This window comes from Pseudomonas shirazensis (assembly GCF_050496565.1).
GTDB lineage: Bacteria > Pseudomonadota > Gammaproteobacteria > Pseudomonadales > Pseudomonadaceae > Aquipseudomonas > Aquipseudomonas shirazensis_A.
This window is the reverse complement of sequence record NZ_JBNWAE010000015.1, coordinates 1-111,314: the sequence shown is the minus strand read 5'-3', so window position 1 is coordinate 111,314 and position 111,314 is coordinate 1. Positions and strand designations below refer to the sequence as shown.

Here is a 111,314-nt window from a genome sequence, read left to right as displayed (position 1 = left end):
TCTGCACTACCAGAATCAGCCAGGCGATCAGCAGCAGGTTGCGGCCTTCGAAACCAGGGATGTCGAGGGTCATCAGCGCCGGCACCGCCGACACGCAGTAGACAGCAATCATCAGCCCCCACTGCACCTTCGAAGCGCGTTCGAGAAAGCGCGTGGTGTCGCCGCCAAAGCTGGCCAGAATCGGCAGAAGCAGGAACAGGTACACCGGGATGAAGATGCTGAACAGGCCGTACCAGTCCATCGCGATCAGCAGATACTGCAGAGGCAGCGCGACATAGAACGCTGCCACCAGCGCGGGGTAGTCGCTGCGCCGGGTCGGAGTCAGCGTCATGAACTCGCGCAGGGCGTAAAACGACACGCAGTAGAACAGCACGATCACGCCGTACTTGCCGAACAGGAAGGCGATGCCGATCACCAGCACCATCACCCACCAGGCGTTGATCCGTGCATTGAGGTTGTCGATCACCGCATGTGGGCCGCCGCCGGCGCGCCACTTGAGCAGGCGGCCGATGACGCTGGCGAGCAGCAGCAGGGCGCCGATCCCGGCGAACAGCAAAACAGTGTTGTGGTCCATCTCAGACTTCCTTGGGGGCCAGGTTCAGCAGGGCCTGGCGGGCCCGCTCGAGAAACGCGTGCTTGTCTTCATCGGCCTGCACCTGCAGCGGTTCGCCGAAGCTCAAGGTGCACAGCAGCGGCAGCGGCAGGGCGCGGCCCTTGGGCATGACCCGGTTGAGGTTGGCGATCCACACTGGCACCACTTCCATGTCGGGATTGGCGGCGGCCAAGTGGAACAATCCGCTCTTGAACGGCAACAGCGGCTCATCGCCAAGGTTGCGCGTGCCTTCGGGGAAGAAAATCATCGAGTCGCCACCGGCCAGCGCATCGAGCACCGGCTGTAGCGGGTTGGCCTGGACTTCGCTGCGCTGCCGATCGATCAGCACGCCGTTGAATACCTTGCGGATGATGAAGTTGCGCAGGCCCGGTTTGGCCCAGTAGTCGGCGCCTGCAACCGGTCGCGTGCGCTGGCGCAGTGGCCCCGGCAGCGACGCCCAGAGCAGGACGAAGTCGCCGTGGCTGCTGTGGTTGGCAAAGTACAGGCGCTGCACCGGCTGCGGCGTGCAGCCGAGCCAGAGGGCGCGGGCGCCGGTGATCAGGCGCGCGGCGGAGGTGATGGCAAAGGCAGTCAGGGCGGTGAGCATGGCACGGGTCTTATCCGATCAAAGGGAGTGTCAGCAGCGTAGTCAGGCACAGCGCGATTTGCAGGGCCAGGCACAGGCCCTGGCGGCGCAGCAGGCCGAGCGCAGCCTGGCTGCGCGTGGGCCAATCGCGCGGGTCGCTGGCGTTGGGTTTGAGGTTGAGGTCGAACAAGGCGCGGTCGAGCTGGCCCGTCGCGGCGGGCAGGTCGCTACGCGAAGCGAGATCGGCGAACAACTCGGCATCCAGCGCGACTCGCACCGCCAGGTATTTATGCACAAGGCCGAGTATCAGCAGCAGCGCGCATAGTCCACTGGCCAGCAATGGCATTGGAGCGCCGAGCAGCGGCGCCAGGCCATAGCCCAGTGCGACCAGGCTGATACCGTCGGACAGCCGCTCCAGCTGCTGCCCGCGGCCGAGCAGGCTGGCGGTTACGCGCAGGTGCATGCTTGCCCCTCCAGTTGCCTGAGCATGCGCTGGTGTCCGCTGCGCAGGACGATGCCTGGGCGTGCTTCACGCAAGCGCTGTTCAGCTTCAGCCAAGGTAGTGCAGCGGCCGCTGAGCAACAGCCATGCGGCGACCGCGGTGGCGCTGCGCGAGTAACCCAGCGCGCAGCAGACCAGCAACGGCCCTTGCTGGCGCAGCGTCTCGATAGCGTCGGCGGCGGCGCGGCACAGCTGTATATCGGCGACCACCAGATCCAGGGTTGGCAGGCTGCGGTAATGGTTTGCCAGCGGTTTGGCCGCCAGGCATGGCAGTTCGGCACACATGTCGACAATCGCTGAGAACTGCGCCGCTTCACCGGCCGCCGGAATACGGCCGAGGAAGACCCCGTCACAGATTTCATCCGCCTGCGGATGGCGTCGCGTCCATATCCGCGAGTTGATCCAGGCGCCGAGTAGGTAGGGCGCAAACAGCCAGTTGGCGGCCATCGACAGGCGCCCATCTGCGCCTTTCTGAAATGCACTGGCACCGAGTACCGCGTAGTTCAAGGCCACCAGCAGCAGCGCCAGTGCCGGCCACAACAGCCACAGCCAGGCGCCGCCGGCCCAGCTCGCCAAACCGGTGCACAGCGCAGCGCCCAGGGTGTAGTAAAGCGCCAGCCGCCAGCGCTTGGGATCCTGCGCCAGACGCGCAGTTTGCAACGGCGGTCGACCGTCACGGGGCCACAGCCAGACGCACAGCAGCCCGACCAACGCACCGCTCGGCAAATCGATGAAGTGGTGCTGCCAGGTGGTCAGTACCGACACTCCGATCAGCGCCATCCAGCCGTGCATCAGCCAACGCCCGAACGGGTTGCGCAGGTGGCGGGCAAACATCGTCCAGATAATCACCAGCAGGGCGATGTGCAGCGACGGCGCCTGGTTGAACGGTTTGTCGAAGCCCATCAACACATCGAACAGCCAGCCGAACAGGCCGCTCAGCTCCGGTCGCTCGAAGGTAAAGCGCAGCGGCCAGAGCAGAAAACCAGCCACGCAGATCAGCTGCGCGCTCAACAACGCCAGTGCGTGGCGATCCATCTCGCGGCGGGTGCGTGGCAGCAGAAACGACAGACCGTAGAGCAGGTCGATGGACCAGTACGGGATGATCGTCCACGGCCACAATGGCATGTGGCGTTCCCAGGCAAACACCAGGCTGCCGACATCCGCCCGGCCCGCCGTGTAGGTATTGGCCAAACCGTAGCTGAGAAAGAAAAACGGCCCGAGCAGCAGTAGCCACAAGACCCCGCGGCGGATCAGCCCGGCTTCACGCGCCATCACTCGACCCGCTGCGCCAGGCTGACACTGAAGATGCCCCATTCGTCGATGCGCTGGGTGATCTTGCGAAAACCTGCAGCAGCGACCAACTGGTCCATTTCGGCCTGGCTGCGGCGGCGCATGACCCAGGCCTGGCCGCCGCGGTGGCTGGTGAGGGCGCGGGCGATCATCTCCAGCTGCGGGTGCCACGGCTGGCCGGTGTAGACCAGATAGCCACCGGGTTCTACGGCGTCGGCCAGGCCGGCCAGCGAGATGCTGACCATCTGGTTGCTGGCAAACAACTCGTACAGCCCGGAAACCACCACCAGGCTCGGGCGCGGCTCAAGTGTGGCCAGGCTGCCCCGGTCAAAGGCGTCGCCCTGAACAAAGCGCGCGATATCGCCCAGGCCTTTTTCGGCAATCAATGCCGTGCCCTGTTGTACGTTCAGTTCGCTGTAGTCGCGCAGCAGGATCGAGTCCGGCAGTTGCTCGAGTTCCTGCAAGGCTTCAAGAATATAGCGGCCATGGCCGGCTGCGATGTCGACGATATCGACGCTGCGGCCCTGCTGGCGCAGGCGCCGGATCGCTTCGCGCAGCAGCTCTTCGACATGCAGCTTGCGCTGGCGAATGCCGCGCCAGCCGATGGCGTCGAGGTAGTTGCGGTCAATCATCTGGCCCAGCTTGCCCTTGCCGGTGGCCTGGTTGCGATAGACATAGTCCAGGGTGCTGCCGGAGTCGAAGCCGGTATCAAAACCCAGCTTGACCCCGTCTGCCATGCCTTTGCCCAGGCGCAGGCCGGCGCGGGTGGCGCGCCAGTACAGATCCCGTGGCGAGTTGCGCGGCAGCGGCGCGGCGAGGCTTTCGGCTTCGGCGCAGCTGGCGCCGGACTGGTCGGCATCGAGCAGCGACGGCGCCGCCAGCGGGGCATCGAAGCAGTGCTCGACGAAGCGCTTGATGCGCGGCAGGACATGGCCGCGGTCACGCTCGCCGAGGGTGTCATGGAAGAACCCCGGCAGCAGGTGCAGCTCTTTGCGGGCACTGCCCAGGCGCTCGAAGAATTGCTCCTGCGGCGCCCGCTCGACCACCAGGTCAGCGCCCGAAACCAGCAGCTGGGTCGGCAGCTGGATCGCCTGAGCGTCCGCCACCACCCGGTCTGCGGCTTCATACAGGCCGAGCAGCATGGTTACCGAGATCGGCCGGCTGATCAGCGGGTCGGCCACATACGACGCCACCCGCTCCGGGTCGTGGGTGAGCAGCCGCGGCTTGACGTAGCTGTTGACGAAGAAGTTGCCGCGCGCCGCCTTCATCAGCTTCAGGCCAGGGCGTGCGAACGGCACGTAGAGTTTGACCTTGAACGCCGGCGAGGCCAGCACCAGGCAGCGTACCTTGGGCGCGTAGTCGTGCGCCCAAGTCGCGATCAGCACGGCACCGACGCTTTGCGCCAGCACCACGGTGTTGTCTTCGGCGATGCCGTGGCGGGTTTGAATATGCTCGATGAAGGTCTGCACATCGCGCACGCTGGTGGCAAAGCTCGGGCTGTCGCCGCGTGCCCCTGGCGACTGGCCGTGGCCACGGGCGTCCCAGGCAAAGAAGTCATAGCCGGGCATGTCCAGCTCGTCTGCCAGGTGCGCCAGGCGCCCACCGTGCTCATGGCCGCGGTGGAACATCACCACCGCCCGACGCGGCTGATGCTCGCTGCGGATGGCCGGCCAGTAGCGATAGTGCAGCTCGACGCCGTCATGGGTAGAGAAGTGCAGCGATTGCGCCTGGCGCATGGCAAAGGTCCTTTTTGGCTGGCGGCGGTGCGGTCAGTGGCGATCGATCAGTTGGCGTGGGCCAGGCCCTGACGTACCCGGTTGTAGAGGGTATAGAGCGAGAGCAGCAGAATCACCAGCAACAGGCCGTTGATCCAGGGTGGATTGAGCAGGCCGAAGGCGACGCCGGTACCGAGCAGGCCAAAGGCAAACGCGCGATCGCTCTTGCCCATCGGCCCGTCGTAGCGCCGCGCGGCACCGGCCAGCGGGCCCATCACCCCGGCGTATTCGCTGATCAGTGCGCTCAACACCACCAGCACCACCAGCACGGGCGATACCCCGACCAGCAGGGCAAACGGCAGGTACAGCGCAGCGTCGGCGATCACGTCGCTCAGTTCATTGAGGTAGGCACCAAGCCGGGACTGCTGGCCAAACTCGCGGGCGAGCATGCCGTCCACCGCATTGAGCGCCATGCGCAGCAGCATCCAGATCGGCAGCAGGATGAACAGCCCGTGGATGTGGGCAAACCCGGCCAGCAGCAGGCCCAGCAGCAGTGAGACTAGCCCAGCGGCAACCGTGACCTGGTTGGCCGTCACCCCGCGGTCGTACAGACGCTGCACAGTGGGTCGCAGCAGGGCCTGGAAGCGGGGTTTGAGCTGATAAATGGACGGCACGGGGAGATCCTTATCGAGTGCGCAATAAAAGCCAATCGGTGGATTGTGAGAAACCCGCCGGCTGCCGGCAAGCGACATTTGTCAGCTATTTGAACGGTTCAACGTTTGCCCGAGGCGGCGCTGAGCATGTCGATGCGTTGCACCTCGAAATCGCGCTCCAGATAGTCCATGCGCTGCGCAGAAAACGCCTGCATATGCGCCAGCGCGCAGTGCGCATCGAACGCCGCCTGATCGGCCCACACCTCGTAGAAGATGAACAGGCTTGGGTCCTGCTGATCGCGCAGCATGTGGTACTCGACACACCCCGGTTCCTGACGGCTTGGCTCGACATAGGCGCGGAACAGTTGCTCGAATGCTGCGGCCTTTTCCGGGCGGGTCTTGGCTTTGAGAATGAAGGCGTATTGATGGTTCATGAAGAGACCTGCGAATAAGTGGAGAAACGATTTTAAAGCAACAGTCTGGTGCCCATTCGTGATTACAACGCAAAACTGATTTGCCCGATGCCGGCTGTTTCCGCCACCGTTGAGCCTCTAACCTGCAGCCATCCAAGTGCATCGGTCTGTGGATCGACACAGAACCTTAGAGGCTCGATATGAAAAAGATTCTTCTGCTCAATGGCGGCAAACAGTTCGCCCACTCCGATGGCCGCTTGAACGAAACCCTGCACGATGCCGCGCTGGCCTATCTGGACCGGGCCGGTTTCGACGTCAAACAAACCTTCATCGATGGCGGCTACGACATCAAGGAAGAAGTGCAGAAATACCTCTGGGCCGACGTGATCATCTATCAGATGCCCGGCTGGTGGATGGGCGCCCCGTACACGGTCAAACAGTACCTGGATGAAGTGTTCACCGAAGGCCACGGCAGCCTCTACGCCAGCGACGGCCGGACCCGCTCGGACGCTTCGCAGAAGTACGGCAGTGGCGGCCTGATCCAGGGCAAGCAGTACATGATTTCGGCCACCTGGAACGCGCCGCAACAGGCCTTCGACGACCCCAGCGATTTCTTCGAAGGCAAGGGCGTGGATGCTGTGTACTTCCCGTTCCACAAGGCCAACCAGTTCCTCGGCATGAGCGGCCTGCCGACCTTCCTCGCCGTCGATGTGATGAAGCGCCCGGATGTGGCGGCTACCGTGGCAGCCTACGAGGCGCATCTGGCCAAGGTGTTCGGCCAGGCCCGGTAAGCCATGCTCGGCGAGACCGACGCGGCAGTTGCCTGCCCGGCAATAAACGGCCGACAATCCAGGCCCCATCCTGGCCCAGGCACTGCCGTGAAAACCCGCTCAGAAGAACTCCAGGTATTCGTCAGTGTGATCGACTGCGGCTCGATTTCCGCCGCTGCCGAGCAACTCGGCCAGACCCCGTCTGCGGTCAGCCGCACCCTGGCGCGGCTGGAAGGCAAGCTCGGCACCACGCTGATCAACCGCACCACCCGGCGCATGGACCTGACCGAAGAAGGGCGGTTCTTCGTGCAGCACGCGCGGGCCATCCTCGAACAGATGAGCGAGCTCGAAGAGCGCCTGTCGCTGCACCGGCAGACCCCATCGGGGCGCCTGCGCATCAACGCCGCAGCGCCGTTCATGCTGCACGCGATCGTGCCCTGGATCGGTGAGTTTCGCGCGCTGTACCCGGCCATCGAGCTGGAGCTGAACACCGATGACCTGATCATCGACCTGCTCCAGCAAAGCACCGACGTCGCCATCCGCATCGGCGAGCTGGCCGACTCCAGCCTGCATGCGCGCTCATTGGGCTGCAGCCCGATCCAGATTCTGGCCAGCCCCGAATACCTGCAACGCCACGGCGTGCCGCACCAGGTCAGTGACTTGAGCGAGCACTGCCTGCTCGGCTTCAGCTCCGTCGACAGCCTCAACCAATGGCCGCTGCGCCATGCCGACGGCGACAGCTGGCGAATCCGCCCGCAGCTGACCGCATCCAGTGGCGAGACCCTGCGCCAGCTGGCGCTGGCCGGGCAGGGCATCGTCTGCCTGTCGCACTTCATGACCCACGAAGACATCCGCGCAGGCCGTCTGCAGGTGCTGCTGAGTGAGGCTAATAACGGCTATCGCCAGCCGATTCATGCTGTTTACTACCGCAATACCCAGTTGGCGCTGCGGATTCAGTGCTTCCTTGATTTCATTCAGGGCAAGTTGGCGGCGTATGCCTGCTGAATATTTGGCACGGGTCCAGGATTGCTGGGGCTGCTCTGCAGCCCTTTCCGACCGGTCCGGCGCCCCGGCAAGGCCGCTCCTACGCCGGCCGCGCAAGCAGGTAGTACGCGGCCCCTGTAGGAGCGGCCTTGTGTCGCGAAAGGGGCGCGCAGCGGCCCCAACAATCTCGACCCTAGCAACCGTTCTAAAAACGACACAAATGACGCAATCCCGTCGCCCCATGCCTGCGCATTTGCTTAGTCAAAAAGCTTCGGTGTTAATAAGTGATCAACAAAAACAACACCAAGGAAGTGCTCATGCGTCTCGTCATGTTCCAGTCCATGGCCCTCGGGGCCGCGATCCTGAGCTGTTCTTCAGCCTTTGCGGTAACCCTTGAAGGCGGCGCAGTAGCCGCGCCCGATCAATATGGCGCACAGGTAGCCGCCGATATCCTGAAAAAAGGCGGCAACGCCGTCGATGCTGCCGTGGCGACTGCCTTCACCCTGGCAGTCACCTATCCAGAAGCCGGCAACATCGGCGGCGGCGGCTTCATGACCCTGTACGTGGACGGCAAGGCGTACTTCCTCGACTACCGCGAAGTAGCGCCCAAGGCGGCCACCCGCAATATGTACCTGGATGAAAAAGGCGAGGTCATCGAGAACCTCAGCCTGGTCGGCGTACGCGCCGCCGGCGTGCCGGGCACGGTGATGGGCTTGTGGGAGGCGCACCAAAAGTTTGGCAAGTTGCCCTGGAGCGAGCTGCTGACCCCGGCCATCGGTTACGCCAACAACGGCTTCAAGATTGCCCAGAAGCAGTACCAGTATCGCGACGATGCCCAAGGCCTGTTCAAGACCGCGACCAACTTCAACGACTATTTCGGCAGCATGAAAGTCGGCGAGCTATTCAAGCAGCCGGAGCTGGCGCAGACCCTCGAACGCATCGCCGACAAAGGCGTCAGCGAGTTCTATCAAGGCAAGACCGCCGACCTGCTGGTTGCGCAGATGAAGGCTGACAACGGCCTGATCAGCAAAGACGACCTGAAGGACTACAAAGCCCTCTGGCGCGAGCCGATGGCCATCGACTGGCGCGGCAACGTGGTCTACACCGCGCCACCGCCAAGCTCCGGCGGCGTAGCGCTGGCGCAGTTGCTCGGGATCAAGGAAAACCGCGCGGCTGACTTCAAGGGCGTCGAGCAGAACTCGGCCCGTTACATCCACCTGCTGGCCGAGATTGAAAAGCGCGTGTTCGCCGACCGCGCCGACTACCTTGGCGACCCGGCCTTCACCGAGGTACCGGTAGACAAGCTGGTGGCCAAGGAATACCTAAAAAAACGCGCCGAGCAGGTCAACCCGGCCGCCATCTCCGCCACCGACAAGGTCCGCCCTGGGCTGGAGCCGCACCAGACCACGCACTTCTCTATCGTCGACAAGCAGGGCAACGCGGTCAGCAACACCTACACCCTCAACCTCGACTACGGCAGTGGTGTGGTGGTCAAGGGCGCAGGCTTCCTGCTCAACGACGAGATGGATGACTTCAGCAGCAAGCCCGGTACCGCCAATGCCTTTGGCGTGGTCGGCGGAGATGCCAACGCGATTGCCCCGGGCAAACGCATGCTGTCGTCGATGAGCCCAAGCCTGGTGACCCGCGACGGCAAGGTCAGCCTGGTCATCGGGACGCCGGGCGGCTCGCGGATCTTCACCTCGATCTTCCAGGTGATGAACAACCTGTATGACTACAACATGCCGCTGGCCAAGGCCGTTGCGGCGCAGCGCGTGCACCACCAGTTGCTGCCCAAGGACACCATCTACTTCGACAGCTATGCGCCTTTGACCGGCAAGGTCGCCGACGAGCTGAAGCAGATGGGCTATGTGCTTGAGGATCAGGGCTGGGAGATGGGCGATATCCAGGCCATTCGGGTCACCGACGGCAAGCTTGAGACCGCCTCCGACCCGCGCGGTCGTGGTGTTGGCATGATCGTCAAGTAACGCCGGCGCTGTTCAGCCCGGCCAGCATTGCGCTGGCCGGGCTGAACTGTTCACAAAGCAGCGGTCAAACGCGGAACTTGCTTACCAGCGTCTGCAGATGACTGCCCAGGCGTGCCAGCTCGACGCTCGACGCGGCGGTTTCATCACTGGCCGCAGCGGTCTGCTCGGACACATCACGCACATTCAGAATGCTCCGGCTGATCTCCTCGGCAACCGCGCTCTGCTGCTCGGCGGCTGCGGCGATCTGCTGGTTCATCGACTGAATATTCGACACAGTGCGGGTGATGTTCTCCAGCGAGCCACCGGCCTTGCGCGCCAGCTCGACGCTGCTTTCGGTCAGGTTGCGGCTGCCGAGCATGGCGTTGGCCACTTGCTGGGTGCCGTTCTGCAGGCTGGCGATCAGCTCCTCGATCTCTTCGGTGGACTTCTGCGTGCGTTGCGCCAGGCCGCGCACTTCGTCGGCGACCACGGCAAAACCACGCCCGGCTTCACCAGCGCGGGCGGCTTCGATGGCCGCGTTCAATGCCAGCAGGTTGGTTTGTTCGGCAACCGACTTGATCACGTCCATGACGCTGCCGATCTTCTGGCTTTCCTGTTGCAGCAGGTTCATCGCGTCAGTCGAGCGCTGGACTTCGTCGGCCAGGCGTTCGATCTGGTTGATCGCCTCGCCCACCACGCGGTCACCGGCACGTGCTTCATCATCGGCACCGGTTGCCGCGCGCGAAGCCTGTTCAGCGTTGCGGGCGACTTCCTGCACGGTCGCAGCCATCTCGTGCATGGCAGTGGCAACCTGATCAGTCTCGACTTTCTGGCTGTTGGCGCCGGCGCTGGTCTGCTCGGTCACGGCCGACAGCTCTTCGGCGGCACTGGCAATCTGGGTTACGCCATCACGAATACCACCGATCAACTCGCGCAGGGTATTGCCCATGCGGCTGATGCTTTGTTGCAGCACACCCAGCTCATCACGGCGGGTGACGCGCAGCTCACTGGACAGGTCGCCACCGGCAATGCGCTCGACGGCGTCCATGGTTTCGCGCAGCGGGCGGGTGATCTGGCGGGTGATGATGATCGCGGCGCATACACCGACCAGCAATGCCAGCAGGGTCGAGATGATCTGCAGATGGCGCGCCTGGTCGTTTTCGATGTCACGGCGCTCGAGCTGGATCTTGTACAGGGCGTCGCTGCGCTTGACGATGTCGGCACCTTGCACGGTCATCTCGGCGCGGGCCACGGCGATGGCGGCGAGGCCGTCACGGAAGTCGCGCACGGCCGAGCGATAGGCCTGCACGCTCTGCTCGAACTGTTGCAGGCGGGCGCTTTCGCGCGGCAACTGGCGTTTGAGGTCGTCGATCTGGGCCAAGGCTATATCGAGCTGGCGCATGGCTGCCTGTTCGTTGCTCGCGCTGTTGTCGGCAATGTACCCACGGACATCGACGCGCACTTGCAGCGACTGCTGGCGCGCCTTGCTGATGGCCTGATATTGGGCCAGGCGCACGCTGTCGATTTCCGGCTGGGCCAGCACGTCGCGGCTGATCCCGTCGAGAATCTCGCCGGCCGTGCCAGCGATCTGAGTCATGTGCTCGCGGTTCGCCGAGGTGGTCTTGTAGCCTGCACGCATCTTGCTCAGCGACACTTTGTAGTCACTGATGATGGTGCCCAGCTCGTTGAGCAGCTTGACGTTTTCTGGGCTCTTGAACGTGCTGGCCAGACGCTGCTGCTGCGCGCTGAAAGTGTCCAGTTTGGCCTGGGTATTGGCCGCTGCGGCGTCATCGCCGTTGGCGATCATGTACTGCAGACGCGCTACACGCAGGTCGGTGAGGTCTTTGTTGAGCTGGCTGATGTCGCTCATCCAGTTACTGCGGTCGATCAAGCTGCCCAGGCTGTTCCAGCCGGTCAGGGCCAGCAGGCCGGTCAAAAGCAGGACCAGGCCAAAGCCCAAGCCCAGTTTGAGGTTGACGCTGATGTTGGCAAACCAGCTGTTCATGCACGCACTCCATAAAGATTATTCGCTCAGTTGTTGTCAATCGCTGGCGTTATTCTTCCTGGGGCCCGCTGATTCGTGCATGAGTTATCGGCCACGAATGGGGTAGCTGAAACGCTTTTTCAGCAGATTTGTAACTGTTTGAAAAACCGAGGGTTTTACTGCGGCATTGGCGCTGAAAAGCGGCGCAGCGAACAACGCCCCTTGAGCGTACAAGGTACTCAAGGGACGTGTTTGCTGCGGATCGGCGGGGGTTACAGCGTGCGTGCGTTGAAGGTATCGCAGCGGTTGACATCACCGTCGGTGAAGCCGGTTTTGAACCAGCGTACGCGCTGCGCCGAGGTGCCGTGGGTGAACGAATCCGGCACCACGCGGCCTTGGCCCTGCTGTTGCAGACGGTCATCGCCGATGGCATTGGCGGCGTTCAGTGCTTCTTCAATGTCGCCCGGTTCAAGCCAGTTCAGGCGTTTCTGCGCCTGATAGGCCCAGACCCCGGCAAAACAGTCGGCCTGCAATTCCTGACGCACCAACAGGCCGTTGTCACCTTCCATCTTCTGCCCGCGCTGGCGAGCGGCCTGGACCTGGTTGGAGACGCCGAGCAGCGTCTGCACATGGTGGCCGATCTCGTGAGCGATGACGTAGGCCTGGGCGAAGTCGCCGGCAGCTGAGAAGCGGGTTTCCATCTCGCGGAAGAAAGTCATGTCCAAGTACACCCGCTGGTCAGCCGGGCAGTAGAAAGGCCCGACCGCCGAGGAGGCGAAGCCGCAGGCCGAATTGACCTGGCCGCTGAACAGCACCAGCTTGGGGTCGCTGTATTGCTTGCCGGCCTGGGCGAACAGCGCCTTCCAGGTGTCCTCGGTGTCACCCAGGATCGAGGCGACGAACGCTGCCTGATCATCATTGGCCGGCGGCGCCTTGCCTTCGACGTTGGCCGGCGCGCTTTGCTGCATCTGCCCGGTCAGTTGGCCGAGAATCTGCAACGGATCCTGGCCGGTCATCCAGCCGATGCCGACGATCAGCAAAATGGCGCCCAGGCCCAGCCCCTTGCCGCCGCCAAAACGCATGCCGCCGCCACCGCCGCCACCTGCACCGCGAGCATCGACCACATTGTCGCTGCGCCGACCTTTTCGCCATTCCATCGAGCTTCTCCAAACCGCGAGGTTGAGGGTATAGATTAGTTCAGTGCTGCAGCCTTGTGCAGGCACGCTGCAAGGCATAACCAAACAGTTATGGCTAGGACCGCTGATTTCAGTATTCATCCCATTCAGGCTATCGGAAACTGCAAGTCCGCCCGCCACGCACGGGCGCTCGCACAACTCCAATAAGAGGAACACCGGTATGCCTGCCGAGGACACCAGCCGCTTCGTGATCCGTGATCGCAACTGGCACCCGAAAGCGCTGACCCCAGATTACAAGACCTCGATCGCCCGCTCACCGCGCCAGGCGCTGGTCAGCATCCCGCAGTCGATCAGCGAAACCACCGGCCCGGACTTCACTCACCTGGGCTTTGGCCAGCACGACAACGACCTGCTGCTCAACTTCGACAATGGCGGCCTGCCGATCGGCGAGCGCATCATCGTCGCCGGCCGAGTCATCGACCAGTACGGCAAACCGGTGCCAAACACCTTGGTGGAAATGTGGCAGGCCAACGCCGGCGGCCGCTACCGCCACAAGAACGACCGTTACCTGGCGCCGCTGGACCCCAACTTCGGCGGTGTCGGCCGAGCCCTGACCGACCGTGATGGCTATTACAGCTTCCGCACCATCAAGCCCGGCCCGTATCCATGGCGCAACGGCCCGAATGACTGGCGCCCGGCGCACATTCACTTCTCGATCAGCGGCCCGTCGATCTCGACCAAGTTGATTACCCAGCTGTATTTCGAAGGTGACCCGCTGATCCCGCTGTGCCCGATCGTCAAGTCGATCGCCAACCCGCAAGCGGTGCAGCAACTGATTGCCAAGCTCGACATGAGCAACGCCAATCCGATGGATTGCCTGGCGTACCGTTTTGACATCGTTCTGCGCGGTCAGCGCCAGACCCACTTCGAAAACCGCTGAGGAGCCGCGACATGCCAATTGAATTGCTGCCGGAAACCCCGTCGCAAACTGCCGGCCCTTACGTGCACATTGGCCTGGCCCTGCAAGCTGCAGGCAACCCAGTGCGGCCTACCGAGATCTGGAACACCCTGGCGCGCCCTGAAGCCGCCGGCGAACACATCCTGCTGATCGGTCAGGTCTACGATGGCAACGGCCATCTGGTGCGTGATTCGTTCCTGGAAGTGTGGCAGGCCGATGGCAACGGCCAGTACCAGGATCAGTACAACCTGGAAAACCCGTTCAACAGCTTCGGCCGGACCGCTACCACCTTCGATTCGGGTGATTGGACCCTGCACACGGTCAAACCGGGTGTGGTCAAGAATGCGGCTGGCGTGCCAATGGCGCCGCACATCAACATCAGCCTGTTTGCCCGCGGCATCAATATCCAGCTGCACACGCGGCTGTACTTCGATGACGAGGCCGAGGCCAACGCCAAGTGCCCGGTGCTCAACCTGATCGAGCAACCTCAGCGCCGCGAGACGCTCATTGCCAAGCGCTGTGAAGTGGATGGCAAGACTGCCTATCGCTTCGACATGCGGATTCAGGGTGAAGGCGAAACGGTGTTCTTCGACTTCTGACGCAAGCCTGAAGCTAGCCTACGCCAGCGAGGTCCCCCCAAGGCCTCGCTGGCGCGGGTATCAGCCCTCGACCGGGTTCAAGTCAAAGGCATCGGCCTGGTACTGGAACAGCAGGCAATCTGCTGCTGCGGTACAGCCGCTCTCATGGACCAGATTGGCCGGCAACTTGTAGTACGCGCCTGCCGGGTACTCGGTCCGCTTGCCATCGATCACGGCATAGAACGTACCCTTGAGCACCACAGTAGGCAGAGTCTGGCTGTGTGTGTGCAGGCCGTTGTCGACACCTTTGTTGAATTTCACAAAGGCCGAATAGGCGCCTTTACCGAAGATATCGCCCTCGACGTTGGCGTAGCTGACGGCGCCATTGGTGCCTGCGACGTCCTTCCAGCTCAGTGCAGCGCTGTCCGGTACCGAAATGAGTTTTTCTTCGCCTGCCTGGGCGGTGGCGACAAGGCTGGTGAGGGTCAGGCCAGCGATAATTGCGTGCAGTGTTTTCATGGAGTGGCTCCTACGCCAACTGAATGTGAGGCGAAGGTTAACCATTCATATTTGGCACAGATACGGCATTCAGCCGCCATGATCTGTGCATAAGTTGCACTAATACCTAGCGCCAGCGCGGGGTCGAGTAGTACTCCTGCACATAGTCGAGCAGGGCGCGTACCTTGGGCGCCAGATACCGGCTTTGCGGGTAAACCGCGTACAGCGTGCGTGCAGGCAGTTGCCAGCCTTCGAATACCGGCACCAGGCGCCCATCCTTCAGGGCGTCAACCACGATAAAACGGTCGAAACTGGCGATGCCCAGCCCGCCGATGGCCGCAGCGCGCAGGGCCATTGGCGAATTGGCACTCAAGCGTCTGGGCATCAGCACATCGCACTGCTCGCCTGCTGGGCCGCTCAGCTGCAAGCGCTGTGGGTGGGTCAGGCGGCTGTAGCCGAGCAGGGCATGGCTGGCCAGTTCCTCGATGCTGGTGGGTTGGCCGTGGCGGGCCAGATAGCCAGGTGCGGCCACCAACAGCACCTCGCTGCTGGCCAGGCGGCGCGCCACCAGGCTTGAGTCGGGCAGGTGGTCGGTTACCCGCAGGCACACGTCGATCTCTTCTTCGAGCAGGTCGACGAAGCGGTCGGTGCAGTTGAGTTCAACGTGCAGACGTGGATAGCGCTCGACAAAGTCCGGCAGCCAGCGGCCCAGTTCCAGGTCACCAAAGGCGCTGGCCACGCTCAGGCGCAAGGTGCCAACAGGCTGCTGCTGATGCTCGGACAATTCCAGGCTCATGGCCTGCATCTGCTCGAGGATCTGCACGCAGTGGCGATAGAACAACGCCCCCGCTTCAGTGACCTGCAGGCGGCGTGTGGTGCGATTGAGTAATTGGCTGCCCAGTTCGCGCTCGAGGTTTTTCACCTGCCGCGACAACACGGTGTGCGACACCCCGGCCTGGGCCGCAGCGGCGCTGAAACTGCCCAGATCGACCACTCGGCGAAAGGTCTGCATGGCGCTTAGTTGATCCATCGGTCAGGCGCTCCTTGCAGCGCGTCCGCCGAGGCCATTGCAGCCCCGGCAGAGGTCGGTTCAGCGTCGGACCAGCAGCACACCGCTTTCCATATGGTGGGTATAGGGGAACTGGTCGAACAGGGCGCAGCGCTCGATCCGGTGCGTATCGTGCAACTGGGCGATGTTGGCCGCCAGGGTTTCCGGGTTGCAGGATATGTACAGGATACGTTCGAAGCGTCGAGTCAGTTCGCAGGTATCCGGGTCCATCCCCGCACGCGGCGGGTCGACGAACACCGTGCCGAACTGATAGCTCTTCAGGTCGATGCCCTGCAGGCGGCGGAACGGGCGCACCTCGTTCAGTGCCTCGGTCAGCTCTTCAGCCGACAGGCGCACCAGGCGCACGTTATTCACGCCGTTTTCGTCGAGGTTATGCAACGCGGCGTTGACCGAGGTCTTGCTGATCTCGGTGGCCAGCACCTGGCGTACGCGGGTTGCCAGCGGCAAGGTGAAGTTGCCATTGCCGCAGTACAGTTCGAGCAGGTCGTCGTCGCGCTCGCCAATGGCCTCAAAGGCCCAGTTGAGCATCTTCTGGTTGACCGCGCCGTTGGGCTGGGTGAAAGCCCCCTCCGGCTGGCGGTAGCTGAAGGTGCGCCCGGCGACGTCGAGTTTTTCCACCGCATAGTCACGACCAATTACCAAGCGCTTGCCTTTGGAGCGGCCGACCAGGCTCACGTCGAGCTCGGCGGCCAGCTCGCGGGCGGCAGCTTCCCACTCGTCGTCGAGCGGGCGGTGATAGCACAGGGTGATCATCGCATCGCCGGCCAGGGTGGTCAGAAACTCGACCTGGAACAGCCGATTGCTCAGCGTCTCGCTCGCTTGCCAGGCCGCTTTCAGGCGCGGCATCAGCGTATTGATGCGTTGGCTGGCAATCGGGAAATCCTCGATCAGGATCGCCTTGTGCTTCTCGCCCGGGGCAAACATCGCGTAGTGACGCTGGCCGTCTTCACGCCACAGGCGAAACTCGGCGCGCAGGCGGTAGTGCTCGCGCGGCGACTCGAACACCACAGGCTCGGGCGCGCTGAATGGCGCCAGCAGCTCGCGCAGGCGCTCGACCTTTGGCGCCAGCAGGCTTTGGTAGGCAGATGGATCAAAAACAGAACTCATGCGTTGAACCAGCCCAGCTTGATAACGAACAGAATCGACAGGATGATCAGCGCCGGGTTCAAGTCCTGGCGGCGGCCCGACAGCAGCTTGATCGCGGTCCAGGCAATGAAGCCGAAAGCGATGCCGTTGGCGATCGAGTAGGTCAGCGGCATGGCCAGGGCGGTCACCACCACAGGGGCGGCTTCGGTTACGTCGTCCCAGTTGATTTCAGCCAGGCCCGAAGCCATCAGCACGGCGACGAACAACAGTGCCGGTGCGGTGGCGAAGGCCGGTACGCTGCCGGCCAGCGGCGCAAAGAACAGTGCCAGCAGGAACAGCACCGCAACCACGATAGCGGTCAGGCCAGTACGGCCACCGGCGCTCACGCCGGCTGCCGACTCGATGTAGCTGGTGGTGGTCGAGGTGCCCAGCAGCGAGCCAGCCATGGCCGCGGTGCTGTCGGCGATCAGCGCCCGGCCCATTTTCGGCATGTGGCCGTCCTTGCTCATCAGGCCGGCGCGTTTGGCCACGCCGATCAGGGTGCCGGAGTTGTCGAACAGGTCGACGAACAGGAAGGCGAAGATCACGCTGACCAGGCCCACATCCAGGGCGCCAGCGATGTCCAGCTGAAGGAAGGTCGGCGCCAGCGACGGCGGCATCGACACCACACCGGCAAACGGCGTCACGCCCATCAGGATCGAGGCTACGGTGACGGCCAGAATGCCGATCAGTACTGCACCGCGAACCTTCATCGCTTCCAGCGCGACGATCAGGAAGAAGCCCAGTGCAGCCAGCACCGGAGCAGGCTTCTTGAGGTCGCCCAAACCAACCAGGGTGGCTGGGTTATCAACGACGATACCAGCATTGTTCAGCGCAATCAGCGCCAGGAACAGGCCGATACCGGCGGCGATCGCCGAGCGCAGCGGCAGTGGAATGCTGTTCACGATCCACTCACGGATACGGAAGATCGACAGCAGGAAGAACAACACCGCCGAGATGAATACCGCACCCAGCGCCACCTGCCAGGTATGGCCCATGTGCAGGACCACGGTGTAGGTGAAGAAGGCGTTCAGGCCCATGCCCGGCGCCAGCGCGATCGGGTAGTTGGCGATCAGGCCCATGGTTGCCGAGCCGATGGCCGCAGCCAGGCAGGTCGCGACAAAGATCGCGCCCTTGTCCATACCGGTCTCGCCGAGGATGCTCGGGTTGACGAAGAGGATGTAGGCCATGGCCAGGAACGTGGTCACGCCCGCAAGAATCTCGGTGCGCACGTTGGTGTTGTGTGCTTTTAGTTGAAACAGCCTTTCCAGCATGCCCGCTCCCAAAGACGCCCCCGGGGCGCCGTTAATGTATCGACCTCATCAGCAAAGCACAGACCGTACCGGATGCCGTGGTTTTATCTGGGGTAGAAAAAAGCCGCGCATCATACCAGCATGCTTGCTGAGCGGTAATCAATGTCGCGATACACTGCGCATTCAGTGCCGATCACCAAGACGGCCGCCGCCGAGATGCCGCTGTGCAGCTGATTGACTACTCGCAGCTAACCCCGGCCCAGCGTGGGCAACTGCTGGATATCCAGCTGCCGGCAGCGCAGCAGGGCTTCGCTGGCGACATCGCTGATGCCTTGTATCTGTTGCTCGGTTGCGGCTCTGATCAGCGCCGCGGCGTTGCGCTGTTGCTCGATGATGTACCCAGAGCGTTTCTGCTGCTTCAGCGTGGCGCATTTCTGCCCGCCTGGGGCCAGCCTGATGCAGCGATGATGACGGCGCTGCAGGTTGACCGCAGGTTTCAGGGGCAGGGCCTTGGCCGCTTTTGCATGCAGGCGCTACCGGCTCTTTTGCGCACGGTCTGGCCTGATATCAGGCGCCTGCAGTTGTCAGTGGACCGCGCCAATCTCGGCGCTTTGGCCTTGTACCGTGCAACCGGCTGGCGCGAAAGCGGCAACGGCTTTCGCGCCCGGGTCGGCTATGAGCAGCAGATGAGCCTGCTGCTGGCGGGGTCAACCTTTGATCGGTGCGGCTGACGCCGCTGGCGCTTCTGCGACCGGCAGGCTGTGCAGTTGATCGCGGTTGGCCAGGGTCGGGAACAACTTTATCCACACCCCGGTCACCACCAGCGTGCCGACGCCACCCAGCACCACCGCCGGCACGGTGCCCAGCCAGTGCGCAGTAACGCCGGACTCGAACTCCCCGAGCTGGTTCGAAGCCCCGATGAACAACCCGTTCACCGCACTGACCCGGCCGCGCATTTCGTCCGGCGTCTCCAGCTGCACGAAGGCGCTGCGGATGACCATGCTGATCATGTCTGCCGCGCCCAGCACCACCAGCACCGCCAGCGAGAACCAGAACGAGGTCGACAGGCCAAAGGCGATGGTGGCCACGCCGAACACGCCGACTGCGGTGAACATGGTCCGGCCGACCTTGCGCTCGAACGGGAAGCGCGCCAGCCACACCGACATCAACAGTGCGCCGACCGCGGGTGCCGAGCGCAGCAGGCCCAGGCCCCACGGGCCGGTCAACAGGATGTCCTTGGCAAACACCGGCAGCAACGCCGTGGCGCCGCCCAGCAGCACGGCGAACAGGTCGAGCGAGATCGCGCCGAGGATGTCCGGGCGGCTGCGGATAAAGCGTACCCCGGCCAACAGCGACTCCAGCGTCGCCCGGCCGCGCTGCTGGACCTGCTGACGGGCGTCCAGGCTCAGGGTCAGGCCGCAGGCGATCACATACAGCGCCACGGTCGGGCCATACACCCAGATGCTGCCAAACGCATACAACAAGCCACCAACCGCAGGGGCGACTATGGTAGCGGCCTGAGTCGCCGATGCCGAGGCGGCCACGGCCCGCGGGAACAGCCCGGGCGGTACCACGTTTGGCAGCAGGGCCTGAGTCGCCGGCATTTCAAACGAACGTGCCGCGCCGAGCAGGAAGGCCAGGCAGAAAATCAGCTCGCGGCTGACGTTGTCGGTGGCACTGCCGAGCACCAGTGCCAGTGCGATCAGCGCCTGCAGACTCTGGCACAGCGCCGCCACCCGGCGCCGGTCATAGCGATCGGCTACGTGCCCGGTATGCAGCATGAACAACACTCGCGGGGCAAATTCGACCAGGCCGACCAGGCCCAGATCGAGCACGTTGCCGGTCAGCTGATAGAGCTGCCAGCCAATCGCCACGGTGAGCATCTGAAAGCCGCTCGCGGTAAATACGCGGGCCAGCCAGAACGCCAGAAAGGGCCGGTGGTGACGCAACAACAACGGAGCAGAATCGGACATCGGCAGCCTGCGACCTGTAAGAATCTCGGGGTCCTGCAGCCTATCATCTGTTTGTAACAAAGAGTTGCGTAAGTCCTGCTCAAGCACCTTTTGCTACTGCATGGAAGAGGGTGGGGCAATGCGCCACGCGGCATCCAGCCACAGGCCCTGGGGCGGGATTCGGGGCTATGCTGGATACAGCCATTGATCTGGGTCAATCGTTGCAAATGCATTGATCGGCCCGTGCGGCGTGAATCCCTGCAATCGAATAGAACAATTCCAACAGGTCGCACTCGATAACCGTGGGGGCAGTGGGCATCAGGGCCACAAGCCCGAAATGCCGGTTCACCTGAAGAGGAAGCACCATGTTCGGCTTAGAAGCCCTAGAGCTCGCCCGAATCCAGTTTGCCTTTACCGTGTCCTTTCACATCCTGTTCCCGGCCATCACCATTGGCCTGGCCAGTTATCTGGCGGTTCTCGAAGGCCTGTGGCTGAGAACCGACAACCGCGTCTACCGCGATCTCTATCACTTCTGGTCGAAGATCTTTGCCGTCAACTTCGGCATGGGCGTGGTCTCGGGCCTGGTCATGGCCTATCAGTTCGGCACCAACTGGAGCCGCTTCTCTGATTTCGCCGGCGCCGTCACCGGGCCATTGCTGACTTACGAAGTGCTCACTGCATTCTTCCTCGAAGCGGGCTTCCTTGGCGTCATGCTGTTTGGCTGGAGCCGAGTGGGCCGCGGCCTGCACTTCTTCTCGACGTTGATGGTGGCGCTGGGCACGCTGGTCTCGACCTTCTGGATCCTGGCCTCCAACAGCTGGATGCAGACCCCGCAGGGCCACGAGATCATCGATGGCCGGGTAATCCCGGTGGACTGGCTGGCGGTGATCTTCAACCCGTCGTTCCCCTACCGCCTGGCACACATGGCCACCGCTGCCTTCGTCGCCACGGCGTTCTTCGTCGGCGCTTCGGCGGCCTGGCATCTGCTGCGCGGGCGGGACAACCCGGCCGTGCGCAAGATGCTCTCGATGGCCATGTGGATGGCCCTGATCGTGGCCCCGGTGCAGGCGATCATCGGCGACTTCCATGGGCTCAATACGCTCAAGCATCAGCCGGTGAAAATCGCCGCCATCGAAGGCCACTGGGAGAACAAACCCGGTGAGGCGACCCCGCTGATTTTGTTCGGCATCCCCGATATGGAAGCCGAAACCACCCGCTTCAAGGTCGAGATTCCGGTGCTCGGTAGCTTGATCCTGACCCACAGCCTGGACAAGCAAGTGCCGGCCATGAAGGAATTCCCCAAAGAGGATCGGCCCAACTCGACGATCATCTTCTGGTCGTTCCGGGTCATGGTCGCGCTGGGCATGTTGATGATTGCCGCTGGCCTGTGGAGCCTGTGGCTGCGTAGAACCGGCGCGATCTACCATTCGCGGCCGTTCCTGTACTTCGTGTTGTGGATGGGTCCATCTGGGCTGATCGCCATTCTCGCTGGCTGGTTCACCACTGAAATCGGCCGTCAGCCGTGGGTGGTGTATGGCCTGATGCGCACGGCCGATGGCGTCTCCAACCACAGCTACGGCCAGCTCGGTTTCACTCTGGTGATGTTCGTGGTGGTTTACTTTGCGGTGTTCGGCACTGGCCTTGCGTACATGATGCGCCTGGTGCGCAAAGGCCCGCATACCGGTGAAGAGGAGCAGCCACCTGGTGGCCCAGGGCAAAAACGGACCCCGGCGCGGCCATTGTCCGCTGCCGATGACGGCCATGAGGCCAACTCCAGCCTGACCGAGAGGAACTGAGCCATGGGTATCGATCTTCCGCTGATCTGGGCTGTGATCATCATCTTTGGCGTGATGATGTATGTGGTGATGGACGGGTTCGACCTGGGCATCGGCATTCTCTTCCCGTTCGTCAAGGCCGAGCATGACCGCGACGTCATGATGAACACCGTCGCCCCGGTCTGGGATGGCAACGAAACCTGGCTGGTGCTGGGCGGTGCGGGCTTGTTCGGGGCGTTTCCGATGGCCTATGCGGTGGTGCTGGAGGCACTGTATCTGCCGCTGATCCTGATGCTGATCGGCTTGATCTTCCGCGGCGTGGCCTTCGAGTTCCGCTTCAAGGCCACCGCGGCCAAGCGCCACGTGTGGGACAAGGCGTTCATTGGCGGCTCGCTGCTGGCGACGTTCTTCCAGGGTGTGGCGCTGGGCGCGTTCATCGAGGGCTTCAAGGTGGTCGACCGGCACTATGCCGGCGGCGCCTGGGACTGGGTCACGCCGTTCAGCCTGTTCTCCGGGTTGGGCCTGATCGTCGCCTATGCCTTGCTTGGCTGCACTTGGCTGATCATGAAAACCGAAGGCCCGCTGCAACAGCAGATGCATGTGCTTGGCCGGCCTCTGGCACTGGTGTTGCTGGCGGTCATCGGCATCGTCAGCCTTTGGACGCCGATCGCTTACCCACAGATTGCCGAGCGCTGGTTCAGCATGCCTAACCTGCTCTGGTTCATGCCGGTACCGATTCTGGTGATGGTGACGTTCTATGGCTTGTTCAAGGCGATTGCCCGCTCAGCGCATTACACGCCGTTTCTGCTGACCCTGGTGTTGATCTTCCTGGGCTACAGCGGCCTGGGGATCAGCGTCTGGCCCAACATCATCCCGCCGTCGATCTCGATCTGGGAAGCTGCCGCGCCGCCGCAGAGCCAGGGCTTCATGCTGGTGGGGACGCTGTTCATCCTGCCGCTGATCCTCGGCTACACGTTCTGGAGCTATTACGTGTTCCGCGGCAAAGTCACCCATGACCAGGGCTATCACTAGGAGGTGCGTGGCATGACCGGTATCGAACAGAAAAAGCCACTTTGGCAGCGGCTAGGCTGGCTGGTGATGATCTGGGCGGCGAGTGTCGCCGCCCTGGGTGTGCTGGCCTGGCTGATGCGCATGTTCATGAGCGCAGCCGGGCTGAGCACGCACTGACCCGGCGGGTTACTTGCGCGCTTTGAGGATGACGAACTTGGGGGTCGCGGCAACCTGCTCGACCCCACGGAACAACCGCGCCAACTTGCTGTGATAGCCCAGGTGGCGGTTGCCGACGATGTACAGCGCGCCGCCCACCACCAACGCATCGCGGGCCTGCTGGAACATGCGCCAGGCGAGGAAGTCACCGACCACCTGCTGCTGGTGGAACGGTGGGTTGCACAGCACCACATCCAGTGATTGCTTCTCGAACCCGGCCAGGCCGTCTGCCGCCAGTACTTCAACCGGCCGCTCGGCCAGCGCCGCCTGCCAGTTCTCTAGTGCCGACTGCACGGCCATGTATGACTCATCCACCAAACTGAACTGCGCCTGCGGGTTAAGCAGCGCGCAAGCGATCGCCAGCACGCCGTTACCGCAACCCAGGTCGGCGACCCGGGCCTGACCAAGATCGCGCGGCAGGTGCGGGAGAAACGCACGGGTGCCGATATCCAGCCCTTCGCGGCAGAATACATTGGCGTGATTGACCAGCTCCAGGGCCGGTTGATCCAACGTATAACGGCTAGGGTAGGGCGATTGAGCCGGGGCCCGTTCGCTGAAACTGGCTGTCAGCAGGCGCGCCTTTTTCTGCGCCAGCGAGGCCTGCACCGGGCCGATGTACTTTTCCAGCAAATCGCCAGCGGCACGCGGCAAGTGCTTGATCATGGCCGTGGCGATCACCTCGGCGCCCGGTGCCAGGTGGCCTTGCAAGCGGATCAGCTGCTCTTCAAGCAAGGCCAGGGTTTTTGGCACCCGCACCAGCACCCGATCGTACGTTCCCTGCCAGGCCTGGTTAGACGGCACGAACGGCACGCGGTCAAACGCCTTGGCATTGCGCGCGAGGTTCTTCTCCAGGGCCATGCGCGCCAGGTGCGAGTCACCGCTGCTGGTCACCTGCAGGCTGTCGCACAGGCTGGCTGCCAGAGCGCCGAAGCTGTCATTGAGCACCAGCACGCGGCAGTCGGCGGGCAACCCTTGGCTGGCGAGGTGCTCGAGCAGGTACTGGTCGGCAGCGTCGAACGCTTGCAGCGGGTCATCGGCCTGTTCCGGCTGGCGGATCAGATCAAGTTCGGCGAAGGGGCTGGTCAGCAGGGGCATGGCGTGGGGCTCAGCTATGAATCTGCTCGGCGCAGACCACGACGAGCTTGAGGAGCGAGATTCTACAGGGCTTTATCCACGGGGGGGAGGTTGCGCTCAGAACAGCCCACGGCTGGCCGCGATGGCGATGGCGCCGGCTTTGTTGGAGGCGTTGGTCTTGGCGATCACGCTGCGGATATGGAAGTTCACAGTGCTGGTCGAGAGGGTCAGGATGCGCGCGATGTCTGCCGCAGTCTTGCCGTCGGCTGACCACTTGAGTACTTCCAATTCGCGCTCGGTGAGCTTGGGTACAGGTGCAAGGCTTGCCAGGTGATGCTCGCAAAGCAGCCCATGCAGGGTATGGCAGAGCCACAGCACGCGCGCCCCGCTTTCGTAGAACTCGCCGAGCTCGACCGGCCGGGTTGGCCTGGCAACACTCATCTGGGTTTGATTATGACGCTGGTCATAGACCGACTGGGTCCAGCCGTGGCGCAAGCCGCACTTCATGGCGGTTTCGCGGAAAACCGGTACCTCGCGGTAAGCTTCGTCCGTCCACTGCACGGCGTGGGTCGACTGATGGCAGCGGGCTGCAACCGGATCAGCTTTCACTACATCGGCATTGGTGTAATAGCTCAACCATTCGCTTGGATAATTGCTATACAGAATGATATGCGGTCGGCTGGCGGCCAGGTGGATGTGCAAGGCCAGGCCGAGGTAGGTCATGTCCATTTCCTGCACCAGCGTCAGCGCGCGATTGAACAACTGCTGCGGCTCGCGCTCGGCGAGCAACAACTGCAGTTGCTCGGCTCTCCATTGCGGCATTTACGAGTACCTCCCTGGTTTTTTTGCGGCTTCAAATCTGTCCTGTGCGACTGATTGTAGGAAAAGACAGGTCCTTTAGTTAGGTTTTTTTCTCATTAACTGTACCGCTTGTCTATTGGCTGTCCGGTTTTCCCTTGCAAACCGTCGGTGTTAATTCGGGCAGCTTTCGGCGAAACTGGGCACATCTGATTTATGGAGCCCGTCATGACCGCCAGCGCCGACAAGTTCACCTGCCAGACCCTGCTCGACGTTCGGCCGTTGACGCCCAACCTGTTTTCCCTGCGCGTAACGCGCGACCCAGGTTTTCGCTTTCGTGCAGGCCAGTTCGCCCGGTTGGGCGTGAGCAAGGCCGATGGCAGCGTGGTCTGGCGTGCGTACTCGATGGTCAGTGCGCCGCATGACGAGTATCTGGATTTCTTCTCGATCGTGGTGCCTGGCGGCGAATTCACCAGCGAGCTCAGCCGCCTTGCAGAGGGCGACAGCTTGCTCATCGATCGGCAGGCGTTCGGCTACCTGACCCTTGATCGATTGCCCCCAGGCCGTGATCTGTGGCTGCTGGCAACCGGCACCGGCATTGCGCCGTTCATGTCGATCCTGCAGGACTTCGAGGTCTGGGAACGCTTCGACAACATCAAACTGGTGTATTCGGTACGCGAGGCCGCGGAGTTGGCCTACGTCGATGAAATCGCCGGGCTGGAGCAGCGCGACTATCTGGCCGAATATGCCGGCAAGTTGCAGTTTATCCCTGTGGTCACGCGCGAAGCGTATCCGGGTGCATTGAATGCACGGATTACCCAGTTGATTGAAAGTGGTGAGCTGGAGCGGGCGGCGGGGCTTGAGTTATCCCCTGAGCATTCGCGGATCATGCTCTGCGGCAACCCGCAGATGATCGACGACACGCGCCAGGTGTTGAAGGCGCGCGATCTGCAACTCAACCTGAGCAAGCGTCCTGGCCAGGTCGCAGTGGAAAACTACTGGTAAAGGGGCGCGGCGCGCCCCGTCGCTCGGTCAGGGCAAGCGGTTCTGATTCTGTGTCTTGAGCAGATCGCGAATCTCGGTCAACAGGGTCTCCTGCGGGGTTGGCACCGGTGGCGTGGTTGGCGCCACAGCTTCTTCGCGCTTGAGGCGGTTAATTGCTTTGACGCCCATGAAGATGGCGAATGCAACGATGACGAAGTCAATGACGGTCTGAATGAACTTGCCGTACGCCAGCACCACGGCCGGGATATCGCCTTCGGCGGCTTTCAAGGTAATCGCCAGGTCACTGAAGTCGACGCCACCGATCAGCAGGCCCAGCGGCGGCATCACCACGTCGCCAACAAAAGACGAAACGATTTTGCCGAAGGCGGCGCCGATGATGATACCGACCGCCATATCGACAACATTGCCTTTTACGGCAAATGCCTTGAATTCACTGATCATGCCCATGGTGTATTCCTTGTAACAAATTGAGAAGTAAAACGCAGTGTAAGCCACGAAAACGCATCATGCGTGACGCGGCAGTGACTGAGGTTAGTAAGTGACTGTGGTTGGATCGAATAGTTTTGTCGCATCCCGCGGCGTTCGAGACACGTCTGGCTCGGCTATCATGGTCACTTTTTCCAGGAGACTGCCCCCATGGCCAAGGCCAAGCGCTTGTATGGCTGCACCGAGTGCGGCGCGACCTTTCCCAAATGGGCGGGCCAGTGCGGCGAGTGCGGCGCCTGGAACACCCTGGTCGAGAGCATGATCGAGAGCGGCGGTGCTGCGGCGCCGAGCGGGCGTGCAGGCTGGACCGGGCAGCAAGCCCAGCTGAAAACCCTCGCCGAAGTCAGCGTCGAGGAAATCCCCCGCTTCAGCACCAGCAGTGGCGAGCTGGACCGGGTGCTCGGTGGTGGTCTGGTCGATGGCTCGGTGGTGTTGATCGGTGGTGACCCCGGTATCGGCAAATCGACCATCCTGTTGCAGACCCTGTGCCATATGGCCGCAGCGATGCCGGCACTGTATGTCACCGGCGAAGAGTCGCAGCAGCAGGTAGCGATGCGCTCGCGGCGCCTGGGCCTGCCGCAGGACAAGCTCAAGGTCATGACCGAAACCTGCATCGAGACCATCATCGCCACCGCTCGCGTCGAGCAGCCGCGGGTCATGGTCATCGACTCGATCCAGACCATCTTCACCGAACAGCTGCAATCCGCACCCGGCGGGGTCGCCCAGGTGCGCGAGAGTACGGCATTGCTGGTGCGTTACGCCAAGCAGAGCGGCACGGCGATCTTCCTCGTCGGTCACGTGACCAAGGAAGGCTCGCTGGCCGGGCCGCGGGTGCTCGAGCACATGGTCGACACCGTGCTGTATTTCGAGGGCGAGTCCGATGGCCGCCTGCGCTTGCTGCGTGCGGTGAAAAACCGCTTTGGCGCGGTCAACGAACTGGGCGTGTTCGGCATGACCGATCGTGGTTTGAAAGAGGTCTCCAACCCGTCGGCGATCTTCCTCAATCGCACTCAGGAAGAAGTCCCCGGCAGTGTGGTCATGGCCACCTGGGAAGGCACTCGGCCGATGCTGGTCGAGGTGCAGGCGCTGGTCGACGACAGCCACCTGGCCAACCCGCGCCGGGTCACCCTGGGCCTGGACCAGAACCGCCTGGCCATGCTCCTGGCCGTGTTGCACCGGCACGGCGGCATCCCGACCCACGATCAGGACGTGTTCCTCAACGTGGTCGGCGGGGTCAAGGTACTGGAGACGGCCTCTGACCTGGCGCTGTTGGCCGCGGTGATGTCAAGCTTGCGCAATCGGCCACTGGCCCATGACCTGCTGGTGTTCGGTGAAATCGGCCTGTCTGGCGAGGTACGGCCGGTGCCCAGCGGTCAGGAGCGCTTGAAGGAAGCCGCCAAGCATGGCTTCAAGCGTGCCATCGTGCCCAAGGGCAATGCGCCCAAGGAATCGCCGCCGGGGCTGCAGGTGATTGCCGTGACCCGGCTTGAGCAGGCTCTCGACGCGCTGTTCGAGTAACCAGGCAAAACCGCCGCATAAAAAAGGGGAGCCGACGATGCGCGTCGGCTCCCCTTTTTACTGCTCGGTCAGGCGTCAGTGTTCGGCCACCGCGTTGCGCCGTCGCGCCTCGCCGTCCTGCTCACCGCCCTCTTGCAGCGGCACCTCGTTGCCTTCGGCGTCGAACAGCTTGCCCTCCTTGAAGTAGTCGCCATCACGCAGGGCGGAGATGTCCGAGTACTGGATGGTGCGCTCGTAGGCTGCGGCGAACACCGACTGGTTCTCCGAGTTGCCGGTGGTGAAGTGGTTGAACATCAGGTTGAGCAGAATCGCCATGATCGCCGCCGAGCTGATGCCGGAGTGGAAGATGGTCTCGAACCAGTTGGGGAAGTGGTGGTAGAAGTTCGGTGCGGCAATCGGGATCATGCCAAAGCCCAGCGAAGCGGCGACGATGATCAGGTTGACGTTGTTCTTGTAGCTGACCTTGGACAAGGTGCGGATACCGCTCGCAGCCACGGTGCCGAACAGCACGATGCCAGCACCGCCAAGTACTGGCGTCGGCACTGCCGCAATCACCCGGCCCATCACCGGCAGCAGGCCCAGTACCACCAGGATCAACCCGCCAGTGGCCACTACATAGCGGCTCTTGACCCCGGTCACGGCTACCAGGCCAACGTTCTGGGCGAAAGCGCTCTGGGTGAAGGAGCCAAAGATCGGTGCCAGGATGCTGGATGCCATGTCGGCACGCAGGCCGTCGCCCAGGCGCTTGGAGTCGACCTTGGTGTCGATGATCTCACCGACCGCCAGAATGTCTGCCGAGGTTTCCACCAGGGTCACCATGATCACGATGCACATCGACAGGATCGCGGCGATATGGAAGGTCGGCATGCCGAAGTGGAACGGCGAGGGCATGGCGAACATCGGGCCTTCGGCGACCTTGCTGAAATCGGCCATGCCCAGTGACCAGGCGATCAACGTGCCGACCACCATCGCCAGCAGGATCGACAGTCGCGAGATGGTCGCGCTGCCGAGTTTGCTCAGCACCAGCACGATGGCGAAGGTCAGCGCGGCCAGGCCGATGTTGGCCATGCTGCCGAACTCCGGCGAGGCACTGTTGCCGCCCATGACCCAGCGCGCCGCAACCGGCATCAGGGTCAGGCCGATGGTGGTGATGACGATGCCCGTCACCAGCGGCGGGAAGTACTTGGTGATCCGCGAGAACACCGGCGTGATCAAAAAGCCGAGCACCGAGGCCGCCATGACTGCGCCGAGCACCCCCGGCAGGCCACCGCCACCTTCACTGCTGAGGATTGCGCCCATGGTCGCCACACCGGCGAAGGACACACCTTGAACCAGCGGCAGCTGGCAGCCGAAAAACGGTAAACCAAGTGTTTGCAGCAAGGTCGCCAGGCCACCGGCAAACAGTGACGCGGCGATCAACAGACCGATCTCGGCGGGGTTCAGGCCCGCTGCCTGGCCCAGGATCAGCGGGACCGCAACGATCCCGCCATACATGGTCAGCACATGCTGCAGACCGTAGGCCAGGTTGGCGCCGAGGCCGAGGTTTTCGTCCTCGGGACGTTGGGCCGCAGGTATTCCAGGGGGCGTCGTCATGGAGCAGGCTCTCTGTTTATTGTTGTGGGGCTACTGTAGACACTTCCTACAAAGGATGGCCACAAAAATTGTATACAATATTTTGATTGGAGCGCGCACAAGAGTGCTCGTAAACAGCGTGTTTGCTGAATGCAGAAAGCGTTCCAACAGAGCGCGAGCGTGTTTATAAAGTTGTGTACAAGTCCCCAGACCGCTTGCAAGAAGCTGTCTGGGTAGACAGGAAACACATTGGGGAGGGGAGGTTAGCTAGCTAACAGATAGCATTATTCGATGAGTTCGCGCAGCTCGCGCATCATTTCAGTGCGATCAGCCAGGTTCAATTCCACAAGACGGTGCAGATGGCTCATCGAGTCGAGGTCGATGTACAGGCAGACGAAGCCCAGTTTGCTGGCTTCTTCATGGCGCAGCTCGACCAGCATTTCCAGTTGCACCTCGGGGCTGAGGTGTACCGTCGCTTCAAAATCCTGCGTGGCATCCGGCTCCCAACGCTCGGGGCGACTGACCAGAATGCCCTTGAGGGAGATATCCAGCAGCTTTACCTGCCATTTTTGCGAGCCCTGGCGCAGTTCTGCGGTGGCATCGAAAGCTATTCGCTGGAAACGCCGACGTTCGTCGTGATCGCTCATGGTCAAAGCCCTCTGCAAGACATCCTGACTATAGTTGAAGGTATGGGCGTATGTGCTTGCGCAATCGGGCGGCAAAGGCTCTAGAACAAAGCAAATGTGGCAATGCGCCTTGACTGGCCCTAGACTCGCTTGGCGGTCTTTCCAATCCACCAGCTGGAAGTAAACCATGAACAACAATAATAGCCTGCTACGCCACATTCCGTGGCTGGTGTTGGCAGTACTGGGAGCCTGTGCGCTGGGTGTTGTTGCCCTGCGTCGCGGCGAGGCAGTCAACGCCTTGTGGATTGTGGTGGCGGCAGTGGCCTTGTATCTGGTCGCCTATCGCTACTACAGCCTGTTCATCGCCACCAAGGTGATGCAGCTCGACTCGCGTCGGGCTACCCCTGCGGTACTCAACAACGATGGTCTGGACTATGTTCCGACCAACAAGCACATCCTCTTCGGTCACCACTTCGCCGCCATCGCTGGCGCGGGGCCGCTGGTCGGTCCGGTGCTTGCCGCGCAGATGGGTTACTTGCCCGGTACGCTGTGGCTGATTGCCGGTGTGGTTCTGGCAGGTGCCGTTCAGGACTTCATGGTCCTGTTCATGTCCACCCGCCGCAATGGCCGCTCGCTGGGTGACATGGTCCGTGAAGAAATGGGCCGGATCCCGGGCACCATCGCCCTGTTCGGCTGCTTCCTGATCATGATCATCATCCTCGCGGTGCTGGCGCTGATCGTGGTCAAGGCCCTGGCTGAAAGCCCTTGGGGCATGTTCACGGTGATGGCGACCATCCCGATCGCGATGTTCATGGGCATCTATATGCGCTACATCCGTCCGGGGCGGATCGGCGAGATCTCGATCATCGGTGTGGTCCTGCTGCTGCTGTCGATCTGGATCGGTGGCCTGGTGGCTGCCGACCCGGTCTGGGGCCCGGCGTTCACCTTCACCGGTGTGCAGATCACCTGGATGCTGGTGGGCTATGGCTTCGTTGCCGCCGTACTGCCGGTGTGGCTGGTACTGGCGCCGCGTGACTATCTGTCGACCTTCCTCAAGATCGGTACCATCGTCGCCTTGGCGCTGGGCATCCTGATCCTAGCGCCTGAACTGAAGATGCCTGCGCTGACCCAGTTCACCGACGGCACTGGCCCGGTCTGGAAGGGCACGCTGTTCCCGTTCCTGTTCATCACCATCGCCTGCGGCGCGGTGTCCGGTTTCCATGCCTTGATCTCTTCGGGCACCACGCCCAAGCTGCTCGACAACGAAACCAACGCCCGTTACATCGGTTACGGCGGCATGCTGATGGAGTCGTTCGTGGCAATCATGGCCATGGTCGCTGCTTCGGTGATCGAGCCAGGTGTGTACTTCGCCATGAACAGCCCGGCAGCAGTGGTCGGCTCCGACGTGGTAAGCGTTGCGCAGACGGTCAGCAGCTGGGGCTTCCTGATCACCCCTGAGCAACTTGAAGCGGTTGCCCGCGACATTGGCGAGCACACCATTCTGGCCCGTGCCGGTGGTGCGCCAACGCTGGCAGTCGGTATCGCGCAGATCCTGCACCAGGTATTGCCGGGTGAAAACACCATGGCCTTCTGGTACCACTTTGCGATTCTGTTCGAGGCGCTGTTCATCCTCACCGCAGTGGACGCCGGTACCCGTGCCGGCCGCTTCATGCTGCAAGACCTGCTCGGCAGCTTCGTGCCTGCCCTCAAACGTACCGAGTCGTGGGGCGCCAACCTGCTTGCCACCGCTGGCTGCGTGGCGATGTGGGGTTACCTGCTGTATCAAGGCGTGATCGATCCGCTGGGTGGCATCAACACCTTGTGGCCGCTGTTCGGTATCTCCAACCAGATGCTGGCCGGTATCGCGCTGATGCTCGGCACCGTGGTACTGATCAAGATGAAGCGCCAGCGCTACATGTGGGTCACCCTGGTACCAGCAGTATGGCTGCTGATCTGCACCACTACCGCAGGCTTCATCAAGCTGTTCGATCCGAACCCGGCTGTTGGCTTCCTGGCACTGGCGAACAAGTACAGCGTCGCGCTGGACGCCGGTCAGGTGCTGGCCCCGGCCAAGGACGTTGGCCAGATGCAGCACGTGATCTTCAACGCCTATACCAACGCTGGCTTGACCATCCTGTTCCTGGTGGTGGTGTTCAGCATCCTGTTCTTCGCCCTCAGAGTCGGTTACTCGGCACTGGGTCGCAAAGAGCGCAGCGATAAAGAAACCCCGTTCCAGGCGCTGCCTGACGCGTAAACGAGAGGACTGCAGCCATGTTCAACGACCTGGGTCGCCTGGGTAAGTACCTGGGGCAAGCTGCCCGGCTGATGGTCGGCATGCCCGACTACGACAATTACGTCGAGCACATGCAGGGCAAGCACCCGGACAAGCCGATGATGAGCTACGAGGAGTTCTTCCGCGAGCGACAGGAAGCTCGTTACGGCGGCAAGTCCGGGCCCAAGTGCTGTTGAACCAGCGGCAAGTGTGATCGAGTGGGAGCCCGGGCAACCGGGCTCCCACTTTCATTTATGGCCAAAGGAGATGTCTGCGTGCAAACGCCTATTCCTGTAACGGTCCTCACCGGCTTTCTCGGTGCGGGCAAGACCACCCTGCTCAAGCACATGCTCAAGGCCGAGCATGGCCTGAAGATCGCCGTGATCGAAAACGAATTCAGCGAGGCCGGCATCGACAGCCAGCTGCTCGGTGACGAGCCGGTGCAGGTCATGACCCTGGCCAACGGTTGCGTGTGCTGCACCATCCACACCGACCTGACCAAAGCCCTCTACCTGCTGCTGGAGCGGCTGGATGCCGGCGACATCGCGTTTGACCGGTTGGTGATCGAATGCACCGGTCTTGCTGACCCGGCACCGGTTGCGCAGACCTTCTTCATCGATGAAGAGCTGCGCGATCGCTACATCCTCGACGGCATCATTACCCTGGTCGACGCCGCCCACGCCGACGTGCACCTGACCCAGGCGATTGCCCAGGCCCAGGTCGGCTTTGCCGACCGCTTGCTGCTGAGCAAGACCGATCTGGTCACGGCAGAGGCTGTCGAGGCCTTGCAGGAGCGCCTGGCGCGGATTAACGGCCGTGCGGCGATTCGCATCGTCGAGCAGGGCCGCATCGACCTGGCTGAGTTGCTCGATGTGCGTGGCTTCAATCTCAATCCTGACCTGGGCGCGAGTATCACCCGCAGCCTGCGCCCGGTGCTCAAGCCGGCGACCCCGGATCGCATCTCGACGCTGGTGTTGCGTACCAGCACTGCGCTGGATATCGATCGCCTCAGCGAGTTCATGAACCAGCTGCTGGAAAGCCACGGCAAGCAGTTGCTGCGCTACAAAGGCGTGCTCAACATCGCCGGGGATGAGCGCCGCTTGGTGTTCCAGGGTGTGTTGAAGTTGTACGGCTTCGACTGGGACAGCGAATGGAAGGCCGACGAGGTGCGTGAGAGTGTGATGGTGTTCGTTGGCGATGAACTGCCCGAAGACGAGATTCGTGCAGGCTTTGCCGCGCTGAGCTGAGCTCTATCACGACCCAGGATCGCGATGGACTAGCTGATCATGCGCGGTCCCTGTAGGAGCGGCCTTGCCGGGGCGCCGGACCGGTCGCGAAAGGCCAGCAAAGCTGGCCCGGCGATATCAGCGGCGAAGCTGAAAATGTGGGGCCGCTGCGCGACCCTTTCGCGACACAAGGCCGCTCCTACAAGGGCCGCAGTGCAGCAGATAAAAAAAAGGCCACTGCATGTGCAGTGGCCAATCTGGACGTTAGATCAAGGAGCTTCAAAATCAACGTCGTCGAGCATGGCCGGCACGCAGGGCGGGGGAGTGCGCTGCGTGCTGGCCAGTGACGTCAGCATAAGCCGCTGTTGCTGCAGGAAAAATAGCCCCAGGCGACATTCACCTTTACGCGCTGAGTAAGAGTCGCTGCTCAGGCCGCGTAGCCCATCCGCCAACTGATATCACGGGTGGCAGCCAGCAACTGCCGCGCCGCCGGGCCATGCTCATCGGCATGGAAAATCGAGGTCGGCCCAACCACGGTCATCACCGCAACGATGTGTCCCATGGCATTGAAGATCGGCGCCGACAGTGCATCGACGCCAGGCATCAACAGCCCATGTACATGGTGCAGCCCCTGCTCGCGAATCCCTGTCAGCAGCGGTTGGTAGGCGTCGAATGTCTGCGCCATTGCGGCAAGCTCACGTTCACGCAGGTCAACCGTCTCGCGCTCGGGTAAGTGCGCCGCGAACACCAGCCCGGTCGATGAACTCAGCAGCGGCAGCACCGAGCCGATCTGCGTCACCACGGTAACGGCGCGCACCGCCGGCTCGATACTGACCACGGTCGCGCCCTGATTACCCCAAACGGCAATGAAGCAGCTCTCATTGAGCGCGTCGCGCAATGCCGACAGCGGCAGCGCCGCCACCTTGAGCACATCGATACTGCCCAGCGCCGCCATGCCCACCCGCAACGCTTCGCGGCCCAGGCCGTAGTGGTTGGTGGCACGATCCTGCTCGGCGAAACCGCTGGCAATCAGCGCCTGCAAATAGCGATGCACCTTGCTCGCCGGCATGCCGACATGCTCGGCCAGGCGCGACAGCGAGGTCGACGGCGAAAGCTCGGCAAGGGCCTTGAGGATATCGGTGCCGACTTCCGCCGAGCGGACCTTTTGCTTGCCGGTGTCGGCAGGGGTGCTGGCTTTGGACATGGGGAAAGGAATCCACATTGACAGATGGCGACTTTATAACTTGACGACGGGCGGCGAGCAAATTACGTTATTCGTAATCTGATTACGACAATAACAATGCAGACGCGCTGCCAGCCACCGTGATACGGCCCGGTTCAGCCCAGCAGCCCCTGCCAGCATGGCTCTCGGTGAGCCTGGAGGCACAGATGACCCGCGACACCGCCCTCGACTACCTCAGCGGCTTTGGCAACGAGTTTGCCAGTGAAGCGCTGCCTGGCGCCCTGCCGGTCGGGCAGAACTCACCCCAGCGTGCGCCTTATGGCCTGTACGCCGAATTGCTCTCGGGCACCGCGTTCACCATGGCCCGCAGCGAATTGCGGCGCACCTGGCTGTACCGCATTCGCCCGTCGGCGCTGCATCCGCGCTTCGAGCGTCTGGCGCGCCAACCGCTGGCGGCGCCACTGGGTGCGGTGACGCCCAACCGCTTGCGCTGGAACCCGCAGCCGCTACCGACCGAAGCCACTGATTTCATCGAAGGCTGGCGGCCGATGGTTGCCAACGCCGCGGCGGACAAACCATCCGGCGTCAGCATCTATATCTACAGCGCCAACCGCTCGATGCAGCGGGTGTTCTTCAATGCCGATGGCGAGCTGCTGCTGGTGCCTGAGCAAGGCCGCCTGCGTATCGCCACCGAGCTGGGTGTACTCGACGTCGAGCCGCTGGAAATCGCCGTGATCCCACGCGGCATGAAGTTTCGCGTCGAGCTGCTCGACGGTCAGGCGCGTGGCTATCTGGCTGAAAACCACGGCGCGCCGCTGCGCCTGCCCGACCTTGGCCCGATCGGCAGCAACGGCCTGGCCAACCCGCGTGATTTCCTCACCCCCGTGGCGCATTACGAAGACAGCAGCGGCCCGGTCCAGCTGGTGCAGAAGTTTCTCGGTGAGCACTGGGCCTGTGAACTGCAGCATTCGCCGCTGGATGTGGTCGCCTGGCATGGCAGCAACGTCCCGTACAAATACGACCTGCGCCGTTTCAACACCTTGGGGACGGTCAGCTTCGACCACCCGGACCCATCGATTTTCACTGTGCTGACCTCACCGAGCAGCGTCCACGGCCTGGCCAACATGGACTTCGTGATCTTCCCGCCACGCTGGATGGTTGCCGAGAACACCTTCCGCCCGCCGTGGTTCCACCGCAACCTGATGAACGAGTTCATGGGCCTGATCCAGGGCGCCTACGACGCCAAGGCCGACGGTTTCCTGCCCGGCGGCGCGTCGCTGCATGGGGTGATGAGCGCCCATGGACCGGATGCCGAGACTTGCCACAAGGCCATCAATGGCGAGCTGGCACCGCACAAGATCGACAACACCATGGCCTTCATGTTCGAGACCAGCCAGGTCCTGCGCCCGAGCCAGAGTGCGCTTGAATGCCCGCAATTGCAGGCCGACTACGACAGCTGCTGGGCCACCTTGCCGAGCACCTTCAACCCGAATCGGAGATAACCCATGAACCACACCGCGACTGCCCGTAGCTGGGTCGAACAGGCCAACGGCCACAGTGACTTCCCGCTGCAGAACCTCCCATTGGGGATCTTCAGCCGGCCGGGTGAAGCACAGCGCTGTGGCGTGGCCATCGGCGATTCGATTCTCGACCTGCAGGCCGTGCTTGCCGCCGGCCTGTTCGAGGGTGAAGCCAAAACTGCGGTCGAAGCCACCGCCGACGGCACGCTGAATGCCTATTTCGACCTTGGCCGCTCGGCCCGGGTTGCGTTGCGCCAGCGTTTGCTGGAACTGCTGGGTAAGCACAGCGAACATCAGGCTGCACTGCAAGCGGCGCTGTACCCCGCCAGCGACTGCCAGATGCACCTGCCGGCCAAGGTGGGCGACTACACCGACTTCTATGTCGGCATCGAGCACGCGAAGAACGTCGGCAAGCTGTTCCGCCCGGACAGCCCGCTGCTGCCCAACTACAAATACGTGCCCATCGGCTACCACGGCCGCGCCTCGACCTTGCGCCCGTCGGGCACCGACGTGCGTCGGCCGAAAGGGCAGACCTTGCCTGCGGGCCAGACCGAGCCAAGCTTTGGCCCCTGCGCCCGGCTCGACTTCGAGCTGGAGCTAGGCATCTGGATTGGCCAGGGCAATGACATTGGGCAAGCGATCCCGATTGGCGATGCGGCCGAGCATGTTGCTGGTTATTGCCTGCTCAACGACTGGTCGGCGCGCGATATTCAGGCGTGGGAATACCAGCCGCTGGGGCCGTTCCTGTCGAAGAGCTTCATTACCACGCTGTCGCCGTGGGTAGTCACTGCCGAGGCGCTGGAGCCGTTCCGCTGCGCTCAGCCAGCGCGTCCCGAGGGTGATCCGCAGCCACTGTCGTATCTGCTCGATGCACGCGATCAGGCTAACGGCGCGCTCGACATCGAACTGGAAGTGCTGCTGATCACCGAAGGCCTGCGCGAACAAGGCTTGCCGCCTCACCGCCTGAGTCTGAGTAACACCCTGAGCATGTACTGGACCGTGGCGCAGATGGTTGCCCACCACAGCGTCAACGGCTGCCAGCTGCAAGCAGGCGACCTGTTCGGCTCGGGGACGTTGTCTGGCGCGCAGCCAGGGTCATTTGGCAGCCTGCTGGAGATGACGGATGGCGGCAAGCAGGTGATCGAACTGGCCAGCGGCGAGGTGCGCAAGTTCCTCGAAGACGGCGACGAGATCATCCTGCGTGCTCGCTGCAAGCGCGACGGCGCGGTCAGCATCGGCTTCGGCGAGTGCCGCGGCAAAGTCATCGCGGCCAACTGAGGGGGCGGGCCATGCGGCTGTTCGGCTATTACCGTTCGACCTCGTCCTATCGGGTTCGGATTGCCCTGGCGTTGAAGGGCCTCGCGTTCGACACCGTGCCGGTCAACCTGCTCAAGGGCGAGCAGCGCGGCGATGGCTACCTGGCGCTCAATCCGCAGGGCAGGGTGCCGGCGCTGGGCTGCGACAGCGGCAGTGTGCTGGTGCAATCGGCGGCGATCATCGAGTACCTGGAGGAGGTTTATCCACAGCCGCCGCTGTTGCCTGCCGAGGCTGAGGCGCGGGCGAAGGCACGGGGGGTAGCGGCGATCATCGGTTGTGATGTGCACCCGCTGCACAACGTCAGCGTGCTCAATCAATTGCGTCAGCTGGGGCTGGACGAGGTGCAGGTCAATCAATGGATTGCCCAATGGATTGGCCAAGGTCTGGCAGCGGTGGAGCAGTTGATCGATGATCAGGGCTTCTGCTTTGGCCCGGCGCCGAGTTTGGCTGATGCCTACCTGCTGCCACAGCTGTATGCGGCCGAGCGGTTCAGTGTCGATCTGAGCCGCTACCCGCGGATCAACCGAGTGGCAGCGCTGGCTGCGCAGCATCCGGCGTTTATCCAGGCGCATCCATCACGTCAGCCTGATACCCCGCCTCAGTGAATCGATGGGCTGCTGGCCGGCAGGTGGCCCAGACGTTCGCTCAACTTCAGGCGCTGCGCCGGGTCTTCGCTGAGCAACAATGCCCGTTCCAGGTCGAAGCGTTCGGCCTGCGGGCAATCCAGGCGCTGGTACAGCGTGGCTCGCGCCAGGTAGTCGCTGACCAGCACCGGCCCCAGCTGCATGACCCGTTCGGCGTCGATCAATGCGGCCAGGTCATTGTCGTTGCTGATATGCAGCTGGCGCAGGTTGCGTGACAGCCGCTGCAGCATCTGCAACGGGCTGGCCACCTGCACATGTTCGGCCGTCAACGCTACCTGCGGGCCGAACTGACGGGCCAGTAGCTGGCGGCACTCGGCCGGGTACAGACGGCGACCGCCGCAAGGGTCGAGTAAGTGATCCGCGCCAGGCACGCGCAGCAGAAAATGGCCAGGGAAGTTGACCCCTTCCAGCGGGATCGACAAACGCCGCGCCAGCTCCAGAGCGAGGATTGCCAGCGCCAGTGGCTGGCCACGGCGGCGCTGCAACACTTTGTCCATCAGTGCCGCGTGGGCACGCAGAGGCAGCATTTCGTCTTGCTGGAAGCCCAGCGTATTGAGCTGGCGCAACAGCGGCTGGGCCAGCTCACTGAGCGGCAACATCGGCAGGCTGGCATTTATCTGCTGCTGCAGCTCGCGCACCTGGGCGAGGGCCTGGGCGGGCACGACGCTGGGGTCGTGCTCGGCGGCAATCCACAAGGTTGCTTCCAGCAGGTCGACGGGCGCGCGTTCCAGGCACGCCAGGCAGGCTTTACGTGGGTTCATCAGACTCTCCCCCGACACGCTTGAGTATTAGCTCTGACAGCGTGGTTCGTCCAGTGGTCCGACCAGCCTGCGCCGTGCATCGCGCTGCCTATACTGTCAGGAGCACCTCGCTGGAGGCGGTCGATGTTCGCGCTCATGCAAAGCACCCGCACGCAGTCACTGCACCTGTTCGTCGATCCCCCCAGCGGCCTCAGAGCCGTAGTGGCGATCCATAACGAGCAGTTGGGCCCCGCCATGGGCGGCTGTCGCTACCTGGCCTATGCCGATGACGAAAGCGCCATCACCGACGCCATTCGTCTGGCTCAGGGCATGAGCTACAAGGCTGCACTGGCAGGCCTGGCACAGGGCGGTGGCAATGCGGTGATCATGCGCGGCGCCCATGTGGAAAACCGCGCAGCACTGTTCGAGGCGTTTGGTCGTGCGCTCGACAGCTTGAACGGGCGCTTCATCACTGCCATCGACAGTGGCACCTCAACCCTGGACATGGACTGTATCGCCCAGAGCACTGCCCACGTCACCAGCACCACCGCTTCGGGAGACCCCTCCGCACATGCTGCCATCGGCGTATTCGCGGGTATCCGGGCCACGGCGATGGCACGGTTGGGCACCGATAATCTGGAAGGTTTGCGGATTGCCGTGCAGGGCTTGGGCAATGTCGGCTTTGCGCTGGCCGAGCAACTGCACGCGGCGGGCGCGGAACTGTTGGTCAGCGATCTAGACGCGGGCAAGGTGCGTTTGGCGGTGGAGCAATTCAATGCCCAGCCAGTGGCCAATGATGCGCTGGTCAGCACCCCATGCGACATCTTCGCACCTTGTGGTGTGGGCCAGATACTCAGTGGCCAAAGCGTCACGCAATTACGCTGCGCTGCCGTGGCGGGGGCTGCCAACAACCAGCTGACTACCCTGCAGGTGGCTGATCATCTGGAACAGCGAGGGATACTCTATGCGCCGGATTACGTCATCAATGCCGGTGGCTTGATCTACGTGGCGCTGACTCACCGGGGCGAGAGCCTCAGCACCATTACTGCGCATCTGGCCCGGATTCCGTCACGCCTGACCGAAGTGTTCGGCCATGCCCAGGCGGAAAAACGCTCGCCAGCGCGGGTGGCGCAGATGCTGGCGGAGCGCTTGCTGTATGGCTGACGGCAGTTATTCTGCCGAGCTGCCCTCAAGCAACTCGGCCAAGGCATCGGGCTGGCTCTTGAACGCTCGGGCGAATACATCGCGATTTTTCGCCATGTAGATGCCGGCTTCCTCGACCTGTTGTTCGGTCAGCGATGGCACCGCTTTTTGCAGCACATCAGCCAGGCGCTCGGCCAGCTCGAGCATCTTGTCATGACGATCCGCTTCGGCTTTATCCATGAACAACTGCTCCGGGTCGCGACTGCTGCGGTATACCACTTCGACGGCCATTCATCACCTCTGTGCCTTTATAGCGGGTTATGCAAATAATTTACTGTATGGGTGTACAGTACTCGCATAGGCCACCCCAGCGCAACCCGATAGTGGCCATTTATCTGCACGAAAGCGTAGCCCATAGGTGCCTTGCGGCAATCGGTCGCCTTCCAACCCTCGTGTCTGGCCTTTTAACTGCATGGCACAAGCGTCACACAGGTGGCGCACCATCCTTCAGTCGTATCGGGGAATCGAGCATCGTGAACATCAAATGGGCAGAAAAAATGCGCAAGGGCCTGCACGGCTCTGCCGACTCGCTGGGCAACCTGTGCGTCGAGGGGTTTCACTACCTGGCGTTGTTCGGTATTGGCGGGATTACCGCGTGGGCGGCGGTCGAGGCGTTTCTGGACATGCTCAACAAGGGCGGGGTCAGCGTCGATGACATCCTGCTGCTGTTCATTTACCTGGAGCTGGGGGCAATGGTCGGGATCTATTTCAAGACCAACCACATGCCGATCCGCTTCCTGCTCTACGTTGCGATCACCGCTCTGACGCGCCTGCTGATCGGCGACGTGTCCCATCACAAGGCGCCGGACATCGGCCTGCTGTACCTGTGCGGCGGCATCTTGCTGTTGGCCTTCGCGATTTTGGTGGTGCGCTACGCATCTTATCGCTACCCCTCGAGCCGGGCGTTGGATGCCCATGGCAAGGAAGTCGACGAGGGCCGCTAGTGCTCAGTTGGCGAGTTGGCTGGCGGCGTGTCGTTGCTGGCCTGTGTCGCGGGTGAGGGCGGCGAGAACCTGCAGCGGGTTTTCGCCTTGTTCAATGGCCAGGCCCAGGCGGATGCTGTCGATGACCCGCTGCAGGCGCACCGGGTCGTTGCGTTGGGCCTGGCTGATCAAGCGCTTGGCGACGGCGCCGCTGTCGTCGGACAGGGTCAGCATGATGCTGCCGTCGAGGCGGGCGATGCTCAGGTTGACCCGATAGCGCGGGGCGAAAGCGTTGCTGATCTGATCGAATGGATTGTGCATGGTCGCGGATCTGCAGGTTAACTTGATGGGAAAGTTGACCGGGTATTTGCGCGATTGGTTCAGGGCCGTTGATCGGCGTTGGATGGTTTGGGGCCGCTTTGCGGCCCTTTCGCGACACAAGGCCGCTCCTACAGGGCACCGCGTCAAGCCCGAAGTCTTGCGCGGTCGTTGTAGGAGCGGCCTCGTGTCGCGAAAGGGCCGCAAAGCGGCCCCCAGATCTCACTAACGAAACAGCGCTAAGATCACTCCTCGACTTCTTCCTTCACTTCCAGCACCACACGTTTGCTGCGCAGCTTGCCGAACAGGTGATCCAGCGCATGGTCAAGTTTGGTCGTGGCACCCTCAACAGCCTGCTCCAGCGAAGCGGCCGTGTGGCTTACGGAAATCGGTTGATGGCCTTTGGGGCGAGCCTCCATCTGGCAACGTTTGTCATGCGGTCCGGGCTTGGCGCCATTGTCGTCGCGCAGGTGCACCTCGATGCGGGTGAGGTCGTCCTCGTAACGTTCAAGACTGCTCTCAAGCGTACTGCGTACCCACTCTTCCAGCCGGATGCTGCCGTCGATCTGGTTGCTGCTGTTGACTTGGATTTGCATGACTTCAATCCTTATTCAGCTTGCTCGCAAGAGTCGCCCAGGCCATTGAGGCCTGTGGAAATTTATCGCCTCTTGACTGTAAGGTCAGGCATCCGCGCGGCGATTTCAAGCCCTTTTCAAATATAAATTTTTTGAATTAAATCAGCGCTGGATGGACGCAGCCGAGCCCAGCATGATTCGGCCTGGGGCGCCGATGCGCCCCTCACCCCGTCAGAATTCGACCGAGGTCTGAACGTACAACGTGCGTGGTTCACCGACATATTTGCCGCGATTGTTATCGTCGAACGAGCGCGTGTAGTACTCGCGGTTGAACAGGTTCTTCACCCCCACAGCGAGCTTCAGATTCGACAACTGTGGGCCGAAGTCATAGCCGGCGCGGGTACTCACCAGCATGTAGCCGGGGATGCGGCCATTGGCGCCATTGGCGCTTTCGTCGCGAGTGTTGGCGTTGTCGGCGAACTGGCTGCTCTGGAAGCTGCTGTCCAGGTTCAACTGCCACGGGCCATCGGTATAACCCAGGCCGAGGGTGCCCTTGTGGCGTGACGAGAACGGCACCTGATTACCCTTGTTGGCGCCGTCTTCACGGATGGTCGCGTCGACGAACGCGTAGCCCAAGTGCACATCGAAACCACTCAATACCGGACTCAGTCCATCGAGCGCGTAACGCAGGTTGGTCTCGATGCCCTGATGGCGCGTTTCCCCGCGAGCGATGACTGAATCGTTGCTCTGGTTGCTCTCGTATTGGTTGTCGAAATTGATCAAGAATGCGCCGATCTCCGCCTGCAGGTCGCCATTGTCGTAGCGCGTGCCGACTTCCCAGGTGCGGGCTTTTTCCGGTTTCACCTCACCGCTGGTGACGCGATTGGGCATCTGGCTGTACTGCACGCTGCCGAACGAGCCTTCGGTGTTGGCATACAGATTCCAACTGTCGGTCAGGTGATAAAGCACGTTCAGGGCGGGCAGGGCGGTGTTGTAACTGCCCTGGTAACGCTGTCCGCTGATCTTGTTGCTCTGCTCGGAGTCGATCATCTCGTAGCGCACGCCCGGGGTGATGGTCCAGCGGCCGATATCGATACGGTCATCCAGGTAGAGCGCATGCGCTTCGGTGCTGCCGCGGGTGTCGCGGCCGAGGAAGCTGCTGCTGGTTGGCAGGTCGCCATTGACCGGTGCCTGGTAGCGCAACTCGTGGCCGGCTTCGTTGATGTAACGGTAGCCGACGCCGACTTCATGCCAGCTGTCGCCCAGGGCCAGGCCTTGCGAGAAGCGCGTTTCGATGCCGCGCACCCAGTATTCGCGTGGCGACAGCGAGACGAAGTTGCCCTGGTCCAGATAACCGCTGCGCAGGGTCTTGGTGAAGAAGCTGTTGACGCTGACCTGACGATCATCCTGCTTGTAATCGTAACCGACGTTGACCAGCGTGCGCCGGCCCCAGAACTTGTCCTTGAGGCGGGTCGACTGATACGGATCGGCGTCGTAGGCGGCCTGGCTCAAGCCACCGGGCATTTCAGCTTCGCCTTCGTAATATTGCGCCATGGCGTGCAGGCTGTTGGCTTCGTCGAGCTGCAGCTTGCCCTTGAGCATCAGGTCGTCGATCTGCGTATCGCTGTGCTCGCGCCAGTCGCCGCCGCGGCTGCCGGAGTAGAGCAGGGCGCCACCCAGGCCATTGGCGTTGGTGCCGCCGACCAGCAGGTTGGCGCTGTTCTTGATGCCATCGTGGCTGGACGAAGGCGTCATCTGATTTTGCATGGCCGCCTTGAACGTGGCTTCTTGCGGGATCGCCCGGGTCACGAAGTTGACGATGCCGCCGACGTTCTGTGGCCCATAGCGCACCGCGCCGCCGCCGCGGACCACGTCTACCGCGTCCATGTTGCCCAGGCTCAGCGGCGCCAGCGACAACTGCGGCTGGCCATACGGGGCGAATGGCACCGGGATGCCGTCCATCAGTACGGTCGAGCGCGAAGCCAGGCGCGGGTTGAGGCCGCGGATGCCGAAGTTCAGCGCCAGGTCATGGCCGCCGGTGCCGCTGGTGTCCGGCGCATTGACCCCAGGGATGCGGTTGAGCACTTCACGCGGGCTGCTGGCGCCGCTGCGTTCGAACTGCTCGCGGCGGATCACATCACGTGCGCCGGGGTGGTCGAAGACATTGTCGGCCTGCGCTTCGGCCAGCCAGTCACCGACCACGGTGGACGCGCCCAGCTCGATGGGCGCGCTGCCCGCAGATACCGCAACAGGCTGCAGGCTGAAGGCATTGGTTCCTTCCTGACGAGCCTGCAGACCGCTACCGCGCAGCAGTGCTTCCAGACCCTGATCAAGTGCGTACTCGCCTTGCAGGCCCGGGCTCTGCAGGCCTTGGGTGAGCTGCGAGCCATACGAAATCAACGCACCGCTCTCGCGGCCAAACTGGTTCAGCGCCTGCTCCAGCGAGCCGGCGGCGATATGGTACTCGGCGGCCAGCACGGCAGGCGCGGCGAGGCTGAAGGTGGAAGCAAGCAACAGGGCGAGAGAGCTGGGACGCAACAGCATGAGCGGGTCCTTGAGAGGGGGTCTGCCTTATCTGTCACGCGAGCTTGCAGAAATGGCTCAGGTTATTTGAAAAATACTTGCTGACTAGCCCACGCGGCGCTCGACCGTGACCCAATAGCGGGTGAAACGGCGCACGCTGACCGGCAGTGCCACTTCAAGCATCTGCAGAATCCGCTCGCTGTGATCCAGCGGATAAGAGCCGGAGATACGCAGGTCGGCGACCTGCGCGCTGCAGCTCAAGCGGCCGTGGCGGTAGCGGTCGAGCTCGTCGAGAAAGTCCGCCAGGCGCATTTGCGAAGCCACCAGCATGCCGTCGACCCAGGCACCGCGATCTGCCTGCAACGGCGCAATACCCTGCCAGCCGGCGCTGGCGAAATTGGCCTGCTGGCCGGCCAGCAATGACTGCCCGCCGAGACTGGCGCGGCCGCTATACACCGCCAGTTGGCTGAAGCCGCTGAACTGACGCAGATTGAAGCGCCCGGCATCGAGGCGCAGCACGCCCTGCGCGCTACTCAGCAGCATCGGCCGGCTATCGTTGACGACCTCAACTTGCAGCTCGCCATCGACCAGCCGCAACAGCCGCTGCTGGCTGTCGAAGCGCACATCGGCGGCGCTGCCGGTGTTCAGTTGCAGCTGGCTGCCGTCCTCCAGGCCCAGCCGCCGGCGCTGACCGACCGGGCTGCGGTAGTCGGCCAGCAGCCCCGGCACTGGGCGATGTTGCTGCACGGCGAGCCCGCTGGCACTGGCCACTCCAAGCAGCAGCAAGGCCTTGAGCGCACGCCGCCGGGCAGGCGATGGCGGCGCCTGCAAGGTCGCATGCACGATGGGCGAAGCGACCCCACGCAAGCGCTGGTTGACCTGTTGGATATGCGCCCAGGCGCGCTGGTGCTCGCCGTCAGCCTCCAGCCAGCGCTGCAGCGCATGCTGCTGGCGCGCGTCGAAATCATCGCCCTGGGATTCGATCAGCCAGTGCACCGCCTGCTCGGCGACCTCGGCGCCAAAGCTGCTGTTCACAGGGCGAAGTAGCAGCGCAGGGCTGCCTTGCTCAGATAACGCTTCACCGTGGCCAGCGAGATACCCAGTTCACGAGCGATTTCGCTTTGCCCGAGGCCATCGACCTGGGCCAACAGGAATACCCGCTTGACCAGCGGCGGCAAGCCATCGAGCAAGCGGTCCAGCTCGAGCAGAGTCTCGAAGATGATCGCCTTCTGTTCTTCGCACGGGGCGAACTGCTCGGGCACCTGCGCCAGGGCTTCGTGGTAGGCCCGCTCCAGCTCCTGACGGCGGAAGTGGTTGCACAGCACCCGCTTGGCCACGGTGGCGAGAAACGCCCGTGGCTCGATCAATTGCGGCGCCTCGCGGGCCTGGAGCAGGCGCAGGTAGGTGTCCTGGGCCAGATCAGCCGCGCTGTGCGGGCAGCCCAAACGACGCCGCAACCAGCCGGTGAGCCAGCTGTGATGCTCGTGATAGAGGCCTTGGACGGTTGCAGAAAGGGCGCTGGACACCGTAACGACTCCGGCGCTGATCGGCGCGAGTGCTAGTAAGAATGGTTCGCATTGTAATTTCCCTGCAGCGTGTCGGCAATCCTCAAAAAAACCATGCAAGCCGCAGCCGAGCTTTGCTTATGAGAATTGAAATCATTATTATTGATGGCTTCAATTAGTGGACCTTGTCATGAAGCCCAAAGCTGGCGGGATTCTCCTGAGCTATCGACTGGCTGTGGCCTCGCGCTGCCTGGCGGCATTGCTTGGCGGCTACCTGCTGGCGTCGATGGCCAGCGTCTGCATCACCTTGCTGGTGCCAATGACCCCGGTCGACGCGACCTTGACCGGGATGATGCTGTCGTTCGTGTTTTACGTGCTGGCTTTCATCTGGTGCTTCGCCTGCCGCACGGCCGCTCGCGCCTGGCTTGGTGTACTGCTGCCAAGCCTTGCGCTGGCGCTGATCAATGGGCTGGCTTACTGGATGAAGAACCCATGAAAGAAGGCTTTCGCCAGGCCATGGCCTGGCTGCACACCTGGACTGGGCTGCTGTTCGGCTGGCTGCTGTTCGCGATTTTCCTGACCGGCACGCTGTCGTACTTCAAGGACGAGATCACTCACTGGAGCCAGCCCGAGGTACAGCGCCATCAGCTCGATCCAGCTGCCAGCCTCGGCCTCGCCCAGCGGTATCTGCAGAGCAACGCCGCCACTGCCGGCAGCTGGTTCATCCGCCTGCCCAGCGACCGCGAGCCTGCCCTCAGCGTCAGCTGGCGCGACCCCAACGCCACCGGCCGGCGCGGTTTCATCAGCCACGAGCTGGACGCACGCAGCGGTGAACGAGTCGAGGTGCGCGACAGCCGCGGCGGCGACTTCTTCTACCGCTTCCACTTCCAGCTGCAGATGCCGCACCCTTGGGGCCGCTGGCTGGCGACCTTCTGCGCGCTGATCATGCTGTTGGGGCTGATCACCGGGATCATCACCCACAAAAAGATCTTCAAGGAATTCTTCACTTTCCGACCAGGCAAGGGCCAGCGCTCGTGGCTCGACGGCCACAACGCAATTGGCGTGCTGGTGCTGCCGTTTCACCTGATGATCAGCTACAGCAGCCTGCTGTTGTTCATGTACATGGTCATGCCGGCGAGCATCATGGCGGCCTACAAGGGCGAGTCCGACACCTACTTCAGCGAGCTGTTCGGCCGTGACGAAGCGCCCAAGGCCGCCGGCGTGGCAGCGCCGCTGACCGATCTGCCGGCACTGTATGCCAAGGTGCAGACCATCGTCCCCGGCGCCCGTATCGGCTACTTGCAGATAGCCAACCCCGGCGACAGCAACGCCCGGGTGACCGTGACCCAGGCCGCCGCCGATCACGTCGCCTATCAGCGCAGCGCCAGCTGGACCTTCGATGGCGTCAGCGGCGCGCAGCTCAGCCAGGGTGAGCCGGAAAGCGCGGCGATGATGACCTCGTTCACCATCGCCGGTCTGCACATGGGCAACTTTGCCGGGCCGTGGCTGCGCTGGTTGTACTTTGTGTTTGGCGTGGCCGGTACTGCAGTGATCGGCACCGGCCTGGTGATGTGGCTGGGCAAGCGCCAGCTCAAGCACGCCAAAAGTGGCCGGTTGCCGTTCGAACTGCGCCAGGTCGAAGTGCTCAATATCGCCAGCATGAGCGGGCTGTTGCTCGGTGTTGCAGGGTTCTTCTGGGCCAATCGGTTGCTGCCAATTGGCATGCCGGGGCGGGCCGATTGGGAGATCAACGTGTTCTTCCTGGCTTGGGCTTTGTCTCCGCTGCACGCGCTGCTGCGGCCGGGGCGCAAGGCCTGGGGCGAGCAATTGGCGCTGGGGGCGCTGGCGTTTGCCGGGCTGGCGCTGCTCAACGCGCTGGTCACCGGGCACGGCCTGGATAAGTCGATCGCCCGTGGCGACTGGGCCATGGCCGGCTTTGACCTTACTGCGCTGGGCACCGGGCTGTTCCTCGCCTGGGCCGCTGGTAAGATGCTGCGCACGCCCAAGGTGCAGGTCAAGCGCGCTCCGCGTGCTGCCAAGGCCGCCACGACCCCGGCCGAGGTGAACTGATGCTCAGCGTTGCCCTGATCACTTTTTCCGGGCTGGTGGCCCTGTGTCTCGCGATGGAAAAGCACTTCGGTGAGCTGCTCAAGCGCAAACCCAAGCCTGGACATTTACCTGCCCTGCGTTGGGCAGGCTGGGCGCTGCTGGTGCTGTCGCTGATCCTAGCCGTCAACATCCGCGGCCTGGCCTTCGGCCTGGTTGAATGGTTTGCACTGGTGATGGCCGGGCTGACCCTGTGGGTGTTCGGCCTGCCTTATCAGCCACGCCTGTTGTTTGGCCTGGCACTGGTCAGCGTGGTGCTCGGTCCGGTGCTCGCTGTGGTGGGTGTGTGAGCGCTTGAACGAGCCAACGCCCAGCAACCCGGCCGACGCCGACGCCGCCAGTGGCCGGGCGCGCTTCGTCCAGGTGTTTCTCGCCCAGCGCGGGCGTATGGAAGCGCTGGTCAGCCGCCGGGTGGGCTGCCGGGCGACGGCGGCGGATCTGGTGCAGGAGTTGTTCCTGCGCTTCTGGCGCCGGCCCGAGGTCAAGGTCGAAGCACTGGATACCTACCTGCTGCGCTGCGCCGGCAACCTGGCGATCGACCATCTGCGCAGTGAGGGCAGCCGTGGCCGAGTAGTCGAAGGCTTGCCGGTTGCCGATGACAGCCCGGCGCCAGAGCAGGCGCTGGCCGCTGAACATGACCTGCAGCGGATCGAGGCCGCGCTGTGCGGCCTGCCCGAGCGCAGCCGGCAGATATTTCTGCTCAGCCGCGTCCACGGCTGCACCTACGGCGAAATCGCCAAGGCCATGCAGTTGTCCCAGAGCGCTGTGGAAAAGCATATGATGCGCGCCCTCGAAGCGTGCAAGGCAAGCGTTGCCGCGCCGCGCAGGCCAGGAGGCGGCCGATGACCAGCCACACCGAGCCAAGCAGTCAGGCTCCCGAGCAGGCGGCGCTGCATTGGCTCAACCGCATCATTCACAATCCAGGCGAAGCCCAGGCTGCGCCGTTCAAACGCTGGCTGCTGGCCGACCCGGCCAATCGCCAGGCGTATGCGCGCGCAGAGCATGCCTGGCAACTGAGCCAACTGCCAGCGGCGAAACTGGCCGAACAACAGCAGGCCAGTCTGCAGCCATACCTGGACGCTATCCGCCAGGCGCGCCAGCCCAAGCGCTGGGGCCGTCGTGGCGGTGCTTTGGCTGTCGCCGCCTGTCTGCTGCTGGCGCTGGGCAGCGTCGCCGGCTGGCAGCCGCAGCATTGGTTGCAGGATGCCCAGGCCGACTACCGCAGTGGCGCTGAGTTGCAGCAAATCACCCTGGTCGATGGCTCGCTGATGACCCTGGATGCGGGCAGCGCGGTGGCGGTCGATTTCGACCACGGCGAGCGGCGGATTCAGCTGTTGCGCGGCGCGGCGTTCTTTCAGGTGACCCACACCGGTCAGCCCTTTCTGGTCGACGCCGCTGGCGGTGAAGTGCGCGTGCTCGGCACCCAGTTCGAAGTACGCGAGCAAGGCGAGGGCGCCCAGGTCACGGTGCGCAGCGGGCGCGTGGCGGTAATGCCGACGGTAGGCCAGGCGGCCCGCGAGCTGACGGCCAACCAGCAACTGGCTTATGCCGCAGGCCACGCAGGAGAAATCGCATCAGTCGACAGTGACAGCCGCCTGGCCTGGCGTCAGGGCTGGTTGAGTTATCAACAGGTGCCGCTGGCCGAAGTGCTTGAAGACCTGCGTCGCTATTACCCAGGGCGCATCGTGCTGCTCGACGACACGCTGGGCCAGCGCTTGGTCAGTGCCAGCATCCCGGCCAATCAGCCGCTGCTGGCGCTGGATTCACTGGGCAAGGTGGTGGGTTTCTCGCGGCAGACGCTGCTCGGCCGGCTGACGTTGATCAGATAATCACGCGTGGTTGAAAAATAATTGCGAATTGTTGTGAGGTAACCGGCGACGCCATCCGTGTAGTGAGTGAAAAGCGATTCATTCGCATGCGATCACCCTCTCTCAGGTCAGCGTCCATGAAGTTTTCCTCGCGTTGCGTTCCCCTCTGGCTGGGTCTTGCCACCTTGTCCAGCGCCGTCGTTGCCCCGCTTGCCAGTGCTGCGGCGCAAGCACAGCTGTACAGCTTCGCCCAGCCCAGCCAGCCGTTGCCGGCGGCACTCAACGCCTTCAGCCGCACCACCGGCCAGAGCCTGGTCTACACCGTCGAACTGCCCAACCTGCAGGCCCCGGCCTTGAACGGTTCGCTCAGCGCCGAACAGGCCTTGCAGCAACTGCTGGGCAATGCCGGCCTGAGCTGGCGGCGCGTCGACGCACGCACCCTCACGCTGGAGCCAGTGGACACCTCCGGCGCGGTGAATTTGCAGGCGATCAACGTCAATTCGCAAGGCGACCTGTATAGCTATCAACCGCCCGCCAACGCTTCGATCATGCGCGGCCAGGGCGCGGTGCAGGACATCCCGCACACCATCAATGTGGTCCCGGCCCAGGTCATCCGCGACCAGGCGCCGCGCAACCTGGACGATGCCCTGGCCAACGTCAGCGGCATCACCCAGGGCAACAATTTCGGCGGCACTTCGGACACGGTGATGAAACGCGGCTTTGGTGATAACCGCGACGGCTCGATCATGCGCGACGGCATGCCGCTGGTGCAGGGCCGCAGCCTCAATGCCAGCACCGAGCGGGTCGAAGTGCTCAAGGGCCCGGCCTCGCTGCTGTATGGCATTCAGGATCCGGGCGGGGTGATCAACGTGGTCAGCAAGCGCCCGCAACTGGAGCAGTACAACGCCTTGAACCTGCGCGGCTCGACCTACGGCAGTGGCAAGAACGGCAGCGGCGGCGGTTTCGACAGTACCGGCGCGCTGGGCGACACGCCGCTGGCCTACCGACTGATCGTCGACCACGAAGATGAAGACTACTGGCGCAACTACGGCGTGCACCGCGAGTCGATGGTAGCGCCGTCGCTGGCCTGGTTGGGCGATGATACGCAAGTGGTGCTGGCCTACGAGCACCGCGAGTTTCTCTATCCGTTCGACCGCGGTACTGCCTTCGGCAGCAATGGCCACCCTTTGAATATCCCGGCAACCCGGCGTCTCGATGAGCCGTTCAACGACATGCAGGGGCGCAGCGACCTGTACCGGCTCGAGCTGGACCATCAGCTCAGCGACGACTGGAAGGTCCATGCCGGCTACAGCTTCAACCGCGAAACCTACGATGCCAGCCAGGTCCGCGTCACCGGCGTCAACGAGGCGCGTGGCACCTTGACCCGTAGTATCGACGGCACCCACGGCGCGATGAGCCGCGACCAGTTCGCCACCGTCAGCCTGAACGGCAACCTCGAATTGGCCGGGATGCGCAATGACCTGCTGCTCGGTCTGGATCATGAGGACCGCAAAGTATTTCGCGGTGATCTGATTCGCCAGACCAGCCGCTCGACCTTCAGCTATCAGAACCCGGTTTACGGCCAGGAGGTGGAAGGCAGCAACGTGCGCGCCGGCGACAGTGACCAGACCGACAAGCTGCGCACCGACTCGCTGTTCGTGCAGGACGCGCTGCACCTCGATGAGCATTGGATTCTGGTGGCCGGCGCGCGCTTCCAGCAGTACGACCAGTACGCCGGCCGCGGCCGCCCGTTCCAGGTCAACACCGACAGCAACGGCCAGACCTGGGTGCCGAATGCCGGCGTGGTGTACAAGGTCGATGAGCAGCTGTCGTTGTATGCCAGCTACAGCGAGTCGTTCAAGCCCAACTCGACCATCGCACCGATCAGTGTTGGCGGTGGCCAGACCCTGACGCTGGATGGCAGCATCGCTCCGGAGGAGGGCAAGTCGTGGGAGCTGGGGGCCAAGCTGGACATGCCCGGGCAGCTCACCGGCAACATCGCCCTGTTCGACATCACCAAGCGCAATGTGCTGGTCGCCGACGGCGACAGTAATCCCGGCACGATCATCTACAGCAATGCCGGTGAGGTCCGCTCGCGCGGTCTGGAGCTGGACCTCAGCGGCCAGCTTAGCGAGCGCTGGAGCCTGATCGGCAGCTATGCCTTCACCGATGCCGAAGTGACCAAGGATCCGGAACTCAAGGGTAAGCGCTTGCAGAACGTGGCGCGCAACAGTGGCTCGCTGTCGGCGGTGTATGACTACGGCAGCCTGTTCGGTGGCGACCGCCTGCGTCTGGGCGCTGGCGCCCGCTATGTCGGCGAGCGTGCCGGCAACGCGACCAATGACTTCGACCTGCCGGCCTACACTGTGGCCGATGCGTTTGCCAGCTACGAGACCCGGCTCGACGAGCACAAGGTGCGCCTGCAACTGAACGTGAAGAACCTGTTCGACAAGGTCTATTACAGCTCGGCAGTGAACCGCTACTTCGTTGCTGTTGGCGATGCGCGCCAGGTCAGCCTGTCGACCACCCTGGAGTTCTAACCGCGCCAGGCTGCCCGGTATTCGCCAGGCGTCGCCGCAAAGGCCTGGCGGAAGCGGTTGCTGAAGTGGCTGGCGCTGGCAAAACCGCAGTGCAAGGCAATCTGCAGCAACGGTTGCTGGCCGTGACGCAACATCTGGCAGGCGCGCTGTAGGCGGAGGGCCAGCAGGTACTGATGCGGCGGCAGGCCGAAGCTTGCACGAAACATCCGCGCAAAGTGGTATTCGGAGAGGTTGCAGCGCAGCGCCAGCTCACCGAGGCTGAGCGGCTGGTCGAGGTGCGCTTCGATGTACTCGGCCAGTTGCCGGCGCACACTTGGCGCCAGGCCGCCCTTGAGGCGCAAGCCCTGGCGCAGCCCGGCCTGGCTGAGCACCGCATGGTCGACGATGGCATGCGCCAGGCTGCTCGCCAGCAAGCGCTCGCCGGGTTCGTCCCAGGCCATGCCGATCAGTTGGCGAAAGCGCTGCGCCTGCTCGCGGTCATCGACGAAGGTCGCTTCGTGCAGCTGCATTTCCCGCGGCTCTCGGTCGAGCAGGCGGATGCAGCCGAGGGCGAACTGTTCTTCGCTGATGTACAGGTGCGCCAGGCGGATCGAGCCATTGACCACCCAGTTCGACTCGGAGCCTGCCGGCATGATGCAGAGTTTGCCGGGCGCCCCTTTGTCTGCCGGGCGCTGGCGGCGAAAGGTGCCAGTGCCGTCGGCGATGTAGCACGACAAGGTGTGATGGCTCGGCGCCTGATAGTCGCGAGCATCGTCGCGGTTGCTCCACAGCGCCGCCGACAGGCCGTCAGCCAGCTGCACGCTGTGCTCCAGACGCGCGTTGGGCGACGCATGCATGGCGGTGAACACTTGCAGTTGGCTGAATGGGGTCATGGCGTATTCCTCTGGCTGCCATCCTACTGCGCCGCCGCACGGATGGCAGCCGCTGGCGACGCAAAAGCGCAAGTTTGTGCAAGCGCGGCTTCAGGCTGGGCTGGACACTGGCTGCATCGTCACGCTTTTGCCAGAGAGTCCCGCCATGAACCTGTCGCTGTACCTGCTGACCGTCCTCATCTGGGGCACCACCTGGCTCGCCCTGAAACTGCAGCTGGGCGTGGTCGCCATCCCGGTGTCGATCGTTTACCGCTTTGCCTTGGCGGCGTTGATCCTGTTCGCCATCCTCCTGCTCACACGGCGCCTGCAAGCGATGGATCGGCGCGGTCACTTGATCTGCCTGGCGCAGGGGCTGTGCCTGTTCTGCATCAACTTCATGTGTTTCCTGACGGCCAGCCAATGGATCGCCAGCGGTCTGATCGCCGTGGTGTTCTCAACGGCAACGTTGTGGAATGCCCTGAATGCGCGGGTGTTCTTCGGTCAGCGCATCGCCGCCAATGTGCTGGCTGGCGGTGCACTTGGCCTGGTTGGCCTGGGGCTGTTGTTTGCGCCGGAGCTGAGCAGCCATGGTGCCAGCCGCGAGACCCTCTACGGGTTGGCCCTGGCATTGCTCGGTACGCTGTGTTTCTCGGCGGGCAACATGCTCTCGAGCATGCAGCAGAAGGCCGGGCTGAGGCCGATGACCACCAATGCCTGGGGCATGCTTTACGGGGCGACGATGCTGGCCGGTTACTGCGTGGTGAGCGGCATCCCGTTCGACATGGAGTGGAGCAGCCGGTATATCGGCTCGCTGCTGTACCTGGTGATCCCGGGTTCGGTTATCGGCTTTACCGCGTACTTGACCCTTGTCGGGCGCATGGGGCCGGAGCGGGCCGCGTATTGCACCGTGCTGTTTCCGTTGGTGGCGCTGAACGTGTCGGCGTTTGCCGAGGGCTACCAGTGGACCACGCCGGCGTTGTTGGGGCTGGTGGCGGTTATGGCGGGTAATGTTTTGGTGTTTCGCAAGCCCAAGGTCAAGCAGAGCGGTGTTGCTGCGGTGGCGCCTTGACCTTTAGATTGCTGGGGCCGCTTTGCGGCCCTTTCGCGACACAAGGCCGCTCCTACAGGGGGCCGCGCATGACAGCCTAGCGCGGTCCCCTGTAGGAGCGGCCTTGTGTCGCGATTGGGCTGCAAAGCAGCCCCTTACGGTAAATGATCAGCCCTTCCAAACCTGCGGATTGACCAGATTCCGCGGCCGTTCACCAAGCAGCGCCGAGCGCAGGTTATCCAGCGCACGGTTGGCCATCGCCTCGCGAGTCTCGGCGGTGGCCGAGCCGATGTGTGGCAAGGTCAGCGCGTTGGGCAGCTGGAACAACGGCGACTCAGCCAGCGGCTCATGCTCGTAGACGTCCAGGCCCGCGCCACGAATGGTCCCGGCCTGCAGCGCCTCGATCAGCGCCGCCTCATCCACCACCGGCCCGCGGGCGATGTTGATGAGGAACGCGCTGGGCTTCATCAGTTGCAGTTCGCGGGCGGCGATCAGCTTGCGCGTGGCCTCCGACAACGGCACCACTACGCAGACGAAGTCGGCTTCGGCCAGCAATTGATCGAGGCTGCGGTACTGCGCACCGAGCTCCTGTTCCAGCGCCTGCTTGCGACTGTTGCCGGCATACACGATCGGCATGTTGAAACCGAAGCGGCCACGGCGGGCAATCGCTGCGCCAATGTTACCCATGCCGATGATGCCGAGAGTCTTGCCGTGTACGTCGCTGCCGAAACGCTCCGGGCCGACCGTGGCCTTCCAGTTGCCGGCCTTGGTCCAGGCATCCAGTTCGGCGGTGCGCCGGGCGCAACCCATGATCAGCGAGAAGCCGAGGTCGGCGGTGCTTTCGGTGAGCACGTCGGGGGTGTTGGTCAGGGCGATGCCGCGTTCGTTGAAGTAGTCGACGTCGTAGTTGTCGTAGCCGACCGACACGCTCGACACCACTTCAAGCTTGGCCGCGCCTTCCAGTTGCGCGCGGCCAAGCTTGCGCCCGGCGCCGATCAGGCCGTGGGCCTCTGGCAGCGCTTCATTGAACTGGGCGCTGATGTCACCCAATTTGGGGTTGGGCACGATCACGTTGAAGTCGTGCTGCAGGCGCTCGGCCATGGCCGGGGTAATGCGGCTGAAGGCCAGGACGGTCTTTTTCATCGGCAACTCTCTGCAAGGCGCTACGGGTATGCCGGCCTCGACGGCGTAGGCCGAGGCTGGCGCCAGAACAATGCATAGCAACCTACCATTGGTCCCGGCCCCAATGCAGCAGCTTTTTCAGTGGGCGACCAGTAGCTCGTGGGTTTTCAGGTCGGCTTCATGGGCGGCGAGGATCTCTGGCAACGAATTGCGCAGGTACTCGACCCAGGTCTTGATCTTGGCATCCAGGTATTGCCGGGAAGGGTAGATCGCGTACAGGTTCAGCTCCTGCAGGCGGTAGTCCGGCATCACCCGTAACAGGCTGCCATCGCGCAGGCCATCGATGGCCGAGTAGATCGGCAGCACGCCCACGCCCATCCCCGAGCGGATCGCGGTCTTCATCGCGTCGGCCGAGTTGACCTGAAACGGCGAACTGTTGATGTTGACCAGCTCCTGGCCCTCAGGCCCGTCGAACAGCCATTTTTCCAGCGGAATGACCGGGCTGACCATGCGCAGGCAGGCGTGCCTGAGCAGGTCGGCCGGCTTGTGCGCCATGCCGTGGCGGGCGACGTATTCCGGCGAGGCGCAGACGATGCTGTAGGTGATGCCCAGCCGCTGCGAGACGAAGCCGGAGTCGGGCAGCTCGCTGGCGAGCACGATCGAAACGTCGTAACCCTCGTCGAGCAGGTCCGGCACGCGGTTGGCCATAGTCAGGTCAAAGGTCACATCCGGGTGGGTTTCGCGATAGCGGGCGATGGCATCGACCACGAAGTGCTGGCCGACGCCGGTCATCGAGTGCACCTTCAACTGCCCGCCGGGCCGCGCATGTGCGTCGCTGGCTTCGGCTTCGGCTTCCTCGACGTAGGTGAGGATCTGCTCGCAGCGCATCAGGTAGCGCTTGCCCGCTTCGGTCAGGGCAATGCGCCGGGTGGTGCGGTTGAGCAGGCGGGTTTGCAGATGGGCTTCCAGATTGGAGACCGCTCGCGACACGTTGGCGGTGGTGGTATCCAGTTGCACAGCGGCGGCCGTGAAGCTGCCGAGCTGGGCTACACAGCTGAACGCACGCATGTTTTGCAGGGTGTCCATGGGTCACTCTCAAAATAGAGGCCGAAATTGTGACATGAAGTTACTAATTCGTTGCTTCGACCAAAGGCGGATTATCGCTGTTTTGGTAACAAAGATTCGCAGGATTATGCGCTTATCGCCAGTCCGGCGGCCCCCTAGAATTGCCCGGCCTCATCCACTTCTCGGGAAATCGCAGCTGTGCCGCGTCGCATCATCGGAGCGCTGAATGCGCTCAGTGCCTGTGCCCTGAGCCTGACCTTGTCAGGCTGTATCGGAACCTGGGGCATCGCCCCGCAAACCCAGACGCTGCAAGCCAACACCCTGCTCACCGACCACGCCATCGCCGAGGCGGCCACCGACGCCCACTGGCCGCGCCAGCAGTGGTGGCAGGCCTATGGCGATCGCCAGCTCGATCGCTGGCTGGAGCTGGCCATAGCCGACAGCCCAAGCCTGGCCATGGCCGCCGCGCGGGTCCGCGAAGCGCGGGCGCTGGCCGGAGTCAGCGAAGCGGCCGAGCAACTGCAGGGCAATGGCCAGGCAAACCTGAAACGGCACAACTGGCCAGAGGATCAGTTCTACGGCCCAGGTGCGCTGTCGGGTGCCAACACCTGGGACAACAACGCCGGCCTCGGCTTGAGCTACGCCCTCGACCTGTGGGGCGGCGAGCGCAGTGCCAGCGAGCAGGCGCTCGACCTCGCGCACATGAGCGTGGCCGAAGCGCGGCAGGCCCAGCTCGAGCTGGAAAACAACCTGGTCAAGGTCTACATCCAGTTCGCCTTGCACTTTGCCCAGCGCGACATCGTTCAGGCCGAGCTTGAGCAGCAGGAGCAGCTTGTGGTCCTGGCCAGGCGTCGCCTTGACGGCGGTATCGGCACCCATTTCGAAGTCAGCCAGGCCGAGGCGCCGCTGCCCGAAACCCACCGCCAGCTGGATGCAGTCAACGAGGCGATCGCCCTGGCGCGCAACCAGTTGGCCGCGCTGGCAGGCAGAGGCCCGGGCGATGGCGCGCAGTTGCAGCGGCCGACTCTGGCCCTCGCCGCGCCGCTGCAATTGCCCTCGACACTGCCTGCCGAGCTGGTCGGTCAACGCCCGGACGTAGTCGCCAGGCGGTGGCAGGTGGCGGCTCAGGCGCGCGGTATCGAAGTCGTCCACGCCAGCTTCATGCCCAATGTCGATCTGGTCGGCAGCCTGGGGTTCATGGCCACCGGCGGTGGTGCGCTGGCGTTTCTCACCGGGCGCAAGTTCAACTACAACGTCGGCCCGGCGATCAGCCTGCCGGTGTTCGATGGCGGCCGCCTGCGGGCACAATTGGGGGTGGCTTCGGCGGGTTATGACGTGGCGGTGGCGCGCTACAACCAGACGGTGGTCGGCGCGTTGCAAAGCATCTCCGACCAGTTGATCCGCCGTGAGTCGATGCATGAGCAGGCGCACTTTGCCGAGCAGTCGGTGGCCGCCGCGCAGAAGACCTACGACATTGCCCTGGTGGCCTTCCAGCGCGGCCTGACCGACTACGTCAACGTGCTCAATGCGCAGACATTGCTGTTTCGCCAGCAGCAGATTCAGCAGCAGGTGCAGGCCGCGCGTCTGACTGCTCACGCCGAGCTGGTCACGGCGTTGGGCGGGGGTTTGCAGGCCGGGGACGACGTGCCCGCGCCAGCGCAACAGGCCGCGCCGAAACCGCCGGCCAGCCTGGCCATCGTCGATCGTCTTGGCGACCGCCCATGAGCCTGCTCTGGAACTGGCTGCACAGCCTGGAGTGGCGCCGCGGCTTCTTTGCCTGGGCGCGCACCGACGGCGTGACCTGGGTATACATCTTCAAGGTGCTGGTGGCGGCGTTCATTACCCTGTGGCTGGCCATGCGCCTGGAGCTGCCGCAGCCGCGCACGGCAATGATCACCGTGTTCATCGTCATGCAGCCGCAGAGTGGGCATGTCTTCGCCAAGAGCTTTTACCGGATGTTAGGCACTTTGGCTGGCTCGGCGATGATGGTCGCGTTGATTGCGCTCTTCCCGCAGAACAGTGAGCTGTTCTTGCCTAGCCTGGCGCTGTGGGTCGGCCTGTGCTCGGCCGGGGCCATGCGCTATCGCACCTTCCGTGCCTATGGCTTCGTGCTGGCCGGCTACACCGCAGCGATGATCGGCCTGCCGGTGCTGGAGCATCCTGACCAAGCCTTTATGGCGGCGGTGTGGCGGGTGCTGGAAATCTCCCTGGGCATCCTCGTGTCGACCCTGGTCAGCGCGGCGATCCTGCCGCAGTCGGCCAGCGCCGCCATGCGCAATGCTTTATATCAGCGCTTTGGCGTGTTTGCCGGGGTGGTGGTCGAGGCGCTACGCGGCAACACTCAGCGCGACCGTTTCGAAGCCAGCAACGTGCGCTTCATCGCCGAGGCGGTGGGCCTGGAAAGCCTGCGCAACGTCACCGCCTTCGAAGACCCGCACATGCGCCGCCGCAGCGGCCGGCTGGTGCGCATGAACAGCGAGTTCATGGCCATCAGCACCCGCTTCAATGCCCTTCATCAACTGCTTGAACGGCTGCGCGCGCGTGGCCCGTCGCAGATTGTCGGTGCCATCGAGCCGGGCCTGGAAACCCTCGTCGAACTGCTCGAGCCCTACGTTGGGCGCGCCCTGACCGAAGCTGACGCATTGCGCCTGACCCTCGAACTGGCCGCCTACAAGGATGGCCTGCAAGCTCAGGTGCGCGGCCTGCGCAGCGAGTATCTGCAAACCCATCCCAGCGAGGCTGAGCTGCTCGATTTCCATACGGCCTTCGAGCTGCTCTATCGCCTGGTCGACGAGATGTTCAGCTATGCCCAGACCCACGCCTCGCTGTCGGCACACAGCCACCAGCGCGAGCAGTGGGACGAACCGTACGTGTCGCGGACCAACTGGCTGGTGTCGCTGGCGGCTGGCCTGCGCGCCTCGGCGGTACTGCTCTTGCTCGGCAGCTACTGGCTGCTCAGCGACTGGCCGAGCGGGGCGATGATGACGTTGATTGCGACCGTGACGGTTGGCCTTTCGGCTGCTTCACCAAACCCCAAACGCATGTCGTTCCAGATGGCCTGCGGCACGTTGCTCGGGGCCTTCATCGGCTTTTTCGAAACCTTTTTCGTGTTCCCCTGGATCGACGGTTTCCCGCTGTTGTGCATGGTCCTGGCGCCAGTGTTCGTACTTGGCGCGTTTCTCTCGTCGCGACCAGCCTATGCCGGTTATGGGATCGGCCTGCTGGTGTTCTTCGCGATCGGCTCGGTGCCGAACAACCTGACGGTGTACAACCCGTACACCTTCATCAACGACTACATCGGCATGCTCCTGGGCATGCTGGTCTGCGCCGCCGCCGGGGCCATTATCCTGCCGCCGAACAGCCGCTGGTTATGGAGCCGGCTGGAGCAGGACTTGCGCGAGCAGGTGCTGTTCGCCATCGGTGGGCGCCTGCGCGGGCTCGGCTCGGCCTTCGACAGCCGCACCCGCGACCTGCTCCATCAAGCCTACGGCCTGGCCGCCGGCAAACCGCAGGTGCAGAGCCAACTGATGCGCTGGATGTTCGTTGTGCTGGAAGTCGGCCACGCCGTGATCGAGCTGCGCAAGGAGCAGCACAACGCGCCGGTCCACCCGGCCTATGCCGAGTCGCAGCCGTGGCGCCAGGCGATCCGCGTCATGGGTCGTGCCCTGGCGCGGTTGTTCCTGCAACCGAGCGCCAGCAACCACGAACGCGCGCTGGTCGCCGTCGACCACGCCATCAGCCGTGTGCAGGCCACCGACGAGCCGTTCGCCCGACACTTCGACACCTCGCTGCTGCGCCGTGCGCAGAGCTACCTGCACTTCATCCGCAGCTCGCTGCTCGACCCTCAATCGCCACTGGCGCAAGGACTGCCGCATGCCCCGTGAAATTGCCTTCCATGGCGTGTACATGCCAACCATGACCGTGTTGTTTCTGCTTGCCGCGGGCCTGGCCTGGGCCCTTGACCGGTTTATCGCCAGCCATGACGGCTACCGCTTCTTCTGGCACCCGGCGCTGCTGCGCCTGTGCCTGTTCATCTGCCTCTTCGGCGCGCTGGCGCTGACTGTCTACTGGTGAGAACCCCTCGATGAAAAAGTTCTTCAGCTTGATCGCCACCCTGCTGGTGCTGGTCGCCGCCGTGGCCATCGGCCGCCAGCTGTGGCTGCACTACATGACCACGCCGTGGACCCGCGACGGCCGCGTCCGTGCCGACATCATCAATGTCGCCGCCGATGTGCCGGGGTATGTCACCGATGTGCCGGTGCGCGATAACCAGCGGGTCAGGAAGGGCGATGTGCTGATCCAGATCGACGCCGAGCATTACCAGGTGGCGGTCGACCAGGCCAAGGCGCTGGTGGCTTCGCGCAAGGCCACCTGGGAGATGCGCAAGGTCAACGCCAAGCGCCGGGCCGACCTCGACAACCTGGTGATCTCCAAAGAAAACCGCGACGACGCCAGCAACATCGCCAACTCGGCCCAGGCCGATTACCAGCAGGCACTGGCGCAGCTGGCCGCCGCCGAGCTGGACCTGAAACGCACGCGCATTCTCGCCACCGTCGACGGCTACGTGACCAACCTCAACGTCCACCGCGGCGACTATGCACGCACTGGCGAGCCGGTGATGGCGGTGGTCGACGAGAATTCGTTCTGGGTCTACGGCTTTTTTGAAGAGACCAAGCTGCCGCACGTACGGCTCGGCGATCAGGCCGAGTTGCAGATGATGAGTGGCGAGCGCCTCAGCGGCCACGTCGAGAGCATCGCCCGCGGCATCTACGACCGCGATAACCCGCAAAGCCGCGAGCTGATTGCCGATGTCAACCCGACCTTTAACTGGGTGCGCCTAGCCCAGCGCGTGCCGGTGCGGATTCATATCGATGCGGTGCCGGAGGGGTTTCTGCTGGCGGCTGGGACGACCTGTACGGTGGTGGTTAGGCCTGGTGGGTAATAGCGAACGCGATAGTGTCCATTAATGCCGGGGGCGCTGCGCGCCCCTTTCGCGACACAAGGCCGCTCCTACAAGGAACGCGTAAGTGGATCGCGCGCGGTCCCTGTAGGAGCGGCCTTGTGTCGCGAAAGGGGTGCGTAGCGCCCCCGGCATACTCGAACCATACGCAAGCTTCTAACCCGCCACCCCCACCAGCACTGGTATCTCGACCCGATCCAGCACCTTGGCGCTGATCGATGGATCCAGCAGCCGCCCCAGCCGTGACAGGTGGCGGTGGCCCATGACGATCAGTTCGCAGTCCAGCGCCTGGGCTTGAGCGACAATGGCATCTACCGGCTGATCGGCACGCAGGCTGCCTTCGGTTGCAAAGCCGGCAGCGCGCAGGGTCTGCACTGCGGCGGCGATGGCAGCCTCTGCGTGTTGCTGCTCTTCGCAGGCAGCCGGGTATTCCTCGCGCTCGGCCTGGGTGAAGGGCGCGGGTTGCTCGTGCACGGTGAAGCTCGAGTCGATCGCCAGCAACACATGCAACTGGTGCAGATCAGGGCGGCAGAAGCGCTGCGCCAGAGCCAGCAGCGTGCCGGTGGCGGGGGATGCGTCGATGGCAATCAGTACAGAGCGGAGCATGTGGGGGTCCTTTAGAGGCGATGTGGCCGACAGGCCATTCTGAGCTTGCCGCCAGCTGTGGATAAATGGCCCCGCACGCACGGCGTCGTTGCGTCTGGCGCAATCGGGCGAGCTGTTAACATGCACATTCCCACAACAATCACGGAAACCGGCCATGCAACTTCCGGACATGAACCTGCTGGTTGCCCTCGATGCCTTGCTCGATGAAGGCAGTGTGGTCGGTGCCGCGCAGCGGATGAACCTGAGCCCGGCAGCGATGAGCCGGACCCTGGGGCGGATTCGCGATGCGCTTGGTGACCCGATTCTGGTACGCGCCGGTCGTGGCCTGGTGCCGACGCCACGGGCGCTCGCGCTGCGCGAGCAGGTCAGCGTGCTGGTGGAGCAGGCCGGGCAGGTCTTTCGCAGTGCCGATACGGTTGATCTGGCCAACCTCGACCGCGCCTTCAACATCCGCACCAATGACCTGTTCATTGCCCTGTACGGCGCCCAGTTGCTGCGCATGATGCATGAGCAGGCGCCGCGCACGGTGCTTCGCTTCATCCCGGAAAGCCCGGGCGGAGACGACGACAGTGTGCTGCGTGACGGACGCACCGACCTGATCATCAGTTCGACCGTCGATCTTGGCCCGGAGATCAAGGTGCAGAGCCTGTTCCAGACGTTCTACATCGGCCTGGCGCGGCAGGACCACCCGATCTTCGCCGAGCCGGTCACAGCGCAGAGCTTTGCCAGTTATCCACAGATCAGCGTATCGCGGCGGGGGCGCGCCAACGGGCCGATCGATGTCGAACTGGCCCACTGCAAGGTGCAGCGGCGGGTGGCGCTGATCACCCCGAGCTTCCACTCGGCGTTGTTTTCCCTGCCCGATTCGGACCTGATCCTGCCGATGCCGGCGAATATTCTCAGCAGTGTCAGCAAGCTCGGCCTGCCGCTGCGTTCGTTCGAGATCCCGCTGGCGCTGGAGCGGGTCAACGTCATGCAGGCCTGGCATCCACGCTTTGACAGCGACCCAGCGCATCGCTGGTTACGCCAGACCCTCAAGGCCTGTTGCGGGCTTGAACCTTGAGCTTGAGACAAATGCGGATTGCGTCTGACGCACTTTAAAGCTGGCGATAAGTCAGTTTTCGTAAGCATTCGATCTTTTTAAAATGCCTCCAGTGCAATTTGTTGCTGGAGATTTCCCTGACATGACCTCGCTTTCCGCCACCCCTGCGGCCACCGCCCCCGCTCAAGCCGCATTTGGCCTGCGCGTGGTGGTCGGGCTGTTCGGTGTGCTGCTGGCTGTGCTCTGCGCCGGGTTGAACGAGGCGGTCACCAAGATTTCCCTGAACGACATTCGCGGCGCGATGGGCATCGGTGCCGACGAGGGCGCCTGGTTGCTGGCGGTGTATGCGGCTGCGTCGGTGTCGGCGATGGCCTTTTCGCCTTGGCTGGCGACGACCTTTTCCCTGCGCCGGTTCACCCTCAGCGCAATTGCGCTGTTTGCCGTGCTGGGCCTGCTGCAACCCTACGCGCCGAATCTGCACAGCCTGATGCTGCTGCGGATCGTTCAGGGCCTGGCCGCAGGCGCCTTGCCGCCCATGCTGATGAGCGTGGCGCTGCGCTTTCTACCACCGGGGATCAAAGTCTACGGCCTGGCCTGCTATGCCCTGACCGCCACCTTCGGGCCCAATCTCGGCACGCCGCTGGCAGGCCTGTGGACCGAATACGTCGGTTGGCAATGGGCGTTCTGGCAGATCATCCTGCCGTCGCTGCTGGCCATGTCCTGTGTCGCCTGGGGCTTGCCGCAGGACCCGCTGCGGCTGGAGCGCTTCAAGCAGTTCAACTGGCGCGGCGTGCTGCTGGGCCTGCCCGCGCTCAGCTGTATCGTGCTCGGGTTGTCGCTGGGCGACCGCTGGGGCTGGCTGGATTCGCCGCTGATCTGCTGGCTGCTTGGCGGCGGCCTGCTGCTGTTGTTGCTGTTCATGTACAACGAGTGGTCCGAGCCGGTGCCGTTCTTTCAGTTGCGCATGCTCTCGCGGCGTAACCTGAGTTTTGCCCTGCTGACCCTCGCCGGGGTGCTGGTTGTTTTATCCGGGCTGGGCTCGATTCCCTCGGCATACCTGGCGCAGATCCAGGGCTATCGGCCGGCGCAGTCCAGTCCGCTGATGCTGCTGGTGGCGATGCCGCAATTGATTGCGCTGCCGCTGACTGCCGCGCTGTGCAACATCCGCGCAGTCGACTGTCGCTGGGTGCTGGCGCTAGGCCTGGGCATGCTGGCGCTGTCGTGCGTGGGTAGCAGCCAGTTGACCTCGCAGTGGATTCGCAACGACTTCTACGGCTTTTACCTGTTGCAGGTGTTCGGCCAGCCGATGGCGGTGCTGCCGTTGCTGATGCTGTCTACCAACGGCATGACGCCGCAGGAGGGGCCGTTCGCCTCGGCCTGGTTCAACACCGTCAAAGGCCTCGCGGCGGTGATCGCAGCGGGCCTGCTGGAAGCCGTCGGCACCCTGCGCCGGCACTTTCATTCCAATCATCTGGTGGACAGCCTGGGCAATGCGCCGTTGCTCGATGACCGCACAGCCGGCCTCGCCCAGCGCGTGCACCAACAGGCGCTGGTGTTGACCTCGGCCGACCTCTACCTGCTCCTGGCCTGTGTCGCCGTGGCCCTGATTTGCCTGATTCCTTTTGCGCCCACCCGGGTTTACCCACCGCGCGCGGTGGCCTGAACCCGACTGAATTCGAGAACACTGAACATGAGCAACAATCGCAAGACTATCGTCATCGGCTCGGTGCTGGCCGTGGCTGTGCTGGCTGCACTGGTTGGGCCGTGGCTGCTGGGCGGCGATCACCGGCAACAGACCAACGATGCCTATGTCAGCGCTGACTACACCATCGTTGCGCCCAAAGTCGCCGGGTTTATCCAGGAGGTCCTGGTCGAGGACAACCAGCAGGTCCAGGCGGGCCAGCTGCTCGCCACCATCGATGCCCGCGACTATGAGGCGGCCTTGGCGGCCGCGCAGGCGCAGGTGCTGGTGGCCAAAGCGCAGAGCGCCGATGCGCGTGCCACCCTGGAACGCCAGGCAGCTTTGATTGCCCAGGCCGAGGCCGCGCTCAAGGCGGCTCAGGCGCAAGCTGCGTTTGCCGAACAGGAGGTCAAGCGCTACGGCCGCCTGGCCGAGCAGGGCGCCGGCACCGTGCAGAACGCGCAGCAGGCGCGCAGCCGGGTCGACCAGGCGCGGGCGCAACAAGCCAACAGCCAGGCGGCATTGATAGCGACGCGCAAACAGGTGGATATTCTCACGGCCCAGCTCGCCAGCGCCGATGGCCAGCTCAAGCGCGCTGAAGCCGGTGTCGACAAGGCCCGGTTGGACCTGTCGCACACCCGCATCACTGCGCCGGTGGCGGGTATGGTCGGCGAGCGGGCGCTGCGGGTTGGCGCCTACGTCACCCCCGGCGCCCGGCTGCTGTCGGTGGTGCCGCTGGAGCAGGCCTACGTGGTCGGCAACTTCCAGGAGACGCAGCTGACCCATGTGCAACCGGGACAGCCGGTCAGCATCAGCGTCGATACCTATTCCGACGTGACCCTCAAAGGCCACGTGCAGAGCATCGCCCCTGCCACTGGAGTGACCTTTGCCGCAGTCAAACCCGACAACGCCACCGGCAACTTCACCAAGGTTGTGCAGCGGATTCCGGTGAAGATCGTGTTCGATGACGGCCAGCCGTTGCTGTCGCGCCTGCGCGTGGGCATGTCGGTGGTGGTCAGTATCGACACCCAGGGCGATTCGCTCGACAGCCAGCAGGTGAGCACGCGATGAGTGCGCTTGTCCGCTTCAGCCCGTTGCTGCTCGCTGTTGCATTGGCCGGTTGCAGCCTGGGCCCGGATTTTCAGCGCCCGGCCAGTCAGGTCCCACAACAGTGGGCTGCCGTGCAAGGCCAGGCTGCCGCCAGCCAGCCCTTGGCCGAACCACTGCAAGTGCGTTGGTGGGAGAGTTTTCACGATGCCAGGTTGAGCGCGCTGATCCAGCGCGTCGCCGCCAACAACCTCGACCTGCAGATCGCCAGTGCGCGCCTGCTGCAAAGCCGCGCACTGCGCAGCACGATTGCAGCTGACGAGACGCCTTCTTTAGGTCTGGATGCCGGCTACAGTCGCGCGCGCAACAGTGCCGAGGGTCTGAATGACCCATCCGGCAATGCCGGCAAATCGGCCTACAACCTGTGGCAGGGCGACCTGGTTGCGGGCTGGGAGCTGGATCTATGGGGCCGGGTACGGCGTCAGGTGGAAGCTGCCGATGCGAGCGTGGCGGTTGCCGAGGAGGATCGCCGCGGCGTGCTGCTGGCGCTGCTCGCAGAGACCGCCGGCGATTACATCCAGTTGCGTGCCGTACAGCAAACGCTGGAGGTGACCGAAAACAATCTCAAGGTCGCCCGGCACAGCTTGCAACTGTCCCGCGACCGTCAGGCCGAGGGCGTCGCGACGCGCCTGGATGTGGCCCAGGCCAGCGCCCAGGTGGCCTCGATCGAAGCGCGTTTGCCCACCTTGCAAGCGAGGCGTGACGACCTGATCAATGCCCTCAGCCTGCTCGCCGCCGAGCCACCGCGCAGTCTGCAGGCCGAGCTGCTGGCGCCGGGCGAACTGCCGGTGCCGCAGCAGCGCTTTGCGGTTGGCTTGCCGTCGGAGCTGGCCGAGCGCCGCCCGGATATTCGTCAGGCCGAAGCGCGCCTGCATGCGGCAACTGCCAGCATCGGCGTGGCCAAGGCGGACTTCTATCCGCGTATTCGGCTGTCGGGCAACGTCGGTATGCAGGCCCTGCAATTGGCGGACTTTGGCGGCTGGGACTCGAGGCGGTTTGCTTTTGGCCCGCAACTGTCGCTGCCGATCTTTGAAGGTGGCCGGCTCAAGGGCACCCTGCAGTTGCGTGAAGCGCAGCAGCAGGAGGCAGCGCTGAACTACCGCAAGGTGGTGCTCGGCGCCTGGCACGAAATCGACGATGTGCTGCGCCTGTATAACGCCAGCCAACTGCGCCGCGATCACCTGGCCGAGGCCGTGCGCGAAAACCGCATCGCCCTGGACACCGCGCAGCAGCAGTACGTGGCAGGCGCGGTGGACTTTCTCAACGTGCTCACGGTGCAGACGGCGCTGCTGGCCAGCGAAGAGCAGTGGATCGACAGTTCGGCCGCCGTCTCGCAGGCGATGGTCGGCTTGTACAAGGCGCTCGGTGGCGGCTGGCAAGCCTTCGCCGAGGCGCCGCCGAAGGCCTGGCTGTCAGAGCGGTCGTAACAGGCCGAAGCGCTTGCGCAGGATGCTGTCGAGCAAACGTCGCGGCAGCAGCCACGTCAGCAGTGGCAGCGCCCGGCTGCCGTTGCCCAGCCGCACCAGGGCCGGCACCGGTGACTTGCCCGCTGCTGCCAGCACGCCTTGGGCGAACTCGGCGGTTGGCGTTGGCTTGTCCTGCGAGGCCCGCGCTCGCGCGCGGATGTGCTCGCGCAGCGGCCACCACGGTGAATCCGCCGCTATCAGGTGTTCAGCCTGCTGCTGGGCGTTGCTGGCAAATTGCGAAGCGATGGCGCCAGGCTGGACTTCCATCACGCGAATGCCGAACGGTGCCAGCTCCAGGCGCAGCGCGGTGTTCAGCGCGTGCACGGCGGCCTTGGACGCGCAATAAGTACCGGCGAATGGCGTCACCAGCACGCCAGAGACGCTACCGATGTTGATTACCAGGCCGCGATTACGGCGCAGCAGCGGGAACAGCGTGCGGGTTACCCCAACCAGCGCGAACACGTTGGTCTCGAATTGCTCGCGCAACGCATCGACACCGCCATCGAGCACAGGGCCCATGGCGCCGTAGCCGGCATTGTTGATGAGGATATCGAGGCCGCCATGGCTGGTTTGCAATTCATCTGCGAGGCGCGTCAGCTCGGCGCTGTCATTGACGTCCAACTGCCGCGCGGTGAAGCCAGCTGCAGCCAGTTGGGCGACAGCTTCGGGCTTGCGCGCGGTGGCCCAGACCTCATGACCGGCATCACGAAAGGCATCGGCAAGGGCGCGGCCGATGCCGCTGGAGCAACCGGTGATCAGGACTGTGGGCATGGCGGGGGCCTGTGGGTTGTGCAAGGTGCTCGATCATACCCCAGGCAAATCAGCCTGCGGCTAGTTGGCAAACGAGCCCTGCAGGCGTTCGGCACGAAACTCCAGGGTCTGCGCGCGGTAGCCGGAGCGTAGTGGCGGCAGCGGCAGGCAGTCGTTCCACTCGGCGCCGGGCTGGAGGTCGCCGGGGCCGCGATAGCGCGGCGTACTGTAGGTGTTTTCGGCGAGGTTTACCGTGTCGCCGGGGGCATAGGCGCCGACCTGCCAGCGCAGTTCGGTGAGCGGCACGCTGTTGGCGTTTTTCATGCTCACGCGCAGGCTGCGGTCGGCTGGGCACAGTTCAGGGGCGTATTGCAGGCGCAGGTCGAGGCGGGCCAGCTGGTTGGATTCGCGGGTGTCCTGCCAGGCAACCCAGAGCGCGATCAGGCCGAGGCCGAGCACAGCAGCAAGGGAAATCGGCAGGGCCTTGGCCGGGTAGCGAATGAGCAGGACCAGCCAGGTCAGGATAAGCAGGGCGCCGATGATCATGGGGAGGGCAAGCCTTGGGTGTGCGGGTTTGGCACATCCTAGCTGAAATAGTGGTGGGGCTGCATGGACAACGCGGTCGCGTGTAGGAGCGGCCTTGTGTCGCGAAAGGCCAGCGTAGCTGGCCCAGCAATGTCAGCGGCGAGGCTGAAAATGCGGGGCCGCTACGCAGCCCTTTCGCGACACAAGGCCGCTCCTACAGAGAGAGACCGTGTCTGGGAAGGTTACTGGGCGATGGTTTTCACCGAAACACCGCGCTCGATCGGCGTGGCGCTGCGGCCGTACACGTCTTCGAAACGTTCGATGTCGTCTTCACCCAAGTAGCTGCCGGACTGCACTTCGATGATCTCCAGCGGGATCTTGCCCGGGTTGCGCAGGCGGTGCACCGAGGCGATCGGGATGTAGGTCGACTGGTTTTCGGTGAGCAGGAACACGTTCTCGTCACAGGTCACTTCAGCCGTGCCCGACACCACGATCCAATGCTCGGCGCGGTGGTGGTGCATCTGCAGCGACAAGCTGGCGCCGGGCTTGACGGTGATGTGCTTGACCTGGAAGCGGCCGCCCATGTCCACCGAGTCGTACGAGCCCCATGGGCGATACACCTCAAGGTGGTTCTGGGTCTCGCTGCGGCCTTGCTTGTCAAGGGTGTTGACCATCTGCTTGACGCCCTGAACCTTGTCCTTGTGGGCAATCATCATGGCGTCCTTGGTCTCGACCACGACGATGTTCTCAAGACCAATCACCGAGACCAGCTTGCCGTTGCCGTGGATCATGCAGTTGTGGCTGTCCTGCACCACCACGTCGCCTTTGGTGACGTTGCCGTTGGCGTCTTTCTCGTGCACATCCCACAGCGACGACCAGCAGCCGACGTCGCTCCAGCCTGCGGTCAATGGCACCACGCAGGCGCGCTGGGTCTTTTCCATCACGGCGTAGTCGATCGAGTTGTCCGGGCAGCAAGCGAAGGTGGCTTCGTCGATGCTCAGGTATTCGCCGTCTTCTTCGCTGCGCTCCAGTGCCAGCAGGCAGGTGTCGTAGATGTCCGGATCGTGTTTTTTCAGCTCTTCGAGGAAGCGGCTGGCGCGGAACAGGAACATGCCGCTGTTCCAGAAGTAGCCGCCGCTGCGGACGAACTCGGTGGCGCGTTTTTCGTCGGGCTTTTCGACAAACTGTGCAACCCGGGCGACGCCTTCCGGCAGCAGGGCATCTTGGCTGGAACGGATGTAGCCGTAGCCGGTTTCCGGTTTGGTTGCCGGCACGCCGAACAGCACCATCTCGCCACGCTCGGCCGCTACGGTGGCCAGCGCCAGGGCACGTTGCAGCGCTTTCTGGTCATCGATCACATGGTCGGCCGGCAGCACCAGCATCAGCTCGTCGCTGCCTTCGTTGACCAGCTTCATCGCGGTGACAGCCACGGCCGGCGCGGTGTTGCGGCCAAACGGCTCCATCAGGATCGCCTGGGTCTGCAGGTTCAGTGCAGTCAGCTGCTCGTGAACGATGAACTTGTGGTCCTTGTTGCAGACCACGATCGGCGCTTGCATGCCGTCGAACACCAGGCGCTCGAGGGTTTGCTGGAACAGCGTGTGCTCACCGGTCAGGGCGAGGAACTGCTTGGGGAACTGTTTACGCGACAAAGGCCACAGACGCGAACCGCTACCACCAGAAAGAATTACCGGAATCATGATGTTTCTCCAAAGGTTGATAGAGGCAGAAATCAGTTGCTCGAGACAGGGCGGGTTACCCACACCGGGGCCAGGCTGCTGCCCGTACCGGTGACGTACAGCACGGCGGCTTCACCGCGTTCCAGCGCGACAGGTTTGATGTCGCTGACTTTCTTGTCGCCTTGGTACAGGGCCAGGTTGACCTTGACCGGATTGATCTCGCGCTCACCGCGCGCATGGGCCGCTACCGGCTTGACCACTTCGGTCTTGCCGTCGGCGGTTTTCAGGGTCAGCGCCTGATCGGTGAGGTTCTGCACCCGCACCAAAGCCTTTTGCTTGTTCTTGAACGGTGGCTCTTCGATCAGTTGCGGGCTGCCGCTGGCGTTGTTGACCAGGGTGTAATACTTGTCCGAGGCGAGCTTCACCGGCACCGACTTGCCGCCGACCTGGGCGCTGTAGTCGCCGCCCGGGAGGAAGCTGAAGTCACTGCTGGACTGCGCGCCGACCTGCTTGATCTGGGTGTTGCCGACGCTGGCGGCAGCCGGTGCGCTGCTGGCGTTGTACAGGCGTACGAAGCTTGAGCCTTTCGGTGCGCTTGGGCCGTACAGCGCGGCGTCAGCGCCGGCGAAGGCCTGCAGCGAGGCCAGCGACAGGCCCGCAGCGAGGGTGAAGACTTTGGCAAAAGATGGCTTGTTGGACATGTGCGTGTTCCTCTCTTTCAGTGTTCCGTCCGATTGGACGACAGGGCCAGGTTTTCTTCGGATTTACGGGTGTTTTTCAATTGCGCGATCCACTGCGGGTCGAACCCGCTGAGGTCGTTTTTCATCGGCAGGTAGCGTTCCGGGAATTCCCACACCACCACTTGCGGCGGGGCATCCTTGAAGGCGTCGCTTTGCAGGTACTTGAGCATCGGCAGCAACGGCCCATGGCCGTCTTCGGCGTAGTTGGCGACGTCGCTGTGCAGCGCCTGCTGCAGTGCACCGAGGAAGTTCCAGTGCGGGTTGGCGCTGTAGCTGGTGCCGACCAGCGCCACCGGGATCTGGCTGTCGGCGAACAGCGCATCACCGTTGTCGGCGTCGCCGGCGGCTGGGCGGGTAGTGCGCTTTTGCAGGTTGTCCGGCGCTGGCAGCAACTCGCTGAACAGCGGGTCGAGCGGCAGGAAGTTGGTCAGGTCGCCTTTGTATGGCGCGCTGCTGCCGGCATCGGTGACGTAGGCCTGCGGCTCGGCTTGCAGCAGTTTTTGCCGGGAGACGGCTTCGGCCACGGTCTGCGCGGCGACTTCGGCGCCCAGCGGGGTCCAGTGCGTGTCGGTGCGCAGGAATACCTGGCCGCGGGCTTTGGCTTGCTCCATTGGCGCTTGCAGGTCAGGGGCAAACACGTTGGCCTGACGCGCCTGGGCGTGGAACTGGTTGAACAGGTCGCCATGCAGGCTGGCCGGCTGCTCTTCGCCGAGGTACTCGGAGTAGATCCGCGCCTTGGCCGGGATGATCGCCAGCACCAGCTGCACGCCCTGGCGTTGCAGGGTGTCGCGCACGCCGCGGATCAGCGCCAGGTTGTCCTGCATCAGTTGCTCGGCACCGGCGGTGGGTTTGAACTCTTCGTCGCTGAACAGCCATTGCTCGCGGCCCAGCACCACGCCGGGGCGGCCTTCATTGAACAGCTTGTAGTCGAGTGCGGCCCACAGGTTGGTGCTCAGGCGCTTGATCGGGAACTGCTCGTCGTAATGGGTCTCGGCAGCCTTGGCCAGCTTGCCGTTGAGCACCGTCATCTGCTCGGTGCGCTGGAAGCTCGAGGCGCCGCTCAGCGACCACACGCCAAGGCCGGTGAGCAGGCCGAGGAAGGTCAGCGAGTAGGTGATGCGAAGTGTCCGGGTCATGGTCGTCCGTGCCTCAGAACTGGAAGTAGAGGAATGGCGAATAGCTTTGCGCCGAGAGTTTCAGCACCGAGGCAACGAACAGCAGCAGCACCAGCACGCGGGCCATGACCCGGCTCCAGTCCAGGCCGATCGAGCCGTCGCTGTTGATCTGTACCGGGGTGGCCTTGGGCGTTGGCTGGGCATTGCGGTAGAAGTCGCGCAGGCCGAAGAACGCCAGGGTCGCGTAGGCGATGAACATGGTCGCCACCTGCAGGCCGGTGAGGTTGGCGCGGTTGAGTTCCGACAGCTGCCATTCGCCGAAGCTGAACATGGCGGCGTACATGCGCCCGGCCACGTCGAGGTTTTCCGAGCGGAACATCACCCAGCCGGTCACCACCAGCAGGAAGGTGAACGCCCACTTGATCGGGTTGAAGCGCTGCGGGTTGGTGTCCAGGCCCAGCGCGCGTTCGATCGCCAGCCAGATGCCGTGCCAGGCGCCCCAGAGGATGTAGGTGATGTTGGCGCCGTGCCACAGGCCGCCGAGCAACATGGTCAGGAACAGATTGCGGTAGGTGTTGAAGGTGCCTTTGCGGTTGCCCCCCAGGGTGATGTACAGGTAGTCGCGCAGCCAGGTCGACAGGCTGATGTGCCAGCGCCGCCAGAACTCGGTGATCGACTGGCTGATGTACGGCTGCTTGAAGTTCTCCATGAAGCGAAAGCCCATCATCAAGCCCAGGCCGATGGCCATGTCGCTGTAGCCGGAGAAGTCGAAGTACAGCTGCGCGGTGTAGGCCAGGGCGCCGAGCCAGGCGTCACCGGTGGTGGGGTTTTCCAGGGCGAAGCAATGGTCGGCAACCACCGCCAGGGTGTCGGCGATGAACACCTTCTTGATGAAGCCCTGCATGAAGCGGGTGCAGCCTTCGGAGAACTTGTCGAGGGTGTGGGTGCGGTTGTTGAACTGGTCGACCAGGTCCTTGAAGCGCAGCACCGGGCCGGCAATCAAGTGCGGGAAGATCGCCACGAAGGCGGCAAAGTCGATCAGGTTGCGGGTGGCCGGGGTGTCACCGCGGTACACGTCGATGATGTAGCTGATCGACTCGAAGATGTAGAACGAGATGCCGATCGGCAGCAGCACGTGGGTGATGATGAACGGCTCGAAGCCGAACGAGGTGATGATCGCGTTGAGGCTGTCGACGCCGAAGTTGGCGTACTTGAAGTAGCCGAGAATGGCCAGGTCGACACCGACGCCGAGCAGCAGCCAGCGCTGCGCGGGTTTGGTGCGCACGCCTGCGGCGCCGACTTTGAGGCCGATCCAGTAGTTCCACAGGGTCACGCCGGCGAACAGGGCGAGGAAGTCGACCCGCCACCAGGCGTAGAAGATGTAGCTGGCGACCAGCAGCAGCAGGTTGCGATAGCGTTGCCCGCTCAAGTAGTACAGGCCGAGAAAGATCGGCAGGAACAGGAACAGGAACACATTTGACGAGAAGACCATCCTCGTTCTCCTGATGGATGTACGTAGCCGGGGCAGCAGCCCCCCAAACCCCCCAACGCAACGCTGGTGGGCAACCTAGAACTCTGTGGGAGCGGGTTTACCCGCGAAGTAGCTGGCAAGGGCTTCGCCCTTGTTCGCGGGTGAACCCGCTCCCACAGGGATGAGTGTTACTTGTTGCTGGCTGCGCTCGGGTCATACACCCGGGTCATGTTGCCGCCCAGGCGGAAGCTGTCGAACGGCTGCATGCCATGCTTGCGCGACAACGTGTCGCCAACGCACTGGTACAGCGCGCACCATGGCTCGAGCCAGGCGTACTTGCTGTCGACCTTGAGGTCTTTCATGTTCTGTTTGACGCCGGTACGGGCAACGAACTGGCGTGGATCACGGGCACCGGCCAGCACCCCTTCGCCCAGACGCTGCAGGGCAAAGTTGTTCTCGCTGCGCAGGTCGACGCCGTTGACCTTGGCGAAGCTGGCGATCATCGCCAGCGGCGGCAGGGCGTAGTTGTGGTAGGCCAGCGCGCGCTGGCGACGCTTGAGTTCGTTTGGCAAAAAGCCCTGCTCGTCGATCTGGTTGGCGCCGACGCGGTACTCCTTCACGGCCCAGTCGAACAGGTCGCGGCGGTCGGTGGCGACGGCAGTAGCCATCACCGACCAGGCGGCCCAGTAGCTGTGGTTGTTGATCTTCTCCAGCGGCAGGTCGCTCCAGTCTTTGACGGTCTGTTCGGCCAGGCGGGCGAACCATTTTTCAATGGCTTCGGCCTCGGCCTTGTGCGCCGCCAGCGGCTGCGAATTGGAGAACTTCAAGCGCAGCCAGGAGCCGCTCATGCTGCCCAGTGCCCATTTGCGCATGGACTTGCCAGTGTGGTTGTAGTCGGTCGAGAGCAAGGCATCGGCCTGCGCCCACTGGCTCAGCCAGCCAAGCGCGCAATCGAGCTGCGCCGGGCGGCCGTCACGCATGTACTGGCCGACCATCTTGCTGACCCCACGCTCAAGCGTGGTGATGTCTTTGGTCGAGTCGCGGAAGGCTTTTTCCGAGCGCAGGTTGAGCGTCGAGCGGGCCTTGTCCGAGCCTTCGTACTTGCTGCGAAACTGCAAGGCGCCGGTGTAAGGCTTGGGCGCCTGTTCACAGCGGAACTTGCCGTCGGTGGTTTTCATCTGCTCGATGCCGGCGTAGTAACCCTGTGGGGGTACCAGCTCGGCCTGCGCGGCGCCGGCAAACAGCGCCAGGGCGAGCAGGGCAGGGGCGAAGGTCGTGCGGGGCTTGATCATGTGCGCCTCACTGGCCAGCCTGCGCGGTGTGCGCAGGGCTGGCGAAGTTGTTGCGTTTGCAGAGCTTGGCTTCGACCTTCTGGGTGCCTTGTTCGGGGCCTTGCAGCTCCAGCGCGAGCAGGTTCTGGCTGGCCCAGTCTTCGTCTTCACGCAGCTGGAAGACAAAGCGCCCGTCAGTGTCGGAGGTCTCTGGTTTTTCGATCTTGATGTCCTCGTGGCGCCCGTTCAGGTACCACAGGGTCGCTTGCAGGACCTTGACCGAAGTGTCTTCGAACTTGATGTCCATCTGCAGATTGCGGTTGACCAGGTCTTTGATGACCCCACCCTTGCCATTGACCATGACTTCATTGGTGCCGGGCTTGAGCGTGGTGCTGGCGCTCATCTGTGCCGGGCGGTCATCGCAGCCGTTGTCGAGCAGGCCGAGGATCTGCCGCCAGATGGTTTCCTGGTCGAGGCGATACAGCGGCGAGAATTCCCAGATGAGAATCTTCGGCGGGTGGATCTTGAACTCTTCGCTGCCCAGGTACTGGATCATCGCGCCTTCCAGGCCGCCGCCAGGGAAGGCGACGTTGAGCACGTCGGCGCCGATGTATTGCTGCAAAAAGCCCGAGAAGTTGTAGTTCTTGCCGCTGTGGCTGGTGCCGACCAGGGTGATCTCGGCATTGCCGCTGTCGCCGAACAGGTCGTCATCGCCGGCGGCGCCTTTCGGCTCGGTGGCGAACTGGTCCATGTACTGCACCGCATAGCTGCTGCCGCAAAGCTGGCCGGCAACGTTGTGCAGGGTGCCGGTCTTGCCCATGCGCCCGGATTTGTGGGTTTCGAACTCCTTGCGCGGGATGTCGGCGAAGGCCGGCATCTGCTGCACGCTCCTGGCGATGATCTTCGCCGCTCGTTCAGCGCCGTAAGGCGTCCAGTGCTGGTCGCCGCGGAAGTAGAAGTCCTTGCCCTGATCGGCTGCCGCCAGCTGCTCGTTGGTCAGTGGCGACAGGTCCGGCACGGTGTAGCCCATCTTGGCAAAGCGCTTGAGCATGGCCTGGTAGTTGCCCAGCGCCTTCTGGTAATCGAACGCGGCCTTGTCGGCCGGGTTGAGCATGTTGCGGTTCACCAAACCACGGGTCGGCTGGTAGACCATCACCAGCTCGATGCCGCGCTTCTTGAAAGCGTCGTGCACCTGCCGCAGACGTTGGTAGCCGGCAGCGCTGGTGCTGAACTCGGTGCGCAGGTCTTCGCGGGTACGGAACAACCAGTCGCCCTGCGCCTGCACCAGGGTGGTGAAGTTCTGCTGGTAGCGGGTGGTGTAGCGGCTGGCGTCGTGTGCTTCCGGGCACAGCTGGCAGCACGGCTCGGCGGTGAAGCTCGGCGCCTGGACCTGTTCGGCGCGCACGCCCTGGCTGATCGCCAGCAGGGCGGCAGTCAGGCCGAGCAGTTTCATCAAAGGTGCAGTGGTCATGGTCAGCATTCCTTAATCGATCATTTCGGTCTGGCGTTCGACCGGGTCGATCAGCACAGCCTTCTGCTGGCGCACCAGCAGGTCGAGGATTTCGTCCTGGCGCTCGCCGAGCACGCCATTGAGGCTGATGCCACTGGCTTTGCGCGGGGCGAGCATGGCCACCTTGTACAGCTCGACCGACAGCGGCGAGTCGATCGACAAGGGGCCGGAGCCATTGGCGGTCAACTCGCCGCCAACCACGATCAACGAGACCTTGGCGTCGAACGGGTCGAGGGCAATGTCGCGGTCGGTGTCGGAGAGGTCCTTGATGTGCCCGTAGACACCGACCAGGCCGTTGGCCATGGCGATGTTTTCGTACAGGCGAATGTTGACGCTGTTGCGCACGCGGATGCCGTGGCGACGGTTGTTGATGACCTTGTTGCCCCAGATCAGGTTGTCGCCGCTTTCGTACAAGGTGATGCCGTCGGTGTGGTTGCGGTAGATCTCGTTGTAGGCGATCAGGTTGTTGACGCTGTTACGGTCGATCACCACCCCGGAGAGCTTGTTGTCGTAGCTCTTGTTGTTGAAGATCCAACTGTCGTTGACCTCACGCGAAACGATGATGCCGTGCTTTTTCCTGGTGCCATGCACGGTGTTGCCGGCGATGATCAAGCGGTGCGAGCGGTCGTGCGGGTCGATACCGTAGACGATGTTGTCGCGGTAGGTGCTGTCCTTGACCACGAAGTCGCTGGTCTCGTAGCAGTAGAAGCCGTACCACATGTCACTGAATTCGGAGCCGATGATCCAGCCGGTCGGCTCGGCACGGCCCATCTTTTTCGCCATGTTCGGCGTGTACTGCGAGATGCTCACGCCGTACGACTTGGACTGGGAGTAGCCAAAGCTGGCCATCTTGCTGTTGACGATGTAGGTCTCGGTGCCGCCCCACGACAGCAGGAACGGGCGGAACTCCTTGGGCGAGCGGAAGCTGGCCGGGCCGTTGGCCTTCTCGCGCCAGCCGGTGACCTGGGTGTCGCTGACGAACAGCTTGCCGTCGTTGACCAGAAACGCGCCGCGCTCCTGCGACAGGCGCAGTTCTTTGACCCTGCCGTTGATTTCCAGCACGCCTTTTTGCCCGACCACGATCGGCAAGCGCGCCAGATACACGCCTGGCGACACTTCACTCAGGTACTGCTTGGGCACTTGTTTGCTCAGCTCGATGAGGTCGACATGGCCGTCATCGACGAAGATCGCCTGGGGGATACCCTGCTGGCGCTGGACCCACTCGGCGGCCTTGTTGTCGCCGCCGATGAATTCCTTGAGTGATTCTTCCTGAAGCATGCGGCGCACGCTGACCTTGCCCTTGCGGCTGCGATCGATCTTGGCTTGCACCGCTTGCGCGGTGTAGCCCGTCAGATCAGGCAGCTTCGGCGGCTCCATGTGCAGCGGCTCGACTGGCGCGCTGGTCACGGTGTAGGTCTTGGCCTGCTGCAGGCCCTTGGCCGTGCCGGGCTCGGCGGCCTGAGCCACACCTGCGGCCAGCAGCAGGGCGCTGGCGAGCAGGCTGTAGCGAAGCTTGGGTTGCAGGTTCATATCCAGTCCTCGGCGCACGTCAGAAACGCCAGATCACGTCGACAAAGGCGCGGTGCATGTACGAGTCGGTCTCTTTGCCGTAGGCATCGCCAGGCTTGAACACGCCAGCGCGCAGGCGGACCAGCGCCGACGGTTCGTCGATCGACTGGCTCAGCGATGCCGGCAGCAGGCCTTGCTTGAAGTACTTGGTGACGACCACGTCCATCTCCTGGCCCAGGTCCTTCTCGCCGTTGACCAGTGGGCGGTTGACGCCTTCGTCATCGACCACCGCGTTGATGCCGCTGGAGCCGATGTTCTGCTGGCCGTCGACGCGCCAGAACTTGTGGTAGATCAGGCTGGCGTCGTAGTCGTCGCGCAGCTGCCAGGAGGCGAACAGGGTGGCTGCCTGCAGGTTGCCCAGCTCACCGCGGAAGGCTTCACCGAAGCGGTGCACCCGCGAGCGGGTGCCGGTGAAGCTGGAGCGATTGCTCTCGAGGCCGGTCTGCTCGTAGTTGTTCGAACCCTTGCTGCCGCCGCCACCGCTGCCACGGGCATAGGCCGCGCCGACCTGCCACTGCGGGTCGAGGCGCAGGCGGATACCGAGGTCGGTGGCCCAGGCATTGACGTCACCGCTCTGCTTACCGGTGGCGATCTGCTCGTTGCCGACCAGTTCGCTGTTGAGCTTGTCGCGGTCACCGGTCAGCCAGGTCAGGCTGCCCCAGTAGTTGACGGTGTGCTGGTTGCGCCAGCTGTAGGCGTCGCTGTTGGCTTCCAGGCCCAACCAGGTCAGGTCGCCGGTGCGGCGCTTGTCCAGGCCATCAAGGCTCTCGCCGGTGTTTTTCAGGCTGCCGCTGTCATGGGTGTGGTGCGCGCGCAGGCCAACCCAGTGACCGGGTGTCCATTGCGTGGCGACGTCACCGTAGACATGCGTGCGGTCCTTGTCTTCCGGAGCCAGCTCGGTGAGGTCGGTGCGGTATTCGCTGAAGCGCTGGGCCATGCCCAGGTTGGCCCGCAGCAGGGTGGTATCGAAGGTCCAGTTGAGCGCTTCGATGTTGCTGTCACGCCACATGCCGTCGTCGTTGCGCAGGCGCTGGCGGCCGAGCCGCAGTTGCTCGCCGGGGTAGGCGGTGAAGCCACTGTAGCCCACCCAGAACTCGCGCATGGCCAGGTAGCTTTTGTCGGCTTTGCGGCCGTCGGCAGCGGTGTCGACGGTGCTGCCATCGTCGGACTGGCGCAAGGTGTCGGTTTCGATGGTGTCGGTGGCCGCGACCGCCTGGCCCATGGCAAAGGCGCTCCAGTTGCCACGCTCGCCGTACACCCAAGGGCGCAGGTCCAGGCCCAGGCCTTGCACATCACCGCCGGAGCGGGTGCCGAGGTCGCGGTCGTCTTCCGACTGGCCGGTGATTTTCACGTCGAGGCCGAAGTTTTTCTCGGCGGTGATATCGGCCAGGGTCGGGCAGGACCAGAGCAGGGCGAAGCTCAGGCCGATCCCGGCCTTCACGAAGGGGTTGAGCGTCATAGGGAGGAATCCTCGGCGTCTTCATCGTCTTGCAGGGCTTCGATGGCCATCATGCTGTTGCCGGCCTTGGCCATGCTGCCGCGCGCCTGCTGCTCTTGCGCAAGCAGACGCTGGGCCTGGCTGCGCTGCTCAGGCGTCAGTTGCTGATCGAGTTGCTGCAGCAGTTCGGTCGACTGCTGCGACGGGTTTGCCTGCGCCAGGCTGGCGAAGACCCACGCATTGCCAGGGTTCTGGCGGATGCCGTGGCCTTCGCTGTAGAGCTGGGCCAGCGCGTAGTCGGCGCTGAGCTGGCCGCCGCGGGCGGCGGTGAGCAGGTTATCGACTGCCTTTTGCGGCTCGACCTGGCCGAGGTAACCACGGCGGTACAACTGGCCGAGGTAGTAATGGGCGCTGATTTCGCCGGCAGCGGCGGCGGCTTGCAGGTGGGTTTCGGCCTTGGCGGCATCGGCCGGCAGGGTCTTGCCTTCGTAGTAAAGGCGGCCCAGCAGCAGCTCGGCACGCGGCTGTTCGGCGGCGCGGCCTTTGTCGATGTAAGCGAGCAACTGGTCGGTGTCGCCCAGCTCGGGGAAGTCATACAGCAACTGCGCAAGGCTCACCCAGGAGGCCGGGTTGGCCGGGGCAACCTGCTCGAGCAGGTCTTTGGCGGTTTTCTCGTCGGTCTGGCCCAGGCTGCGATCAGCCAGGACTCGCGCCACGCTGTCGACCCGGCTGGCCGGCACGCTGCCGCGGGCATAGGCTGACTTGAGCTGCGCGAGCAGGGCAGTGCGCTGCTCGGCCTGGTTGCGTTTCTGGTACACGGTGGCCAGCTCGACATAGCAGATGTCGGTGCTGTTCAGGGCGGCTTTGCAGATGCGCTCGACGTCATCCAGGTGCTGATCGTAGCTGCCCTGGGTGCGGTAGAGGAGGATCTGCGCCAGGCCCGCTTCCGGGTTGCCGGCAGCGCGCCATTGTTCGATCTGCTGCTGCGCGTTGACCTTGGGGAAGCTCTGCGGGTACTGCAGATAGAGCATTGCCAGCGGGATCAGGGTGTTGCTTTCGCCTTGGGCGGCAGCGAGCTTGAGCAGGGTTTCGGCCTCTTCACGCTCGGCCTGGGTGCTGTCCGGCTTGGCTACCAGCAGGCGGCCAAGGCGAGCCTGGGCGCGCGACGAGGTGCTGGCGGCAGCGCGGTAGGTGGCTTCGGCTTGCTGCAGTTGCGCCGGGTCGCGCGAGGCCACCTGAATATCGGCCAGGCCGACCTGCGCGTCGCTGTAGCCCAGGTCTGCCAAGGCCTTGTAGTTGCGCTCGGCAGTGGCGGTGTCGCCACGCTTGAGCGCTTCGTTGGCCAGGCGCTGATCGGGCAGGCCGGCGCAGCCACTCAGGGCAATGGCGATCGCCAGTGAGCACCAGGTGGCTGGGCGCGCGCCGGGCGACGCCATGGGTAGGTTGAACAGGCTCATGGTCAGATCCTCTTACAGCCCACGGGCCGCAGCTTTGCTGATCAGCCAATCCAGCGAAGGGCCGCGATCGCTGTTGACCGCTGCCGGGCGACCGGCCAGTTCGGCTGGCAAGGCGCCGTCGGGTTTGATCTGCACGCGAATGTCGGAGGCCAGGTCTTCGCTGTTCAGGCTTGAGCTGCTGACGATCTGGCCAGTGCGAATTTCGTCTTCACCGGCAATCTGGAAGTTGACCTTGGTGCCCGGCTTGACCTCGTCGAACTGGCGGTAGCTGAAGCGCGCCTCGATCATCGGGTTGGTGGTGCGCGGTACCAGGTGGAAGATCGGTTGGCCCTTGCTGGCGTACTGGTCGTCATCCACCAGTTGCTCGGCGACGACGCAGTCACACGGGCTGGTAAGGGTGCCGGCGAGCTGCTTGCCGAACAGTTCTTCGACCTTGGCCGGCTCCAGTTGCGAGTCGTCCAGGTGGCCTTTGAGCATGTCCAGCATGCTGGTGCTGAAGCTTGCCAGTGGCGCGCCCTTGACCACTTGCCCGCCGCTTTCGACCAGGCTCTTGACGGTGCCGTCACGCGGCATGGTCACGGTGGTGGTCGGCACGGCGACCACACCGGCTTCGGCGTGGCTGACGAAGTACATGCCATACAGCGACTTGGCGACAAAACCAAAGGCGGCGATACCGACCACGAACACGCCCAGGGTCACGGTCACGGCACGCAGGCGGCCAAACGCGCTCAGGCCCGAGCCGCCGTCCTTCTGCTTGCGCGCCTTGGTGAAGTTGTCGCGTTGCAGGGTACTGAGCACGTCACCGGCGGTGATCAACTCGCCCGACAGGTGCGAGGTGATGATGTGGCGCAGGGTGGCGATGTCGCGTGGCTCAAGGTTCTGGAATTCGGCGCCGGTGCGGCCGGTGGCAGCGTCGCTGGTGCGTACCAAGAACTCGATGTCCATCGACAGGCCGAGGTTGTCGACCACGAACTGCAGGCGACCGCGGAGCACTTCGCCGACCGGCAGCGCGCGCTTGGCCTGGAAGGACAGGCCGCCAGCAGACAGATCATCGACCTTGGCCTCTTGCGGCTCACGGTTGCCGTCCACAAAACGCAGCTTGGCGGGGATACGCACCCGGGCGTGTTGGCGCTGGGCTTCGGACTCATGCACGACATTGACGTTGACGGCGTTATTCATGGCGATTTCAAGTTCCTGTTAGTTCTGATCCGGAGGGGCTCACACGACCATGAACAGCACAGCAACGAAGATGCTGGCCGCCGAGAAGGTCATGGTCCGCGAGGACCAGGTGTTGAACCATTGTTGAAAGCTGGCAAGGTCACGCTTGAGGGCAGTCGGCTGACGCGTCCAGGACTGCTTGTCGAGGCGGAAGAACACGTAGATCTTCATCATCGCGCCGACGATCTGGTTGTAATAAAGGATCACCGGATAGGCCGGGCCGACCTTGTGCCCCGAGCACAGCAGCATGATCGTCAGGATCAGCCGGGTGATGCCGATCCACAGCAGGTACACCAGCAGGTAGGCCATGCCGAACTTGAGGCTGGCGATCACCGCGACGGTCAGCCCGAGCAGGCTGGTCCACATCGACACGCGCTGGTCGAACAGCACCAGGCTGGTGAACGGGCCGAGGCGTTTCAGGCCCAGGCCAAGGGCACGCGAGTTCTGCCGCAGGTTGTTGCCGTACCAGCGGTACATCAGTTTGCGGCTGGCTTTGAAGAAGCTTTTTTCCGGCGGGTGCTCGACCGTGTTGATCGCCGCGTCCGGTACATAGAAGGTGTCGTAGCCCAGGCGCATGAGGCTGAACCAGCTCGACTTGTCGTCACCGGTGAGGAACTTGAAGCGGCCCAGGCGCCAGTGCATCAGCGAGTCGCTTTCGACGTCGGCGATGAACTCGGGGTTGGTCACGACGCTGGCGCGGAACATCGACATGCGTCCGGTCATGGTCAGCACGCGCTTGGACAAGGCCATCGAGCACATGTTGATGTGGCGCTGGGCGAAGCGCAGCTTGTGCCACTCGCTCATGATGTAGCCGCCGCGCACTTCGCAGAATTCGTTGGTGGTCAGGCCACCGACGTTGGGGTACAGCTTGAACCAGGGTACGGTCTTGCGCACGATGCCGTCGCCGAGCACGGTGTCGCCGTCGATCACGGCCACCACGGCATGCTGGTCGGGCATCATCCGCGAGATGGCACGGAAGCCGAAGGCCAGGCCATCGCGCTTGCCGGTGCCGGCAATGCGCACGAAATCGAGGGTGACGTGTTCCGGTGGGTTGTATTTGGCCCACAGACTTTTCACCAAAAGCTCATCGCACTTTTCCACCAACGAGCAGACCACGGTGGTTGGGTAGCCGCAGTTGATCGCTTCGCGAATCACCGAGCTGTAGACCTGCGCGGTGGTCAGCGCATCGATGCGAAAGCTGGTGACCATCAGGTACACATGCGATGGCGCGGCGGCGTCGCCCAGCTTGCGTACCTTGTTGCGCAGGTACGGATAGACGCCATACAGGAAGATCATGCCGCGGATGAAATGGGTGGCGCCCATCGAGTAACGCCAGATGCCGACCGCACCGACCAGGAAGATGAAATGCTTCGACTCGGAATCGAAGATGTCGCTGGGCAGGGCCAGGGCGATCAACATGAGCAAGCTCATGTAGAGCAGCCATCCGGCGCACTGCATCAGTACTGTCTGGAACCTATGCATGTTCGGCATCCGTCACGAAATTCAGTAAAGAGCGGGGCCTAGCGGCCCCGCGTCAGGCTGGCTTACCAGCAGATGCCTTCGGTGCGGCTGGTGTTGCAGGTGGGCTTGCTCATGAAACCGACCAGGTCGATCACTTGCTTGCCGGCCGGTGCTTGCTCGGCAAGGGCGCGGAACTGCTCGTCACGGTTGCCGAGGATGATGACTTCGGCGTCGTTGATGACTTGCTCGAAGTCGGCATTGAGCAGCGACGAGACGTGCGGGATCTTCGACTCGATGTACTCTTTGTTGGCGCCGTGGACACGGGCGTACTCGACGTTCTGGTCGTAGATGTTGAGCTGGTAGCCTTTGCCGATCAGGCGCTCGGCCAGTTCCACCAGCGGGCTCTCGCGCAGGTCGTCGGTGCCGGCCTTGAAGCTCAGGCCGAGCAGGGCGATCTTGCGTTTGTCGTGGCTCTCGATGATGTCGAAGGCGTTCTGCACCTGCGATTCGTTGCTGCGCATCAGCGAGTCGAGCAGCGGGGCACGCACGTCGAGGCTGGCGGCGCGGTAGGTGAGGGCGCGTACGTCCTTGGGCAGGCACGAGCCGCCGAAGGCGAAGCCTGGGCGCATGTAGTATTGCGACAGGTTGAGCACGGTGTCCTGGCAGACCACGTCCATCACTTCGCGGCCATCGACGCCGACCGCCTTGGCGATGTTGCCGATCTCGTTGGCGAAGGTGACCTTGGTTGCGTGCCAGACGTTGCAGGTGTACTTGATCATCTCGGCAACGGCGATGTCCTTGCGGATCACGGGTGCATCGAGCTCTTCGTACAGCGCTTGCAGGACATCGCCGCTGGCGGTGTCGAACTCGCCGATGACCGTCATCGGTGGCTGGTCGTAGTCCTTGATCGCGGTGCTTTCACGCAGGAACTCAGGGTTGACCGCGACACCGAAGTCGACGCCGGCCTTTTTCCCCGAGCAGTCTTCCAGGATCGGGATGACCACGTTCTTGACGGTGCCCGGCAGCACGGTGCTGCGCACCACGATGGTGTGGCGGCTGGCTTTGTCACGCAGCACGTAACCGATTTCGCGGCAAACCGATTCGATGTACTCAAGGCCAAGGTCGCCGTTTTTCTTGCTTGGTGTGCCGACGCAGATCATCGACACGTCGCTGGCGCGGATGGCCTCGGCGAAGTCGGTGGTGCCACGCAGGCGGCCATTGGCGATGCCCTGTTGCAGCAGTTGCTCAAGGCCCGGCTCGACGATGGGCGACTTGCCCTTGTTGATCAGGTCGATCTTGGTCTGCGACACGTCCACACCAATCACTTCATGGCCCCGTGCCGACAGGCAGCCTGCACACACTGCACCCACATAACCCAAACCAAAAATGCTGATACGCATCGCTTTCACCTCAAGTGTTTATCACGCCGACTCTTCCACGGAAGTGCCGGCCGGTTTGATTAACCAGCATTAATTCGGGCGCACTTTGCCGAGGCAAGTGCACACTTCACCGAACGCAGGCATGAATAAATCCGGAGTGCACGAAGTTGTGCACTCTAAGTAGGCAGTCAAAGACCGATATTAAAAAACGTGCCCTGAAATGCAGCCGTCTTTACTGCAGTGCGCTACAGGGCGCGCTGCTGTGCTTGTTCTTTCAAGTGGATAAATCCTTTGAAATCAACCACTAGGACGTTTATAGGGCTTGCATCTCCTTCAGCTGGCAGCGCGCTTGGTGGTTACCGTGGCGTCTGCCTAAGTTCTTCGGCTGGGTAGTAGGTACCTGCCGCTTGTCATCTGTAAGTCATCTCTCACGTGCAGCGATGAAGATTCGTTACGGGTCCTATGAGGGGCACCTTGGGGGCAAAGTTCCTGAACCGAAACTGACGAAATGAAAGATTTCTAAATATTTATCTAAGTGTCGGTAGTTGCATGGTGATAGCACGCAGTGGTTTCGTCCCGGTATATAAAGGGTGGAAACCCAGCGGGATAGTTATATGCCATCACTGGAAAATTTTTTGCAAAATTCGTCAAAAAACTACGAACGGTCGGTTGGCGGTAACGATTCAGGTGAGGTTGGTCGATATTTTGGCGCCTGATGTTTGGCGTTTAACCCGGGCTGCAGCCAGCACTGGCTTGGTGCGTCTCGCGCGAGCTCATATCAGGTAACAGAGCAAGACCTTACGGACTCTAAGGGTTAGCGGCGGGATGCCGTTAAGGAGGACGGAAGCGCTGAAGGAGCGGGCCTGAAATGAAGGAGTGTCAGGGCCAGCCACGGACCATAAGTCACCTCCAGCGGCCAGTGAGCACTACGCGGCCAACGACGGGCGTGCGGTGCCACCTCTGTAGCCCTGGAGGCTCGGGGCTGCGTCATCTTGAGCACAAGGAAGAAAGCAGCAATGAAAAATTCAGTTATGGGCGTGGTGAGTGCAGTGGCGTTGTTGGCCGTCGGGGTAGCGCAGGCGGGACCTCTGGTCGATGTCACGTTCAAGAATCTAGGACGCGAGCAAGCTGTGCTGAAGATCGTTACAGCCAACGAATCCAGCACGTATCAGGTCGCTAATCCAAAGCCCCGCGAAAAGGTAGAGGCGAACACTTCGACACTCTTCCGCGTCCAGCGAATTATTAGCCCAGACGTTAATGCAGCTATGGTCCGCTACACCATGGGCAGCAAGACTTGCGCGTTCGGTACAACTTTCCAGATGCGGATGATGCCAGGCGGGATAAAACAGCCGCAGTGGACCAAAACCGCAACGCCCAGTGGCGGCGCTACGTGCGCAGCAACCATAACCAGCACCGCTGCGGACTACAGCTGGAAGGTCGAATTTTCAATGAAGTAGTTCGGAGTGATGTGTCGGGCCGTGTTTGAGCGACTGTATTCGCTCGAACACGGTTGCTTGAGATTGAAACTACCAGAGGTAATTGATGTGGATGCTGTGAACAAACCAGGGTTTTCTACTTCTGCTGCAGCTAATGCTACCGTCGTCAGGCGCCAGGCCCAGCTCTCTGAAGCTGAGACTGTTGGGAAAATGGATCCTGCAGTTGCAGAAGAAGAACCGCAGTTGTCACCTTTGGCCAAGCAATTAAGCGACGCCGCTGTGCGTGCAGCCCATCGTGACAGCCTGCTCTCACGCAAGGAGTTGGCGGAATTGGCCGCGCAGATCAGGGACAGGATTGGTGGGGCCAATTACACATCAGCAAAGGAATTTTACGACGCGCAGAAGCCGGATACCGGTAATGTCGAATTACTTGACAGGGCACGGCATGCCACTGATTTCATCAATGGCGAGGGTAGTAATCCATTCAAGGGGCTGTCGCGTGATCAACTCAGCCTGATTACCTATGATGAGAGCGGCAGTTTTACGGTTAATGAGCGTCGCGCGGCATCGTGGGAGGCTGATGCCCAGCATCAGGAGTGGGCCAGATATATAATCGACAAGATGGATATTGAACGTCAGCGCACCGGACGCAGCGATGAAGCGTTGCTGGAGACTATCCATTATTACGATTCACTGCCGCGAATTGAAGTTGCTGCATATGGTAACTACGAGGCCATGATCCGCATGCAGATGGGGGCAGTGGAAATAGAATGGCCAGAATTCAATACATCGCTCCTCGACATGGTTGCCAATGAGTGGAAGCCGGCTGCAGAGCGAGAGAACGTGGCCGGTGATTCAGGCGGTGCCAAGGGTCTCGGAAATGAGGGCGGCGCCTCATGAGCGCCGCTATCTCTCTTGAACACCTCCGTCGCTCGCTTGGCGGCGAGGCAATCCTGAACGATGTCTCGTTGTCGATCCCTCACGGCCAAACCTGCGCCATCATTGGCCCCTCCGGATCAGGGAAAAACACACTGCTCAATCTGATCGGTCTGTTGGACGAACCCTGCCAAGGTCGTGTGTTGCTCTGTGGCCAGAACATGACCGGAGCCAGCAGGGCGCAACGCGCAGTGGTGCGAAACCGCAGTATCGGGTTTGTATTCCAGAGCTTCAATCTGCTGCCGCGAATGACTGTGCTAGACAACGTTGCATTGCCGCTGTGCTATCGCGGCGTGTCTATGCCGCAGGCCAGACGCGTCGCGAAACAGCAGTTGCAGGCCGTTGGCCTGGAGCTGCGTATGAGTCATCGGCCAGCCGAGCTTTCTGGCGGCCAACGGCAACGTGTCGCTATCGCCCGCGCTCTGGTCGGGGAGCCGCAGTTGTTACTCGCCGACGAGCCCACCGGCAACCTTGATGGCGATACTGCTGCAGACGTCCTAGAGCTGTTGAAAGCACTTAACCGTGAGCGCGGCGTGACGCTGTTGCTGGTTACCCATGATCCGGCGATGGCCAGTCACATGCAGCGCTGCCTGAATGTTGAAGCGGGTCAGGTCTGCGATGCTAGCTGAAAGGTATGGCCCGAGTGCTTCGCAGCGGCTGGTCGAATCGGTGGTGAGCTTGGGCGCTATGGGCCGTCGGGCCTGGTTGGCCTTGCTCGGCATTGCCGTGGGGTGCGCTGCAGTGGTGGCATTGCTCAATGTAGGCCATAGCGCTGAGGTGCAATCCCGCCAGGTATTTCAGGGCATGGGCAGCGAGCTGCTGGTCGCTACTTTGCAGCATGATGTCGAAGTGCCTAGTGCTGCTCAATCGCTGCAGTTATCAGTTTTCTCACCGCAACTGATCGCTGCGGCTCCGCTGGCGATGGCGCCCGTCGAGGTACGCCTTGGCAACATCAGTGGACCGCTTATGGTTGCAGGAAGCACTCCGGCGTTGGCCGCTGTGCTCAAGCTGGCCGCCGCCCAAGGACGATTATTGTCAGAGTATGACGCGCAAAGCCCGTATCTGCTGCTCGGCGCGACTGCTGCGCAACAGCTGCAGGCCAGCGTGGGTGATCAGGTCCAGCTAGGCCATTATCTGTTCGAAGTGATCGGTATCCTTGGCCCGCTAGGTTACAACCCGATGCTACCAGTGGCGGTCGATGACGGAGTGCTGATACCACTACCAGGCATGCGCCGCTTGTCCTCGGCGCCGCAGATCAGCGCAGTAGTGGCGCTGGGGCGCGATCCACAGAGCCTGCCCGCTGCGGCTGGAGAACTAGCCGACTACCTGTGCAGACAATTGCCCGGTACCGAAGTCGAGGTGCAGGTACCTCAGCAGCTGCTCGATGGCATGGCCAGCCAGGCGCGTCTGTTCCGCTGGCTGCTGGCGGGGCTGGGAGGTATCGCGTTGCTTGTTGGTGGCGTAGGCGTGATGAACGTGATGCTTATGAGCGTCACCGAGCGGCGGCGAGAGATCGGCGTGCGTACTGCGCTCGGCGCGCGGCCTATGGATATTGCCTGGCTATTCCTGCTTGAGGCTGTGATCCTGGCAAGTGGCGGAGCAGTGCTCGGTGCGTTGGTTGGATTGCTGGCTGCCTGGCTGTTTGCATGGCTGTCTGGCTGGGTTTTCGACCTTGATCCATGGTCGCTGCCATTGGGCATGTTCAGCGCTCTGCTGATCGGAATCTTTTTTGGTCTGCAGCCGGCGCTCGCCGCTGCACAGCTGCAACCGGTGGTAGCGCTGCGTGATGAGTGATCGGTTGATGAACCTCTGCTTGCTGCTCTGCATCATGCCAGGTATTACCGCAGCCGCTTTGCGCCCCGCCAGTCCAAGCTCGCTGGGCTCCGTCTCGGCCTCGGCGGTGGCGGCGCGTGACGGACTGGTGTTGAACCTCAGCGACGCGATTGCCTTGGCCCTGCGCGACAACCGCAGTATTCGCAGTGCGTACTTGCAGCGAATTGCTGACAGGTTCGAGCTGCGCGTTGCGGCTGACCGCTACGCGCCGCAACTTTCACTCAAGGCGCAGTATCAGGCCAATCGCAATCAGGACGATCGCTATCGCCAGGCGGAGTTGATGCCCAGCGCGAGCCTGCTGACGGCTTACGGCACGCGCATGAGTCTCGACTGGGCGTACGGCCAGACTCGGGCCAATGCAGCTGGGCCGCGTTATCGGGACGGCGCTAACTTGATGTTGATCCAGCCGCTGCTCAGAGGTGCCGGGCGTGACATAGCCATGGCACCGTTGCATCAGGCGGAACTGGCTGAGCAGGCCAATCGACTGGCCCTCAAAGATCAGGTGTCACAGACCATCACTAGCATCATTGGCTTGTATCGCGAACTGTTACGCGCGCAGGAACAACTAAACATCACCGATGATGCACGGCAACGTGCCAGCCAACTCATTGCCGTCAACCGCGAGCTGATCGCCGCCGGGCGCATGGCCGCGTTCGAGATCGTCCAGGCCGAAGCAGAGCTGGCCAATCAGGAACTGGCTCTGGAGGGCAGTCGCAATCACCTGCACGCTGGCCGCCTGGCGCTACTGCAAGCACTGGCTCTGGACCTGGACACGCCCTTGCGAGCCAGCGAAGAGGCTGAGGCCGAGCCGATCAGGCTAGATCCGAGGCGTGCTTTAGCCCAGGCTGAAGCCTTGCAGCCAACCTATCTACTGCAGCTGCTCGCAGATCAGCAAGCAGACCTGAACCTGTGCCTGGCCAAAGATCAGCAGCGATGGGACTTGTCGTTGATTGGTGCGGCCAGCCAAGCTCGTGAGCGGCCAAATTCGGGTAAGGCGTGGGAACACTATCTGGGGCTGCAGTTGGAAATTCCGATTACTGACTTGAGCCGCCGGCAAGGGCTGGTACGGGCCCAAGTCGCCGTTGATAGTCGACGCTTGCAACTGGCCGACGCCCGCCAGCAACTGCAGCGCGAGGTGGTCAATGGCGTGCGCGAAGTGCAGGTCAGTTGGCGCCAGTTGCAAATCGCCGGGCGAGCACTGGATCTGTCACGGCGCAAGCTCGCCATCGAACAGGAGAAGCTTGCGGTTGGCCTGTCGAGCAACTTTCAGGTGCTCAGTTTCGAGAGCGACCTGCGCAGCGCACAGAGTGCACGGCTGGACGCGCAGATCGCCTATCTGAATGCGCAGTCCGCGCTTGACTTGGTTCTGGGCACAACGCTGGACAGCTGGGATGTGGCCATCAATGACTAAGCAGCAGGTGTTTGCGGTTTTGATGCTGGTGCTTGGCTGTCTCCTGCTGAGTCCATGGCGCCCTTGGGGGGCAGAGGTGAGCGAAAATCGCGACGGGTCATGGCTGCGGATCGAGCCGCAACTGATCGAGCAGCGCCTTGGCGTGCTCGGGCGGATTGAGGCTACTCGTCAAGTGACCGTGGCGGCGCCTTTTACTGGCCTGCTTCAGGCGCTGCCGATAGCACCGGGGCAGCAGGTGGCAGCGGGAAATATCATTGCTGTACTCGACACTGCTGAACTGGACCCGCAGGTACGCCAAGCGGAAGCGCAGTTGCTGCAGAGCCAGCGCGCGTTGCGGCAGCTACAAACCTGGGCAAGTAGCTCGGAGATGGCCCAGGCCAAACGTGCACAGGCTATGGCCGGCAGCAGCCTGGAACTCGCGCAGGTAGCCTTGAAGCAAACGCAGCGGCTATTCGACCGGGGTATCGTCGCCCGCCAGGAAGTGGAGACCTTGCAGCAGCAAATGATGATGCTGCAGCAGGACCTGCTCGCTGCAAGGCAGCATTTGCGGCAGACCCGCGAGCGCGGGCATGGCGTGGATTTGCGACTGGCGAGCATTGAACTCGACACTGCTCAAGCGCGCCAGCGCGAATTGGCGGCGTTACGCAACCAACGCGAGGTCCGCGCACCGTTCAGTGGGCTGCTGGTGCCTCGGCCAAGCGAGGACCGTCAACTTGCGCTGCAGGTTGGCCAGTTGGCCAATCAAGGCACGCCGCTGTTTGTGCTGGTCGATCTGAGCCAGCTACAGGTGCGCGCCGCACTTGAGCAAAGCGATTTGCATAAGGTCCACGTGGGAATGTTCGTTCAGGTAAGCGGTGAGGGGTTTGCTGGGCACATGCTCAACGGTCGGGTCGTCGCGGTTGGTCAGCAGGCCAAGACGGAGGAGGGCCAGGGCGCCTGGTTCGATTTGTTGATTGCTCTGGAGACTCAGCCAGACCCGATCGCGCTGGGCGTTCGGCTGGGGATGAGCGCACAGGTGACAGTGTTACTGCACCGAAATGAGAAGGGGGTTGCGGTACCAGCAGCAGCGCTTCGCACCGATGATGCCGGGGGCCATTACGTGCTTTATCGCGCAAACGACTATCAGCCCGGACGCAAGGTTACCGTCACGCCCGTTGGCGCTGTGCCGCAAGGTGTCGAGGTGCGGGGGCTTGAGACGGGCTCGGTATGGGTGCAGTAGGGGCTGCCAGGCTTGCGACGACAAAAGGCCGCAGTTGGCAGCCTCATGTACCTATACGCGGCATCACTCTTCAGGATGATCCCGCAAAAACACCAGCTGATCCGGCTTCGACTGTTCAACACTGTAGTAGTAACCCTGCACATCGAACTGCTTGAGCTGCTCCGGATCGGCGATCCGCTCCTGGATCACGAACCGGCTCATCATCCCGCGGGCTTTCTTGGCGTAGAAGCTGATGATCTTGTACTGGCCGTTCTTCCAGTCCTTGAAATCGACATTGATGATCCGTGCCTTGAGCGCGCTGCGTTTGACTGCGCTGAAGTACTCGTTGCTGGCCAGGTTGAGCAGCACGTCGTCGCCTTGCTCGGCCAATGCCTGGTTCAGCCATTCGCTGATGCGCGTGTCCCAGAAGGCGTACAGGTCCTTGCCGCGTGGGTTGGCCAGCTTGGTGCCCATCTCCAGGCGGTAGGGTTGCATCAGGTCGAGTGGGCGCAGCAGGCCGTACAGGCCGGAGAGCATGCGCAGGTGATCCTGGGCATAGCTGAAGTCGTCTTCACTGAGGCTTTCGGCGTCGAGGCCGGTGTACACATCACCTTTGAACGCGAGCAGGGCCTGCTTGGCGTTGTCCGGGGTGAAGTCTGCGCTCCAGCTGCCAAAGCGGGCGGCGTTGAGGCCGGCGAGTTTGTCCGAGAGGTGCATCAGCTCGCTGATCTGTGCCGGGCTCAGGTCGCGCAGTTGGCTGATCAGCGCCTGCGAGTGGTCCAGATACTGCGGCAGGGTGAAACGCTCGGTCACCGGTGGGGTGTCGTAGTCGAGGGTCTTGGCGGGGGAAATCACCGTCAGCATCGGGTCGGCTCCTGAAATCGAATGCAGCCGATTCTACGGGCTGAGCCGGGCAAGTCCAAACTATGCCGACGATAGTCAGAGAACATAGTCACGGAACATCGACCAGGGTCGCGCTATAGTGCCGGCCAGGATGAAATGGAGAATTTGATCGTGCGCATTGCCTTGGCCGTGCTGGCCAGTGTGTTGAGCCTGGCCGTGCAAGCCGCCCCGGTCGTCCCGGCCAGCTTTGATCGCAGCCTGTGGCCTGAGCAACTGGACAGTCCGGTGCTGTTCGATGTGGCGTCACGGGCCGAGATCCTGTCGTTTGCCCAGGTGCTGCAGGAGAGCGAAATGCTTGACGAGCCGGCGCTGGCAGCGCGGCTTCAGCTCAGGCAGGTCAACCTGCCGGTAGTGCGCGCGGTGCGGGCGCGGATGTGGCAGCGGCTGTGGCAGAACTATCAGCAGGCGCAGCGCAGTTGCGAGCAGGATGCGTCGTTCTGCTATCCGCTCGAGTCGATGGCCGAATTGCGCACCCGGGCGGCCACGTTCAATGCCGATGTCGGCGAGTTCTATGCCGGCTGGACCGAACCCAGCCATAGCTTCCATCGGCGCTACCTGGATGAACAGCTGCGCAAGGCGGCGCTGTTCCCGCAGACCAGCAGCGAGATCGAACGGCTGTCCAGCCGCGAGCGCAATGGCGATGAACTGAATGACCGGATGTTCCTGCTGACCTTTGTTGGTGGCCCGGGCGGGCAGGGCAGCAGCACCGACAACTTGGCGGACTACCTGCGGCGTCAGAAGCTCAATGCGACCTTCTTCGTCCTCGGCAATCGCCTGCAGCAGCGCCGCGACAGCGGCGCTGGCCGATTGCAGGATGTGTACCGCAAGCAGTGTGTCGGCATCCAGGGCTGGGAGTACCGCTCCCACGCGCAGTGGCAGGGTTGGCAGGATTCGCTGCGCCGCAGCCAGGCGTGGGTGCAGGCCGAGTTGCCCGAGCAGTACGTGCCGCTGTTCCGCCCGCCCTATGGCCAGCGCCGGAGCGATGGCGAGGCGTTCATGGCCAGCGAAGGGCTGCAGGTGTCGTTGTGGGATATCGACGCAATGGACGAAGGTGTTCTTACCGCCGAGGCATCAGCCCAGCGTGTGGTGACGCTGATGCTTTTATGGCGCAAGGGCGTTATCCAGTTTCATGACAACCAGACCAAGGCTCAGACGGCGCTGGAGTGGCTGCTGCAGCACACGGTGCAGAGCGGGATCGGTTGGCAGGATTGCAAGGAATACGGGCGCGGCGCAGACGCTGGCGCAACGGCGCAGAGCGACGTAGGCGGGTGATGACGATTAAGCTTGATATATGACTCTAGACCCATGCAGGGGCTTCGCCAAGGTCGGATCGTCATTCGGAAAAATAAACTTCATCAACACGTAAAAAAGCTTTTTTTGTTCATCGTTTTTGCGGTATGAAAGAACCAGACAGCCGATTCCTGCAGCACAGGTGGCGTCATCCAGACCCTCCTTTGCCAGGTGAGCCCCCCGCCCGTAACAACGCGGATACGGGGAGAACGGTGTCACTCTGCGACGCAGCCAGAATGCGTCGCGCGGTTCTGACATAAGGTGCCCGAGTATGGATGACCATGGACGCAACCCTTCCTCCAGCAAGCCAATCCTGTATGTGCTCGATACCAACGTCCTGATCCACGACCCCAACGCCCTGCTCAACTTCGAGGAGCACCACGTCGCCATCCCGATGACGGTGCTGGAGGAACTCGACAAGCTCAAGACGGGCACAAAGACCATCGCCGCCGATTGCCGCCAGGCCATTCGCCTGATCGACCAGACCCTGGCCGACGCCTCACCCCATGACGTTGAACAGGGCGTACCGATCCAGCGGGGCAAAAGCGGACCGAAAGGCTTCCTGTCGATCCTGATGGGCCCACGCAGCGAGCCCAATCGCCTGCTGCCGGAAAACCTCGCTGACAACATCATCATCAACCAGCTGCTGGAGCTGCGCGCCAAACGTGCGGATCTGGACGTGGTGCTGGTCACCAAAGACATCAATATGCGCCTCAAGGCGCGCGCTTGCGGCATTGCCGCCGAGGACTACAGCACCGACCAACTGGTTGACGACGTATCGCTGCTGTCCAAGGGCTATCACTCGGTCAGCGGTTCGTTCTGGGACCGCGTCAACAAGGTCGACACGCGTCAGGAGCGCGGCCGCACCTGGCACCGGGTACAACTGACCGACCCGTTGCCGTCGGTGCACGTCAACGAGTTCATCATCGACGAGCAAGGCTTCGTCGGCTGGGTCAAAGGCATCCGCGAGGGCGAGCTGCTGCTGCTCGACCTGCATCAGGAACCGCTGCTGCACCAGGAAGCCTGGGGCCTGAAACCGCGTGATATTCACCAGAGCCTGGCGCTGTTCGCCTTGCTCGATCCGGATATTCACCTGGTCAACCTGACCGGCGCAGCGGGTTCGGGCAAGACCATCCTGGCGCTGGCGGCAGCCATCGAACAAACCATGGTCAGCAAGCGCTATCGGCGCATCATCGCCACCCGCAGCGTTCAGGGCCTGGACCAGGAGATCGGCTTCTTGCCCGGTACCGAGGCGGAGAAGATGGAGCCTTGGCTGGGCGCCATCACCGACAACCTCGAAGCCCTGCACATGGACGACGAGAGTACCCACGGCAGTGTCGAGTACATCCTTGAACGGGTGCCGCTGCAGTTCAAATCGCTGAACTACATCCGCGGTCGCAGCTTCCAGCAGAGCCTGATCCTGATCGACGAATGTCAGAACCTCACCCCGCACCAGATGAAAACCATCATCACCCGTGCCGGTGCTGGCTCAAAAGTGGTCTGCCTGGGCAACCTGGCGCAGATCGACACCCCTTACCTGTCCGCAACCAGCTCGGGCCTCACCTACCTGACCGAGCGCTTCAAGGACTTCCCCCACGGCGTGCACATCACCCTGCAGGGTGTTCCGCGCTCGGTGCTCGCCGAGTACGCCGAGTCGCATATGTAAGCCATCTGGCCGGGCGGTTCGCCGCCCGTTTATTTTCGCTGCGAAAAGCTGACTTGCAGGTTTACACTCTCTGCTCCCTTCACAGGAGCAGAGCAGTGCTGACTCATCTCGATTCCCAGGGGCGCGCCAATATGGTCGACGTCACTGAAAAAGCCGTGACCCAGCGCGAGGCAGTGGCCGAGGCGCGGGTACGCATGTTGCCGCAGACCCTGCAGATGATCGTCGACGGTGATCATCCCAAGGGTGATGTGTTCGCCGTGGCGCGCATTGCCGGTATCCAGGCGGCAAAAAAGACCAGTGATCTGATCCCGCTGTGCCACCCGCTGATGCTCACCAGCGTCAAGGTCGAGCTCACGGCCGAGGGCGTTGATGCCGTGCGTATCGTTGCCCGCTGCAAGCTCGCCGGGCAGACCGGGGTGGAGATGGAAGCACTGACGGCTGCCAGCGTCGCCGCGCTGACCATCTACGACATGTGCAAGGCCGTCGACAAAGGCATGGTCATCGAACAGGTGCGCTTGCTGGAGAAGGTCGGCGGCAAGAGCGGCGACTTCAAGGCGGCCGCGCAATGAGCGTCGAGGTGGTGTACTTCGCCCGTTATCGCGAGCAGCTTGGGCGTGACGGTGAGCGCCTGGAGGGCGACTTCGAGACGGTAGAAGCCGTGCGCCAGGCGCTGCTCGGCAAAGGCCCGGCCTACGCCGTGCTCGCTGAACAGAACCTGATGTGCGCGCGCAACCAGGACCTTTGCCGTTTGGCTGAACCACTGGCAGATGGCGACGAAGTGGCGTTTTTCCCACCGGTGACCGGAGGCTGAACATGGCCGTACGAGTGCAGCAACAGGCGTTCGACCCTGGCGCCGAGGTCAATGCCATGCACGCAGCCAATGCCGGCGTGGGTGCGGTGGTGAGTTTTGTCGGCTATGTGCGCGACTTCAACGATGGCCGGGAAGTGGCGGGGATGTTCCTTGAGCACGCCCCGGGCATGACCGAGAAGGCCCTGGCCAAGATCGTTGTGGAAGCCGAGCAGCGTTGGCCGTTGCTCAAGGTCGAGGTGCTGCACCGTATCGGCACGTTGCAGCCAGGCGAGCCGATCGTATTCGTCGGCGTCGCCAGCGCGCACCGTCAGGCGGCCTTCGATGGTTGCAACTTCATCATGGATTACCTGAAAACCCGTGCGCCGTTCTGGAAGAAAGAAACCACCGAAGACGGACCGCGCTGGGTCGAGGGCAGGCACAGCGATCAGCAGGCTGCCGAACGCTGGTAGTTCGGCGGGGGTGGTGACCGGGTTACCAGTGCCAGGTCTTTCGCTGTCTTTCTTTGCCTTCTGATTTAGGTACCAGCCAGCATTGCTGGGGGTGCTGCGCACCCCTTTCGCGACACAAGGCCGCTCCTACAGGAGCCGTGCCTTCCGATCTCGATTACACGCGGCTGCCGCTCGTGCGCGGTTGGCGTAGGAGCGGCCTTGTGTCGCGAAAGGGGCGCGCAGCGGCCCCGGCGATCTCGAATTATCGAGAGGCCCTATCGGCCTCACTCAGTGCGCTTTGCGCGGCACCGCCTGGAGCAGCTCGTCAGGCGGCATTTCGCATTTGATCTTGCGCCCCAGCAGGGCTTCGATGCCCGGCAACTGGTACGAGTCGTCTTCACCCGCAAAGCTGATCGAGATGCCAGCGGCGCCAGCGCGACCGGTACGGCCAATGCGATGCACGTAGTCGTCCGGGTCTTCCGGCAGGGTGAAGTTGATCACATGGCTGATGCCATCGATGTGAATCCCGCGCCCGGCAACGTCGGTGGCGACCAGTACGGTAACGCGCCCTTCGCGGAAATTCTCCAGCGTGCGAATACGCTTGTGCTGCGGCACATCGCCGGACAGCTGAGCGGCGTTGATGCCGTCGCGCACCAGGCGCTCTTCGATACGCCGCACTTCGTCCTTGCGGTTGGCAAAGACCATCACCCGTTCCCACTTTTGCTGGGTGATCAGGTTGTACAGCAGCTTGTACTTGTCGCTGCCGGCAACGGCGTAGACGTGCTGCTCGACGGTGTCGCTGGCGACGTTTTCCGGCTCGATCTCAACGATCGCCGGGTTGGTCGTCCACTGCTTGGCCAGGTTCATCACGTCATCGGTGAAGGTCGCCGAGAACAGCAGCGTCTGCCGTTCGCTCTTCGGTGGAGTCTGGCGGATGATCTGCCGAACCTGAGGGATGAAGCCCATGTCGAGCATGCGGTCGGCTTCATCGAGCACCATCACTTCGACCATGTCCAGGTGCACTTCGCCGCGCTGGTGGAAGTCCAGCAGGCGGCCTGGAGTGGCCACCAGAATGTCGCAGTGGCGGGCTTCAAGCGCTTTGAGCTGCTTGTCGAAGTCCATGCCGCCAACAAAGGTCATGACGTTAAGGCCGCTGTACTTGGTCAGGTCGGCGGCATCCTTGGCGATCTGCACCACCAGCTCGCGGGTCGGCGCGATGATCAGTGCGCGCGGCTCGCCCATGTAGCGCTCTTTCGGCGGCGGGGTCTGCTGCAGCTGGGAAATGATCGAAATCAGAAACGCGGCGGTCTTGCCGGTACCGGTCTGGGCCCGGCCGATGGCGTCCTGACCGCGCAGGGTATAACCCAGCACCTGAGCCTGGATCGGTGTGCAGTACGGGAAGCCGAGGTCTTGAATGGCATGCATCAGCTCGTTGCTGAGCTTGAAGTCGTGGAAGCGGGTCTTGCCTTCCTGAGCTTCGACGACGAAGTCTTCCGGCTTCCACAGGCTGGCCTGTGGCTTAGGCTTGCGTTCGCGGCGAGGCTTGGCTTGCGCAGGCTTTTCGCTGCGCGGCGATACAACCGGCGCGGCAGCAACGGCAGGCTCGGGTTGAGGCTGAACCTCGGTAGCAGGCGGTGGAACCGCAGGTGCGGGTGCTACTTCAGTGGCTTGGGGAGCAGCCGTTTGCGGTGCGGCGTCTCCCTTGCCGAATATGTTTTTCAGTGCCTTCAGCACGGTCATCTCATTATTTGATTAAGGAATATACGCCGGCCAGTGTAATGCAAGATCCGGGCGCGGCGTAGGGGAATGCACCGGCAGCTGCCTGCCGGCCGGGTTCAGCGCAGCCGTTCGCTGAGCCAGTCGTGGATATCGGCAAGCTCGGCCACGGCCACTTCATGCTCCATCGGGTATTCCAGCCAGCGTGCGGCGACGTTCCATTGGCTCAGGTACTCGAAGGCGGTGCGGCCCATCGACGGGATCACCACCGGGTCATGGATGCCGTGCAGGCACAGTGCAGGAGTGCGCTCCTGGCAAGCACTGAGTTGGTGCTCGGCGCTGAAGGTCGGCGCGTAAGTCGACAGGGCAATGACCCCGCCGAGCGCTTCCTGCCACTTTATATAGGCAGTGTGCAGCACCACCGCGCCACCCTGGGAAAATCCGGCGAGGATGATCCGCGCCAGGCTGATGCCTTTGGCCTGCTCGGCCTTGATCAGCTGGATGATCTGCTCGGCTGACTCGTCCAGCTGCGCTTCATCGATGGCGCGTGCCGGGGTCATGGCCTTGATGTCGTACCAGCTGGGCATGGCGTAGCCGCCATTGATGGTGACCGGGCGGGTCGGCGCCTGCGGCATGACGAAGCGCGTGCTGAGCAAACGCTCCTGAAGAAATTCGGCCACCGGTAGGAAGTCGTAACGGTCGGCACCCAGGCCGTGCAACCAGATCACACAGGCATCAGCGGTGGTTTGCGGTTCGATAATCAACGGGTTGGTCATAACTGCTCCGAATTTGTGCGCGTGTACGTATTGAGTGCATTAAAAAAAGGCAGGGGTAGTGAATGCCTTAACAAGATGTCGCAACTGTACAACTTTTACTACTTGACGACCGCTTAATCGCTTAAGCCGGCAACTGTGGTACGCGCCTTGCTATGGATCTACCGATGCGAAGGGATTGACCGGCGACGGTAACACCCCTCGTTTGGATCAAAGGCTGTCACAGAACAGCTCATTGCACCACGTGACCCAAAAACAAGCCAACAGGGGTCGGATGCGCCTCATAAGGGTGCGGTGCAATTCCGGCTCGACACAACAAGAGCGATTTGGAGGTTGTAGATGAAGATGTTGAAAACCACGCTGACAGTCCTGACCGCTGCCGCCGCGCTGGGTGCAACCAGTTTTGCCCAGGCCGGCGCTACGCTGGATGCGGTAAAGAAAAAGGGCTTCGTCCAGTGTGGCGTGAGCGATGGCCTGCCGGGTTTCTCGGTACCTGACGCCAAGGGCAACATTGTCGGTATCGATGCCGATGTGTGCCGTGCGGTAGCCGCTGCAGTGTTCGGCGATGCCACCAAGGTCAAGTTCAGCCAGCTCAACGCCAAGGAGCGCTTCACTGCGCTGCAGTCCGGCGAAGTCGATGTACTCTCGCGCAACACCACCTGGACCAGCTCGCGTGATGCTGGCATGGGCCTGGTCTTCGCTGGCGTGACCTACTACGACGGCATCGGCTTCCTGGTCAACAAGAAGCTGGGTGTTTCCAGCGCCAAGGAGCTCGACGGCGCGACCGTCTGCATCCAGGCAGGCACCACTACCGAACTGAACGTCTCCGACTACTTCCGCGCCAACGGCCTGAAGTACACCCCGATCACCTTCGACACCTCCGACGAGAGCGCCAAGTCGCTGGAATCGGGCCGTTGCGACGTGCTCACCTCGGACAAGTCGCAGCTCTACGCACAGCGCTCCAAGCTGGCGGCACCGACCGAGTACGTGGTACTCCCGGAAACCATCTCCAAGGAGCCCCTGGGCCCTGTCGTACGTAAGGGTGATGAAGAGTGGTTCAGCATCGTCAAGTGGACCCTGTTCGCCATGCTCAATGCCGAAGAAGCCGGCCTCACCTCGAAAAATGTCGAGGCTGAAGCCAAATCCGGCAAGAACCCGGACAACGCCCGCCTGCTCGGCGCTGATGGCGAGTACGGCAAAGACCTCAAGTTGCCCAAGGACTGGGTGGTACAGATCGTCAAACAAGTGGGTAACTACGGCGAAGTGTTCGAGAAGAACCTTGGCAAGAGCACCCCGCTGCAGATCGATCGTGGCCTGAATGCCCTGTGGAACAACGGCGGCATCCAGTACGCACCACCGGTGCGCTGATGGCTGCACCTGCGGCGGCATCCTGCCGCCGCAGGCTGTTCTGATCCCTTTTTTCCGGGGCACTTCATGCAAAATCAAATCGGCGCACCCAAGGGCTTTTCCCTTAGTGATCCACGTGTGCGCGCGTGGCTGTTCCAGATCATCACGGTGGTCTGTGTGGTGGGGCTGGGCTGGTACCTGATCCACAACACCCAAACCAACATGCAGCACCGAGGCATTACCTCGGGCTTCGACTTTCTCGAGCGCAGTGCCGGCTTCGGCATTGCCCAGCACCTGATCGACTACACCGAAGCGGACACCTACTCGCGGGTGCTGCTGGTCGGCCTGCTCAACACCTTGCTGGCGAGTGTCATCGGTATCGTCCTGGCGACCCTGATTGGCTTCACCGTGGGGGTCGCGCGACTGTCCTCCAACTGGGTGGTCTACAAGCTGGCGACGGTCTACGTCGAGACGTTCCGCAACATTCCGCCACTGCTGCAGATCCTGTTCTGGTACTTCGCGGTATTCACCGCGCTGCCGGGGCCGCGCGGCAGCATCAACATCGATGACCTGTTCTTTATCAGTAGCCGCGGCGTGAACATGCCGGGCGCGTCGATGGCCGATGGCTTCTGGCCGTTTGTGGTGTCGCTGGCGGTCGCCATCGTCGCGGTGGTGCTGATGGTGCGTCAGGCCAACAAGCGCTTCGAGCTAACCGGGCAACCGTTCCACAAGTTCTGGGTGGGCCTGGCGCTGATGGTCGGCATCCCGGCCATGTGCGTGCTGCTGTTCGGCAACCCGCTGCAGTGGGAAGTGCCGCAGCTCAAAGGCTTCAACTTTGCCGGTGGCTGGGTGCTGATCCCCGAGTTCATGGCGCTGACCCTGGCGCTGTCGATCTACACCGCAGCCTTCATCGCCGAAATCGTGCGTGCCGGCATCCGCTCGGTCAGCCACGGCCAGACCGAAGCCGCCCGTTCGCTGGGGCTGCGTGAAGGGCCGACGCTGCGCAAGGTGATCATTCCCCAGGCGCTGCGGGTGATCATTCCGCCGTTGACCAGCCAGTACCTCAACCTGACCAAGAACTCCTCGCTGGCAGCGGTTATCGGCTACCCGGAACTGGTCTCGCTGTTTGCCGGCACCGTGCTCAACCAGACCGGCCAATCGGTCGAGGTCATGGCGATCACCATGGCGGTTTATCTGACGATCAGCATCAGCATCTCGTTGCTGATGAACTGGTACAACAAGCGCATTGCGCTGATCGAGCGGTAGGAGTCGCGCATGAACGCCCATGTTTTCAAACCTGATATGCCACCACCGGTGAAAACCGTTGGTGTGGTGGCCTGGATGCGCGCCAACCTGTTCTCCAGTTGGGTCAACACGCTGCTGACGTTCTTTGCCATCTACCTGGTCTGGCTGGCCGTGCCGCCGCTGCTGCAGTGGGCGTTCATCGACGCCAACTGGACCGGCACTACCCGCGCCGACTGCACCAAAGAAGGCGCCTGCTGGGTGTTCGTCCAGCAGCGCTTTGGCCAGTTCATGTATGGCTATTACCCGAGCGACCTGCGCTGGCGCGTCGACCTGACCGTGTGGTTGGGCGTGATCGGTGCGGCGCCGCTGTTCATCCGCCGCTTCCCGCGCAAGGTGGCCTACGGCATTGGCTACCTGCTGGTCTACCCGACCGTTGCGTACTTTCTGCTGCACGGCGGTGCCTTTGGCCTGAGCCAGGTACCGACCTCGCAGTGGGGCGGGCTGATGCTGACCCTGGTGATTGCCACTGTCGGTATCGCCGCGGCATTGCCGTTGGGGATTCTGCTGGCACTGGGGCGGCGCTCGCGGATGCCGGTGATCAAGTCGGTGTCGGTGACCTTCATCGAGTTCTGGCGCGGTATTCCGCTGATCACCGTGCTGTTCATGTCCTCGGTGATGTTGCCGCTGTTCATGCCTGAGGGCATGAGCTTTGACAAGCTGCTGCGGGCGATGATCTTCGTCATCCTGTTCGAGTCGGCGTATATCGCCGAAGTGGTGCGCGGCGGCCTGCAAGCCATCCCCAAAGGCCAGTACGAAGCTGCGTCGGCGATGGGCCTGGGTTACTGGCGGGCGATGGGCCTGGTGATCCTGCCGCAGGCCTTGAAGCTGGTCATCCCGGGCATCGTCAACACCTTCATTGCCCTGTTCAAGGACACAAGCCTGGTGATCATCATCGGCTTGTTCGACCTGCTCAACAGTGTGCGCCAAGCCACGGCAGACCCGGCCTGGTTGGGTATGGCGACCGAGGGCTATGTGTTTGCCGCCCTGGTTTACTGGATTTTCTGTTTCGGTATGTCCCGCTACTCCATGCACCTGGAGCGCAAGCTGGACACTGGCCACAAGCGTTAGGAGTTTCAAAATGAGTGAAGCGATCAAGCAGCCTGCCGGCCCCGAAGGCATCATCCAGATGCAGGGCGTGAACAAGTGGTACGGCCAGTTCCATGTGCTCAAGGACATCAACCTGAACGTGCGTCAGGGCGAGCGCATCGTCTTGTGCGGGCCGTCCGGCTCGGGCAAGTCGACCACCATCCGTTGCCTCAACCGGCTTGAAGAACATCAGCAAGGGCGCATCGTCGTTGACGGCGTCGAGCTGACCAACGACCTCAAGCAGATCGAAGCGATCCGCCGCGAAGTCGGCATGGTGTTTCAACACTTCAACCTGTTCCCGCACCTGACCATTCTCGAGAACTGCACCCTGGCGCCGATGTGGGTGCGCAAGATGCCCAAGCGCAAGGCCGAGGAAATCGCCATGCATTATCTGGAGCGCGTGCGCATCCCGGAGCAGGCGCACAAGTTCCCTGGGCAGTTGTCCGGTGGGCAGCAGCAGCGAGTAGCGATTGCCCGGGCGTTGTGCATGAAACCGAAGATCATGCTGTTCGATGAGCCGACCTCGGCGCTCGACCCGGAGATGGTCAAGGAGGTGCTCGACACCATGGTGGGCCTGGCCGAAGACGGCATGACCATGCTCTGCGTGACCCACGAGATGGGCTTTGCCCGCACCGTGGCCAACCGGGTGATCTTCATGGACAAGGGCGAGATCGTCGAGCAAGCGGCGCCGGATGACTTCTTCGACCGGCCGCAGAGCGACCGGACCAAGTTGTTCCTCAGCCAGATATTGCACTGATACAAAAAGGGGCCGCGATTGCGGCCCTTCGCGGCGGTCCGGCGTCCCGGCAAGCCCGCTCCCACAGGTATAGCGCTGGGGTCAGGTGTGGGAGCGGGTTCACCGGGACGCCGGACCGCCGCGAAGGGCTGCAAAGCAGCCCCATCTGTTTACTTATCTTCGGCGGGCGCTACCGGCGCCGGCGGTGGGCGCAGGCCCACTTCGGCAATCAGCTTGAGCTGCTTGCCATTGCGCATCACCTCGATCGCCACCTTGTCGGTCGGCTTGATCCGCGCCACCTGGTTCATCGACTTGCGCCCATCGCCCGCCGGCTCGCCGTTGATGCTCAGGATCACATCACCCAACTGCAAGCCTGCGCGCTGCGCCGGGCCATCGCGGAAGATCCCCGCTACGACGATCCCTGGCTTGCCTTCTAGGCCAAACGATTCGGCCAATTCCTGGCTCAGTGGCTGCACCTCGATCCCCAGCCAGCCGCGAATCACCTGGCCGTGCTCGATGATCGACTTCATCACCTCCAGCGCCAGTTTTACCGGGATTGCGAAGCCGATACCCTGCGAGCCGCCGGACTTGGAGAAGATCGCTGTGTTGATACCGACCAGGTTGCCATTGGCGTCGACCAGCGCACCCCCGGAGTTGCCGGGGTTGATCGCCGCGTCGGTCTGGATGAAGTCTTCGTAGTTGTTCAGGCCCAGCTGGTTACGCCCGGTGGCGCTGATGATGCCCATGGTCACCGTCTGGCCAACCCCGAACGGGTTGCCGATGGCCAGTGAGACGTCGCCGATATGGATAGTGTCGGAGCGGCCGATGGTAATCGCCGGCAGGTTCTTGAGGTCAATCTTGAGCACCGCCAGGTCGGTTTCCGGGTCGCTGCCGATCACCCGGGCCAAGGTCTCGCGACCGTCCTTGAGGGCGACCACGATCTGGTCGGCGCCACTGGTGACGTGGTTGTTGGTCAGCAGGTAGCCTTCCGGGCTCATGATCACCGCCGAACCCAGGCTCGACTCCCAGCGCCGTTGCTTGGGCAGGTTGTCACCGAAGAAGCGGCGGAACTGCGGGTCTTCGAACAGCGGGTGGGCGCTCTTGTTGACCACTTTGGTGGTGTACAGGTTGACCACCGCTGGCGCCGCCAGGGTGACGGCGTCGGCGTACGACACCGGGCCCTGCATGATCCGCGTGGTCTGCGGCGCCTGCTGCAGGTTGACGTCCTGGCTGGGCAGGCCGACCCACTCCGGAAAGCGCTGGATGACCAGCATGGCGATCAATATGCCGGTAAGCAGTGGCCAGCCAAAGTAACGCAGAACCTTGAGCATCGAATCAATCCTGGAGTAGGGCAGGGCCGTCGCAGAGCGGCCCGGGGAGGCGCGCGCGATGATACACCTGAACACGGCGCGCGGCGACGGCCACTGCGGCGCATCGTCGGCGTGCGTTTGGCGGGCGCCTGGCAGCGGTATCCGCAGCGCCGACGACAGCTCATAATGGCCGCCATTATAGGGCCTTGCGCCCTGCCAACATGCCCCTGCGAGGAGATTTTTCATGGCCGTCGCCCTCACCACGCTGGTCACCGAAGCCGAACGCTATCTGAACAGCGCGCGGATCCAGGATTATTGCCCCAATGGCCTGCAAGTCGAAGGCCGGCCCCAGGTCAGCCGCATCGTCAGCGGCGTTACCGCAAGCCAGGCGTTGCTCGATGCGGCAGTAGAAGCCGAGGCTGACCTGGTGCTGGTGCACCATGGTTACTTCTGGAAAGGCGAAGACCCGTGCATCACCGGCATCAAGCAACGCCGCCTGAAGACGTTGCTCAAGCATGACATCAGCCTGCTGGCGTTCCACCTGCCGCTGGATGTGCACCCCGAAGTTGGCAACAACGTGCAACTGGCGCATCAGTTGGGCATCACCGTCGAAGGCCCGCTGGACCCGAACAATCCGAAGGTGGTGGGCATGCTCGGCTCGCTCGACGAGCCAGTCTCGGCGCGTGATTTTGCCCGCCGCGTGCAAGAGGTGCTGGGTCGCGAGCCGCTGCTGATCGAAGGCGAGCAACTGGTGCGGCGGATCGGCTGGTGCACTGGCGGCGGCCAGGGCTACATCGACACGGCGATTGCCCAGGGCGTCGACCTGTTCATCAGTGGCGAGGCCTCTGAGCAGACCTTTCACAGCGCCCGCGAAAACGGCATCAGCTTCATCGCTGCCGGCCACCACGCTACCGAGCGCTATGGCGTGCTGGCACTGGGTGACTACCTGGCTCGGCGCTTTGCTGTCGAACACTTGTTCATCGACTGCCTGAATCCGATTTGAGCAGCTGATTGCTGCTGGCTTGAGTTTGTCGGGGGCGCTTCGCACCCCTTTCGCGACACGAGGCCGCTCCTACGCCGACCGCGTCGTCTTGGCGTTACGCGGTCCCCTGTAGGAGCGGCCTTGCGTCGCGAAAGGGGTGCGAAGCGCCCCCAGCAATAACCGCACCTAACGCAGATCACCCCCCAAACCCACAGTCATATGGTTAGACCGTTTCGATCTAGCTACCCATCTAAATAGAAGCAGTCGCTGTGCTAAAGTGGCCCGCTCGAACACGGCCCGCTGGCCGTTCATAAGATCGTTTTACGTGAGTAGCCATGGTCGACAAACTGACGCACTTGAAACAGCTGGAGGCGGAAAGCATCCACATCATCCGCGAGGTGGCCGCCGAGTTCGACAACCCGGTGATGCTCTATTCGATCGGTAAAGACTCTGCCGTGATGCTGCACCTGGCGCGCAAGGCCTTCTTCCCGGGCAAGCTGCCGTTTCCGGTGATGCACGTCGATACCCAGTGGAAATTCCAGGAGATGTACAGCTTCCGCGACAAGATGGTCGAGGAAATGGGCCTGGAGTTGATCACCCACGTCAACCCGGAAGGGGTAGCGCAGGGCATCAACCCATTCACCCATGGCAGCTCCAAGCACACCGACATCATGAAGACCCAGGGCCTCAAGCAGGCACTGGACAAGTACGGCTTCGATGCCGCCTTCGGTGGTGCGCGCCGCGACGAGGAGAAATCCCGGGCCAAGGAACGGGTCTACTCGTTCCGCGACAGCAAGCACCGCTGGGACCCGAAGAACCAGCGCCCTGAGCTGTGGAACGTCTACAACGGCAAGGTCAACAAAGGCGAGTCGATCCGCGTCTTCCCGCTGTCGAACTGGACCGAGCTGGACATCTGGCAGTACATCTACCTTGAAGGCATCCCGATCGTGCCGCTGTACTTCGCCGCCGAGCGGGAAGTCATCGAGAAGAACGGCACCCTGATCATGATCGACGACGAGCGCATTCTCGAGCACCTCTCCGAGGAAGAGAAAGCCCGCATCGTCAAGAAGAAGGTGCGTTTCCGTACCCTTGGCTGCTACCCGTTGACGGGCGCGGTGGAGTCGGAGGCCGACAGCCTGACCGACATCATCCAGGAGATGCTCCTGACGCGCACGTCCGAGCGTCAGGGCCGGGTCATCGACCACGATGGCGCAGGCTCCATGGAAGACAAAAAACGCCAGGGCTACTTCTAATTTTCAGGGTTACTCCATGTCGCATCAATCCGATTTGATCAGCGAAGACATCGTCGCTTATCTGGCTCAGCACGAGCGCAAAGAACTGCTGCGGTTCCTTACCTGCGGCAACGTCGATGACGGCAAGAGCACCCTGATCGGGCGCCTGCTGCACGACTCGAAAATGATCTACGAGGACCACCTCGAGGCCATTACCCGCGACTCGAAAAAGTCCGGCACCACGGGCGAAGAAGTCGACCTGGCATTGCTGGTCGATGGCCTCCAGGCCGAGCGCGAGCAGGGCATCACCATCGATGTCGCCTACCGCTACTTCTCCACCGCCAAGCGCAAGTTCATCATTGCCGACACCCCGGGCCACGAGCAGTACACCCGCAACATGGCCACCGGTGCGTCGACCTGCGATCTGGCGATCATCCTCGTCGATGCCCGCTACGGCGTGCAGACCCAGACCCGCCGGCACAGCTACATCGCCTCGCTGCTGGGCATCAAGCACATCGTCGTTGCGGTCAACAAAATGGACCTCAAAGGCTTTGACGAGCAGCTGTTCGAGTCGATCAAGGCTGATTACCTGCAGTTTGCCCAGGCCATCGACCTGACCCCGAGCAGCCTGCATTTCGTGCCGATGTCTGCGCTCAAGGGCGACAACGTGGTCAACCGCAGCGAGCGTTCGCCGTGGTACAGCGGTCAGACCTTGATGGAAATCCTCGAGACCGTCGAAGTCGCTGCCGACCGCAACTTCACCGACCTGCGTTTCCCGGTGCAGTACGTCAACCGGCCCAACCTGAACTTCCGCGGCTTTGCCGGCACCCTCGCCAGCGGCGTGGTGCACAAGGGCGACGAGATCGTCGTGCTGCCGTCGGGCAAGAGCAGCCGGGTCAAATCCATCGTCACCTATGAAGGTGAGCTGGAGCACGCCGGCCCAGGCCAGGCCGTGACCCTGACCATGGAAGACGAGATCGACATCTCCCGTGGCGACCTGCTGGTGCATGCCGACAACGTTCCGCCGGTAACCGACCAGTTCGACGCCATGCTCGTGTGGATGGCCGAAGAGCCAATGCTGCCGGGCAAGAAGTACGACATCAAGCGCGCCACCAGCTACGTGCCGGGTTCGATTGCCAGCATCACCCACAAGGTCGATGTGAACACCCTCGAAAAAGGCGCGGCCAGTTCGCTGCAGTTGAACGAGATCGGCCGGGTCAAGGTCAGCCTCGACTCCGCCATCGCGCTGGACGGCTACGACAGCAACCGCACCACCGGTGCGTTCATCATCATCGATCGCCTGACCAACGGCACCGTTGGCGCCGGCATGATCATCGCACCGCCGGTACTGCCGCACGGCAGCACTGGTCAGCATGGCAAGCAGGCTCACGTCACCACCGAAGAGCGCGCCCTGCGCTTTGGTCAGCAGCCAGCCACCGTACTGTTCAGCGGCCTGTCCGGTGCTGGCAAGAGCACCTTGGCCTACGCGGTGGAGCGCAAGCTGTTCGACATGGGCCGTGCGGTCTACGTGCTCGATGGCCAGAACCTGCGCCATGACCTGAACAAGGGCTTGCCACAGGACCGCGCCGGGCGCACCGAGAACTGGCGCCGCGCCGCGCATGTCGCGCGTCAGTTCAACGAAGCCGGCATGTTGACCCTGGCCGCGTTCGTCGCACCGGATGCCGAAGGCCGCGAACAGGCCAAGGCCCTGATCGGCAAGGATCGCTTGATCACGGTGTACGTGCAGGCCTCGCCACTGGCGTGCCGCGAGCGTGATCCGCAAGGCCTGTACGCCGCTGCTGGCGATAACATCCCGGGCGAAAGCTTCCCGTTCGATGTGCCGCTGGATGCTGATCTGGTGATCGATACCCAGAGCAGCAGTGTCGAAGACGGCGTCAAGCAGGTGCTGGAAGTGTTGCGTCAGCGTGGTGCTATCTAAGGCCCGTTGATGTAATGAAAAACCCCGCTTCGGCGGGGTTTTTTGTTTGTTGCGTGTGCCTGAAGAGCGGCAACGGCTGCAGTGGGGTCCTCAAATATGCTTCTCGGACACCGGAACCACCCGCTGCTCCTTCACTGCCTTGTACGAAAAACTCGAATAGATCTCCTTCACCCCAGGCAACCGCTGCAATACTTCGCGAGTGAATTCGCCAAACGACTCCAGATCTCGCGCCAGAATCTCCAGCAAGAAATCATAGCGCCCGGACACGTTATGGCAGGCCACGATCTCGGGGATTTCCAGCAATCGCCGCTCGAACGCCAAGGCCATCTCTTTGGTATGCGAATCCATCATGATGCTGACAAACGCCGTCACGCCAAAGCCCAAAGCCTTTGGCGAGAGCACGGCCTGATAGCCAGTAATGTAGCCGTTGTCTTCGAGCAGCTTGACCCGCCGCCAGCACGGCGAGGTGGTCAGTGAAACCTTGTCGGCGAGTTCGGAAACGGTCAGGCGAGCGTTGTCCTGCAAGGCGCCGAGCAGGGCGCGATCGGTGCGGTCAAGGGTCGTAGGCATGGCTTGCCCTTCCAGATAAGTAATTGTTGTTTTTATGCCCGCAGACGCCGGTTCTACTGGGCGACTTTGGAAAAATCCTGGTGGTTCGTTGGCATAAGCTTATAACAAACCACAGGAGGCTGTAGCCATGGACGTTGCCAAGCGCCAATCCGGATTCTCCACCCGAGCCATTCACCACGGCTACGATCCGCTCGCCCATGGCGGGGCGCTGGTGCCGCCGATTTACCAGACGGCTACCTATGCCTTCCCCACCGTCGAATATGGCGCAGCGTGCTTTGCCGGGGAGCAGCCGGGGCATTTCTACAGCCGTATTTCCAACCCGACCCTCGACTTGCTGGAACAGCGCATCGCCTCACTGGAAGGCGCTGAGGCAGGGCTGGCGCTTGCCTCAGGGATGGGCGCAATCACCGCCACCCTGTGGACCTTGCTGCGCCCTGGCGATGAGCTGATTGTCGGCCAGACGCTCTATGGTTGCACCTTTGCCTTTCTGCATCACGGTATCGGCGAATTCGGCGTCACGATCCGGCACGTCGACCTCAACGACGTGCAGGCGCTAACCGCTGCGATCAACGACAAGACCCGCATGATCTATTTCGAGTCACCCGCCAACCCCACTCTGGAACTGGTCGATATTGCCGCCGTAGCGCAAGCTGTGCGCGGTCGAGATATTCATGTGGTGGTCGACAACACCTTCTGCACGCCTTATCTGCAGCGGCCACTGGAGCTAGGCGCGGACCTGGTGGTGCACTCGGCAACCAAGTACCTGAGTGGCCATGGCGACATCACTGCCGGGCTGGTGGCTGGGCGCAAGGCGTTGATAGACCGCGTTCGTGTGCAAGGTCTGAAAGACATGACTGGCGCGGTGCTGTCGCCGCACGATGCCTCACTGCTGATGCGCGGGCTCAAGACGCTCGGCCTGCGCATGGATCGGCATTGTGCCAACGCGGCGCAGGTGGCTGCGTTTCTGCAGGGCCAGCAGCAGGTCGAGTTGCTGCATTATCCCGGCCTGCCGAGCTTCGCGCAGTACGCGCTGGCGCAGCGGCAGATGCGCTTGCCCGGCGGCATGATCGCCTTCGAGCTCAAGGGGGGGATCGCAGCTGGTCGGCGCTTCATGAATGCCCTGCATTTGTTCAGCCGTGCGGTCAGCCTGGGTGATGCCGAGTCACTGGCCCAGCATCCAGCGAGCATGACCCACTCCAGCTACACCCCTGAAGAGCGTGCGCACCACGGCATAGGCGAGGGGTTGGTGCGGTTGTCGGTGGGGCTCGAGGATATCGAGGATTTGTTGGCCGATATCGAGCAGGCATTGCACGCCAGCGTTTGAGCGGGTTCAGGCTTCGCTCATAAATTGAAAAGGGGCCGCTTTGCGGCCC

At 62.8% G+C, this 111,314-nt stretch carries 103 protein-coding genes (1 of these 103 running past the window's edge); 53 read left to right on the top strand and 50 right to left on the bottom strand.

Features of this window, described 5'->3' with window-relative positions; genetic code table 11:
* From ACQZ2L_RS20300 to ACQZ2L_RS20270, 7 genes are all read right to left on the bottom strand, one after another.
* On the bottom strand, positions 1–574 hold the 5' portion of the coding sequence (locus ACQZ2L_RS20300) for a phosphatidate cytidylyltransferase (protein ID WP_103438573.1). Its footprint begins 359 nt before the window's first position; 574 of the gene's 933 nt are visible here — the first part of the coding sequence; its start codon is at positions 572–574; the stop codon falls past the left edge of the window.
* 1 nt (position 575) lies between these two features.
* Complete coding sequence (locus ACQZ2L_RS20295) at positions 576–1,199, bottom strand: lysophospholipid acyltransferase family protein (RefSeq protein ID WP_430327570.1); 624 nt, start codon at positions 1,197–1,199, stop codon at positions 576–578.
* Positions 1,200–1,209: 10 nt separating this feature from the next.
* Positions 1,210–1,641, bottom strand: a complete 432-nt coding sequence (locus tag ACQZ2L_RS20290) for a hypothetical protein (RefSeq protein ID WP_430327569.1) — start codon at positions 1,639–1,641, stop codon at positions 1,210–1,212.
* Positions 1,626–2,951, bottom strand: a complete 1,326-nt coding sequence (locus ACQZ2L_RS20285; protein ID WP_430327568.1) for a phosphatase PAP2/dual specificity phosphatase family protein — start codon at positions 2,949–2,951, stop codon at positions 1,626–1,628. The genes ACQZ2L_RS20290 and ACQZ2L_RS20285 overlap by 16 nt, the downstream gene beginning before the upstream one ends.
* On the bottom strand, positions 2,951–4,705 hold the full coding sequence (locus tag ACQZ2L_RS20280; RefSeq protein ID WP_430327567.1) for a bifunctional alpha/beta hydrolase/class I SAM-dependent methyltransferase: 1,755 nt from the start codon (positions 4,703–4,705) through the stop codon (positions 2,951–2,953). The genes ACQZ2L_RS20285 and ACQZ2L_RS20280 overlap by 1 nt, the downstream gene beginning before the upstream one ends.
* A gap of 47 nt (positions 4,706–4,752) precedes the next feature.
* Positions 4,753–5,358: a CDP-alcohol phosphatidyltransferase family protein gene (locus ACQZ2L_RS20275; RefSeq protein WP_430327566.1), complete on the bottom strand. Its 606-nt coding sequence runs from the start codon at positions 5,356–5,358 to the stop codon at positions 4,753–4,755.
* A 98-nt stretch (positions 5,359–5,456) separates the two neighbouring features.
* Positions 5,457–5,771, bottom strand: coding sequence for a putative quinol monooxygenase (locus ACQZ2L_RS20270; RefSeq protein ID WP_430327565.1), 315 nt, complete (start codon positions 5,769–5,771; stop codon positions 5,457–5,459).
* Between the two features lie 179 nt (positions 5,772–5,950).
* Between ACQZ2L_RS20270 and ACQZ2L_RS20265 the strand changes: the two genes are divergently transcribed.
* From ACQZ2L_RS20265 to ggt, 3 genes are all read left to right on the top strand, one after another.
* Positions 5,951–6,541 carry an NAD(P)H-dependent oxidoreductase gene (locus ACQZ2L_RS20265; RefSeq protein WP_181089727.1) on the top strand — a complete coding sequence of 197 codons (591 nt, stop codon included), beginning with the start codon at positions 5,951–5,953 and terminating at the stop codon, positions 6,539–6,541.
* 87 nt (positions 6,542–6,628) lie between these two features.
* Positions 6,629–7,525: a LysR substrate-binding domain-containing protein gene (locus ACQZ2L_RS20260; RefSeq protein WP_430327564.1), complete on the top strand. Its 897-nt coding sequence runs from the start codon at positions 6,629–6,631 to the stop codon at positions 7,523–7,525.
* 296 nt (positions 7,526–7,821) lie between these two features.
* The gene (ggt, locus tag ACQZ2L_RS20255; RefSeq protein WP_430327563.1) at positions 7,822–9,489 is read left to right on the top strand and encodes a gamma-glutamyltransferase; all 1,668 of its coding nucleotides are present in this window, start codon (positions 7,822–7,824) and stop codon (positions 9,487–9,489) included.
* Positions 9,490–9,553: 64 nt separating this feature from the next.
* On the opposite strand, the gene ACQZ2L_RS20250 is transcribed toward ggt, so the two are convergent.
* Complete coding sequence (locus ACQZ2L_RS20250; protein ID WP_430327562.1) at positions 9,554–11,473, bottom strand: methyl-accepting chemotaxis protein; 1,920 nt, start codon at positions 11,471–11,473, stop codon at positions 9,554–9,556.
* 251 nt (positions 11,474–11,724) lie between these two features.
* Complete coding sequence (ypfJ, locus tag ACQZ2L_RS20245; protein WP_430327561.1) at positions 11,725–12,609, bottom strand: KPN_02809 family neutral zinc metallopeptidase; 885 nt, start codon at positions 12,607–12,609, stop codon at positions 11,725–11,727.
* Positions 12,610–12,808: 199 nt separating this feature from the next.
* Here ypfJ and pcaH point away from each other — a divergent pair, with 199 nt between their 5' ends.
* Together pcaH and pcaG are read left to right on the top strand one after the other, a co-directional pair.
* Entirely contained in the window at positions 12,809–13,528 is a 720-nt protein-coding gene (gene pcaH / locus ACQZ2L_RS20240) for a protocatechuate 3,4-dioxygenase subunit beta (RefSeq protein WP_101322102.1), read from the top strand.
* A gap of 11 nt (positions 13,529–13,539) precedes the next feature.
* A complete protein-coding gene (gene pcaG / locus ACQZ2L_RS20235) occupies positions 13,540–14,145 on the top strand; it encodes a protocatechuate 3,4-dioxygenase subunit alpha (RefSeq protein WP_430327560.1) in 606 nt (201 codons plus the stop codon).
* Between the two features lie 60 nt (positions 14,146–14,205).
* Here pcaG and ACQZ2L_RS20230 read toward each other — a convergent pair whose 3' ends face one another.
* The 4 genes from ACQZ2L_RS20230 to ACQZ2L_RS20215 all read right to left on the bottom strand — a co-directional run bounded on the left by ACQZ2L_RS20230 (position 14,206) and on the right by ACQZ2L_RS20215 (position 18,090).
* Positions 14,206–14,643: a cupin domain-containing protein gene (locus ACQZ2L_RS20230; protein WP_430327559.1), complete on the bottom strand. Its 438-nt coding sequence runs from the start codon at positions 14,641–14,643 to the stop codon at positions 14,206–14,208.
* 106 nt (positions 14,644–14,749) lie between these two features.
* Positions 14,750–15,652 (bottom strand): LysR family transcriptional regulator, encoded by a 903-nt coding sequence (locus tag ACQZ2L_RS20225; protein ID WP_430327558.1) that lies wholly within the window; start codon positions 15,650–15,652, stop codon positions 14,750–14,752.
* 60 nt (positions 15,653–15,712) lie between these two features.
* Entirely contained in the window at positions 15,713–16,798 is a 1,086-nt protein-coding gene (trmA, locus tag ACQZ2L_RS20220) for a tRNA (uridine(54)-C5)-methyltransferase TrmA (RefSeq protein WP_430327557.1), read from the bottom strand.
* On the bottom strand, positions 16,795–18,090 hold the full coding sequence (locus tag ACQZ2L_RS20215) for an NCS2 family permease (RefSeq protein ID WP_101322099.1): 1,296 nt from the start codon (positions 18,088–18,090) through the stop codon (positions 16,795–16,797). Before ACQZ2L_RS20215 ends, trmA begins: the two co-directional genes overlap by 4 nt.
* Before the next feature lie 203 nt (positions 18,091–18,293).
* Here ACQZ2L_RS20215 and ACQZ2L_RS20210 point away from each other — a divergent pair, with 203 nt between their 5' ends.
* Positions 18,294–18,800: a GNAT family N-acetyltransferase gene (locus ACQZ2L_RS20210; protein ID WP_430327556.1), complete on the top strand. Its 507-nt coding sequence runs from the start codon at positions 18,294–18,296 to the stop codon at positions 18,798–18,800.
* On the opposite strand, the gene ACQZ2L_RS20205 is transcribed toward ACQZ2L_RS20210, so the two are convergent.
* Positions 18,777–20,042: an MFS transporter gene (locus ACQZ2L_RS20205; protein ID WP_430327555.1), complete on the bottom strand. Its 1,266-nt coding sequence runs from the start codon at positions 20,040–20,042 to the stop codon at positions 18,777–18,779. The genes ACQZ2L_RS20210 and ACQZ2L_RS20205 overlap by 24 nt on opposite strands.
* Positions 20,043–20,386: 344 nt before the next feature.
* On the opposite strand from ACQZ2L_RS20205, the gene ACQZ2L_RS20200 reads away from it, so the two are divergent.
* The 3 genes from ACQZ2L_RS20200 to ACQZ2L_RS20190 are packed head-to-tail and all read left to right on the top strand — an operon-like array spanning position 20,387 to position 22,984.
* Positions 20,387–21,817 carry a cytochrome ubiquinol oxidase subunit I gene (locus ACQZ2L_RS20200; protein WP_103438557.1) on the top strand — a complete coding sequence of 477 codons (1,431 nt, stop codon included), beginning with the start codon at positions 20,387–20,389 and terminating at the stop codon, positions 21,815–21,817.
* 3 nt (positions 21,818–21,820) lie between these two features.
* Positions 21,821–22,828 (top strand): cytochrome d ubiquinol oxidase subunit II, encoded by a 1,008-nt coding sequence (gene cydB, locus ACQZ2L_RS20195; RefSeq protein ID WP_150570688.1) that lies wholly within the window; start codon positions 21,821–21,823, stop codon positions 22,826–22,828.
* Between the two features lie 12 nt (positions 22,829–22,840).
* Positions 22,841–22,984 (top strand): DUF2474 domain-containing protein, encoded by a 144-nt coding sequence (locus tag ACQZ2L_RS20190; protein WP_101322094.1) that lies wholly within the window; start codon positions 22,841–22,843, stop codon positions 22,982–22,984.
* Positions 22,985–22,993: 9 nt separating this feature from the next.
* Here the strand turns inward: ACQZ2L_RS20190 and ACQZ2L_RS20185 are convergent, their stop codons facing one another.
* Positions 22,994–24,118 carry a methyltransferase gene (locus ACQZ2L_RS20185; RefSeq protein WP_430327554.1) on the bottom strand — a complete coding sequence of 375 codons (1,125 nt, stop codon included), beginning with the start codon at positions 24,116–24,118 and terminating at the stop codon, positions 22,994–22,996.
* A gap of 96 nt (positions 24,119–24,214) precedes the next feature.
* Positions 24,215–24,919 carry an autoinducer binding domain-containing protein gene (locus ACQZ2L_RS20180; RefSeq protein WP_430327553.1) on the bottom strand — a complete coding sequence of 235 codons (705 nt, stop codon included), beginning with the start codon at positions 24,917–24,919 and terminating at the stop codon, positions 24,215–24,217.
* A 204-nt stretch (positions 24,920–25,123) separates the two neighbouring features.
* Here ACQZ2L_RS20180 and ACQZ2L_RS20175 point away from each other — a divergent pair, with 204 nt between their 5' ends.
* The gene (locus ACQZ2L_RS20175) at positions 25,124–25,900 is read left to right on the top strand and encodes a ferredoxin--NADP reductase (protein WP_430327552.1); all 777 of its coding nucleotides are present in this window, start codon (positions 25,124–25,126) and stop codon (positions 25,898–25,900) included.
* Positions 25,901–25,927: 27 nt separating this feature from the next.
* On the opposite strand, the gene mscL is transcribed toward ACQZ2L_RS20175, so the two are convergent.
* Positions 25,928–26,347: a large-conductance mechanosensitive channel protein MscL gene (gene mscL / locus ACQZ2L_RS20170; protein ID WP_103438552.1), complete on the bottom strand. Its 420-nt coding sequence runs from the start codon at positions 26,345–26,347 to the stop codon at positions 25,928–25,930.
* Positions 26,348–26,536: 189 nt separating this feature from the next.
* On the opposite strand from mscL, the gene radA reads away from it, so the two are divergent.
* Positions 26,537–27,904, top strand: coding sequence for a DNA repair protein RadA (radA, locus tag ACQZ2L_RS20165; RefSeq protein WP_101322090.1), 1,368 nt, complete (start codon positions 26,537–26,539; stop codon positions 27,902–27,904).
* Between the two features lie 75 nt (positions 27,905–27,979).
* On the opposite strand, the gene ACQZ2L_RS20160 is transcribed toward radA, so the two are convergent.
* Entirely contained in the window at positions 27,980–29,497 is a 1,518-nt protein-coding gene (locus ACQZ2L_RS20160) for a nucleobase:cation symporter-2 family protein (protein WP_430327551.1), read from the bottom strand.
* 263 nt (positions 29,498–29,760) lie between these two features.
* The gene (locus ACQZ2L_RS20155; RefSeq protein ID WP_430327550.1) at positions 29,761–30,123 is read right to left on the bottom strand and encodes a PilZ domain-containing protein; all 363 of its coding nucleotides are present in this window, start codon (positions 30,121–30,123) and stop codon (positions 29,761–29,763) included.
* Between the two features lie 166 nt (positions 30,124–30,289).
* Here ACQZ2L_RS20155 and ACQZ2L_RS20150 point away from each other — a divergent pair, with 166 nt between their 5' ends.
* The 3 genes from ACQZ2L_RS20150 (at position 30,290) to yjiA (ending at position 33,621) form a co-directional block, all read left to right on the top strand.
* Positions 30,290–32,356, top strand: a complete 2,067-nt coding sequence (locus tag ACQZ2L_RS20150) for a carbon starvation CstA family protein (protein ID WP_101322087.1) — start codon at positions 30,290–30,292, stop codon at positions 32,354–32,356.
* A gap of 17 nt (positions 32,357–32,373) precedes the next feature.
* Entirely contained in the window at positions 32,374–32,571 is a 198-nt protein-coding gene (locus ACQZ2L_RS20145) for a YbdD/YjiX family protein (RefSeq protein WP_101322086.1), read from the top strand.
* Positions 32,572–32,649: 78 nt separating this feature from the next.
* A complete protein-coding gene (gene yjiA / locus ACQZ2L_RS20140; RefSeq protein ID WP_430327549.1) occupies positions 32,650–33,621 on the top strand; it encodes a GTPase in 972 nt (323 codons plus the stop codon).
* A 406-nt stretch (positions 33,622–34,027) separates the two neighbouring features.
* Here yjiA and ACQZ2L_RS20135 read toward each other — a convergent pair whose 3' ends face one another.
* A complete protein-coding gene (locus ACQZ2L_RS20135; RefSeq protein ID WP_430327548.1) occupies positions 34,028–34,804 on the bottom strand; it encodes an IclR family transcriptional regulator in 777 nt (258 codons plus the stop codon).
* A gap of 185 nt (positions 34,805–34,989) precedes the next feature.
* Between ACQZ2L_RS20135 and hmgA the strand changes: the two genes are divergently transcribed.
* Genes hmgA through maiA form a run of 3 tightly spaced genes read left to right on the top strand, consistent with a single transcriptional unit; the run spans position 34,990 to position 38,225 of the window.
* Positions 34,990–36,285: a homogentisate 1,2-dioxygenase gene (gene hmgA, locus ACQZ2L_RS20130; protein ID WP_430327547.1), complete on the top strand. Its 1,296-nt coding sequence runs from the start codon at positions 34,990–34,992 to the stop codon at positions 36,283–36,285.
* A 3-nt stretch (positions 36,286–36,288) separates the two neighbouring features.
* Complete coding sequence (gene fahA, locus ACQZ2L_RS20125; RefSeq protein WP_430327546.1) at positions 36,289–37,581, top strand: fumarylacetoacetase; 1,293 nt, start codon at positions 36,289–36,291, stop codon at positions 37,579–37,581.
* Between the two features lie 11 nt (positions 37,582–37,592).
* Positions 37,593–38,225, top strand: coding sequence for a maleylacetoacetate isomerase (maiA, locus tag ACQZ2L_RS20120; RefSeq protein WP_430327545.1), 633 nt, complete (start codon positions 37,593–37,595; stop codon positions 38,223–38,225).
* On the opposite strand, the gene ACQZ2L_RS20115 is transcribed toward maiA, so the two are convergent.
* Entirely contained in the window at positions 38,219–39,025 is an 807-nt protein-coding gene (locus ACQZ2L_RS20115) for a SirB1 family protein (protein ID WP_430327544.1), read from the bottom strand. The two genes, maiA and ACQZ2L_RS20115, sit on opposite strands and share 7 nt — an antisense overlap.
* Before the next feature lie 123 nt (positions 39,026–39,148).
* Here ACQZ2L_RS20115 and ACQZ2L_RS20110 point away from each other — a divergent pair, with 123 nt between their 5' ends.
* A complete protein-coding gene (locus ACQZ2L_RS20110; RefSeq protein ID WP_430327543.1) occupies positions 39,149–40,168 on the top strand; it encodes a Glu/Leu/Phe/Val dehydrogenase dimerization domain-containing protein in 1,020 nt (339 codons plus the stop codon).
* Between the two features lie 6 nt (positions 40,169–40,174).
* On the opposite strand, the gene ACQZ2L_RS20105 is transcribed toward ACQZ2L_RS20110, so the two are convergent.
* Positions 40,175–40,438, bottom strand: a complete 264-nt coding sequence (locus ACQZ2L_RS20105) for a YebG family protein (protein ID WP_430327542.1) — start codon at positions 40,436–40,438, stop codon at positions 40,175–40,177.
* A gap of 242 nt (positions 40,439–40,680) precedes the next feature.
* Between ACQZ2L_RS20105 and ACQZ2L_RS20100 the strand changes: the two genes are divergently transcribed.
* Positions 40,681–41,151, top strand: coding sequence for a phosphate-starvation-inducible protein PsiE (locus ACQZ2L_RS20100; RefSeq protein WP_430327541.1), 471 nt, complete (start codon positions 40,681–40,683; stop codon positions 41,149–41,151).
* A gap of 3 nt (positions 41,152–41,154) precedes the next feature.
* Here the strand turns inward: ACQZ2L_RS20100 and ACQZ2L_RS20095 are convergent, their stop codons facing one another.
* The 5 genes from ACQZ2L_RS20095 to ACQZ2L_RS20075 form a co-directional block, all read right to left on the bottom strand.
* A complete protein-coding gene (locus tag ACQZ2L_RS20095; protein ID WP_314876662.1) occupies positions 41,155–41,451 on the bottom strand; it encodes a DUF3509 domain-containing protein in 297 nt (98 codons plus the stop codon).
* 242 nt (positions 41,452–41,693) lie between these two features.
* Positions 41,694–42,044, bottom strand: coding sequence for an HPF/RaiA family ribosome-associated protein (locus tag ACQZ2L_RS20090; RefSeq protein WP_430327540.1), 351 nt, complete (start codon positions 42,042–42,044; stop codon positions 41,694–41,696).
* A gap of 210 nt (positions 42,045–42,254) precedes the next feature.
* On the bottom strand, positions 42,255–44,567 hold the full coding sequence (gene fecA, locus ACQZ2L_RS20085; protein ID WP_430327539.1) for a TonB-dependent Fe(3+) dicitrate receptor FecA: 2,313 nt from the start codon (positions 44,565–44,567) through the stop codon (positions 42,255–42,257).
* 84 nt (positions 44,568–44,651) lie between these two features.
* The gene (locus ACQZ2L_RS20080; protein ID WP_430327538.1) at positions 44,652–45,581 is read right to left on the bottom strand and encodes a FecR domain-containing protein; all 930 of its coding nucleotides are present in this window, start codon (positions 45,579–45,581) and stop codon (positions 44,652–44,654) included.
* Positions 45,578–46,072, bottom strand: a complete 495-nt coding sequence (locus tag ACQZ2L_RS20075; protein ID WP_430327537.1) for a sigma-70 family RNA polymerase sigma factor — start codon at positions 46,070–46,072, stop codon at positions 45,578–45,580. The genes ACQZ2L_RS20080 and ACQZ2L_RS20075 overlap by 4 nt, the downstream gene beginning before the upstream one ends.
* A gap of 169 nt (positions 46,073–46,241) precedes the next feature.
* Here ACQZ2L_RS20075 and ACQZ2L_RS20070 point away from each other — a divergent pair, with 169 nt between their 5' ends.
* From ACQZ2L_RS20070 to ACQZ2L_RS20045, 6 genes are all read left to right on the top strand, one after another.
* Positions 46,242–46,547 (top strand): DUF3649 domain-containing protein, encoded by a 306-nt coding sequence (locus ACQZ2L_RS20070; protein ID WP_430327536.1) that lies wholly within the window; start codon positions 46,242–46,244, stop codon positions 46,545–46,547.
* Complete coding sequence (locus tag ACQZ2L_RS20065) at positions 46,544–48,121, top strand: PepSY-associated TM helix domain-containing protein (protein ID WP_430327535.1); 1,578 nt, start codon at positions 46,544–46,546, stop codon at positions 48,119–48,121. Before ACQZ2L_RS20070 ends, ACQZ2L_RS20065 begins: the two co-directional genes overlap by 4 nt.
* On the top strand, positions 48,121–48,447 hold the full coding sequence (locus tag ACQZ2L_RS20060; protein ID WP_430327534.1) for a DUF3325 domain-containing protein: 327 nt from the start codon (positions 48,121–48,123) through the stop codon (positions 48,445–48,447). The genes ACQZ2L_RS20065 and ACQZ2L_RS20060 overlap by 1 nt, the downstream gene beginning before the upstream one ends.
* 4 nt (positions 48,448–48,451) lie before the next feature.
* Positions 48,452–49,003: an RNA polymerase sigma factor gene (locus ACQZ2L_RS20055; protein ID WP_430327533.1), complete on the top strand. Its 552-nt coding sequence runs from the start codon at positions 48,452–48,454 to the stop codon at positions 49,001–49,003.
* A complete protein-coding gene (locus ACQZ2L_RS20050) occupies positions 49,000–49,986 on the top strand; it encodes a FecR family protein (RefSeq protein ID WP_430327532.1) in 987 nt (328 codons plus the stop codon). Before ACQZ2L_RS20055 ends, ACQZ2L_RS20050 begins: the two co-directional genes overlap by 4 nt.
* Before the next feature lie 116 nt (positions 49,987–50,102).
* Entirely contained in the window at positions 50,103–52,505 is a 2,403-nt protein-coding gene (locus tag ACQZ2L_RS20045; RefSeq protein ID WP_430327531.1) for a TonB-dependent siderophore receptor, read from the top strand.
* On the opposite strand, the gene ACQZ2L_RS20040 is transcribed toward ACQZ2L_RS20045, so the two are convergent.
* Entirely contained in the window at positions 52,502–53,377 is an 876-nt protein-coding gene (locus ACQZ2L_RS20040; protein ID WP_430327530.1) for a helix-turn-helix domain-containing protein, read from the bottom strand. The two genes, ACQZ2L_RS20045 and ACQZ2L_RS20040, sit on opposite strands and share 4 nt — an antisense overlap.
* A gap of 145 nt (positions 53,378–53,522) precedes the next feature.
* Here ACQZ2L_RS20040 and ACQZ2L_RS20035 point away from each other — a divergent pair, with 145 nt between their 5' ends.
* Positions 53,523–54,425, top strand: a complete 903-nt coding sequence (locus ACQZ2L_RS20035) for a DMT family transporter (protein ID WP_430327529.1) — start codon at positions 53,523–53,525, stop codon at positions 54,423–54,425.
* A gap of 147 nt (positions 54,426–54,572) precedes the next feature.
* Here the strand turns inward: ACQZ2L_RS20035 and ACQZ2L_RS20030 are convergent, their stop codons facing one another.
* Both ACQZ2L_RS20030 and ACQZ2L_RS20025 read right to left on the bottom strand, forming a co-directional pair.
* A complete protein-coding gene (locus tag ACQZ2L_RS20030; protein ID WP_430327528.1) occupies positions 54,573–55,547 on the bottom strand; it encodes a 2-hydroxyacid dehydrogenase in 975 nt (324 codons plus the stop codon).
* A 117-nt stretch (positions 55,548–55,664) separates the two neighbouring features.
* The gene (locus ACQZ2L_RS20025) at positions 55,665–56,612 is read right to left on the bottom strand and encodes a LysR family transcriptional regulator (RefSeq protein WP_430327527.1); all 948 of its coding nucleotides are present in this window, start codon (positions 56,610–56,612) and stop codon (positions 55,665–55,667) included.
* A gap of 177 nt (positions 56,613–56,789) precedes the next feature.
* Between ACQZ2L_RS20025 and ACQZ2L_RS20020 the strand changes: the two genes are divergently transcribed.
* The 4 genes from ACQZ2L_RS20020 to ACQZ2L_RS20005 are packed head-to-tail and all read left to right on the top strand — an operon-like array spanning position 56,790 to position 61,533.
* Positions 56,790–58,316, top strand: a complete 1,527-nt coding sequence (locus ACQZ2L_RS20020) for an efflux transporter outer membrane subunit (protein WP_430327526.1) — start codon at positions 56,790–56,792, stop codon at positions 58,314–58,316.
* The gene (locus tag ACQZ2L_RS20015) at positions 58,313–60,475 is read left to right on the top strand and encodes an FUSC family protein (protein WP_430327525.1); all 2,163 of its coding nucleotides are present in this window, start codon (positions 58,313–58,315) and stop codon (positions 60,473–60,475) included. The genes ACQZ2L_RS20020 and ACQZ2L_RS20015 overlap by 4 nt, the downstream gene beginning before the upstream one ends.
* Positions 60,465–60,665, top strand: a complete 201-nt coding sequence (locus ACQZ2L_RS20010; RefSeq protein ID WP_430327524.1) for a DUF1656 domain-containing protein — start codon at positions 60,465–60,467, stop codon at positions 60,663–60,665. Before ACQZ2L_RS20015 ends, ACQZ2L_RS20010 begins: the two co-directional genes overlap by 11 nt.
* Before the next feature lie 10 nt (positions 60,666–60,675).
* Complete coding sequence (locus ACQZ2L_RS20005; RefSeq protein WP_430327523.1) at positions 60,676–61,533, top strand: efflux RND transporter periplasmic adaptor subunit; 858 nt, start codon at positions 60,676–60,678, stop codon at positions 61,531–61,533.
* 174 nt (positions 61,534–61,707) lie between these two features.
* On the opposite strand, the gene ACQZ2L_RS20000 is transcribed toward ACQZ2L_RS20005, so the two are convergent.
* Positions 61,708–62,157, bottom strand: a complete 450-nt coding sequence (locus ACQZ2L_RS20000; protein WP_430327522.1) for a universal stress protein — start codon at positions 62,155–62,157, stop codon at positions 61,708–61,710.
* Between the two features lie 154 nt (positions 62,158–62,311).
* On the opposite strand from ACQZ2L_RS20000, the gene ACQZ2L_RS19995 reads away from it, so the two are divergent.
* The 4 genes from ACQZ2L_RS19995 (at position 62,312) to ACQZ2L_RS19980 (ending at position 67,414) form a co-directional block, all read left to right on the top strand.
* On the top strand, positions 62,312–63,220 hold the full coding sequence (locus tag ACQZ2L_RS19995; RefSeq protein WP_103438520.1) for a LysR family transcriptional regulator: 909 nt from the start codon (positions 62,312–62,314) through the stop codon (positions 63,218–63,220).
* Between the two features lie 121 nt (positions 63,221–63,341).
* Positions 63,342–64,862, top strand: a complete 1,521-nt coding sequence (locus ACQZ2L_RS19990; RefSeq protein ID WP_430327521.1) for an MFS transporter — start codon at positions 63,342–63,344, stop codon at positions 64,860–64,862.
* A 27-nt stretch (positions 64,863–64,889) separates the two neighbouring features.
* Positions 64,890–65,951, top strand: coding sequence for an HlyD family secretion protein (locus ACQZ2L_RS19985; protein WP_430327520.1), 1,062 nt, complete (start codon positions 64,890–64,892; stop codon positions 65,949–65,951).
* A complete protein-coding gene (locus ACQZ2L_RS19980) occupies positions 65,948–67,414 on the top strand; it encodes an efflux transporter outer membrane subunit (RefSeq protein WP_430327519.1) in 1,467 nt (488 codons plus the stop codon). Before ACQZ2L_RS19985 ends, ACQZ2L_RS19980 begins: the two co-directional genes overlap by 4 nt.
* On the opposite strand, the gene ACQZ2L_RS19975 is transcribed toward ACQZ2L_RS19980, so the two are convergent.
* The 14 genes from ACQZ2L_RS19975 to ACQZ2L_RS19910 all read right to left on the bottom strand — a co-directional run bounded on the left by ACQZ2L_RS19975 (position 67,400) and on the right by ACQZ2L_RS19910 (position 85,054).
* Positions 67,400–68,224 carry an SDR family oxidoreductase gene (locus ACQZ2L_RS19975; protein WP_430327518.1) on the bottom strand — a complete coding sequence of 275 codons (825 nt, stop codon included), beginning with the start codon at positions 68,222–68,224 and terminating at the stop codon, positions 67,400–67,402. The two genes, ACQZ2L_RS19980 and ACQZ2L_RS19975, sit on opposite strands and share 15 nt — an antisense overlap.
* Before the next feature lie 60 nt (positions 68,225–68,284).
* Positions 68,285–68,749 (bottom strand): multidrug transporter, encoded by a 465-nt coding sequence (locus ACQZ2L_RS19970; protein ID WP_101322052.1) that lies wholly within the window; start codon positions 68,747–68,749, stop codon positions 68,285–68,287.
* A 221-nt stretch (positions 68,750–68,970) separates the two neighbouring features.
* Positions 68,971–70,425 (bottom strand): mannose-1-phosphate guanylyltransferase/mannose-6-phosphate isomerase, encoded by a 1,455-nt coding sequence (locus ACQZ2L_RS19965; protein ID WP_430327517.1) that lies wholly within the window; start codon positions 70,423–70,425, stop codon positions 68,971–68,973.
* Positions 70,426–70,457: 32 nt separating this feature from the next.
* Positions 70,458–71,105, bottom strand: coding sequence for an alginate O-acetyltransferase AlgF (locus ACQZ2L_RS19960; protein WP_430327516.1), 648 nt, complete (start codon positions 71,103–71,105; stop codon positions 70,458–70,460).
* Positions 71,106–71,122: 17 nt separating this feature from the next.
* Positions 71,123–72,280, bottom strand: a complete 1,158-nt coding sequence (locus tag ACQZ2L_RS19955) for an alginate O-acetyltransferase (RefSeq protein WP_430327515.1) — start codon at positions 72,278–72,280, stop codon at positions 71,123–71,125.
* Between the two features lie 13 nt (positions 72,281–72,293).
* Positions 72,294–73,751: an MBOAT family O-acyltransferase gene (locus tag ACQZ2L_RS19950; RefSeq protein WP_430327514.1), complete on the bottom strand. Its 1,458-nt coding sequence runs from the start codon at positions 73,749–73,751 to the stop codon at positions 72,294–72,296.
* 167 nt (positions 73,752–73,918) lie between these two features.
* Positions 73,919–75,022 (bottom strand): mannuronate-specific alginate lyase, encoded by a 1,104-nt coding sequence (locus ACQZ2L_RS19945; RefSeq protein WP_430327513.1) that lies wholly within the window; start codon positions 75,020–75,022, stop codon positions 73,919–73,921.
* Between the two features lie 7 nt (positions 75,023–75,029).
* Positions 75,030–76,472 carry an alginate O-acetyltransferase gene (locus tag ACQZ2L_RS19940; RefSeq protein ID WP_430327512.1) on the bottom strand — a complete coding sequence of 481 codons (1,443 nt, stop codon included), beginning with the start codon at positions 76,470–76,472 and terminating at the stop codon, positions 75,030–75,032.
* A 12-nt stretch (positions 76,473–76,484) separates the two neighbouring features.
* On the bottom strand, positions 76,485–78,041 hold the full coding sequence (gene algG, locus ACQZ2L_RS19935) for a mannuronan 5-epimerase AlgG (protein WP_430327511.1): 1,557 nt from the start codon (positions 78,039–78,041) through the stop codon (positions 76,485–76,487).
* Positions 78,042–78,060: 19 nt separating this feature from the next.
* Positions 78,061–79,539 carry an alginate export family protein gene (locus ACQZ2L_RS19930; protein WP_430327510.1) on the bottom strand — a complete coding sequence of 493 codons (1,479 nt, stop codon included), beginning with the start codon at positions 79,537–79,539 and terminating at the stop codon, positions 78,061–78,063.
* The gene (gene algK, locus ACQZ2L_RS19925) at positions 79,536–80,954 is read right to left on the bottom strand and encodes an alginate biosynthesis TPR repeat lipoprotein AlgK (protein WP_430327579.1); all 1,419 of its coding nucleotides are present in this window, start codon (positions 80,952–80,954) and stop codon (positions 79,536–79,538) included. The genes ACQZ2L_RS19930 and algK overlap by 4 nt, the downstream gene beginning before the upstream one ends.
* 33 nt (positions 80,955–80,987) lie before the next feature.
* Positions 80,988–82,154, bottom strand: coding sequence for a PilZ domain-containing protein (locus tag ACQZ2L_RS19920; protein WP_430327509.1), 1,167 nt, complete (start codon positions 82,152–82,154; stop codon positions 80,988–80,990).
* 39 nt (positions 82,155–82,193) lie between these two features.
* Positions 82,194–83,684, bottom strand: coding sequence for a glycosyltransferase family 2 protein (locus tag ACQZ2L_RS19915; protein WP_430327508.1), 1,491 nt, complete (start codon positions 83,682–83,684; stop codon positions 82,194–82,196).
* A gap of 53 nt (positions 83,685–83,737) precedes the next feature.
* On the bottom strand, positions 83,738–85,054 hold the full coding sequence (locus ACQZ2L_RS19910; RefSeq protein ID WP_430327507.1) for a nucleotide sugar dehydrogenase: 1,317 nt from the start codon (positions 85,052–85,054) through the stop codon (positions 83,738–83,740).
* Between the two features lie 995 nt (positions 85,055–86,049).
* On the opposite strand from ACQZ2L_RS19910, the gene ACQZ2L_RS19905 reads away from it, so the two are divergent.
* The 6 genes from ACQZ2L_RS19905 to ACQZ2L_RS19880 are packed head-to-tail and all read left to right on the top strand — an operon-like array spanning position 86,050 to position 91,868.
* Positions 86,050–86,490: a hypothetical protein gene (locus ACQZ2L_RS19905; protein WP_430327506.1), complete on the top strand. Its 441-nt coding sequence runs from the start codon at positions 86,050–86,052 to the stop codon at positions 86,488–86,490.
* 21 nt (positions 86,491–86,511) lie between these two features.
* Entirely contained in the window at positions 86,512–87,369 is an 858-nt protein-coding gene (locus tag ACQZ2L_RS19900; RefSeq protein ID WP_430327505.1) for a hypothetical protein, read from the top strand.
* Positions 87,366–88,034 (top strand): ABC transporter ATP-binding protein, encoded by a 669-nt coding sequence (locus tag ACQZ2L_RS19895; RefSeq protein WP_430327504.1) that lies wholly within the window; start codon positions 87,366–87,368, stop codon positions 88,032–88,034. Before ACQZ2L_RS19900 ends, ACQZ2L_RS19895 begins: the two co-directional genes overlap by 4 nt.
* Complete coding sequence (locus ACQZ2L_RS19890) at positions 88,024–89,199, top strand: ABC transporter permease (protein WP_430327503.1); 1,176 nt, start codon at positions 88,024–88,026, stop codon at positions 89,197–89,199. Before ACQZ2L_RS19895 ends, ACQZ2L_RS19890 begins: the two co-directional genes overlap by 11 nt.
* Positions 89,200–89,206: 7 nt before the next feature.
* Positions 89,207–90,649 (top strand): TolC family protein, encoded by a 1,443-nt coding sequence (locus tag ACQZ2L_RS19885; RefSeq protein ID WP_430327502.1) that lies wholly within the window; start codon positions 89,207–89,209, stop codon positions 90,647–90,649.
* Positions 90,642–91,868 (top strand): efflux RND transporter periplasmic adaptor subunit, encoded by a 1,227-nt coding sequence (locus ACQZ2L_RS19880; RefSeq protein ID WP_430327501.1) that lies wholly within the window; start codon positions 90,642–90,644, stop codon positions 91,866–91,868. The genes ACQZ2L_RS19885 and ACQZ2L_RS19880 overlap by 8 nt, the downstream gene beginning before the upstream one ends.
* A 63-nt stretch (positions 91,869–91,931) precedes the next feature.
* Here the strand turns inward: ACQZ2L_RS19880 and yaaA are convergent, their stop codons facing one another.
* Positions 91,932–92,711, bottom strand: coding sequence for a peroxide stress protein YaaA (gene yaaA / locus ACQZ2L_RS19875; RefSeq protein WP_430327500.1), 780 nt, complete (start codon positions 92,709–92,711; stop codon positions 91,932–91,934).
* A gap of 150 nt (positions 92,712–92,861) precedes the next feature.
* On the opposite strand from yaaA, the gene ACQZ2L_RS19870 reads away from it, so the two are divergent.
* From ACQZ2L_RS19870 to moaE, 5 genes are all read left to right on the top strand, one after another.
* On the top strand, positions 92,862–94,022 hold the full coding sequence (locus ACQZ2L_RS19870; RefSeq protein WP_430327578.1) for a polysaccharide deacetylase family protein: 1,161 nt from the start codon (positions 92,862–92,864) through the stop codon (positions 94,020–94,022).
* A gap of 289 nt (positions 94,023–94,311) precedes the next feature.
* Positions 94,312–95,706 (top strand): PhoH family protein, encoded by a 1,395-nt coding sequence (locus tag ACQZ2L_RS19865; RefSeq protein ID WP_430327499.1) that lies wholly within the window; start codon positions 94,312–94,314, stop codon positions 95,704–95,706.
* A 95-nt stretch (positions 95,707–95,801) separates the two neighbouring features.
* Entirely contained in the window at positions 95,802–96,275 is a 474-nt protein-coding gene (gene moaC, locus ACQZ2L_RS19860; protein ID WP_186701072.1) for a cyclic pyranopterin monophosphate synthase MoaC, read from the top strand.
* A complete protein-coding gene (moaD, locus tag ACQZ2L_RS19855) occupies positions 96,272–96,517 on the top strand; it encodes a molybdopterin converting factor subunit 1 (RefSeq protein WP_430327498.1) in 246 nt (81 codons plus the stop codon). The genes moaC and moaD overlap by 4 nt, the downstream gene beginning before the upstream one ends.
* A 2-nt stretch (positions 96,518–96,519) precedes the next feature.
* Complete coding sequence (gene moaE, locus ACQZ2L_RS19850) at positions 96,520–96,966, top strand: molybdopterin synthase catalytic subunit MoaE (RefSeq protein WP_430327497.1); 447 nt, start codon at positions 96,520–96,522, stop codon at positions 96,964–96,966.
* A gap of 267 nt (positions 96,967–97,233) precedes the next feature.
* On the opposite strand, the gene rhlB is transcribed toward moaE, so the two are convergent.
* A complete protein-coding gene (gene rhlB / locus ACQZ2L_RS19845) occupies positions 97,234–98,679 on the bottom strand; it encodes an ATP-dependent RNA helicase RhlB (RefSeq protein ID WP_430327496.1) in 1,446 nt (481 codons plus the stop codon).
* 101 nt (positions 98,680–98,780) lie between these two features.
* A complete protein-coding gene (locus tag ACQZ2L_RS19840; protein ID WP_430327495.1) occupies positions 98,781–99,437 on the bottom strand; it encodes an alpha/beta hydrolase in 657 nt (218 codons plus the stop codon).
* Between the two features lie 336 nt (positions 99,438–99,773).
* On the opposite strand from ACQZ2L_RS19840, the gene ACQZ2L_RS19835 reads away from it, so the two are divergent.
* The 4 genes from ACQZ2L_RS19835 (at position 99,774) to ACQZ2L_RS19820 (ending at position 103,929) form a co-directional block, all read left to right on the top strand.
* A complete protein-coding gene (locus ACQZ2L_RS19835; RefSeq protein WP_430327494.1) occupies positions 99,774–100,802 on the top strand; it encodes an amino acid ABC transporter substrate-binding protein in 1,029 nt (342 codons plus the stop codon).
* A 66-nt stretch (positions 100,803–100,868) separates the two neighbouring features.
* Positions 100,869–102,047: an amino acid ABC transporter permease gene (locus ACQZ2L_RS19830; protein WP_430327493.1), complete on the top strand. Its 1,179-nt coding sequence runs from the start codon at positions 100,869–100,871 to the stop codon at positions 102,045–102,047.
* A 9-nt stretch (positions 102,048–102,056) separates the two neighbouring features.
* The gene (locus tag ACQZ2L_RS19825) at positions 102,057–103,154 is read left to right on the top strand and encodes an amino acid ABC transporter permease (protein ID WP_430327492.1); all 1,098 of its coding nucleotides are present in this window, start codon (positions 102,057–102,059) and stop codon (positions 103,152–103,154) included.
* A 10-nt stretch (positions 103,155–103,164) separates the two neighbouring features.
* Complete coding sequence (locus ACQZ2L_RS19820) at positions 103,165–103,929, top strand: amino acid ABC transporter ATP-binding protein (RefSeq protein ID WP_103438495.1); 765 nt, start codon at positions 103,165–103,167, stop codon at positions 103,927–103,929.
* Positions 103,930–104,078: 149 nt separating this feature from the next.
* Here ACQZ2L_RS19820 and algW read toward each other — a convergent pair whose 3' ends face one another.
* On the bottom strand, positions 104,079–105,239 hold the full coding sequence (gene algW / locus ACQZ2L_RS19815; protein ID WP_430327491.1) for a Do family serine endopeptidase AlgW: 1,161 nt from the start codon (positions 105,237–105,239) through the stop codon (positions 104,079–104,081).
* Between the two features lie 223 nt (positions 105,240–105,462).
* Here algW and ACQZ2L_RS19810 point away from each other — a divergent pair, with 223 nt between their 5' ends.
* From ACQZ2L_RS19810 to cysN, 3 genes are all read left to right on the top strand, one after another.
* The gene (locus ACQZ2L_RS19810; RefSeq protein ID WP_430327490.1) at positions 105,463–106,221 is read left to right on the top strand and encodes a Nif3-like dinuclear metal center hexameric protein; all 759 of its coding nucleotides are present in this window, start codon (positions 105,463–105,465) and stop codon (positions 106,219–106,221) included.
* A gap of 314 nt (positions 106,222–106,535) precedes the next feature.
* On the top strand, positions 106,536–107,453 hold the full coding sequence (cysD, locus tag ACQZ2L_RS19805; RefSeq protein ID WP_103438493.1) for a sulfate adenylyltransferase subunit CysD: 918 nt from the start codon (positions 106,536–106,538) through the stop codon (positions 107,451–107,453).
* A 16-nt stretch (positions 107,454–107,469) separates the two neighbouring features.
* Entirely contained in the window at positions 107,470–109,371 is a 1,902-nt protein-coding gene (cysN, locus tag ACQZ2L_RS19800; protein WP_430327489.1) for a sulfate adenylyltransferase subunit CysN, read from the top strand.
* 90 nt (positions 109,372–109,461) lie between these two features.
* Here cysN and ACQZ2L_RS19795 read toward each other — a convergent pair whose 3' ends face one another.
* On the bottom strand, positions 109,462–109,941 hold the full coding sequence (locus tag ACQZ2L_RS19795; RefSeq protein WP_430327488.1) for an Lrp/AsnC family transcriptional regulator: 480 nt from the start codon (positions 109,939–109,941) through the stop codon (positions 109,462–109,464).
* 127 nt (positions 109,942–110,068) lie between these two features.
* Here ACQZ2L_RS19795 and ACQZ2L_RS19790 point away from each other — a divergent pair, with 127 nt between their 5' ends.
* Positions 110,069–111,265, top strand: coding sequence for a methionine gamma-lyase (locus ACQZ2L_RS19790; protein ID WP_430327487.1), 1,197 nt, complete (start codon positions 110,069–110,071; stop codon positions 111,263–111,265).
* Positions 111,266–111,314: the final 49 nt, after the last annotated feature.

What these genes read in the sequence shown, in the direction of transcription:
- ACQZ2L_RS19945 (WP_430327513.1), bottom strand. Translation starts at nt 75,022, where the DNA reads ATGATCAAGCCCCGCACGACCTTCGCCCCTGCCCTGCTCGCCCTGGCG.
- algG (WP_430327511.1), bottom strand. Translation starts at nt 78,041, where the DNA reads ATGAACCTGCAACCCAAGCTTCGCTACAGCCTGCTCGCCAGCGCCCTG.
- ACQZ2L_RS19825 (WP_430327492.1), top strand. Translation starts at nt 102,057, where the DNA reads ATGAACGCCCATGTTTTCAAACCTGATATGCCACCACCGGTGAAAACC.
- ACQZ2L_RS20150 (WP_101322087.1), top strand. Translation starts at nt 30,290, where the DNA reads ATGAACAACAATAATAGCCTGCTACGCCACATTCCGTGGCTGGTGTTG.
- ACQZ2L_RS19940 (WP_430327512.1), bottom strand. Translation starts at nt 76,472, where the DNA reads ATGACCACTGCACCTTTGATGAAACTGCTCGGCCTGACTGCCGCCCTG.
- ACQZ2L_RS19995 (WP_103438520.1), top strand. Translation starts at nt 62,312, where the DNA reads ATGCAACTTCCGGACATGAACCTGCTGGTTGCCCTCGATGCCTTGCTC.
- moaE (WP_430327497.1), top strand. Translation starts at nt 96,520, where the DNA reads ATGGCCGTACGAGTGCAGCAACAGGCGTTCGACCCTGGCGCCGAGGTC.
- ACQZ2L_RS20205 (WP_430327555.1), bottom strand. Translation starts at nt 20,042, where the DNA reads ATGTCCGATTCTGCTCCGTTGTTGTTGCGTCACCACCGGCCCTTTCTG.
- ACQZ2L_RS20050 (WP_430327532.1), top strand. Translation starts at nt 49,000, where the DNA reads ATGACCAGCCACACCGAGCCAAGCAGTCAGGCTCCCGAGCAGGCGGCG.
- ACQZ2L_RS19930 (WP_430327510.1), bottom strand. Translation starts at nt 79,539, where the DNA reads ATGACGCTCAACCCCTTCGTGAAGGCCGGGATCGGCCTGAGCTTCGCC.
- ACQZ2L_RS19865 (WP_430327499.1), top strand. Translation starts at nt 94,312, where the DNA reads ATGGATGACCATGGACGCAACCCTTCCTCCAGCAAGCCAATCCTGTAT.
- ACQZ2L_RS20015 (WP_430327525.1), top strand. Translation starts at nt 58,313, where the DNA reads ATGAGCCTGCTCTGGAACTGGCTGCACAGCCTGGAGTGGCGCCGCGGC.
- ACQZ2L_RS20155 (WP_430327550.1), bottom strand. Translation starts at nt 30,123, where the DNA reads ATGAGCGATCACGACGAACGTCGGCGTTTCCAGCGAATAGCTTTCGAT.
- ACQZ2L_RS20010 (WP_430327524.1), top strand. Translation starts at nt 60,465, where the DNA reads ATGCCCCGTGAAATTGCCTTCCATGGCGTGTACATGCCAACCATGACC.
- ACQZ2L_RS20280 (WP_430327567.1), bottom strand. Translation starts at nt 4,705, where the DNA reads ATGCGCCAGGCGCAATCGCTGCACTTCTCTACCCATGACGGCGTCGAG.
- trmA (WP_430327557.1), bottom strand. Translation starts at nt 16,798, where the DNA reads ATGAGTTCTGTTTTTGATCCATCTGCCTACCAAAGCCTGCTGGCGCCA.
- ACQZ2L_RS20110 (WP_430327543.1), top strand. Translation starts at nt 39,149, where the DNA reads ATGTTCGCGCTCATGCAAAGCACCCGCACGCAGTCACTGCACCTGTTC.
- ACQZ2L_RS19840 (WP_430327495.1), bottom strand. Translation starts at nt 99,437, where the DNA reads ATGACCAACCCGTTGATTATCGAACCGCAAACCACCGCTGATGCCTGT.
- hmgA (WP_430327547.1), top strand. Translation starts at nt 34,990, where the DNA reads ATGACCCGCGACACCGCCCTCGACTACCTCAGCGGCTTTGGCAACGAG.
- yaaA (WP_430327500.1), bottom strand. Translation starts at nt 92,711, where the DNA reads ATGCTGACGGTGATTTCCCCCGCCAAGACCCTCGACTACGACACCCCA.
- ACQZ2L_RS19990 (WP_430327521.1), top strand. Translation starts at nt 63,342, where the DNA reads ATGACCTCGCTTTCCGCCACCCCTGCGGCCACCGCCCCCGCTCAAGCC.
- ACQZ2L_RS20025 (WP_430327527.1), bottom strand. Translation starts at nt 56,612, where the DNA reads ATGGACACCCTGCAAAACATGCGTGCGTTCAGCTGTGTAGCCCAGCTC.
- ACQZ2L_RS20105 (WP_430327542.1), bottom strand. Translation starts at nt 40,438, where the DNA reads ATGGCCGTCGAAGTGGTATACCGCAGCAGTCGCGACCCGGAGCAGTTG.
- fecA (WP_430327539.1), bottom strand. Translation starts at nt 44,567, where the DNA reads ATGCTGTTGCGTCCCAGCTCTCTCGCCCTGTTGCTTGCTTCCACCTTC.
- ACQZ2L_RS19790 (WP_430327487.1), top strand. Translation starts at nt 110,069, where the DNA reads ATGGACGTTGCCAAGCGCCAATCCGGATTCTCCACCCGAGCCATTCAC.
- ACQZ2L_RS20270 (WP_430327565.1), bottom strand. Translation starts at nt 5,771, where the DNA reads ATGAACCATCAATACGCCTTCATTCTCAAAGCCAAGACCCGCCCGGAA.
- ACQZ2L_RS19880 (WP_430327501.1), top strand. Translation starts at nt 90,642, where the DNA reads ATGACTAAGCAGCAGGTGTTTGCGGTTTTGATGCTGGTGCTTGGCTGT.
- ypfJ (WP_430327561.1), bottom strand. Translation starts at nt 12,609, where the DNA reads ATGGAATGGCGAAAAGGTCGGCGCAGCGACAATGTGGTCGATGCTCGC.
- ACQZ2L_RS20070 (WP_430327536.1), top strand. Translation starts at nt 46,242, where the DNA reads ATGAAGCCCAAAGCTGGCGGGATTCTCCTGAGCTATCGACTGGCTGTG.
- ggt (WP_430327563.1), top strand. Translation starts at nt 7,822, where the DNA reads ATGCGTCTCGTCATGTTCCAGTCCATGGCCCTCGGGGCCGCGATCCTG.
- ACQZ2L_RS19920 (WP_430327509.1), bottom strand. Translation starts at nt 82,154, where the DNA reads ATGAATAACGCCGTCAACGTCAATGTCGTGCATGAGTCCGAAGCCCAG.
- ACQZ2L_RS19970 (WP_101322052.1), bottom strand. Translation starts at nt 68,749, where the DNA reads ATGATCATCGGCGCCCTGCTTATCCTGACCTGGCTGGTCCTGCTCATT.
- ACQZ2L_RS20190 (WP_101322094.1), top strand. Translation starts at nt 22,841, where the DNA reads ATGACCGGTATCGAACAGAAAAAGCCACTTTGGCAGCGGCTAGGCTGG.
- ACQZ2L_RS20000 (WP_430327522.1), bottom strand. Translation starts at nt 62,157, where the DNA reads ATGCTCCGCTCTGTACTGATTGCCATCGACGCATCCCCCGCCACCGGC.
- cysD (WP_103438493.1), top strand. Translation starts at nt 106,536, where the DNA reads ATGGTCGACAAACTGACGCACTTGAAACAGCTGGAGGCGGAAAGCATC.
- ACQZ2L_RS19965 (WP_430327517.1), bottom strand. Translation starts at nt 70,425, where the DNA reads ATGATTCCGGTAATTCTTTCTGGTGGTAGCGGTTCGCGTCTGTGGCCT.
- ACQZ2L_RS20035 (WP_430327529.1), top strand. Translation starts at nt 53,523, where the DNA reads ATGAACCTGTCGCTGTACCTGCTGACCGTCCTCATCTGGGGCACCACC.
- ACQZ2L_RS20065 (WP_430327535.1), top strand. Translation starts at nt 46,544, where the DNA reads ATGAAAGAAGGCTTTCGCCAGGCCATGGCCTGGCTGCACACCTGGACT.
- ACQZ2L_RS20115 (WP_430327544.1), bottom strand. Translation starts at nt 39,025, where the DNA reads ATGAACCCACGTAAAGCCTGCCTGGCGTGCCTGGAACGCGCGCCCGTC.
- ACQZ2L_RS19985 (WP_430327520.1), top strand. Translation starts at nt 64,890, where the DNA reads ATGAGCAACAATCGCAAGACTATCGTCATCGGCTCGGTGCTGGCCGTG.
- ACQZ2L_RS20005 (WP_430327523.1), top strand. Translation starts at nt 60,676, where the DNA reads ATGAAAAAGTTCTTCAGCTTGATCGCCACCCTGCTGGTGCTGGTCGCC.
- fahA (WP_430327546.1), top strand. Translation starts at nt 36,289, where the DNA reads ATGAACCACACCGCGACTGCCCGTAGCTGGGTCGAACAGGCCAACGGC.
- ACQZ2L_RS20145 (WP_101322086.1), top strand. Translation starts at nt 32,374, where the DNA reads ATGTTCAACGACCTGGGTCGCCTGGGTAAGTACCTGGGGCAAGCTGCC.
- ACQZ2L_RS20175 (WP_430327552.1), top strand. Translation starts at nt 25,124, where the DNA reads ATGACCGCCAGCGCCGACAAGTTCACCTGCCAGACCCTGCTCGACGTT.
- ACQZ2L_RS20290 (WP_430327569.1), bottom strand. Translation starts at nt 1,641, where the DNA reads ATGCACCTGCGCGTAACCGCCAGCCTGCTCGGCCGCGGGCAGCAGCTG.
- cydB (WP_150570688.1), top strand. Translation starts at nt 21,821, where the DNA reads ATGGGTATCGATCTTCCGCTGATCTGGGCTGTGATCATCATCTTTGGC.
- ACQZ2L_RS19885 (WP_430327502.1), top strand. Translation starts at nt 89,207, where the DNA reads ATGAACCTCTGCTTGCTGCTCTGCATCATGCCAGGTATTACCGCAGCC.
- ACQZ2L_RS20285 (WP_430327568.1), bottom strand. Translation starts at nt 2,951, where the DNA reads ATGGCGCGTGAAGCCGGGCTGATCCGCCGCGGGGTCTTGTGGCTACTG.
- ACQZ2L_RS20295 (WP_430327570.1), bottom strand. Translation starts at nt 1,199, where the DNA reads ATGCTCACCGCCCTGACTGCCTTTGCCATCACCTCCGCCGCGCGCCTG.
- ACQZ2L_RS19955 (WP_430327515.1), bottom strand. Translation starts at nt 72,280, where the DNA reads ATGACCCGGACACTTCGCATCACCTACTCGCTGACCTTCCTCGGCCTG.
- ACQZ2L_RS20200 (WP_103438557.1), top strand. Translation starts at nt 20,387, where the DNA reads ATGTTCGGCTTAGAAGCCCTAGAGCTCGCCCGAATCCAGTTTGCCTTT.
- ACQZ2L_RS19810 (WP_430327490.1), top strand. Translation starts at nt 105,463, where the DNA reads ATGGCCGTCGCCCTCACCACGCTGGTCACCGAAGCCGAACGCTATCTG.
- ACQZ2L_RS20225 (WP_430327558.1), bottom strand. Translation starts at nt 15,652, where the DNA reads ATGGATCAACTAAGCGCCATGCAGACCTTTCGCCGAGTGGTCGATCTG.
- ACQZ2L_RS20060 (WP_430327534.1), top strand. Translation starts at nt 48,121, where the DNA reads ATGCTCAGCGTTGCCCTGATCACTTTTTCCGGGCTGGTGGCCCTGTGT.
- ACQZ2L_RS20265 (WP_181089727.1), top strand. Translation starts at nt 5,951, where the DNA reads ATGAAAAAGATTCTTCTGCTCAATGGCGGCAAACAGTTCGCCCACTCC.
- pcaG (WP_430327560.1), top strand. Translation starts at nt 13,540, where the DNA reads ATGCCAATTGAATTGCTGCCGGAAACCCCGTCGCAAACTGCCGGCCCT.
- ACQZ2L_RS20180 (WP_430327553.1), bottom strand. Translation starts at nt 24,919, where the DNA reads ATGCCGCAATGGAGAGCCGAGCAACTGCAGTTGTTGCTCGCCGAGCGC.
- ACQZ2L_RS20230 (WP_430327559.1), bottom strand. Translation starts at nt 14,643, where the DNA reads ATGAAAACACTGCACGCAATTATCGCTGGCCTGACCCTCACCAGCCTT.
- ACQZ2L_RS19915 (WP_430327508.1), bottom strand. Translation starts at nt 83,684, where the DNA reads ATGCCGAACATGCATAGGTTCCAGACAGTACTGATGCAGTGCGCCGGA.
- ACQZ2L_RS19910 (WP_430327507.1), bottom strand. Translation starts at nt 85,054, where the DNA reads ATGCGTATCAGCATTTTTGGTTTGGGTTATGTGGGTGCAGTGTGTGCA.
- ACQZ2L_RS19795 (WP_430327488.1), bottom strand. Translation starts at nt 109,941, where the DNA reads ATGCCTACGACCCTTGACCGCACCGATCGCGCCCTGCTCGGCGCCTTG.
- algW (WP_430327491.1), bottom strand. Translation starts at nt 105,239, where the DNA reads ATGCTCAAGGTTCTGCGTTACTTTGGCTGGCCACTGCTTACCGGCATA.
- ACQZ2L_RS20045 (WP_430327531.1), top strand. Translation starts at nt 50,103, where the DNA reads ATGAAGTTTTCCTCGCGTTGCGTTCCCCTCTGGCTGGGTCTTGCCACC.
- ACQZ2L_RS20135 (WP_430327548.1), bottom strand. Translation starts at nt 34,804, where the DNA reads ATGTCCAAAGCCAGCACCCCTGCCGACACCGGCAAGCAAAAGGTCCGC.
- ACQZ2L_RS19830 (WP_430327493.1), top strand. Translation starts at nt 100,869, where the DNA reads ATGCAAAATCAAATCGGCGCACCCAAGGGCTTTTCCCTTAGTGATCCA.
- ACQZ2L_RS20030 (WP_430327528.1), bottom strand. Translation starts at nt 55,547, where the DNA reads ATGAAAAAGACCGTCCTGGCCTTCAGCCGCATTACCCCGGCCATGGCC.
- ACQZ2L_RS19895 (WP_430327504.1), top strand. Translation starts at nt 87,366, where the DNA reads ATGAGCGCCGCTATCTCTCTTGAACACCTCCGTCGCTCGCTTGGCGGC.
- ACQZ2L_RS19950 (WP_430327514.1), bottom strand. Translation starts at nt 73,751, where the DNA reads ATGGTCTTCTCGTCAAATGTGTTCCTGTTCCTGTTCCTGCCGATCTTT.
- ACQZ2L_RS19820 (WP_103438495.1), top strand. Translation starts at nt 103,165, where the DNA reads ATGAGTGAAGCGATCAAGCAGCCTGCCGGCCCCGAAGGCATCATCCAG.
- ACQZ2L_RS20185 (WP_430327554.1), bottom strand. Translation starts at nt 24,118, where the DNA reads ATGCCCCTGCTGACCAGCCCCTTCGCCGAACTTGATCTGATCCGCCAG.
- ACQZ2L_RS19905 (WP_430327506.1), top strand. Translation starts at nt 86,050, where the DNA reads ATGAAAAATTCAGTTATGGGCGTGGTGAGTGCAGTGGCGTTGTTGGCC.
- ACQZ2L_RS20090 (WP_430327540.1), bottom strand. Translation starts at nt 42,044, where the DNA reads ATGCAAATCCAAGTCAACAGCAGCAACCAGATCGACGGCAGCATCCGG.
- ACQZ2L_RS19835 (WP_430327494.1), top strand. Translation starts at nt 99,774, where the DNA reads ATGAAGATGTTGAAAACCACGCTGACAGTCCTGACCGCTGCCGCCGCG.
- ACQZ2L_RS20160 (WP_430327551.1), bottom strand. Translation starts at nt 29,497, where the DNA reads ATGACGACGCCCCCTGGAATACCTGCGGCCCAACGTCCCGAGGACGAA.
- ACQZ2L_RS20095 (WP_314876662.1), bottom strand. Translation starts at nt 41,451, where the DNA reads ATGCACAATCCATTCGATCAGATCAGCAACGCTTTCGCCCCGCGCTAT.
- pcaH (WP_101322102.1), top strand. Translation starts at nt 12,809, where the DNA reads ATGCCTGCCGAGGACACCAGCCGCTTCGTGATCCGTGATCGCAACTGG.
- ACQZ2L_RS20250 (WP_430327562.1), bottom strand. Translation starts at nt 11,473, where the DNA reads ATGAACAGCTGGTTTGCCAACATCAGCGTCAACCTCAAACTGGGCTTG.
- moaD (WP_430327498.1), top strand. Translation starts at nt 96,272, where the DNA reads ATGAGCGTCGAGGTGGTGTACTTCGCCCGTTATCGCGAGCAGCTTGGG.
- ACQZ2L_RS20215 (WP_101322099.1), bottom strand. Translation starts at nt 18,090, where the DNA reads ATGCTGGAAAGGCTGTTTCAACTAAAAGCACACAACACCAACGTGCGC.
- algK (WP_430327579.1), bottom strand. Translation starts at nt 80,954, where the DNA reads ATGGCGTCGCCCGGCGCGCGCCCAGCCACCTGGTGCTCACTGGCGATC.
- ACQZ2L_RS19890 (WP_430327503.1), top strand. Translation starts at nt 88,024, where the DNA reads ATGCTAGCTGAAAGGTATGGCCCGAGTGCTTCGCAGCGGCTGGTCGAA.
- ACQZ2L_RS20040 (WP_430327530.1), bottom strand. Translation starts at nt 53,377, where the DNA reads ATGACCCCATTCAGCCAACTGCAAGTGTTCACCGCCATGCATGCGTCG.
- radA (WP_101322090.1), top strand. Translation starts at nt 26,537, where the DNA reads ATGGCCAAGGCCAAGCGCTTGTATGGCTGCACCGAGTGCGGCGCGACC.
- maiA (WP_430327545.1), top strand. Translation starts at nt 37,593, where the DNA reads ATGCGGCTGTTCGGCTATTACCGTTCGACCTCGTCCTATCGGGTTCGG.
- ACQZ2L_RS19980 (WP_430327519.1), top strand. Translation starts at nt 65,948, where the DNA reads ATGAGTGCGCTTGTCCGCTTCAGCCCGTTGCTGCTCGCTGTTGCATTG.
- mscL (WP_103438552.1), bottom strand. Translation starts at nt 26,347, where the DNA reads ATGGGCATGATCAGTGAATTCAAGGCATTTGCCGTAAAAGGCAATGTT.
- cysN (WP_430327489.1), top strand. Translation starts at nt 107,470, where the DNA reads ATGTCGCATCAATCCGATTTGATCAGCGAAGACATCGTCGCTTATCTG.
- ACQZ2L_RS19960 (WP_430327516.1), bottom strand. Translation starts at nt 71,105, where the DNA reads ATGTCCAACAAGCCATCTTTTGCCAAAGTCTTCACCCTCGCTGCGGGC.
- ACQZ2L_RS19975 (WP_430327518.1), bottom strand. Translation starts at nt 68,224, where the DNA reads ATGCCCACAGTCCTGATCACCGGTTGCTCCAGCGGCATCGGCCGCGCC.